Source organism: Tabrizicola thermarum, assembly GCF_003574395.1.
Taxonomy (GTDB): domain Bacteria; phylum Pseudomonadota; class Alphaproteobacteria; order Rhodobacterales; family Rhodobacteraceae; genus Tabrizicola; species Tabrizicola thermarum.
Genome location: NZ_QMJY01000083.1, coordinates 218,397 through 331,015, shown reverse-complemented (window position 1 = coordinate 331,015; position 112,619 = coordinate 218,397). Strand labels below are relative to the sequence as shown.

The 112,619-nt window shown below is 67.1% G+C and carries 107 protein-coding genes and 1 tRNA gene (2 of these 108 cut by a window edge); 55 read left to right on the top strand and 53 right to left on the bottom strand.

What is annotated here, in order from left to right; all coding sequences use genetic code 11:
• The 6 genes from typA to D5084_RS17865 form a co-directional block, all read right to left on the bottom strand.
• Positions 1–452, bottom strand: partial view of a translational GTPase TypA gene (gene typA, locus D5084_RS17890; RefSeq protein ID WP_128516861.1) — the start only. It extends 1,366 nt beyond the left edge of the window; the window shows 452 of its 1,818 coding nt (coding positions 1–452); the start codon lies at positions 450–452; the stop codon falls past the left edge of the window.
• A gap of 63 nt (positions 453–515) precedes the next feature.
• Entirely contained in the window at positions 516–1,139 is a 624-nt protein-coding gene (locus D5084_RS17885) for a YitT family protein (RefSeq protein ID WP_238382701.1), read from the bottom strand.
• 142 nt (positions 1,140–1,281) lie between these two features.
• Positions 1,282–2,496, bottom strand: coding sequence for an NADP-dependent isocitrate dehydrogenase (locus D5084_RS17880; RefSeq protein ID WP_128516860.1), 1,215 nt, complete (start codon positions 2,494–2,496; stop codon positions 1,282–1,284).
• A 142-nt stretch (positions 2,497–2,638) separates the two neighbouring features.
• Positions 2,639–3,223: an HD domain-containing protein gene (locus tag D5084_RS17875; RefSeq protein WP_128516859.1), complete on the bottom strand. Its 585-nt coding sequence runs from the start codon at positions 3,221–3,223 to the stop codon at positions 2,639–2,641.
• A gap of 13 nt (positions 3,224–3,236) precedes the next feature.
• Positions 3,237–3,518, bottom strand: coding sequence for a hypothetical protein (locus D5084_RS17870; protein ID WP_187644521.1), 282 nt, complete (start codon positions 3,516–3,518; stop codon positions 3,237–3,239).
• A complete protein-coding gene (locus D5084_RS17865; protein WP_128516858.1) occupies positions 3,518–4,177 on the bottom strand; it encodes an alpha/beta hydrolase in 660 nt (219 codons plus the stop codon). The genes D5084_RS17870 and D5084_RS17865 overlap by 1 nt, the downstream gene beginning before the upstream one ends.
• Positions 4,178–4,358: 181 nt before the next feature.
• Between D5084_RS17865 and iscR the strand changes: the two genes are divergently transcribed.
• Genes iscR through D5084_RS17820 form a run of 9 tightly spaced genes read left to right on the top strand, consistent with a single transcriptional unit; the run spans position 4,359 to position 13,450 of the window.
• Positions 4,359–4,835, top strand: coding sequence for a Fe-S cluster assembly transcriptional regulator IscR (iscR, locus tag D5084_RS17860; RefSeq protein ID WP_128516857.1), 477 nt, complete (start codon positions 4,359–4,361; stop codon positions 4,833–4,835).
• On the top strand, positions 4,828–5,871 hold the full coding sequence (locus D5084_RS17855) for a cysteine desulfurase family protein (protein WP_128516939.1): 1,044 nt from the start codon (positions 4,828–4,830) through the stop codon (positions 5,869–5,871). Before iscR ends, D5084_RS17855 begins: the two co-directional genes overlap by 8 nt.
• A 12-nt stretch (positions 5,872–5,883) precedes the next feature.
• A complete protein-coding gene (gene sufB / locus D5084_RS17850; protein ID WP_128516856.1) occupies positions 5,884–7,404 on the top strand; it encodes a Fe-S cluster assembly protein SufB in 1,521 nt (506 codons plus the stop codon).
• Between the two features lie 6 nt (positions 7,405–7,410).
• Positions 7,411–9,087 (top strand): glycosyltransferase family 2 protein, encoded by a 1,677-nt coding sequence (locus D5084_RS17845; protein ID WP_128516855.1) that lies wholly within the window; start codon positions 7,411–7,413, stop codon positions 9,085–9,087.
• A 16-nt stretch (positions 9,088–9,103) separates the two neighbouring features.
• Positions 9,104–9,859: a Fe-S cluster assembly ATPase SufC gene (gene sufC / locus D5084_RS17840; RefSeq protein WP_128516854.1), complete on the top strand. Its 756-nt coding sequence runs from the start codon at positions 9,104–9,106 to the stop codon at positions 9,857–9,859.
• Positions 9,859–11,151, top strand: coding sequence for a Fe-S cluster assembly protein SufD (gene sufD / locus D5084_RS17835; RefSeq protein WP_128516853.1), 1,293 nt, complete (start codon positions 9,859–9,861; stop codon positions 11,149–11,151). Before sufC ends, sufD begins: the two co-directional genes overlap by 1 nt.
• A gap of 13 nt (positions 11,152–11,164) precedes the next feature.
• Positions 11,165–11,644, top strand: a complete 480-nt coding sequence (locus D5084_RS17830; protein ID WP_128516852.1) for a YIP1 family protein — start codon at positions 11,165–11,167, stop codon at positions 11,642–11,644.
• Positions 11,641–12,237, top strand: a complete 597-nt coding sequence (locus tag D5084_RS17825) for a YIP1 family protein (protein ID WP_128516851.1) — start codon at positions 11,641–11,643, stop codon at positions 12,235–12,237. Before D5084_RS17830 ends, D5084_RS17825 begins: the two co-directional genes overlap by 4 nt.
• Complete coding sequence (locus D5084_RS17820; RefSeq protein ID WP_128516850.1) at positions 12,230–13,450, top strand: cysteine desulfurase; 1,221 nt, start codon at positions 12,230–12,232, stop codon at positions 13,448–13,450. Before D5084_RS17825 ends, D5084_RS17820 begins: the two co-directional genes overlap by 8 nt.
• Before the next feature lie 30 nt (positions 13,451–13,480).
• On the opposite strand, the gene D5084_RS17815 is transcribed toward D5084_RS17820, so the two are convergent.
• Entirely contained in the window at positions 13,481–15,664 is a 2,184-nt protein-coding gene (locus D5084_RS17815) for a S8 family serine peptidase (RefSeq protein ID WP_128516849.1), read from the bottom strand.
• Between the two features lie 189 nt (positions 15,665–15,853).
• Here D5084_RS17815 and D5084_RS17810 point away from each other — a divergent pair.
• From D5084_RS17810 to D5084_RS17775, 8 genes are all read left to right on the top strand, one after another.
• Positions 15,854–15,930, top strand: a tRNA-Arg gene (locus D5084_RS17810).
• Positions 15,931–16,100: 170 nt separating this feature from the next.
• Positions 16,101–17,132, top strand: a complete 1,032-nt coding sequence (locus D5084_RS17805; RefSeq protein WP_128516848.1) for an AbrB family transcriptional regulator — start codon at positions 16,101–16,103, stop codon at positions 17,130–17,132.
• Between the two features lie 86 nt (positions 17,133–17,218).
• The gene (locus D5084_RS17800; RefSeq protein ID WP_128516847.1) at positions 17,219–18,106 is read left to right on the top strand and encodes a metal ABC transporter substrate-binding protein; all 888 of its coding nucleotides are present in this window, start codon (positions 17,219–17,221) and stop codon (positions 18,104–18,106) included.
• A gap of 7 nt (positions 18,107–18,113) precedes the next feature.
• Complete coding sequence (locus D5084_RS17795; protein WP_128516846.1) at positions 18,114–18,992, top strand: manganese/iron ABC transporter ATP-binding protein; 879 nt, start codon at positions 18,114–18,116, stop codon at positions 18,990–18,992.
• Between the two features lie 141 nt (positions 18,993–19,133).
• Positions 19,134–19,967 (top strand): metal ABC transporter permease, encoded by an 834-nt coding sequence (locus D5084_RS17790; RefSeq protein ID WP_128516845.1) that lies wholly within the window; start codon positions 19,134–19,136, stop codon positions 19,965–19,967.
• On the top strand, positions 19,964–20,785 hold the full coding sequence (locus tag D5084_RS17785; protein WP_128516844.1) for a metal ABC transporter permease: 822 nt from the start codon (positions 19,964–19,966) through the stop codon (positions 20,783–20,785). Before D5084_RS17790 ends, D5084_RS17785 begins: the two co-directional genes overlap by 4 nt.
• 67 nt (positions 20,786–20,852) lie before the next feature.
• The gene (locus tag D5084_RS18920) at positions 20,853–22,538 is read left to right on the top strand and encodes a glycosyltransferase family 4 protein (protein WP_162302467.1); all 1,686 of its coding nucleotides are present in this window, start codon (positions 20,853–20,855) and stop codon (positions 22,536–22,538) included.
• Complete coding sequence (locus D5084_RS17775) at positions 22,535–23,260, top strand: SDR family oxidoreductase (RefSeq protein ID WP_128516842.1); 726 nt, start codon at positions 22,535–22,537, stop codon at positions 23,258–23,260. The genes D5084_RS18920 and D5084_RS17775 overlap by 4 nt, the downstream gene beginning before the upstream one ends.
• 5 nt (positions 23,261–23,265) lie before the next feature.
• Here D5084_RS17775 and D5084_RS17770 read toward each other — a convergent pair whose 3' ends face one another.
• On the bottom strand, positions 23,266–23,565 hold the full coding sequence (locus tag D5084_RS17770; protein WP_128516938.1) for an ArsR/SmtB family transcription factor: 300 nt from the start codon (positions 23,563–23,565) through the stop codon (positions 23,266–23,268).
• Between the two features lie 254 nt (positions 23,566–23,819).
• Here D5084_RS17770 and D5084_RS17765 point away from each other — a divergent pair, with 254 nt between their 5' ends.
• The gene (locus D5084_RS17765; protein WP_435532686.1) at positions 23,820–24,770 is read left to right on the top strand and encodes a CehA/McbA family metallohydrolase; all 951 of its coding nucleotides are present in this window, start codon (positions 23,820–23,822) and stop codon (positions 24,768–24,770) included.
• A gap of 11 nt (positions 24,771–24,781) precedes the next feature.
• Here the strand turns inward: D5084_RS17765 and D5084_RS18410 are convergent, their stop codons facing one another.
• From D5084_RS18410 to hutI, 5 genes are all read right to left on the bottom strand, one after another.
• Positions 24,782–24,943: a hypothetical protein gene (locus tag D5084_RS18410; RefSeq protein ID WP_155523147.1), complete on the bottom strand. Its 162-nt coding sequence runs from the start codon at positions 24,941–24,943 to the stop codon at positions 24,782–24,784.
• 308 nt (positions 24,944–25,251) lie between these two features.
• Positions 25,252–25,905, bottom strand: coding sequence for a flavin reductase family protein (locus D5084_RS17760; protein WP_128516841.1), 654 nt, complete (start codon positions 25,903–25,905; stop codon positions 25,252–25,254).
• 133 nt (positions 25,906–26,038) lie between these two features.
• The gene (gene hutU, locus D5084_RS17755) at positions 26,039–27,724 is read right to left on the bottom strand and encodes a urocanate hydratase (RefSeq protein ID WP_128516840.1); all 1,686 of its coding nucleotides are present in this window, start codon (positions 27,722–27,724) and stop codon (positions 26,039–26,041) included.
• Between the two features lie 81 nt (positions 27,725–27,805).
• Entirely contained in the window at positions 27,806–29,332 is a 1,527-nt protein-coding gene (gene hutH / locus D5084_RS17750) for a histidine ammonia-lyase (RefSeq protein WP_128516839.1), read from the bottom strand.
• Positions 29,325–30,530, bottom strand: a complete 1,206-nt coding sequence (gene hutI / locus D5084_RS17745) for an imidazolonepropionase (RefSeq protein ID WP_128516838.1) — start codon at positions 30,528–30,530, stop codon at positions 29,325–29,327. Before hutI ends, hutH begins: the two co-directional genes overlap by 8 nt.
• A 66-nt stretch (positions 30,531–30,596) precedes the next feature.
• Here hutI and D5084_RS17740 point away from each other — a divergent pair, with 66 nt between their 5' ends.
• Entirely contained in the window at positions 30,597–31,937 is a 1,341-nt protein-coding gene (locus D5084_RS17740; protein ID WP_128516837.1) for a formimidoylglutamate deiminase, read from the top strand.
• The gene (gene hutC, locus D5084_RS17735) at positions 31,934–32,617 is read left to right on the top strand and encodes a histidine utilization transcriptional repressor HutC (RefSeq protein ID WP_128516836.1); all 684 of its coding nucleotides are present in this window, start codon (positions 31,934–31,936) and stop codon (positions 32,615–32,617) included. The genes D5084_RS17740 and hutC overlap by 4 nt, the downstream gene beginning before the upstream one ends.
• A 146-nt stretch (positions 32,618–32,763) precedes the next feature.
• Here hutC and D5084_RS17730 read toward each other — a convergent pair whose 3' ends face one another.
• Positions 32,764–34,203: a 2-isopropylmalate synthase gene (locus D5084_RS17730; RefSeq protein ID WP_128516835.1), complete on the bottom strand. Its 1,440-nt coding sequence runs from the start codon at positions 34,201–34,203 to the stop codon at positions 32,764–32,766.
• A gap of 147 nt (positions 34,204–34,350) precedes the next feature.
• On the opposite strand from D5084_RS17730, the gene D5084_RS17725 reads away from it, so the two are divergent.
• Positions 34,351–36,009 carry an NAD+ synthase gene (locus tag D5084_RS17725; RefSeq protein WP_128516834.1) on the top strand — a complete coding sequence of 553 codons (1,659 nt, stop codon included), beginning with the start codon at positions 34,351–34,353 and terminating at the stop codon, positions 36,007–36,009.
• Positions 35,999–36,430: a hypothetical protein gene (locus tag D5084_RS17720; RefSeq protein ID WP_128516833.1), complete on the top strand. Its 432-nt coding sequence runs from the start codon at positions 35,999–36,001 to the stop codon at positions 36,428–36,430. The genes D5084_RS17725 and D5084_RS17720 overlap by 11 nt, the downstream gene beginning before the upstream one ends.
• On the opposite strand, the gene D5084_RS17715 is transcribed toward D5084_RS17720, so the two are convergent.
• Positions 36,390–37,244: a LysR family transcriptional regulator gene (locus tag D5084_RS17715; RefSeq protein WP_128516832.1), complete on the bottom strand. Its 855-nt coding sequence runs from the start codon at positions 37,242–37,244 to the stop codon at positions 36,390–36,392. The two genes, D5084_RS17720 and D5084_RS17715, sit on opposite strands and share 41 nt — an antisense overlap.
• Before the next feature lie 170 nt (positions 37,245–37,414).
• Between D5084_RS17715 and D5084_RS17710 the strand changes: the two genes are divergently transcribed.
• The 5 genes from D5084_RS17710 (at position 37,415) to D5084_RS17690 (ending at position 46,051) form a co-directional block, all read left to right on the top strand.
• Positions 37,415–39,838 carry a GcvT family protein gene (locus D5084_RS17710; protein WP_128516831.1) on the top strand — a complete coding sequence of 808 codons (2,424 nt, stop codon included), beginning with the start codon at positions 37,415–37,417 and terminating at the stop codon, positions 39,836–39,838.
• A 68-nt stretch (positions 39,839–39,906) separates the two neighbouring features.
• Positions 39,907–42,345 (top strand): GcvT family protein, encoded by a 2,439-nt coding sequence (locus D5084_RS17705; protein ID WP_128516830.1) that lies wholly within the window; start codon positions 39,907–39,909, stop codon positions 42,343–42,345.
• Positions 42,342–43,907, top strand: a complete 1,566-nt coding sequence (locus tag D5084_RS17700) for a trimethylamine methyltransferase family protein (RefSeq protein ID WP_128516829.1) — start codon at positions 42,342–42,344, stop codon at positions 43,905–43,907. Before D5084_RS17705 ends, D5084_RS17700 begins: the two co-directional genes overlap by 4 nt.
• Positions 43,844–44,830: an NAD(P)-dependent oxidoreductase gene (locus D5084_RS17695; protein WP_354001234.1), complete on the top strand. Its 987-nt coding sequence runs from the start codon at positions 43,844–43,846 to the stop codon at positions 44,828–44,830. The genes D5084_RS17700 and D5084_RS17695 overlap by 64 nt, the downstream gene beginning before the upstream one ends.
• A 114-nt stretch (positions 44,831–44,944) precedes the next feature.
• A complete protein-coding gene (locus D5084_RS17690; RefSeq protein WP_128516827.1) occupies positions 44,945–46,051 on the top strand; it encodes a cystathionine gamma-lyase in 1,107 nt (368 codons plus the stop codon).
• Between the two features lie 57 nt (positions 46,052–46,108).
• Here D5084_RS17690 and D5084_RS17685 read toward each other — a convergent pair whose 3' ends face one another.
• The 8 genes from D5084_RS17685 to alr form a co-directional block, all read right to left on the bottom strand.
• Positions 46,109–46,765 (bottom strand): SDR family NAD(P)-dependent oxidoreductase, encoded by a 657-nt coding sequence (locus D5084_RS17685; protein ID WP_128516826.1) that lies wholly within the window; start codon positions 46,763–46,765, stop codon positions 46,109–46,111.
• 143 nt (positions 46,766–46,908) lie between these two features.
• Positions 46,909–48,372: an amidophosphoribosyltransferase gene (purF, locus tag D5084_RS17680; protein ID WP_128516825.1), complete on the bottom strand. Its 1,464-nt coding sequence runs from the start codon at positions 48,370–48,372 to the stop codon at positions 46,909–46,911.
• Positions 48,373–48,456: 84 nt separating this feature from the next.
• A complete protein-coding gene (locus D5084_RS17675; protein ID WP_128516824.1) occupies positions 48,457–49,068 on the bottom strand; it encodes a CvpA family protein in 612 nt (203 codons plus the stop codon).
• 33 nt (positions 49,069–49,101) lie between these two features.
• Positions 49,102–50,457: a DNA repair protein RadA gene (gene radA, locus D5084_RS17670; RefSeq protein WP_128516823.1), complete on the bottom strand. Its 1,356-nt coding sequence runs from the start codon at positions 50,455–50,457 to the stop codon at positions 49,102–49,104.
• A 112-nt stretch (positions 50,458–50,569) separates the two neighbouring features.
• A complete protein-coding gene (locus D5084_RS17665) occupies positions 50,570–50,995 on the bottom strand; it encodes a paraquat-inducible protein A (protein ID WP_128516822.1) in 426 nt (141 codons plus the stop codon).
• 87 nt (positions 50,996–51,082) lie between these two features.
• Positions 51,083–51,829 (bottom strand): ABC transporter ATP-binding protein, encoded by a 747-nt coding sequence (locus tag D5084_RS17660; RefSeq protein ID WP_128516821.1) that lies wholly within the window; start codon positions 51,827–51,829, stop codon positions 51,083–51,085.
• Positions 51,826–52,602 carry an MlaE family ABC transporter permease gene (locus D5084_RS17655; protein WP_128516820.1) on the bottom strand — a complete coding sequence of 259 codons (777 nt, stop codon included), beginning with the start codon at positions 52,600–52,602 and terminating at the stop codon, positions 51,826–51,828. The genes D5084_RS17660 and D5084_RS17655 overlap by 4 nt, the downstream gene beginning before the upstream one ends.
• Positions 52,599–53,648 carry an alanine racemase gene (gene alr / locus D5084_RS17650; protein ID WP_128516819.1) on the bottom strand — a complete coding sequence of 350 codons (1,050 nt, stop codon included), beginning with the start codon at positions 53,646–53,648 and terminating at the stop codon, positions 52,599–52,601. Before alr ends, D5084_RS17655 begins: the two co-directional genes overlap by 4 nt.
• 114 nt (positions 53,649–53,762) lie before the next feature.
• On the opposite strand from alr, the gene D5084_RS17645 reads away from it, so the two are divergent.
• Entirely contained in the window at positions 53,763–55,658 is a 1,896-nt protein-coding gene (locus D5084_RS17645; protein WP_128516818.1) for a heavy metal translocating P-type ATPase, read from the top strand.
• Positions 55,659–55,833: 175 nt separating this feature from the next.
• On the opposite strand, the gene D5084_RS17640 is transcribed toward D5084_RS17645, so the two are convergent.
• The 6 genes from D5084_RS17640 to D5084_RS17615 all read right to left on the bottom strand — a co-directional run bounded on the left by D5084_RS17640 (position 55,834) and on the right by D5084_RS17615 (position 62,965).
• Positions 55,834–57,315 (bottom strand): replicative DNA helicase, encoded by a 1,482-nt coding sequence (locus tag D5084_RS17640; RefSeq protein WP_128516817.1) that lies wholly within the window; start codon positions 57,313–57,315, stop codon positions 55,834–55,836.
• A gap of 218 nt (positions 57,316–57,533) precedes the next feature.
• Positions 57,534–58,214 (bottom strand): orotate phosphoribosyltransferase, encoded by a 681-nt coding sequence (locus tag D5084_RS17635; protein ID WP_128516816.1) that lies wholly within the window; start codon positions 58,212–58,214, stop codon positions 57,534–57,536.
• Between the two features lie 86 nt (positions 58,215–58,300).
• Positions 58,301–59,341 carry a dihydroorotase gene (pyrC, locus tag D5084_RS17630; protein WP_128516815.1) on the bottom strand — a complete coding sequence of 347 codons (1,041 nt, stop codon included), beginning with the start codon at positions 59,339–59,341 and terminating at the stop codon, positions 58,301–58,303.
• A 182-nt stretch (positions 59,342–59,523) separates the two neighbouring features.
• Positions 59,524–60,417, bottom strand: coding sequence for a phosphoadenosine phosphosulfate reductase (locus tag D5084_RS17625; protein ID WP_128516814.1), 894 nt, complete (start codon positions 60,415–60,417; stop codon positions 59,524–59,526).
• 181 nt (positions 60,418–60,598) lie between these two features.
• A complete protein-coding gene (locus D5084_RS17620; protein ID WP_128516813.1) occupies positions 60,599–61,636 on the bottom strand; it encodes a glycosyltransferase family 2 protein in 1,038 nt (345 codons plus the stop codon).
• 96 nt (positions 61,637–61,732) lie between these two features.
• Positions 61,733–62,965: an acyl-CoA dehydrogenase gene (locus D5084_RS17615; RefSeq protein ID WP_128516812.1), complete on the bottom strand. Its 1,233-nt coding sequence runs from the start codon at positions 62,963–62,965 to the stop codon at positions 61,733–61,735.
• A gap of 88 nt (positions 62,966–63,053) precedes the next feature.
• Between D5084_RS17615 and D5084_RS17610 the strand changes: the two genes are divergently transcribed.
• The 6 genes from D5084_RS17610 to D5084_RS17585 all read left to right on the top strand — a co-directional run bounded on the left by D5084_RS17610 (position 63,054) and on the right by D5084_RS17585 (position 70,673).
• Entirely contained in the window at positions 63,054–63,989 is a 936-nt protein-coding gene (locus D5084_RS17610) for a LysR substrate-binding domain-containing protein (protein ID WP_354001233.1), read from the top strand.
• On the top strand, positions 63,986–64,888 hold the full coding sequence (locus D5084_RS17605) for an AAA family ATPase (protein WP_238382700.1): 903 nt from the start codon (positions 63,986–63,988) through the stop codon (positions 64,886–64,888). The genes D5084_RS17610 and D5084_RS17605 overlap by 4 nt, the downstream gene beginning before the upstream one ends.
• A gap of 66 nt (positions 64,889–64,954) precedes the next feature.
• Positions 64,955–66,208: a vWA domain-containing protein gene (locus tag D5084_RS17600; RefSeq protein WP_128516809.1), complete on the top strand. Its 1,254-nt coding sequence runs from the start codon at positions 64,955–64,957 to the stop codon at positions 66,206–66,208.
• Between the two features lie 144 nt (positions 66,209–66,352).
• The gene (locus D5084_RS17595) at positions 66,353–68,596 is read left to right on the top strand and encodes an OmpA family protein (protein ID WP_128516808.1); all 2,244 of its coding nucleotides are present in this window, start codon (positions 66,353–66,355) and stop codon (positions 68,594–68,596) included.
• Positions 68,597–68,685: 89 nt separating this feature from the next.
• Positions 68,686–69,672, top strand: coding sequence for an XdhC family protein (locus D5084_RS17590; protein ID WP_128516807.1), 987 nt, complete (start codon positions 68,686–68,688; stop codon positions 69,670–69,672).
• The gene (locus D5084_RS17585; protein WP_128516806.1) at positions 69,672–70,673 is read left to right on the top strand and encodes a molybdopterin-binding protein; all 1,002 of its coding nucleotides are present in this window, start codon (positions 69,672–69,674) and stop codon (positions 70,671–70,673) included. The genes D5084_RS17590 and D5084_RS17585 overlap by 1 nt, the downstream gene beginning before the upstream one ends.
• A 47-nt stretch (positions 70,674–70,720) precedes the next feature.
• Here D5084_RS17585 and infC read toward each other — a convergent pair whose 3' ends face one another.
• Positions 70,721–71,173: a translation initiation factor IF-3 gene (gene infC, locus D5084_RS17580; RefSeq protein WP_238382707.1), complete on the bottom strand. Its 453-nt coding sequence runs from the start codon at positions 71,171–71,173 to the stop codon at positions 70,721–70,723.
• 295 nt (positions 71,174–71,468) lie between these two features.
• On the opposite strand from infC, the gene D5084_RS17575 reads away from it, so the two are divergent.
• On the top strand, positions 71,469–71,897 hold the full coding sequence (locus D5084_RS17575) for a hypothetical protein (RefSeq protein ID WP_128516804.1): 429 nt from the start codon (positions 71,469–71,471) through the stop codon (positions 71,895–71,897).
• A gap of 200 nt (positions 71,898–72,097) precedes the next feature.
• Here the strand turns inward: D5084_RS17575 and D5084_RS17570 are convergent, their stop codons facing one another.
• The 5 genes from D5084_RS17570 to D5084_RS17550 are packed head-to-tail and all read right to left on the bottom strand — an operon-like array spanning position 72,098 to position 76,102.
• Positions 72,098–72,934 (bottom strand): ferredoxin--NADP reductase, encoded by an 837-nt coding sequence (locus D5084_RS17570; RefSeq protein WP_435532685.1) that lies wholly within the window; start codon positions 72,932–72,934, stop codon positions 72,098–72,100.
• Positions 72,935–72,978: 44 nt separating this feature from the next.
• On the bottom strand, positions 72,979–73,380 hold the full coding sequence (locus D5084_RS17565) for a DUF934 domain-containing protein (protein WP_128516803.1): 402 nt from the start codon (positions 73,378–73,380) through the stop codon (positions 72,979–72,981).
• Positions 73,377–74,129: a phosphoadenylyl-sulfate reductase gene (locus D5084_RS17560; RefSeq protein ID WP_128516802.1), complete on the bottom strand. Its 753-nt coding sequence runs from the start codon at positions 74,127–74,129 to the stop codon at positions 73,377–73,379. The genes D5084_RS17565 and D5084_RS17560 overlap by 4 nt, the downstream gene beginning before the upstream one ends.
• Positions 74,119–75,789: a nitrite/sulfite reductase gene (locus D5084_RS17555; RefSeq protein WP_128516801.1), complete on the bottom strand. Its 1,671-nt coding sequence runs from the start codon at positions 75,787–75,789 to the stop codon at positions 74,119–74,121. Before D5084_RS17555 ends, D5084_RS17560 begins: the two co-directional genes overlap by 11 nt.
• 7 nt (positions 75,790–75,796) lie before the next feature.
• Positions 75,797–76,102: a DUF2849 domain-containing protein gene (locus D5084_RS17550; protein WP_128516800.1), complete on the bottom strand. Its 306-nt coding sequence runs from the start codon at positions 76,100–76,102 to the stop codon at positions 75,797–75,799.
• A gap of 142 nt (positions 76,103–76,244) precedes the next feature.
• Here D5084_RS17550 and D5084_RS17545 point away from each other — a divergent pair, with 142 nt between their 5' ends.
• A complete protein-coding gene (locus D5084_RS17545) occupies positions 76,245–76,706 on the top strand; it encodes an Lrp/AsnC family transcriptional regulator (protein ID WP_128516799.1) in 462 nt (153 codons plus the stop codon).
• Between the two features lie 128 nt (positions 76,707–76,834).
• Here D5084_RS17545 and D5084_RS17540 read toward each other — a convergent pair whose 3' ends face one another.
• From D5084_RS17540 to ssb, 8 genes are all read right to left on the bottom strand, one after another.
• The gene (locus D5084_RS17540; protein ID WP_128516798.1) at positions 76,835–78,010 is read right to left on the bottom strand and encodes a cytochrome P450; all 1,176 of its coding nucleotides are present in this window, start codon (positions 78,008–78,010) and stop codon (positions 76,835–76,837) included.
• Positions 78,010–78,939 (bottom strand): DMT family transporter, encoded by a 930-nt coding sequence (locus D5084_RS17535; protein WP_128516797.1) that lies wholly within the window; start codon positions 78,937–78,939, stop codon positions 78,010–78,012. The genes D5084_RS17540 and D5084_RS17535 overlap by 1 nt, the downstream gene beginning before the upstream one ends.
• Positions 78,940–78,998: 59 nt before the next feature.
• Entirely contained in the window at positions 78,999–79,742 is a 744-nt protein-coding gene (gene tpiA, locus D5084_RS17530; protein ID WP_128516796.1) for a triose-phosphate isomerase, read from the bottom strand.
• A 103-nt stretch (positions 79,743–79,845) separates the two neighbouring features.
• A complete protein-coding gene (locus D5084_RS17525) occupies positions 79,846–80,205 on the bottom strand; it encodes a HesB/IscA family protein (protein ID WP_128516795.1) in 360 nt (119 codons plus the stop codon).
• 23 nt (positions 80,206–80,228) lie between these two features.
• On the bottom strand, positions 80,229–81,044 hold the full coding sequence (locus D5084_RS17520; RefSeq protein ID WP_128516794.1) for a DUF3307 domain-containing protein: 816 nt from the start codon (positions 81,042–81,044) through the stop codon (positions 80,229–80,231).
• On the bottom strand, positions 81,041–81,673 hold the full coding sequence (locus D5084_RS17515) for a hypothetical protein (protein ID WP_128516793.1): 633 nt from the start codon (positions 81,671–81,673) through the stop codon (positions 81,041–81,043). The genes D5084_RS17520 and D5084_RS17515 overlap by 4 nt, the downstream gene beginning before the upstream one ends.
• A gap of 127 nt (positions 81,674–81,800) precedes the next feature.
• A complete protein-coding gene (locus tag D5084_RS17510; RefSeq protein ID WP_128516792.1) occupies positions 81,801–82,178 on the bottom strand; it encodes an SUF system Fe-S cluster assembly protein in 378 nt (125 codons plus the stop codon).
• Positions 82,179–82,271: 93 nt separating this feature from the next.
• Entirely contained in the window at positions 82,272–82,793 is a 522-nt protein-coding gene (ssb, locus tag D5084_RS17505) for a single-stranded DNA-binding protein (protein ID WP_128516791.1), read from the bottom strand.
• Between the two features lie 211 nt (positions 82,794–83,004).
• Here ssb and D5084_RS17500 point away from each other — a divergent pair, with 211 nt between their 5' ends.
• The gene (locus tag D5084_RS17500; RefSeq protein WP_128516790.1) at positions 83,005–83,613 is read left to right on the top strand and encodes a lytic transglycosylase domain-containing protein; all 609 of its coding nucleotides are present in this window, start codon (positions 83,005–83,007) and stop codon (positions 83,611–83,613) included.
• 54 nt (positions 83,614–83,667) lie between these two features.
• Here the strand turns inward: D5084_RS17500 and D5084_RS17495 are convergent, their stop codons facing one another.
• The 6 genes from D5084_RS17495 to miaA form a co-directional block, all read right to left on the bottom strand.
• On the bottom strand, positions 83,668–85,770 hold the full coding sequence (locus D5084_RS17495; RefSeq protein ID WP_128516789.1) for a dipeptide ABC transporter ATP-binding protein: 2,103 nt from the start codon (positions 85,768–85,770) through the stop codon (positions 83,668–83,670).
• A gap of 4 nt (positions 85,771–85,774) precedes the next feature.
• Complete coding sequence (locus D5084_RS17490; RefSeq protein ID WP_128516788.1) at positions 85,775–87,184, bottom strand: ABC transporter permease; 1,410 nt, start codon at positions 87,182–87,184, stop codon at positions 85,775–85,777.
• A gap of 12 nt (positions 87,185–87,196) precedes the next feature.
• Positions 87,197–88,285, bottom strand: coding sequence for an ABC transporter permease (locus D5084_RS17485; protein WP_128516787.1), 1,089 nt, complete (start codon positions 88,283–88,285; stop codon positions 87,197–87,199).
• A gap of 83 nt (positions 88,286–88,368) precedes the next feature.
• Positions 88,369–90,003, bottom strand: coding sequence for an ABC transporter substrate-binding protein (locus tag D5084_RS17480; RefSeq protein ID WP_238382699.1), 1,635 nt, complete (start codon positions 90,001–90,003; stop codon positions 88,369–88,371).
• Positions 90,004–90,227: 224 nt separating this feature from the next.
• A complete protein-coding gene (locus tag D5084_RS17475) occupies positions 90,228–90,944 on the bottom strand; it encodes a helix-turn-helix domain-containing protein (RefSeq protein ID WP_238382698.1) in 717 nt (238 codons plus the stop codon).
• Positions 90,945–91,202: 258 nt separating this feature from the next.
• Positions 91,203–92,072: a tRNA (adenosine(37)-N6)-dimethylallyltransferase MiaA gene (miaA, locus tag D5084_RS17470; protein ID WP_238382706.1), complete on the bottom strand. Its 870-nt coding sequence runs from the start codon at positions 92,070–92,072 to the stop codon at positions 91,203–91,205.
• A gap of 78 nt (positions 92,073–92,150) precedes the next feature.
• Here miaA and pyrH point away from each other — a divergent pair, with 78 nt between their 5' ends.
• The 12 genes from pyrH to lpxB all read left to right on the top strand — a co-directional run bounded on the left by pyrH (position 92,151) and on the right by lpxB (position 104,217).
• Positions 92,151–92,873, top strand: coding sequence for a UMP kinase (pyrH, locus tag D5084_RS17465; RefSeq protein ID WP_128516784.1), 723 nt, complete (start codon positions 92,151–92,153; stop codon positions 92,871–92,873).
• A 238-nt stretch (positions 92,874–93,111) separates the two neighbouring features.
• Complete coding sequence (gene frr, locus D5084_RS17460) at positions 93,112–93,678, top strand: ribosome recycling factor (protein ID WP_128516783.1); 567 nt, start codon at positions 93,112–93,114, stop codon at positions 93,676–93,678.
• 82 nt (positions 93,679–93,760) lie between these two features.
• On the top strand, positions 93,761–94,435 hold the full coding sequence (uppS, locus tag D5084_RS17455; protein ID WP_128516934.1) for a polyprenyl diphosphate synthase: 675 nt from the start codon (positions 93,761–93,763) through the stop codon (positions 94,433–94,435).
• A complete protein-coding gene (locus tag D5084_RS17450; RefSeq protein ID WP_128516782.1) occupies positions 94,432–95,241 on the top strand; it encodes a phosphatidate cytidylyltransferase in 810 nt (269 codons plus the stop codon). The genes uppS and D5084_RS17450 overlap by 4 nt, the downstream gene beginning before the upstream one ends.
• 3 nt (positions 95,242–95,244) lie before the next feature.
• Complete coding sequence (gene dxr, locus D5084_RS17445) at positions 95,245–96,429, top strand: 1-deoxy-D-xylulose-5-phosphate reductoisomerase (protein ID WP_128516781.1); 1,185 nt, start codon at positions 95,245–95,247, stop codon at positions 96,427–96,429.
• Positions 96,429–97,757: an RIP metalloprotease RseP gene (gene rseP / locus D5084_RS17440; protein WP_128516780.1), complete on the top strand. Its 1,329-nt coding sequence runs from the start codon at positions 96,429–96,431 to the stop codon at positions 97,755–97,757. Before dxr ends, rseP begins: the two co-directional genes overlap by 1 nt.
• 166 nt (positions 97,758–97,923) lie before the next feature.
• Entirely contained in the window at positions 97,924–100,260 is a 2,337-nt protein-coding gene (gene bamA / locus D5084_RS17435; RefSeq protein ID WP_128516779.1) for an outer membrane protein assembly factor BamA, read from the top strand.
• Positions 100,261–100,292: 32 nt separating this feature from the next.
• Positions 100,293–100,823, top strand: a complete 531-nt coding sequence (locus D5084_RS17430) for an OmpH/Skp family outer membrane protein (protein ID WP_162302466.1) — start codon at positions 100,293–100,295, stop codon at positions 100,821–100,823.
• Between the two features lie 98 nt (positions 100,824–100,921).
• Positions 100,922–101,383, top strand: coding sequence for a 3-hydroxyacyl-ACP dehydratase FabZ (gene fabZ, locus D5084_RS17425; RefSeq protein ID WP_128516777.1), 462 nt, complete (start codon positions 100,922–100,924; stop codon positions 101,381–101,383).
• Positions 101,384–101,391: 8 nt separating this feature from the next.
• A complete protein-coding gene (gene lpxA / locus D5084_RS17420; RefSeq protein ID WP_128516776.1) occupies positions 101,392–102,198 on the top strand; it encodes an acyl-ACP--UDP-N-acetylglucosamine O-acyltransferase in 807 nt (268 codons plus the stop codon).
• Positions 102,195–103,010: an LpxI family protein gene (locus D5084_RS17415; RefSeq protein ID WP_274378908.1), complete on the top strand. Its 816-nt coding sequence runs from the start codon at positions 102,195–102,197 to the stop codon at positions 103,008–103,010. The genes lpxA and D5084_RS17415 overlap by 4 nt, the downstream gene beginning before the upstream one ends.
• An 88-nt stretch (positions 103,011–103,098) precedes the next feature.
• Positions 103,099–104,217 (top strand): lipid-A-disaccharide synthase, encoded by a 1,119-nt coding sequence (lpxB, locus tag D5084_RS17410; RefSeq protein ID WP_128516932.1) that lies wholly within the window; start codon positions 103,099–103,101, stop codon positions 104,215–104,217.
• Here lpxB and D5084_RS17405 read toward each other — a convergent pair.
• Both D5084_RS17405 and mnmA read right to left on the bottom strand, forming a co-directional pair.
• On the bottom strand, positions 104,177–104,662 hold the full coding sequence (locus tag D5084_RS17405) for a DUF2059 domain-containing protein (RefSeq protein WP_155523146.1): 486 nt from the start codon (positions 104,660–104,662) through the stop codon (positions 104,177–104,179). The genes lpxB and D5084_RS17405 overlap by 41 nt on opposite strands.
• Positions 104,663–104,674: 12 nt before the next feature.
• A complete protein-coding gene (mnmA, locus tag D5084_RS17400) occupies positions 104,675–105,811 on the bottom strand; it encodes a tRNA 2-thiouridine(34) synthase MnmA (RefSeq protein ID WP_128516774.1) in 1,137 nt (378 codons plus the stop codon).
• Between the two features lie 124 nt (positions 105,812–105,935).
• Between mnmA and sciP the strand changes: the two genes are divergently transcribed.
• The 5 genes from sciP to D5084_RS18915 all read left to right on the top strand — a co-directional run bounded on the left by sciP (position 105,936) and on the right by D5084_RS18915 (position 111,501).
• On the top strand, positions 105,936–106,214 hold the full coding sequence (gene sciP / locus D5084_RS17395) for a CtrA inhibitor SciP (RefSeq protein ID WP_128516931.1): 279 nt from the start codon (positions 105,936–105,938) through the stop codon (positions 106,212–106,214).
• Positions 106,215–106,309: 95 nt separating this feature from the next.
• Positions 106,310–107,017 (top strand): response regulator transcription factor CtrA, encoded by a 708-nt coding sequence (gene ctrA, locus D5084_RS17390; RefSeq protein ID WP_128516773.1) that lies wholly within the window; start codon positions 106,310–106,312, stop codon positions 107,015–107,017.
• Between the two features lie 57 nt (positions 107,018–107,074).
• Positions 107,075–109,198 (top strand): NAD-dependent DNA ligase LigA, encoded by a 2,124-nt coding sequence (gene ligA, locus D5084_RS17385; RefSeq protein ID WP_128516772.1) that lies wholly within the window; start codon positions 107,075–107,077, stop codon positions 109,196–109,198.
• Positions 109,195–111,279, top strand: coding sequence for an ATP-dependent DNA helicase RecG (gene recG, locus D5084_RS17380; protein ID WP_128516771.1), 2,085 nt, complete (start codon positions 109,195–109,197; stop codon positions 111,277–111,279). The genes ligA and recG overlap by 4 nt, the downstream gene beginning before the upstream one ends.
• A 99-nt stretch (positions 111,280–111,378) precedes the next feature.
• Positions 111,379–111,501, top strand: a complete 123-nt coding sequence (locus tag D5084_RS18915; protein ID WP_274378906.1) for a hypothetical protein — start codon at positions 111,379–111,381, stop codon at positions 111,499–111,501.
• A 126-nt stretch (positions 111,502–111,627) separates the two neighbouring features.
• Here D5084_RS18915 and D5084_RS17375 read toward each other — a convergent pair whose 3' ends face one another.
• On the bottom strand, positions 111,628–112,074 hold the full coding sequence (locus tag D5084_RS17375; RefSeq protein WP_128516770.1) for an iron-sulfur cluster assembly scaffold protein: 447 nt from the start codon (positions 112,072–112,074) through the stop codon (positions 111,628–111,630).
• 61 nt (positions 112,075–112,135) lie between these two features.
• On the opposite strand from D5084_RS17375, the gene hisI reads away from it, so the two are divergent.
• On the top strand, positions 112,136–112,513 hold the full coding sequence (gene hisI / locus D5084_RS17370) for a phosphoribosyl-AMP cyclohydrolase (protein WP_128516769.1): 378 nt from the start codon (positions 112,136–112,138) through the stop codon (positions 112,511–112,513).
• Positions 112,514–112,541: 28 nt separating this feature from the next.
• Here hisI and gluQRS read toward each other — a convergent pair whose 3' ends face one another.
• Positions 112,542–112,619, bottom strand: partial view of a tRNA glutamyl-Q(34) synthetase GluQRS gene (gluQRS, locus tag D5084_RS17365; protein WP_128516768.1) — the final stretch only. It continues 768 nt past the right edge of the window; only the last 78 of its 846 coding nucleotides appear in the window; its start codon lies off the right edge, out of view — the gene reads right to left on this strand; it ends in the stop codon at positions 112,542–112,544.

The window sequence follows — 112,619 nt, the reverse complement described above, 5'->3', positions numbered from 1 at the left end:
GCGCCGAGATTGGCGAAAAGGTCGAACACCTCGTTCAGCGCGCGGTCGGGTTCGGCGTCGGGCTTGTCGACCTTGTTCAGCACCACGATGGGGCGCAGGCCCAGGGCCAGCGCCTTGGTCAGCACGAATTTGGTCTGCGGCATCGGGCCTTCGGCGGCATCGACCAGCAGGCAGACGCCATCGACCATCGACAGGATCCGTTCGACCTCGCCGCCGAAATCGGCGTGGCCGGGGGTATCGACGATGTTGATCCGGGTGCCGTGCCATTCGACGCTGGTGCATTTGGCAAGGATCGTGATGCCGCGTTCGCGTTCGATGTCGTTGGAATCCATGGCGCGTTCGGAAACCGCCTGGTTGTCGCGGAAGGCCCCCGACTGCTTGAGAAGCTCGTCCACCAGCGTGGTCTTGCCGTGGTCGACGTGGGCGATGATCGCGATGTTGCGCAGTTCCATGGGGTCCGTTCCTGTAGGGTTGCGGCGCCCTTACAGGGTTTTGCGGCAACTGGCCAGAGCCTGTCAGGCCGCGATATAGCGGTCGCGGCGATGGTTGACGGCAAGGAACAGCGAAAAGACGGCGGCGCCCAGAAAGCTGTAGGCCAGGGTCTCCAGCGGCAGGATCAGGGCGGCAAGCCCGAAGATCACCACGTCGGACAGAAGCTGCGCATGGCCTGCGGGAAAGCCCGTGCGGTCCTGCAATTCGATCCAGAGGACCGAAAGCCCGCCGAAACTGCCGCCGTGGCGGATGGCGGCAAGGGCGGCGATGCCGAAAAGCAGGCCGAAGAGGACGGCCGCGACGGCGGGTTCGATCCGGCCGAGTTCGAGCCAGTTCGGCAGTACGGCGACGAGTGCGGACAGCGTCGCCGTGGTGACGAGCGTTTTCAGCGCGAAGGCAGCGCCCATCCGCTTCCAGGCGAGGCCGAGGAAGGGCAGGGTGACGGCAAAGTAGACCGCCGCGAAGGGCAGGCCGGTCAGATGGGCGATCAGCACGGCAAGGCCGGTGGTCTGGCCGGTGACAAAGCCCATGTGGGTCAGGATGTGCATCCCCAAAGCGGCCATTATGACGCCGAACCCGATGCCTTGCGCGTCGTCAACGGCGCTGTGGCGGGGGCGGTCGGCGATCTGGTCGGGACGGTCGGGCATCGGGGGGCTCCTGCGGCTGGAAAGGTCATACATCCTGTCGCATAAAAGTCAATAATGCTTACCTAAATCCTGTTGGCCGGAAAAAGGGCCGGAGGTCTCCCCCCGGCCCATGAATGATGCGCTGTGGCGAACCCTGCGCCCGTTACCCCTTCAGCGCCTTGTTCAGGTATTCGTCGACCTTCTCCAGAAAACCCATCGTGGTCAGCCATTTCTGGTCCGGCCCGACCAGGAGCGCGAGGTCCTTGGTCATGTACCCGTCCTCGACCGCCTGCACCGTCACCTTCTCCAGCGTCGTGGCGAAGTTCATCAGCGCCTCGTTGTTGTCCAGCGTCGCGCGGTGCTTCAGACCCCCGGTCCAGGCGTAGATCGACGCGATGGAGTTGGTCGAGGTCTGCTTGCCCTTCTGATGCTCGCGGTAGTGGCGGGTCACGGTGCCATGGGCGGCTTCGGCCTCGACGATCTTGCCGTCGGGCGTCATCAGCACGCTCGTCATCAGGCCGAGCGAACCGAAGCCCTGTGCCACGATGTCGGACTGCACGTCGCCGTCATAGTTCTTGCAGGCCCAGACATAGCCGCCCGACCATTTCAGCGCCGAAGCCACCATGTCGTCGATCAGCCGGTGTTCGTAGGTGATGCCCTTGGCCTTGAACCTGTCGGCAAACTCGGCGTCGAAGACCTGCTGGAAGATGTCCTTGAAGCGGCCGTCATAGGCCTTGAGGATGGTGTTCTTCGTGCTGAGGTAGACCGGCACCCCGCGCTGGAGGCCGTAGTTCAGCGAGGCGCGGGCGAAGTCGGTGATCGAGTCATCCAGGTTGTACATCCCCATGTAGACCCCGGCGGACGGCGCCGAATAGACGTCCTTCTCGATCACCGTGCCGTCCTCGCCGACGAATTTCATCGTCAGCTTGCCCGCGCCGGGGAACTTGAAGTCGGTCGCGCGATACTGGTCGCCGAAGGCGTGGCGGCCGACCACGATGGGCTGGGTCCAGTGCGGCACGAGGCGAGGGACGTTGCGGCAGATGATCGGCTCGCGGAAGATGACGCCGCCCAGGATGTTGCGGATCGTGCCGTTCGGCGACTTCCACATCTGCTTCAGGCCGAATTCCTCGACCCGGGCCTCGTCCGGGGTGATCGTCGCGCATTTCACGCCGACGCCGTATTGCTTGATCGCGTAGGCCGCGTCGATGGTGACCTGGTCGTTGGTGCGGTCGCGCTCCTCGATCCCGAGGTCGTAATATTTCAGGTCGATGTCGAGATAGGGCAGGATCAGCTTCTTCTTGATGAAGTCCCAGATGATCCGGGTCATCTCGTCGCCGTCCAGCTCGACGACGGGGTTCTCAACCTTGATCTTCGACATGCGGGCCTCCTGTGGGATTCGGTTGCAGGCTGCATAACGGAAAAAGCGAGGCATGGGAAGGGCGGTATGCGATTGTATACCGACTTGCCGCCACACCGCTTGCGCGGCACGTCTCGGATATCGTCACGCCTTGCTCAACAGGTCATCCGAACCAGGGCCGGGCCTTTTCGCGGACCCAGTCCCACAGCGCGGGCGCGCCCCTGGCGATCCTGGACCCGACGCGCGTCTCCAGCTGGTCGAAGGTGACATTGTAGCTGGCCCAGGTGCCGCCGCCCGACATCAGGTTCGCCATCACCGGCTGCACCCGATCCAGCGACTTGGCAAAGCGGGCGTCGGGGGTTTCGGCGGCCTCGAACTCTTCCCACAAGGCGCGAAGGTCGCTTGCCAGATCCCCGGGAAGAAGCCCGAAGATCCTGTCGGCGGCCCTCGCTTCGGCGGCCTGTGTCGCCGCGCTGGCATGGGCCTGTCCGTTCTGCGAATGGATCGGCACGTCGCCCACGTCGATCTCGACCAGATCGTGGATCAGCAGCATCCGTATCACCCGGTCGATGGAAACCCCGGGGCCCGCCTGATCGGCCAGCACCAGCGCATAAAGCGCCAGGTGCCAGCTATGCTCACCGGAATTTTCGCGCCGCGAGCCATCGACCAGCGTCGTCGCCCGCATCACCGACTTCAGCCGGTCGGCCTCGTTCAGGAAGGCGAACTGCGCCTCCAGCCGGTCGGTCACGGCCGGCGCCCCCTCAATGGCCCGAGCCGATCGTCTCGTTTTCGGGCGGGGCCTCGGGAACCGCGGGAACGACCCCGCCGCCGCGCTTGGCGGCCAGCGCGCGCTCCAGGAACTCCCGGCCCCGGCGTTCGGCCAGCCGGACCCGGATCGAGGTCATGTAGGCCTCCTGGAACGTCGGCGAGGCCGCCATCAGGATCTCGCTGACCTTTTCGTAGAACCGGTCGTCGCCCAGTTCCGCCTCGGCGGCCAGAACGTCATCGGCCAGCTTGTCGGCCATCTGCTGCAATGCGGACATCAGCGTGTCGCCTCCGTCATCCTCCGACGGACATAGTCGGAGACCGTCTGGATCATCGGTCGCATGTGCGCCTCCTCGTCCTTGAAGAAGTGATCCGCGCCCTCGATCTCGGCATGGGTGATGGTGATGCCCTTCTGCTCGTGCAGCTTGCTCACCAGAGCCCGGGTGTCCTTGGGCGGCGCAACCTTGTCGGCCGTGCCGTTGATGATGAGGCCCGAGGACGGACAGGGGGCGAGGAAGGAAAAGTCATACAGATTGGCCGGCGGGGCGACCGAGACGAAGCCGGTGATCTCGGGCCGCCGCATCAGAAGCTGCATGCCGATCCAGGCGCCGAAGCTGAAGCCGGCGACCCAGCACTGCTTGGAGTTCTGGTTCATCGCCTGAAGGTAGTCGAGCGCGCTTGCCGCATCCGACAGCTCGCCGATCCCCTGGTCATATTCGCCCTGGCTGCGCCCCACGCCGCGGAAGTTGAACCGCAGCACCGTGAAGCCCAGATTGTAGAAGGCATAATGCAGGTTGTAGACCACCTTGTTGTTCATCGTTCCGCCATAGGCCGGATGCGGATGCAGCACGATGGCGATCGGCGCGTCGCGGTCCTTCTGCGGATGGTAACGGCCTTCCAGACGTCCTTCGGGGCCGGCAAAGATAACCTCGGGCATTGCACTCTTCTCATGCGGGAGCGCGCGATTTCTTGACGCTTTCGCTCGGCTAAACTAGAACCGTTCTAAGGCAGGCCTGCGTCATTGTGACCCGGGCCTGCTTTTCGGGGCTTGACTGAGGTAATGCCGCCCGCGCGCGGCGTCAATGCGGTTGCGGCCAGACGCGTGGCGGGAGGCGGGGATGAAACTATCGACCAAGGGGCGCTATGCGATGGTTGCGCTGGCCGATCTGGCGCTGACCGAAGCGAAGGCGGGGGGCGACGAACTGGTGTCGCTGGCCGAGATTTCCCGGCGTCAGGACATCTCCTTGCCCTATCTGGAGCAGCTTTTCGTCAAGCTGCGCCGTGCCGGTCTGGTCGAGGCGGTCCGCGGTCCGGGCGGTGGCTACAAGCTGGCGCGCAGCCCCAATGACATCCGTATCTCGGAGGTGATGGAGGCCGTCGAGGAAACCGTCGATGCCATGCACACCGGCGCGGGGGCCAGCGGCGGGCTGTCGGGCAGCCGGGCGCAATCGCTGACCAACCGGCTGTGGGAAAGCCTTTCGGCCAACGTCTATGTTTTCCTGCATCAGGTGCGTCTGTCGGACGTGGTGAACAACGACCTGACCCCATGCCCGGCGGTGCCGAACCTGTTCCGGGTGGTTGATGACAATGACTAGGCTCTACCTCGACTGGAACGCGACCGCCCCCTTGCGCCCCGAGGCGAAGGCGGCGATGGCTGCGGCGATGGATCTGGTCGGCAACCCCTCGTCGGTCCATGCCGAGGGGCGGGCGGCGAAGGCCTTGCTGGAGAAATCCCGCGCGAAGATCGCGGCGGCCCTGGGGGCGGACGGGGCGGATATCGTCTTCACCAGCGGAGCGACCGAGGCCGCTGCGCTCGCCTGTGCCGGGCGCGGGCTGATCTGCGCAGCGGTGGAACACGATGCCGTGGCAGCCTGGTGCGAGGCCGCGCTGCCGGTGGACGCGCAGGGCCGGGTGGCGGTTGCCGATCCGGCCCGGACGGCGCTGCAACTGGCGAATTCCGAAACCGGCCTCTTGCAGGATCTGCCGCAGGGTCTTGCGGTCAGCGACCTGACGCAGGCCTTCGGCAAGGTCCCCATGGCCTTCAACTGGCTGGGCTGTGACATGGGCCTCGTTTCGGCGCACAAGCTGGGCGGGCCCAAGGGGATCGGCGCGCTGGTCGTGCGCCAGGGCCTCGAGGTGCCCGCGCAACTGAAGGGCGGCGGGCAGGAAATGGGCCGCCGCGCCGGGACCGAGAACCTGATCGGCATCGCCGGTTTCGCCGCCGCCGCCGAGGCCGCCGCCCGCGATCTGGCCAACGGGCTCTGGGACGAGGTCGCCGAACTTAGAAATATTCTAGAATCGCAGTTGTCCGCCGCGGCAAAAGAAACTATTTTCGTCGGGAATGGTTCGCCACGGCTGCCGAACACCCTTTGTCTCATCGCGCCGGGCTGGCGGGGCGAGACGCAGGTGATGGCGATGGACCTTGCCGGATTTGCGGTCTCCGCAGGGTCGGCCTGTTCCAGCGGCAAGGTGCGGGCCAGCCGGGTTCTGACGGCGATGGGTTTCGACCCGGCGCTGGCGGGGCAGGCGATCCGGGTCTCGATCGGCCCGGGGGTGACAAGAGACGACCTGTTGCGGTTCGGCGATGTCTGGACTGCGGCCTATGCCAAGGCCCGTGCGCGGGCTGCCTGAAAGGAAACGCCGATGAACATGCTGGAAACCGTCGATGGAACCGAGGTCCGCGAAGGCGTCGACCGCGAGACGATCGAGACCGTTCAGGCGATGGCCGGCAAGTACAAGTACGGCTGGGAAACCGAGATCGAAACGGAATACGCGCCCAAGGGCCTGAACGAGGACATCGTTCGTCTGATCTCCCAGAAGAACGGCGAGCCGGAGTGGCTGCTGGACTGGCGTCTGGCGGCCTACCGCCGCTGGGTCAGGATGGAAGAGCCCCGCTGGGCGATGCTGAACTACCCCGAGATCGACTATCAGGACCAGTATTACTACGCGACTCCGAAAAGCATGGCGAAGAAGCCCAAGTCGCTGGACGAGGTGGACCCCAAGCTGCTGGCCACCTATGCCAAACTCGGGATTCCGCTGAAGGAACAGATGCTTCTGGCCGGAGTCGAAGGTGAGGCCGAGCCGCGCAAGGTGGCCGTGGACGCGGTTTTCGACTCGGTTTCGGTCGGCACCACCTTCAAGGCGGAACTGGCGAAGGCGGGGGTGATCTTCTGCTCGATCTCGGAAGCCGTGCGCGAACATCCCGATCTGGTGCGGCAGTATCTGGGGTCGGTCGTGCCGCCCACCGACAACTTCTTTGCGACGCTGAACAGTGCCGTGTTCAGTGACGGCTCCTTCGTCTACATCCCCAAGGGCGTGCGCTGCCCGATGGAGCTGTCGACCTATTTCCGCATCAATGCCGAAAACACCGGCCAGTTCGAGCGCACTCTCATCATCGCCGACGAAGGGTCCTACGTCAGCTACCTTGAAGGCTGCACCGCGCCCAAGCGCGACACCAACCAGTTGCACGCGGCCGTGGTGGAGATCGTGATCCTGAAGGATGCCGAGGTGAAATATTCGACCGTCCAGAACTGGTATCCGGGCGACGAGAACGGGGTCGGCGGGATCTACAACTTCGTCACCAAGCGCGCCGATTGCCGGGGCGACCGGGCCAAGGTGATGTGGACGCAGGTCGAAACCGGCTCGGCGATCACCTGGAAATACCCCTCCTGCATCCTGCGCGGCGACGACTCGCAGGGCGAGTTCTATTCGATCGCCATCGCCAACAACGCCCAGCAGGCCGATACCGGGACCAAGATGGTCCACCTGGGCAAGCGGACGAAAAGCCGGATCGTGTCCAAGGGGATCAGCGCCGGCCGGGCGCAGAACACCTACCGGGGGCTGGTGTCGATGCATCCCAAGGCCTGGGACAGCCGCAACTACACCCAGTGCGACAGTCTTCTGATCGGCGACAAATGCGGGGCGCACACGGTGCCCTATATCGAAGTGCGCAACAATTCCTCACGCGTGGAGCATGAGGCGACCACCTCCAAGGTCGATGACGATCAGCTGTTCTACTGCCGGTCGCGCGGGATGAACGAAGAGGAAGCCGTGGCTCTGGTGGTCAACGGCTTCTGCAAGGAGGTCCTGCAAGCCCTGCCGATGGAATTCGCGATGGAGGCGCAAAGCCTTGTCGCGATCAGCCTGGAAGGCTCGGTCGGCTGACCTGCCATGGCCCAGGCGCTTGCACAGGTCCAGCCCGAAGCAGCACGGCCCCCGGTCGTTCTGGTCTCGGCCATGCGCAACGAGGGGCCCTTCGTGCTGGAATGGCTGGCCTATCACCGGGTGATCGGGGTGGATCGGGTGGTTATCGTTTCCAACGGCTCAACAGACGGGTCAGATGACCTGCTGGCCGCTCTGGCAGAGGCGGGGGAGATCACCTTTCTGCGCACCACGCCCGGCTACGGGGTCGCGCCGCAGGAAGCGGCCGTTCAGGCCTTCGAGGCCGAGGTCGGCTATCAGCGCGGCGCCTGGTATCTCTGGCTCGACGCGGATGAGTTTCTGAACGTTCACGTTGGCGACCGCACGGTGCAGGCGCTTCTGGACCGACTGGGGGGCGCCGGGGCGCTGATGCTGAACTGGCGGCTGTTCGGCTCGGGCGGCAACGACAGCTTTCCGGGGCGGCACATCTCGGGCCATTTCACCGGCGCCTCGAAGCTGGGATTCGTTGCCAATCTGGAAACCAAGCCGATGTTCTGCTTCGGCGACAGGTTTGCGGGTTTCTCGGCCGATTCCGCCGGCCTGCCGCGCCTTGTCGACGGGGCCGCGGTCACGGCGGACGACTGCCTTGGCGGCAATGGCAAGCCCCTGGACCCGAAGAACCCCCGCACCGCACCCTGGCTGGAGCGGCGGCCCTACACCGGGCGCACCAACCTTGCCTCGCGGCGCGAATTCGGCTGGGATCTGGCGCAGATCAACCACTATTCCGTCCGCACGCCCGACCATTTCCGCCTGAAGGCCGCGCGGGGCAGGGGCATGGTCTCGACCGGCCCGCGCCGCCCGAATGTGCGCCACACGCCGGAGTATTTCGACCGCTTCGACCGGAACGAGGCCGAGGATCGGTCAATCCTGCATTGGGAAGCGGCGGTCACCGAGGAAATGGCCCGCCTGATGGCGCTGCCCGGCGTGGCCGAGGCGCAGGCCCGGGTCAACGCGCTGGTGGCCGAGGCGCTGGCCGCGTTGGATCACGGCCGGACTCCCGGGATGGACGCCCCCCCGCCTCCGACACCAGAGGTCATTCGCGGCATGGATGCAGACCACGAGCAGGAGACCGAAGCGCCCAGCTTCGAGCTGACCTTCGCCCCGAAGGAGCGGCGCTTTCTGGTCAGGCATTACGAGGCGGCGGAAACCATTCTGGAATACGGCAGCGGCGGGTCGACGGTGCTTGCGGCCAGGCTGGGCAAGACGGTGTTCAGCGTCGAAAGCGATCGGGACTGGGCCGAACGCATGGCGCACCACGTCGCCAGCATCTCGGACACCGCCAGGGTCCACTGGGCCGACGTCGGCCCGACCGGCCCCTGGGGTGTGCCGATGAAACCGCGCGAGCACCGCAAGTTCAGCGGCTATGCGCTGTCGGTCTGGGACCGCCCCGATTTCGTGCAGCCCGACCTGGTGCTGATCGACGGCCGCTTCCGCGCCTCCTGCCTGGCCGCGGTACTGCTGCGCACCACCAGGCCCGTCACGGTGCTGTTCGACGACTACCTCAAGCGGGGCTACTACCACGGCGTCGAACGCCTGGCCCGCAAGGAAGAAACGGTTGGCCGCATGGCCCGCTTTACCGTCACCCCCGGCGCGATCCCGCCCGACATGGTCACCCAGGCCATCGGCTGGTTCACCGATCCGCGCTGACGCAAAAGGAAAGAAAATGCTGGAAATCAGGAACCTGCACGTCAAACTTGAAGAAGAGGACAAGGTCATCCTGCGCGGGGTCGACCTGACCATCGGCGCGGGCGAGGTTCATGCGATCATGGGCCCGAACGGGTCGGGCAAGTCCACGCTGTCCTATGTGCTGGCGGGCCGCGACGGCTATGAGGTGACGGAAGGCTCGGCGCGGCTGGAGGGCAGGGAACTGCTGGACATGGAGCCCGAAGAGCGCGCGGCGGCGGGCCTGTTCCTTGCGTTCCAGTATCCGGTGGAAATCCCCGGCGTCGGCAACATGACCTTCCTGCGCACCGCCGTGAATGCGCAACGCAAGGCGCGCGGCGAGGAGGAGCTTTCCGCCGGCGACTTCCTGAAAGTGGTCCGCGAAAAGGCCCGGACGCTGAAGATCGACGCCGAGATGCTGAAGCGCCCGGTCAATGTCGGCTTCTCGGGCGGTGAGAAAAAGCGCAACGAAATCCTGCAGATGGCCATGCTGGAGCCGCGCATGTGCATCCTGGATGAAACCGATTCGGGGCTTGACGTCGATGCGATGAAACTGGTCGCGGACGGCGTGAACGCCTTGCGCAGCGACGACCGGTCCTTCCTGGTCATCACGCATTACCAGCGGCTTCTGGACCATATCAAGCCGGATGTCGTCCACATCATGGCGGCGGGCCGGATCATCAGGACCGGCGGGCCGGAGCTGGCGCTGGAGGTCGAAAACAACGGCTATGCCGATATCCTGGGCGAGGTGGGCTGATGGCGCTGCCGAAGGCGAAGGAAGACGCGCTTGCCGCGCGGCTCGCCGCTCTACCGGCGCTGTCGGGCAAGGGGTGGCTGGCGGCGGCGCGGGCCGAGGCTCTGGCCCGGTTGCAGGCGATGGGCCTGCCCGCACGGCGCGACGAATACTGGCGCTACACCGATCCGGCCAGCCTGAACGCGCCCGAGCCGCTGCCGGCGCAGCGCTTTGACGTGACGGACGAGGCGGCACCCTTCGACGGCATGGACCGGCTGAAGATCGTTTTCGTCGACGGCGTCTTCGATGCCGCAGCCTCGGACGATCTGGCGCTCGCCGGGGTGTCGATCGAGCGTCTGGCCACGACGGGCGACACGGACATCCACTGGGCGCAAGGTCTTTATGGCACCCTCGAGGCGCGCGGCCAGACCCCCGTGCCCCGCCCCCTGGCCGCGCTGAATTCGGCCTTTGCCACGGATGGCGTGCTGATCCATGTGACGGGCAGGGCGGCAAAGCCGATTTCTCTGGTTTACATCCACAAATCAGAGACTTCCGATGCGATCCTGCACCATTGCGTGAAGCTGGGGCCCGGCGCCGAGCTGACGCTTCTGGAAAACGGCCCGGCGGCGGCGCGCTTCTCGAAGGTGATGGAGGTCGACATCGCCGATGGTGCCAGCTTCCACCACATCCGCATTCAGGGGCGCGACCACGAACGCCGCGCCGTGACGCATCTCTTTGCCCGTCTCGGCGCGAAATCCGAGCTGCGGTCCTTCACGCTGACCGCGAACGGGCGGCTGACGCGGAACGAGGCGGTGGTGGAACTGACCGGGGACGAGGGCCGGGCGCATCTGGCCGGGGCCACGGTCGGGGACGGCGAGTTTCACCACGACGATACGGTTTTCATCACCCATGCCGCCGTGGCCTGCGAAAGCCGCCAGGTGTTCAAGAAGGTGCTGATGAACGGGGCCACGGGCGTATTCCAGGGCAAGATCCTGGTGAAACCCGGCGCGCAGAAGACCGACGGCTACCAGATCAGCCAGAGCCTGCTTCTGGACGAGGACAGCCAGTTCCTCGCCAAGCCGGAGCTGGAGATCTACGCCGACGACGTGAAGTGCAGCCACGGCTCCACCTCGGGCGCCATCGACGAAACCGCGCTGTTCTACCTGCAATCGCGCGGCGTGCCGCGTCGGCGGGCGCAGGCTTTGCTGGTGCTGGCCTTCCTCGCCGAAGCGATCGAGGAGATCGCCGACGAGGCGATCGCCGAGGATATCCGCGCCCGGCTGGAGCGCTGGCTTGCCCGGCATGGGTCAAGGTGACCGGAACGCGGGGATGTCGATAACCACCGATCTTGTCGCCACCTGGACCCGGCCTCGGGCCATCCTGCGCCAGCACCTTGCGCGGGGTCAGTCCGAGCCCTTCGCGCTGTCCTTCCTGCTGGTGTTCCTGCTTCTGGCCTTTGTCGGCCAGTGGCCCGTCGCCGCGCGCGAGGCGTTTCTGGCCGGGGAACCCTCGGCCACACCCCGGATCATCGCGGTGGCCTATGGCGTCCTGCTGCTGATCCCGCTGGCCTACCTGGTGTCTGCCCTGTCGCGGCTGGTCGCGCGGGCCATGGGCGGGCAGGGGACCTGGTACAGCGCGCGGATCGCGCTGTTCTGGGCCCTGGCGGCCATTGGCCCCCTGTTCCTGTTGCAGGGGATGGTTGCGGGGATGGTCGGCCCCGGGCCCGCTCTGACGCTGGTCAGGGTGGCTGTGGGCATCGCTTTCCTGTGGCTCTGGATCACCCTTTTGCACGAGGCGGAACGCGGATGACCCTGACCCAGCGCATGGCGGCCCTCGCCCGGCTTTCGCTGCAAGACCCGCGCGCCGCAACCCGCGCGCTTCTGGCCGAAGCTGTGCCGCTGCCGGCGCGGACGGCGGGGCTTTTGCTGGTCGCCGTCCTTTCGGCGGTGCTCGCCTCGGTGCAGATCCGGCTCAGCCCGCAAGAGCTTGACCCGATCAGCGCCGCGATGCTGGCCAGCCCCTTCCGCGCGGCGGTGGTGCAATGGGCGTTCCTGGCGCTGTCGGTCGTGCTGATCCATCGCGTCGGCCGCGCCTTCGGCGGCACCGGCAGCTTTCCCGATGCGCTTCTGATCGTGGTCTGGCTGCAATGCCTGACGCTGGTGCTGCAACTGGCGCAGCTGGTGGTCAACGTGATCTCGCCCGCGCTGGCCGGGCTCATCGGGCTGGGTGGCTTTGCGCTTTTCCTCTGGCTGATGGCCAGTTTCATCGCCGAGCTGCACGGCTTCCGCTCTCGCGGGCTGGTGTTCCTGGGCATGGTCGTGTCGGCCTTCGCCGCCGGGCTGGTCATCGGGCTGCTGGTCATCCTTCTCGCCGGGCCGGAGGCCCTGATCCCCAATGTATGACATCGTCAAGATCCGCGCCGATTTCCCGATCCTGTCGCGGCAGGTGAACGGCAAGCCGCTGGTCTATCTGGACAACGGCGCCAGCGCCCAGAAACCCCAGGTGGTGATCGACGCCGTGACGCGGGCCTATTCCCACGAATACGCCAATGTCCACCGGGGCCTGCACTACCTGTCAAACCTTGCGACCGAAAAGTACGAATCGACCCGTGGCATCATCGCCCGCTTTCTGAACGCCGCTTCGGAAGAGGAGATCGTCTTCACCACCGGCACGACCGAGGGCATCAACCTCGTCTCCTACGCCTGGGCCGCGCCGCGCCTTCAGGCCGGGGATGAGATCGTGCTGTCGATCATGGAGCATCACGCCAACATCGTCCCCTGGCACTTCCTGCGCGAACGGCAGGGCGTGGTGCTGAAATGGGTGGAGGTGGATGCCAACGGCGATCTGGACCCGCAGGCGGTGATCGACGCGATCGGGCCGAAGACCCGGCTTGTCGCTGTCACCCATATGTCGAACGTGCTCGGCACCGTGGTCGACGTCGCCGCGATCTGCCGCGCCGCGCGGGAAAGGGGGGTGCCGGTCCTCGTCGACGGCTCGCAGGCGGCGGTCCACATGCCGGTGGATGTCCAGGCCATCGGCTGCGACTTCTACGCCATCACCGGGCACAAGCTGTACGGGCCGTCAGGCTCGGGCGGGATCTACATCCGGGCCGAGCGTCAGGCCGAGATGCGCCCCTTCCTCGGCGGCGGCGACATGATCCGCGAGGTCGGCCGCGACCGGATCACCTGGAATGATCCCCCGATGAAGTTCGAGGCCGGGACCCCCGGCATCGTCCAGCAGATCGGGCTTGGCGTGGCGCTGGACTATCTGATGGGCCTCGGGATGCAGCATGTCGCGGCCCACGAACGCACCTTGCGCGACTATGCCCACGCGCGGCTCTCGGGGCTCAACTGGTTGAACGTGCAGGGGAATTCGGCGACCAAGGGCGCGATCTTCTCGTTCACCATGGACGGGGCGGCCCATGCGCATGACATTTCCACCATCCTCGACAAGCGCGGCATCGCCGTCCGCGCGGGCACGCATTGCGCCATGCCGCTGATGGAGCACATGGGCATCACCGCCTCGTGCCGCGCCTCCTTCGGGCTTTACAATACCACCGAGGAAGTGGACGCGCTGGTCAGCGCGCTGGAACTGGCGCACGAGCTTTTCGCCTGAGGGCCGGGCCCGAAGGGGTCTGCCGCGGGATCAGAAGGACCACTTCATCCCGAAGACCGCGGCACTGTCCGACGCGCCCGCGACGTTGCCGTAATTCTCGGCCCGGACCAGCTCCATCCTGACCTCCGATGTGTCGCTCATCGGCACGGCATAGCTGATCGACAGGTCGAGCTGCCGTTCCGAGGGCGTCAGGTCGATTCCGACCGCGCGCACCTCGCTGCCGCCCCCGGCCAGCGCCACCGGCGCCTGCATTTCGGCCTGGCCCGAGGTCACGGCAATCGGCATCGCCACGCCGACGCTCAGCCGGTCGCCCCTGGCCAGCACGCTGCGCCCGCCCAGGTCCAGCCGGATGCTGTCGAACCGGGCGGTGCCCGCGCGGGTGATCGCCGTGGTCGTGCCAAGCTCTGCCACGCCCATCTCGCCCGACAGCGCGAAGAAGCCGCCCGCCTCGCCCGTGTCCGACGACAGCGCCAGTGTCACCGACGCCATCGAGGCGCCCCCCGAAGAGCCGCTGCCCGCAAAGCCCATCAGGCTGCCATTGTCGCGCGCGACCTTCACGCCCACATCCAGCGCAAGCGCGCCCTCGCCCAGCCGCTGCGACAGCGCGAGGCCGTAGGTCTCGGCCCCGCCCACCAGCACCGAGGCGCGTGTTCCCTCTGGCCCCGCAAGGTCCAGCGACTGGCCCGGATGGTCGGCGAAGGTCTCGGCCAGCGGGTTGATCGGCGCCATGCGGGCCTCGCGGTAGTCCTTGGCAAAGGTCCGTGCGGCCAGCGTCTCGGCCAGGTCGGTCGGAACGGCGGCCGTCGCGAACTCCTTCGCGGCGACCTGGAACGCGCCGCCCAGCTGGTCGGCGACGGCAAGGTCGATCCCGGCCAGGCTTTGCGTGACCGCATCGCCCATCGCGCCGCCGGTGGTGAAGGCATAATCCTTGGGATCAACGGTCACGCCGTCCGCCAGCGCCATGCTTTGCTGCCCGATCGGCAAGAGCGCGGCCCGGATGTCCAGGAACCCGTGGCCATAGAGCGCCGACCAGTTGTGGTTCAGCACGCCTGGGCCATCGTCCAGATCCAGCGTCCCGCTGGTCGTGAACCCGGCAAAGCTGTTGTCCGCCGAGGCCAGCAGCCGCAGCCGCAACTGATGCGGCGTCAGGTTCGGGAAGGCCTCGGCCAGAAGCGCCAGCGCACCCGCCACCTGCGGGGCCGCGAAGGACGATCCGGTCTGCGACTGGTAAGAGGTGTTCGAGACCGCCGAAGCCCCGACCCAGGCCCCGTCCGCCATCAGGCACCAGGGCCCGGACTGGTGACAGGGCGAGGATACCAGCGCCGCGACAGCGGTCACGTCCGTGTCGTTGAAGACCGGAATGGCATTGCCCACCGCCAGCCAGGCCCGTTGCAGATCGGTCTGCCCGGCCAGCGAGGGCAGGGCGTCCATGATCCCCGCGCTGCCGGTATCGCTGTTGGCGATGGCAAAGACCACCACCCCACCGGACCAGCCGGTCGTGCCAAGCGCGTAGTTGCGCAAGGCGCCCAGCCAGGCCGCTCCGGTCGAATTGCCGAAGATGCTGTTGAAGCTTGCCGTGCCGACGGGGCTGTTCACATATCCCCACGAGTTGTTCTGCGCCACCGCACGCCGGGTGCGGGCCGCGTCTGCCGCAAGACGCAGGTTGTCGAAGGTCACATTGCCCCAGTCGCTCAGGATCAGGTCGGCCCCCGGTGCGACGCCGACCATGCTGGCGGAATTGCCCGCCGCAACCGAGGCGACCATGGTGCCGTGATCTTCGACAACCGGATTTCCGGTGGTGGTGATGGTCTTGCCCGCAAGCGTCTCGTGCGTGCGGCGGAACCCGTCATCGACAATGGCGATCACCTGGCCCGCGCCGGTCAGGCCGACGGCATGGGCATAGTCCACCCGCGAAGAGTGCAGCGGGTTGGCAAAGACCGGCGTGCCGCCGATGGTGAAGGTGCCGTCCTGCCGGGTGAACCGCGGGTTGTTCTGCCGAAAGCTCGCCGCCGCATCGCGCCAGTTCTGGGTGATCGAGGCCATGAAATACGACCCGAAGATCCCCGACCCGCCCGGGTTGGCGGAAATCGTGAACCAGGCATCGGGATCATCCCCTTCGCCTCCGCCCCCGCAGCCGGCCAGGGCGAGCGTCGACAGCGACATCAGCAGGATGGCCCTGCGTCGCAGCAGGTTCGGCAGAAAGTGGCGCAGCATGACCCCTCTCGATACGGTGACGGAACCACAGCTGATCGCCAGCCCGTGATTCGGTCAACAGGATGACTGCGCGCGGAAATCCGTTTCCGCAACGGGTGCTTGAACGCGGGGCGCGCGCATCGTCCGCCGCGCCGTTTGCCGCCGTTTGCCATTGAAACCCGCGCGACCTTCCGGTAAGGACGCGCTCAGGCACCCATAGCTCAGCTGGATAGAGCGTTGCCCTCCGAAGGCAAAGGTCGCACGTTCGAATCGTGCTGGGTGCGCCACCTCCATCGCCTGCCGACCGAAGGCCCCCGGACCCCGGCCTGACGCCGATCCCGGTACCCGGTGGCCAGTACCCCGCGCCTGCGTCACCGCGCCCCCGGTCTGGACATTCCCACGCCGCCCGGCGACACAGGGTCGGCGCGGCTTCACCGCGCGAAGGTGGACGTCTTCCGTGCCTGATCTTGCCAGAACTGCGGCGGGGCTTGCCCTTGGAACCCTTGGCGGCGGCCTGTTCCACGCCCTGTCGCTGCCGCTGCCCTGGATGCTGGGCGCGCTCTTTGCCACCATGGTCGCCTCGGTTGCCGGGGCGCCGGTGCGGGGCCCGACGCGCCTGCGCCCGGCGATCGTCGCCATCATCGGCGTGCTGCTCGGCTCGCGCTTTACCCCCGCCGTGATCGGCCAGGCGGGCGAGGCGCTGGTGACCCTGTCGATCCTCCTCGTCTATCTGGCTGCCGTCGCGGCCGTGGTCGTGCCCTGGTACCGCTTTGTCGGGCGGCAGGACTGGACCACGGCCTATTTCGCCGGGATGCCCGGCGGGCTGACCGAGATGATCGAGCTGGGCGAGGCGCGCGGCGCCCAGGTGCCGGCCATCGTGCTGGCCCATTCGCTGCGCATCGTCATCACCATCGCGCTGATGGCCTTCCTTTTCCGCGTTGTGCTGAATCATGACGTCGGCAGCTCGATCCCGCCCCAGGGCAGGCCGCTGGATCCGGTCGATGCCGCGCTCCTGACGGGGTCGGCGGTGCTGGGGGCGATCCTCGGGACGCGCCTGCGCCTGCCCGCGCCGACTTTCCTCGGTCCGCTGGCACTCTCGGCTGCCGCGCATCTGACCGGCCTGACCGACAGCGCCCCGCCCGGGCTGCTGGTGATCGCCGCGCAGGTGGTGCTGGGCACGATCCTCGGCTGCCGCTTTCAGGGCATCCCGACCGCGATGCTGGGCAAGGCCGGGCTTCTCAGCCTCGGGGCCACGGTGCTGACCCTGGCCGTCGCGGCCCTTGCGGGGCTTGCGATGCAGGCCTGGGCAGGGGTCGGCCTTGACCAGGCGATGCTGGCGCTCGCCCCCGGAGGGCTGACCGAAATGGGCCTCATCGCGCTGGCGATCCACGCCGACGTGGCTTTCGTCGCCCTGCATCACGTCGTCCGCATCCTGATCGTCATCGTCTGCGCGCCGCTTCTGTTCCGCACCCTGCTTGCACGCGACTGACTCACCGCCATCGCGGGGCAGGGACTTGCGTTCTTGCAAATGCTTCTCATTTACATTCTAATCGCCCCGGTGTTGATGGAGCCTTCATGCCGACCCGTCGCCTGCTTCTGCTGGCCCTGCTCTTTGCCCCGCTGCCCGCCCTTGCGGAAGCGCCGCTGAAGGTCGTCACCACCTTCACCGTCATCGCCGACATGGCCCGCAACGTCGGCGGCGAGGCGGTCGAGGTCGTCTCGGTCACCAAGCCGGGGGCCGAGATTCACGGCTATGAACCCACGCCGCAGGACATCGTCGGCGCTGCCGGGGCCGATCTGGTCCTGTGGAACGGTCTGGGTCTGGAACGCTGGTTCGAACAGTTCCTGTCCAACCTGGGCGAGGTGCCTGCGGCCACCCTGTCCGACGGGGTGCAGCCGATCTCGATCACCGGGGGCGACTATGACGGCCGCCCGAACCCCCACGCCTGGATGAGCATCGACAACGCGCTGATCTATGTCGACAACATCGAAAAGGCGTTCTCCGGCCTCGATCCCGCCAATGCCGCGACCTATGCCGCCAATGCCAAGGCCTACAAGGCGCGGCTCGCGGCGGCACTCGACCCGCTCAAGGCACAGATCGCGGCCCTACCCGAGGACCGCCGCTGGCTTGTCACCTGCGAAGGCGCCTTCAGCTATCTCGCCCGCGATCTGGGCCTGCAAGAGCTGTATCTCTGGCCGATCAACGCCGACCAGCAGGGCACGCCGCGCCAGGTCCGCGCGGTGATCGACGGGGTGCGCGCCCACCGGATTCCGGCGGTGTTCTGCGAAAGCACCGTCTCCTCCGCCCCCGCCGAACAGGTCGCCCGCGAAACCGGCGCGGCCTTCGGCGGCGTCCTTTACGTCGACAGCCTGTCGGCCGAGGACGGCCCGGTTCCCACCTATCTCGACCTTCTGAAGGTCACCACCGAAACCATCGCCAGGGGCCTGACCCCGGCGGATTGAGGGCGTGATGCGCGACAGTGCAGGCGAAATGGCAGGCGCGGCCGGGGCAGGGGGCGAAGGCATCTTCGCCGAAGGCGTCACCGTCACCTACCGCAACGGGTTGACCGCGCTGACCGACGCCAGTTTCCGGGTCCCGCAAGGCACGATCACCGCGCTGGTGGGCGTGAACGGCGCCGGGAAGTCCACGCTTTTCAAGGCGATCATGGGCTTCGTCCCCGTGGCGCGCGGCACGATCCGGCTTCTGGGGATGCCGGTCCGCGACGCGCTGCGCCAGAACCTCGTGGCCTATGTCCCGCAGGCCGAAGAGGTGGACTGGTCCTTCCCCGTCCTCGTCGAGGACGTGGTGATGATGGGCCGCTATGGCCACATGGGCCTGCTCCGCCGCCCCTCGGCGCAGGACCGCGCCAAGGTGGACGAAGCCCTCGCCCGCGTGGGCCTCTCAGACCTCCGCCACCGCCAGATCGGCGAGCTGTCCGGCGGCCAGAAGAAACGCGTCTTCCTGGCCCGGGCGCTGGCGCAAGAGGGGCGGATCATCCTTCTGGACGAACCCTTCACCGGCGTCGATGTCACGACCGAGGAACAGATCATCGCCCTTCTCCGCGACCTGCGCGACGAAGGCCATGTGATGCTGGTCTCCACCCACAACCTCGGCTCGGTCCCGGATTTCTGCGACCGGACCGTGCTGGTGAAGGGCACAGTCCTCGCCTATGGCCCGACCGAAACCACCTTCACCCGCGCCAACCTGGAACGCGCCTTCGGCGGCGTCCTGCGCCACTTCACCCTCGGCGGCACCGACCTGCACGACGACGACGACGCCCGCGAGGTCTCGATCCTCACCGATGACGAACGCCCCTTCGTCCAGTACGGTCGCAAGGGGGACAAGTGATCCCCATGCTTGCCCTTTTCCCAAATACTCCCGCCGGAGGCGCCCCGAGCCGTTTTGCGTCCTTCACGCAAGACGGCGAGACAAAAGCCTCGCGCGGCAGCGCTCCTTCAGAAAACCGTCCCCACCTGCGCGGCGCTGCCCATGCTTGAGCCCTTCGCCTACGCCTACATGACCAACGCGATGTGGGTCTCGGCCCTCGTCGGCGGGGTCTGCGGGTTCCTTTCGGCCTATCTGATGCTGAAAGGCTGGTCCCTGATCGGCGACGCGCTTTCCCATTCCGTCGTCCCGGGCGTGGCCGGGGCCTATATCCTCGGCCTCCCCTTCGCCCTGGGGGCCTTCCTCTCCGGGGGCCTCGCCGCCGCCGCCATGCTGTTCCTGACCAGCCGCACCGGGCTCAAGACCGACACGATCATCGGCCTCATCTTCACCTCCTTCTTCGGCCTCGGCCTGTTCCTGATCTCGGTCTTTCCAACCTCGGTCTCGATCCAGACCATCATCATGGGCAACGTGCTGGCGATCTCACCTTCCGACACCCTGCAACTCGTCCTGATCGGAGGCATCTCTGCCGCTGTTCTCCTCGTCCTCTGGAAGGACCTCATGGTCACCTTCTTCGACGAAGCCCATGCCCGCACCATCGGCCTGCGCCCCGACCTTCTGAAGGTGATCTTCTTCACCCTCCTCTCCGCCTCCACCGTCGCCGCCATGCAGACCGTCGGCGCCTTCCTCGTCGTCGCCATGGTCGTGACGCCTGGGGCCACCGCCTATCTCCTGACCGACCGTTTCCCGCGCCTCCTGACGCTGGCCGCCACGATCGGGGCCGCCACCGGCGCGGTCGGGGCCTATCTCTCCTACTTCCTGGACGGCGCGACCGGGGGCGTCATCGTCCTTCTCCAGACCGGCCTTTTCGCGCTGGCCTTCCTCTTCGCGCCGAAACACGGGCTTCTGGCCGCCAGACGCCGGGCGAGGGCGGCATGATCGACACGCTCCTTCAGCCCTTCCAGTTCCCCTTCATGCAGAACGCGTTTCTCATCGCGCTCATCATCGCGCCGCCCTGCGCGCTTCTGTCCTGCTTCCTGGTCCTGAAGGGCTGGGCGCTGATGGGGGATGCGGTCAGCCACGCCGTCCTGCCCGGCATCGTGCTGGCCTACCTCGCCGGCCTGCCGCTGCTGCTTGGAGCCTTCGCCGCCGGTCTCGGCTCCGCCCTCCTGACCGGCTTTCTGGCCGACAACAGCCGGATCAAGCGCGACACGGCGATGGGCGTGGTCTTTTCCGGCATGTTCGCGGCCGGCATCGTGCTTTTCATCGCATTCCCAAGCCAGTGGCACCTCGACCACATCCTGTTCGGCAACATGCTGGGCGTCGGGACCGAGGATCTGTGGACCTCGGCGCTGATCGCCATCCCCGTCACTCTGGCGCTCAGCCTGAAATGGCGCGACCTGATGCTGCATGCCTTCGACCCGGCACAGGCCCAGGTCTCCGGCCTGCGGACCGGGGTCCTGCACTACGGGCTGCTGGCCATCCTCGCGCTGACCATTGTCGCCACGCTGTCTTCGGTCGGGCTGATCCTGGCCATCGGCCTTCTCATTGCGCCCGGGGCCATCGCCTTCCTTCTCACCCGCAGCTTCGGAGCCATGCTGGTCACGGCCACCCTCGTCTGCCTTCTGGCGATGATCGCCGGGATCTGGGCCAGCTTCCACCTCGATTCCGCCCCGGCCCCCACGGTGATCCTGATCCTGACCGGGGTCTTCCTGCTGGCCTTCCTGCGCCGGGTTCTGCTGTCGCACGCCCGCTGATCCGGCTTGCCCTGACCCGGGGCAGCCTCTACCCATGGACAAAGCAACCCCGGGGTGCCCGCCGCTCATGCCTGCGACCAATGCCGCGATCTGGTTCTCCGCCGATGGCTACGACCCGGTTCGGATGGGTATCAACGGGCGGCGCGTGGCCGGGGAAGGCTTTCTGCGCGGCTTCTTCGCCCATGCCGATGTCGACGAGTTCGTCTCGCTGGCCCATTCCCAGGCCGACCACGCGGCCTTTGCGGCGATGGCCCGCGCTGCCGGAGTGACGCGGCCCCTGCGCGCCGTGCGGCTGGACGCCCCCGCCGCCATGGCCCCGGTCGAGGTGCTGAACTACCCCGCGCCGATCCCCGTCTCCGAATGCTGGCGCCGCGCCGCGCACGGGGCGGCGGCCTGGGCGATCTGCGGCGTCACCCATACTACGGCCACCCGGACCGTGATGCAGACGATCTTCGACATCCGGTCGGCGCCGCAGATGCCGTGGGACGCGCTGATCTGCACCTCGAACGCCGTCCAGGCCTCGATCCGGCGGCTGATGGAACTGGCCGAAGCACATCTTGCCGACCGCTTTCCCGGCGCGCCCCTGCCGTCCCGCCCGCTGCTTCCCGTCATCCCGCTTGGGGTCGTCTGCGACGATTTCCGGCCCGATCGCGACCTTGGCCGGCAGATGCGCGACCGGATCGGGGCGGCACCCGGCGATGTCGTCGCGGTCACCATCGCCCGGCTGACCCCGGACGAGAAGTTCGATCCGCTGCCCCTGTTCCTGGCGATGGAGCTTGCCGCCGCCGAAGTGCGGATGTTCGGCGGGGCCAGGCTGCATCTCGTCTTCTGCGGCCAGTTCCGCGAGCCGCTGTGGCAGGAAACCTTTGCCGGGGCCGCCGCCCGGCTGATGCCCTCGGTCGGCTACCATCTTCTTGACGGCGCCCGTCCCGAGGACCGCAAGGCCACGCTCTCGGGCGGCGACATCTTCGTCTTTCCCATCGACAACCTTCAGGAAACCTTCGGCCTTGCCCCCATCGAGGCGATGGCGGCAGGCCTGCCGGTGATCGTCACCGACTGGGACGGGATGAAGGACACCGTGACGCCGGATGTGGGTATCCGCGTGCCCACCGAAATGCCGCGCGCGGGGCTGTCGACCTATGTCAGCCAGCGCTACCTCGGCGGGACCGATTCCTATGTGCAATATGTCGGCCAGATGTCGGCGATGACGCGCTTTGACGTCCCGGCCTTCGCCCGGGCGCTGGTGACGCTGGCCACGGATGCCGATCTGCGGGCGCGGATGGGGGCGATGGGGCAGGCGCGGGCCAGGGCGCTGTATGACTGGGCCGTGGTGATCCCGCAGATGCAGGCGCTCTGGGCCGAACAGGCGGCGATGCTGGCCCATGCCCGCCAGACCGGCGGGCCGGCCCTCGCCCCGCGCAACCCTGCGCACCTGCCGGTCGGCCCGGCCACGGACGAGATGTTCGCCGCCTACCCGACGACCCGCGCCGCCGAGACCCGCCGCCTGCGCGCGGTGGCGACAGGCGACCGCCCCGGTCCGCGCGAGACCTTCGCCTTGCGCAACTATGCCATGCGCCGCCGCCTTCTGGACGATCCCGCGCGGATCGAGGCGATCCTCGCGGCCTTCGCCGCCGCCGGACCCCCCGGCGCGACCGAGGCCGAGGTGGCCGCCGCCATCCGCTATCCGGTGGCCTCGGTCGGCCGCGCCGCGCTCTGGCTGCTGAAATACAACTTCCTGGAAGAGATCCCATGACCAACCGCGCGATCCTCATCACCGGCGCAGGCGCCGGCATCGGCCGCGCCACCGCACGCGCCTTCCTGGCTGCGGGCTGGGAGGTCAGCCTCCTTGGCCGCAAACGCGCCGCGCTGGAGGAAACCGCAGGCGGCCAGCCCGCCCGCATCCTGACCGCCGATGTGGGCGAGCCCGCCGAGGTCGAGGCCGCCTTCGCCCAGCTGCCCCGCCTCGACGTCCTGTTCAACAACGCCGGCATCTCGGCCCCCGCTGCACCCATCGACGAAATCCCGGTCGAACGGTGGCTCGAGGTCAGCCGCACCAACATCACCGGCATGTTCCTCTGCGCCCGCGCCGCCTTCGGCCTGATGCGCCGCCAGACCCCGCAGGGCGGTCGGATCATCAACAACGGCTCGATCTCGGCCCATGTGCCGCGCCCCGGCTCGGTGCCCTACACCATGTCGAAACACGCCGTCACCGGCCTGACCCGCACCCTCGGTCTCGACGGCCGCGCCTTCAACATCGCCTGCGCGCAGATCGACATCGGCAACGCGCTGACCGACATGGCGGCGAAGTTCCAGACCGGCGTCCCGCAAGCCGACGGCAGCATCCGGGTCGAACCCGTGATGGACGTGGATCACGTCGCGCGCATGGTGCTGCACATGGCCTCGCTGCCCTTGGAGGTGAACACCCCCTTCGTGACCATCATGGCGCGCGACATGCCCTATATCGGGCGCGGGTAGGGGGATCAGGCGGCCTCGGCGAACAGCTTCGGCAGGCAGGACAACAGGCCGATCGTCCGCTGGTCGCGGATCGCATAATGGACGGCCTTGCCCGTGCGCCGGGTCGTGACCAGCCCCTCCAGCCGCAGCCGCGCCAGATGCTGGCTCACCGCGGCCTGCCGCTGGCCGGTCAGGGCTTCCAGCTCGCTCACCGACTTTTCGCCCGCCGCCAGATGGCACAGAATCAAGAGCCGCCCCTCATGGCCCAGCGCCTTCAGCAGCGCCGCCGCCGGTTCGGCATGGGCCCCCAGCGCGCTCGCCAGCATGGCCGGAGCAATCGGCTCAACCTCAGGTTGTCCTGCCAATACTGCAAGCCCTTCTTCCGGCGCGTCCTGACTGATCCGATCCAGCGACATGGCATGACCTTGAACAACCATACATTGCAGAACGATAGCACGAAACCCATCGGGTCACGACTGTCCCTTGCCGTCGTTTTCGGCTCCGGGCAAGGTTCCGCCGAAGATCGGGACCTTCCGCCGATGGCCCGTTCCCGTGATGCCCCGCGCAAAGGACACGAACGATGCTGCGCCCCTCTGCCTTCACCGCCCCCGGCCGCTTCTGGCGCGGCAACCTGCACACCCATTCGACCAACTCCGACGGCGTCCTGCCGCCCGAGGAAGTCTGCCGCCGCTACAAGGCCGAGGGCTACGACTTCCTTGCCCTTACCGACCATTTCATCGGCCTTTACGGCTATCCGATGACCGACACGCGCCCCTACCGCGACGCGGGTTTCACCACGCTGATCGGGGCCGAGCTTCATTCCGGTGCGCAATCGAATGGCGAGCTTTGGCACATCCTCGCCGTCGGTCTGCCCGATGACTTCGCCCCGCCCGCCACGACCAGCTTCATCGCCGAGCCCGGGCAAGAGACCGGGCCGGAGATCGCCGCCCGCGCCGTGGCTGCCGGGGCCTTCGTCGCCATTGCGCACCCGCAATGGTCCGGCCTCACCCTTGCCGACGCCCGCAGCATCACCGCCGCCCACGCGGTCGAGATCTACAATCACGGCTGCGCCACCGGCTGCGACCGCCCGGACGGGGCCGGGATCGCCGACCTCCTCCTGACCGAAGGCCGCCGCCTGACGCTGATCGCCACCGATGACGCGCATTTCAGCGAGCCTGACCATTTCGGCGGCTGGGTCATGGTCAAGGCCACCGAAAACACGCCCGAGGCGCTGCTTGCGGCGCTGAAACGCGGGGATTTCTATTCCAGCCAGGGCCCGGAGATCCGCGACATCCGGGTCGAGGGCGACAAGGCCATCGTCGAATGCTCGGCTGCGGCCTCGGTCGTGGCCATGGGCTGGGGGACGGGGGCGAAGGGCGTCCACGGCCATTCGATGACCCGCTGCGAAGTGCCCCTCGATCGCCTGCTCGGCAGCCCCTGGATCAGGATCTCCGTGATCGACGCCGCCGGAAAGCGCGCCTGGTCGAACCCGATCTGGCGCGAGGCCGGGAAGAACCCGCGCATCCTGTAGGCGCGCGGGCTTCAGACGAGCCGCGGCTTCCGCGCCAGGAACAGCGGCACCCGCGGGCGCTCTGGCGTCTGCCGGACGGCCTTCAACTGCCCGAACCGCGCCAGAACGCGATCCTCGCGCTCTTGCACCGGGAACCACCCGCACAGGGCCTGGACAAGTCTGGAACGGATCATCGGGCTTCTCCCTATGGTGCTTCCACTTGGGGGTGAATACACGCACAGGTTGTTCCATCCGAAGGCCATTTGATGGTCATTCAAAGAAACATCGTGGCGACTCTGTGGAGTGGTCGCCGTCTTCCGCACGGTTGCCGAAAACGCCCCCCGTTGTCGCCGGACGGTCGCCAATCCTGACCCGCGCCGCACACAAGGGCTTGCGGTCGCCGGATCACCGTCCCCCCCTCCCGGACAGCAGCTCCCCGCTGCCTGGCCGCGCCACGATCACCGCCCCCAAGGTCAAGGTGGCCCAAGGCGGCGGCTTCGGATCAGGCCTTCCCCTCCAACCCCGCTGCCGCCGCACCCTCTGCGCCGGGGATCGGCATGGTGAAGGTCTCGGAAAAGCTGGTGTAGTCGTGATAGCCGACCCGGGCGAGCGGCCGTATCGCGGCATAGTCGAGCTTGCCCTCGGGGGTCAGGACCTCGTCCTTCACATGGATGCGCATGACCTGGCCGAAAACCACATCGACCCAGCCATGGCCCGAATTGCCGCGCAGCCGCGTGGTCGACAGATACCTGCATTCGAAATGCGCGGGGCTTTCGGCGACGCGCGGGCCGGGGGCGTCGATGCAGGGGGCCTTGGTGACGCCCGCCCGCTCGAACTCGTCCACCCCGTCCGGCCATTCCATCGCGGTGATGTTCATCGCGTCCTTGAGCGCATAGCTGCACATGTTCCAGACGAACCAGCCGGTTTCCTCGGCGTTCAGGACGGTGTGCTTGCGGCGCCCGTCGGAATACTGATTGGCCGCAAACATCACCATCGGCGGGTCGAAGGTCAGGTTCTGCCACTGGCTGTAGGGCGCCAGATTGGCGACACCCTGCGCCGAGATCGTGGACAGCCACCCGATCGGTCGCGGCACGGTGCAGGCCTTGAACGGGCTGTAGGGCAGGGGACAGGGCTCAAGGCCGGGGGCGTAGTGCATCGTCGTCTCCTCGAATGACCCCGTAGGTCGGGGCGTGCCCCGACTCTCCCGGAAAGGTTAACCCAACTCTAACGCCCGCAGCCAACCCGTTGATTTCCTTTGGGCTGGAAAAAGCGCCGCGCGCGGCGCGCCCTCAGTTCCCCAGAATCCCCGGCAGCCGCAGCCCGTGGTCCCGGGCGCACTGGATGGCCGTCTCGTACCCCGCATCCGCATGCCGCCAGACGCCCGAGGCCGGGTCGTTCCACAAGACCCGCTCCAGCCTTTTCGCGGCCTCCGGCGTCCCGTCGGCCACGATCACCACCCCGGCGTGCTGGCTGAACCCCATGCCCACCCCGCCGCCGTGATGCAGGCTGACCCAGGTCGCCCCCGAGGCGGTGTTCACCAGCGCATTCAGCAGCGGCCAGTCGCTGACCGCGTCGGACCCGTCCTTCATCGCCTCCGTCTCCCGGTTGGGCGAGGCCACCGAGCCCGAATCCAGATGATCCCGCCCGATCACGATGGGCGCCTTCAACTCTCCGCTGGCCACCATCTCGTTGAACATCAGCCCCGCCCGGTGCCGGTCGCCCAGCCCGATCCAGCAGATGCGGGCGGGCAGGCCCTGGAAGGCGATCCTCTCGCCCGCCATGTCCAGCCAGCGGTGCAGGTGCTGGTTCTCGGGGAACAGCCGTTTCATCGCCGCGTCGGTCTTGCGGATGTCCTCCGGGTCCCCCGACAGCGCCACCCAGCGGAAGGGCCCGATCCCCTTGCAGAACAGGGGCCGGATATAGGCGGGCACGAAGCCGGGGAAGGCGAAGGCGTTCTCGAAACCTTCCTCCTTGGCCACCTGCCGGATGTTGTTGCCGTAGTCGAGCGTCGGCACCCCGGCATTCCAGAACCCCACCATCGCCTCGACATGCGCCCGCATCGAGTGCCGCGCCGCCGCCTCCACCGCCGCCGGGTCCGTCTCCTGCCTTGCCCGCCACTCGGCCACCGTCCAACCTTGCGGACAGTAGCCGTGCAGAGGGTCGTGGGCCGAGGTCTGGTCGGTCACGATGTCGGGCCGCGCGCCTCCGGCCTTCATCCGGGCCAGAAGCTCGGGAAAGACCTCGGCCGCGTTGCCCAGAAGGCCCACCGACTTCGCCTCGCCCTTCGCGGTCCAGTCGGCGATCATGGCCAGCGCCTCGTCCAGCGTGCGCGCCTTGGCGTCCAGATAACGGGTGCGGATGCGGAAATCGATGCGCGTCTCGTCCACCTCGACCGCGAGGCAGCAGGCCCCCGCCATGACGGCGGCCAGCGGCTGAGCCCCACCCATGCCGCCCAGACCGCCCGTCAGGATCCAGCGGCCCTTCAGGTCGCCGCCGTAGTGCTGCCGCCCCGCCTCGGCGAAGGTCTCGTAGGTCCCCTGCACGATCCCTTGCGTGCCGATGTAGATCCAGGACCCGGCGGTCATCTGGCCGTACATCATCAGGCCCTTCCGGTCCAACTCGTTGAAATGCGCCCAGGTCGCCCAGTGCGGCACGAGGTTCGAGTTGGCGATCAGCACACGCGGCGCGTCCGCATGGGTCCGCACGATGGCCACGGGCTTGCCGGACTGGACGACCAGCGTCTCGTCCGCCTCGAGGTCCTTCAGCGACGCGACGATCCGGTCGAAATCCTCCCAGGTCCGCGCGGCGCGGCCGATGCCGCCATAGACCACCAGTTCGTGCGGGTTCTCGGCCACGTCGGGATGCAGGTTGTTCATCAGCATCCGCATCGCGGCCTCTCCGGCCCAGGTCTTGGCGGTCTTCTCCGGCCCGGTGGGCGGATAGACATCACGCAGGTTGTGGCGGGGGTTCGTCATGGGCTGGCTCCTGTGCGGGGTGGAGACCCCGGGGGCGCTTCGCCCCCCGGACCCCCAGAGGATATTTTCAGACAGATGAAATCAGAGGTCGGGCAGGGTGATCGATGTGGCTTTCGAGAGGGTTCCGTCCGCCACCAGCGCTGCCGCCTTTTGCAGGTCGGGGGCGAGATAGCGGTCTTCTTCCAGCGCATGAACCTGCGTGCGCAGAGCCTGGACTGCGGCTTGCAAGGGAGGAGAGGTGCGCAGAGGCGCGCGGAATTCGATACCTTGGGCGGCGCACATCGCTTCGACTCCCAAGATCACGTTCAGGTTCTTCACCATCCGCCGCAGACGGCGGGCGCCATGGGCGGCCATCGAGACGTGATCCTCCTGGTTCGCGGAGGTCGGCGTCGAGTCGATGACCGCGGGATGGGCAAGATGCTTGTTCTCGCTCATCAGGGCCGCCGTCGTCACTTCGGCGATCATCAGGCCGGAGTTGAGGCCGGGCCTTGGCGTCAGGAAGGCGGGCAGGTCGAAGGACAGTGTCGGGTCCACCATGAGCGCCACCCGGCGCTGGGAAATGGCGCCGATCTCGGCCAGCGCCAGCGCGATCATGTCTGCTGCAAAACCAACGGGTTCCGCGTGGAAGTTGCCACCGCTGACGATCTGGCCATCGGAGAGGACCAGCGGGTTGTCGGTGGCCGCATTGGCCTCGATCTCCAGCGTGCGGGCGGCCATGCGCAGGACATCCATCGCCGCGCCCGTGACCTGCGGCTGGCAGCGGATGCAGTAGGGGTCCTGCACGCGGGCATCACCCTCGCGGTGGCTTTCGCGGATTTCCGACCCTGCCAGCAGCGCCCGCATCGTGGCGGCGGCGGCGATCTGGCCGGGTTGGCCGCGCAGGTCGTGGATTTCGGGTTCCAGCGGGGCGGTGGACCCCATGATCGCGTCGGTAGAGAGCGCGGAAATGACCAGCGCCTCACCGGCGGCCCGCCAGGCCTGGAACAGGCCCGCCAGCGCGTAGGCCGTCGAGAACTGGGTGCCGTTGATGAGGGCCAGGCCTTCCTTCGCGCCCAGCGTGATCGGGGAAAGGCCTTTGAGCGCAAGCGCTTCTGCGCCGGGTCTCACCTGACCGTCCACGGTTGCCTGGCCGTGGCCGATCATCACTGCGGTCATGTGGGCCAGGGGGGCCAGATCCCCGCTGGCGCCGACCGAGCCCTGGTCGGGGATCACCGGGGTCACGTCATGGGCCAGCATCGCCTCGATCAGCGCCACGATTTCGGGCCGGACGCCCGATGCACCCCGGCCCAGCGACAGGAGCTTCAGCACCATCATCAGGCGGGCCACGTCCTCGGGCATGGGCGCGCCGACCCCGCAGCAATGCGACAGGATCAGGTTTTTCTGAAGTTTGGCAGTATCTTCCGGGGCGATCTTTATGCTGGCCAACTTGCCAAAGCCGGTATTCACCCCATAGACCGCCAGGCTGCCGCCGGCGGCGCGGGCGATGTGGTCTGCGGCGCGTTCGATGCCGGGGCGCGCGCTGTCGGCCAGCCGGGCCGGAAGCTTCTGGCGGAAGATCCGCTCCAGCTGGGCAAGGGTGACCTGGCCGGGGATCAGGAGTTCAGTCAAGGCGGCCTCCGAAGATGCGGTGGTGCAGGGGGGTGGCCCCGATGCGATAGCTCAGTTCCGCCGGGTGGTCGGCGTCCCAGAGGCAGAGGTCGGCGCGCAGGCCGGGTGCGACGCGGCCCCGGTCGGTCAGGCCAAGGGCGCGGGCGGCATGGGTGGTGGTGCCGGAAAGCGCCTCTTCCGGGGTCAGGCGGAACAGGGTGCAGGCCATGTTCATCGCCAGCGTCAGCGAGGCGAGGGGCGAAGAGCCGGGGTTCAGGTCGGTCGCCACCGCCATCGGCACCCCGGCTGTGCGCAGGGCGGCGATGGGGGGCACTTGCGTTTCGCGCAAGGTATAGAAGGCTCCGGGCAGCATCACCGCGACCGTCCCGGCAGCGGCCATCGCCACAATGCCCGCGGGCGAGAGATATTCCAGATGATCCGCCGACAGCGCCTGATGTCGGGCGGCAAACGCCGCGCCACCCTGGTCGGTCAGCTGTTCGGCATGGAGCTTCACCGGCAGGCCCATGGCGCGCGCTTCGGCGAAGAGCGGCGCAAGGTCATCCACCGAAAAGGCGATGGTCTCGCAGAAGGCATCCACGGCATCGACCAGCCCCTCGGCATGGGCGGCACGCAGCGAGGGCAGTGCGACGTTGTCGATGTAAGCCCTTGCTTGGCCTTTGAATTCCGGCGGAATCGCATGGGCGGCAAGGTGGGTGGTTCGCACGGTCACCGGACGCGACCGGCCGATCCGGCGGGCCACGCGCAGCATCTTCAGCTCGTCCTCGACCGTCAGGCCGTAACCGGACTTGACCTCGATGGTGGTCGCTCCGCTGGCGATCAGCTGGTCGATCCGGGGCAGGGCCAGAGCCAGAAGCTGGTCCTCGGTCGCCGCGCGCGTGGCCGTGACCGTGGACAGGATCCCGCCCCCGGCCCGCGCGATCTCTTCATAGCTGGCACCCTTCAGCCGCAATTCGAACTCCACCGCCCGATGGCCGGCAAAGACTGCGTGCGTGTGGCAGTCGATCAGCCCCGGCGTGACCAGCCTGCCGCCGCAATCCCTCTCGGGCAGATGGCGAAAGGCGGCGGGAAGGTCAGCCATCGGCCCGGCCCAGGCAATCTGCGCACCCGAGATGGCCACCGCAGCTTCGGGGATCAGACCGTAACCGTCGGTCCCCGATCTTGGGTCCATCGTCGCCAGGGTGGCATGGGTCAGGAGCATCGGCTTGCCTTGTGCTTGGTGGATTGGCTAATATGTCTAGACATAATTCAAGTCAAGTGAGTCGCCATGATCCTGCACGCCGAGACTGCCCTGCTGCCCGGGGGCTGGGCCCGCGACGTCCGCATCCGCATCGAGACGGGCCGGATCGCCGAGGTGACGACAGGGGTGAAGGCGCCGGGGCACGGGGTGCTGCTGCCCGCGCCGGTGAACCTGCATTCGCACAGCTTCCAGCGCGCGATGGCCGGGCTGACCGAGGCGCGGACGGCGGGGCAGGACAGCTTCTGGACCTGGCGGGCGCTGATGTATCGCTTTCTCGACCGCCTATCGCCCGAGGACGTGCAGGCCATCGCCGCGCAGGCCATGGTCGAGATGGCCGAGGCCGGCTTTTCGGCGGTCTGCGAGTTCCACTATCTGCACCATCCGGTCGGCGGCGGCACCTATGCCGACCCGGCCGAGATGTCTGTGCGCATCGCTGCGGCTGCGGGTGAGGTCGGGGTGGGGCTCACCCATCTGCCGGTGATCTACGAACAGGGCGGGGTGGACGGGCGCCCGCTGGCCGGGGGTCAGCTTCGGTTCGGCTCCTCGCCTGACCTCTATGCCCGACTGCTCGAGGGTGCCGGGCGCGCGCTGGCCGGTCTGCCGGACGCGGTTCTGGGGGTCGCGCCGCATTCCCTGCGGGCGGTCAGCCGGGGGACGCTGGACCGGGTGGCCGGGATGACCGGCGGTCCGATCCATATCCACATCGCCGAACAGGAGGCGGAGGTGGCCGAGGTTCAGGCCGCCTGGGGCGCGCGCCCGGTGGACTGGGCTTGCGCGAACCTTCCCCTGGACGCGCGCTGGTGCATGATCCACGCGACGCAGATGACGCCCGCCGAGACCGCGGCGCTTGCACAGACCGGGGCGGTGGCAGGCTTGTGCCCGATCACCGAGGCCAACCTTGGCGATGGCATCTTCGACGGCCCCGGCTGGCTTGCCGCAGGCGGCGCGTTCGGGGTCGGGACGGATTCGAACGTCCGCATCTCGCTGGCCGAGGAACTCCGCCTGCTGGAATATTCGCAGCGGCTGGCCCGCAAGGCGCGCGCCGTGATGGCCGATGACCGATCCACCGGGCGGTTTCTCTGGGATCAGGCGGCAAGGGGCGGGGCGCAGGCGGCAGGGCGCGGCACGGGCCGGATCGCGGTGGGGGAATGGGCCGATCTTCTGGCGCTTTCCACCGACGATCTGCGGCTGGAGGGCCTGGCAGGCGACCAGCTGCTGGACGCCTTCGTCTTTGCGGGCCGCGATGGTCTGGTCTCCGACCTCTGGTCCGCCGGCCGCCACATCGTCCGCGACGGTCGCCATATCGGCCATGCGGCCATCGCCGATCGTTTCCGCGCCACCATGCGCCGCCTGCGGGACGTGCTGTGACCGGCTGGGAAGAGATCCGCGCCGAGGTCCTGCGCCGCATCCGGGCGCGCGACTGGCCGCCCGGTGCGCTGATCCCCGGCGAAGAGGCATTGGCCGAGGAATTCGGCGTGGCCCGGGCGACCGTCAACCGCGCTCTGACCGCGCTGGCCGAGGCGGGGGTGATCGAACGCAGGAAACGCGCCGGGACGCGGGTGGCCGAGCTGCCGGTGCGCCGCGCGCGGCTGGAAATCCCGGTGATCCGGCTGGATGTGTTGGGGCGCGGGCTTGCCTACGGGTTCAAGCTGCTGGCCGACAGGGTCGAGCCCGCCCCGGTGCCGATTGCGGCCCGGCTTGGCCTGCCCGAAGGCCAGCCGATGCGCTATCTGGAAACCCTGCACCTCGCCGGTGGCCGCCCCTTCGTGCTGGAGACGCGCTGGCTGAACCCTGCCGTCCTGCCCGATCCGCCGCCCGATTTCGCGGCGGTCAGTGCCAACGAATGGCTGGTGACCCATGTGAGCCTCGTCTCCGGGGACATCGCCTTCACCGCCGAGCCCGCCACCCCGCGCGAGGCCGAGGTCATGGGGCTTGCGCCGGGGACGGCGCTGCTGATTGCCGAGCGGACGACGCAGGGCGTGGCTGGGCCGGTGACCTTCGTGAGGTTGGCCCATGCGCCGGGGCACCGGGTGGCGATGACGTTCTGAGGGCGCCTCGCGTCAGGACTCGCGTGCCCCGGCGGCGGCTCTTGCGGGTGCGCGGGTGTTCGGACCGGCGTCCGGTCGGGAAGGGTGCTCGGCAGCGCACCTCCGGCCGGGTCGGGTTGGCGGCTGGAGTCGGGCTGAAGCCCGAGCTACGGGTTCGCCGCAGGCTCTGCGGGGGCCTCGCCTTCCGCCGGGGCCGGAACCTCTGGCGGCGCGGTCAGGACGCCGTTCAGCCAGATCCCTTCCGCCACTTCGCCCGACTTGTAGGTCAGTTTGCCCTGACCCTCGCGGCGGCCGTCCTTGAACATGCCTTCGTAGACATCGCCGCCGGGGTAGGTGGCCGTGCCGCGCCCTTCGATCCGGCCTGCGACCCACTGGCCGACATACCTGAACCCGTCGGTCGTCGAGAACTCGCCCTCCCCGTCGCGCAGGCCCGCCTTGAACTCGCCCTTGTAGAGGCTGCCGTCGGGATAGACCGCAGCGCCCTGGCCCTCGCGCTGGCCGTCGACCCAGTCGCCCTCGTAGCGGTAGCCGTCGGGATAGGTCATCACGCCCTTGCCCTCGGGCCTGGCGTTGCGGAAGGCGCCCTCGTAGACGCGGCCGTCCGGGTAGGTCGCGCGGCCCTGGCCGGTGATGACGCCCGCCACCCAGTCGCCCTGATAGGTGGACCCGTCGGGATAGGTGATCGCGCCCTGGCCGTGCGGCTGGTCGTCCTTCATCGCCCCGATGTAGACCGACCCGTCGGGATAGGTGATGGACCCCGTCCCCTCCATCCGGCCGGCGACCCAGCTGCCTTCGTACTTGAACCCGTCCGGCGTGGTGAACACGCCCTGGCCCTGGCGGCGATCCTTGACCCATTGGCCGAAATAGATGTCGCCGTTCTTGTGGGTCAGCTTGCCCTCGCCCTCGCGCAGGCCGTTCACGAAGTCGCCTTCATAGACGTCGCCATTGGGTTGGGTCAGGATGCCCTTGCCGTTGATCTGCCCGTCCGCCCAGGCGCCCTGATAGACCAGCCCGTCCGGCATCGTCAGCCGACCCTGGCCCGAGCGCTGGCCCTTGACCAGCGTGCCTTCGTAGACCGTGCCGTCGGGATAGGTGATCCTGCCGCGCCCCTCCTTGACCCCCATCACCCAGTCGCCCTCGTAGGTGTAACCCGAGGGGTTGGTCAGCTTGCCCTTGCCGTTGTGGGTGCCCTTGACGAAGCTGCCCTCGTAGACCGACCCGTTGGCATAGGTCGCCACCCCCTCGCCCGTCATCTGGCCCTGGAACCAGTCGCCCTCATAGGTGCGACCGTCGGGCGAGGTGATCTTGCCGGTGCCGTCCGGCTGGCCGTTCTCGAACTGGCCTTCGTAGACCGACCCGTCGGGATAGCGCGCGGTGCCAAGACCGGTGATCTGGCCATCGACCCACTGGCCGGAGTATTCGAACCCCGAGGGCAACCGGTAGGTCCCGGTGCCGTGCTGGCGACCGTTCAGGAAGGTCCCTTCATAGACCGAGCCGTCGTCATACTGCTTGGTGATGACCTCGCCGTCCTGGGCCTGCGCGGGCAGGGCGAGGGTGGCAAGAAGCAGGGCTGTCATCAGGCGCATGGACGAATCCTCAGTGCGATTGACGGCAGGGTAAGGGCGAGGGTCGGGTGTGACAAGGATTTGGCGGTAAAGGCTGCGGCATGGTGGCGTGACCACTTTCCGTTGTGGTTTAGTCTGCTACAGTCGGCGCATCTGGTGGGGGCCCCGATGACCGACACGTTCAACCTGATGCTGGCGCAGCTCAACCCGACGGTGGGCGACATCGCCGGAAACGTGGCGCGCGCCCGGGCGGCCTGGGACACGGCCCGCGCGGCGGGGGCCGACATGGTCGCGCTGACCGAGATGTTCGTCACCGGCTACCAGACCCAGGACCTGATCCTGAAGCCCGCCTTCGTGACCGCGGCCATCGCGGCGGTCGAGGCGCTGGCGGCGGATTGTGCCGACGGCCCGGCCATCGGCATCGGCGGGCCGGTGCGGCAGGGGGGCAGGCTCTACAACGGCTATTATGTGCTGGAGGGCGGGCGGGTCCATGCCCGCGTCTTGAAGCACCATTTGCCGAACGATGCGGTGTTCGACGAAAAGCGGGTCTTTGCCTCGGCCGATGTGCATGGGCCCTATGTGGTGAAGGGCGTCCGCATCGGCACCCCGATCTGCGAGGATGCCTGGCACCCCGATGTGGCCGAAACCCTGGCCGAGACGGGGGCGGAGATCCTGCTCATCCCCAACGGCTCGCCCTATCACCGGGGCAAGCCGAACCTGCGGCTGAACCTGATGGTGTCCCGCGTGGTCGAGACGGGCCTGCCGCTGGTCTACCTGAACATGGTGGGCGGGCAGGACGATCAGGTGTTCGATGGCTCCAGCATGGTCTTGAACCCCGGCGGGCGGCTGATGGCGCAACTGCCGCAGTTCGACGAATGCGAGGTGATGGTCACCTTCCGGCGCGGGGCCGAGGGGTGGCGCGCCGACCCCGGCGAGATCGCCGAAATCCCGCCGATCGGCGAGGCGGATTATCGGGCCTGCGTGATGGGCCTGGGCGACTACATGCGCAAGACCGGGTTCGGGAAGGCTCTCCTGGGCCTGTCCGGCGGAATCGACAGCGCGATTGTCGCGGCAATGGCGGTGGATGCGCTGGGGCCGGAAAACGTGCGCTGCGTGATGCTGCCGTCGGAGTTCACCAGCCGGCAGTCGCTGGACCTGGCGCTGGCGGCGGCAAAGGCGCTTGGGTGCCGGTATGATACGGTGCCGATCAGCGGTGCGCAGGCGGCGGTGGGCGAGGCTCTGGCGCCCCTGTTCGCCGGGACCGAACCGGGGATCACCGAGGAGAACATCCAGTCCCGCCTGCGTGGTGTGATGCTGATGGCCCTGTCGAACAAGTTCGGCGAGATGCTTCTGACCACCGGCAACAAGTCGGAAATGGCGGTGGGCTACTGCACGATCTACGGCGACATGAACGGCGGCTACAACCCGGTGAAGGACATGTACAAGACCCGCATGTTCCTGACCGCGCGCTGGCGGAACGAAAACCACCGGCCCTGGATGAAGGGCCCGCCGGGCGAGGTGATCCCCGAGGCGATCATCACCCGGCCTCCCTCGGCCGAGCTGCGCGCCAACCAGCGCGACGACGACAGCCTGCCGCCCTACGAGATTCTGGACGCGATCCTGGAATGTCTGGTGGAAAAGGAGATGTCGGTGGCCGAGATCGTCGCCCTGGGCTTCGACCGCGCCACGGTGAAGAAGGTGGAGCATCTGCTCTACATCGCGGAATACAAGCGCTTCCAGTCCGCGCCGGGGGTCCGGCTGACGCAGAAGGCCTTCTGGCTGGACCGCCGCTATCCGATCGTGAACCGCTGGCGCGATGACGGCTGAGATCGTCGTCTCGCATTTCTACGCGCTGCGCGACCCGGCGGGCTTCGACCGCGGGGCGCGGCTTCTGGTCGCGCGGCTGCGCCTGCAAGGGCCGGAGGGGGTGCGCAGCTTCCGCTTTCTGGGTGCGGGACCGACCGAGCGGCGCCTCGTCGCGGTCTATGCCGGGGCAGAGCCCTGGGTTGCCCTGCATGACACCACCCTGACCTGGCCCGAGACGGTCGCCCTGCGTGACGCGGCGCGGCTGGTGCGGACCGACCTCTACGGCCCGATCCCGCCGCCGGTGCTCGACTGGGTCCTGCGGCTGGGACTTGGCCGGATGCTGCGGCACGACGGGGTGCCGATCACCGGCTATCCGCAAGGCAGCGAGCGCAATCCGCCTTCTATCTGGCGTCGCGAAAGTGGCGGGCGACGAGCTGGGTAAGCTTGCGGTGCAGGGGCAGGGTGCGGTGCCGGATGTGGATCGCGGCAAAGACCGGCTGACGCAGGTCGGGGGCATCCTCGACAGCCATGAAGCGCCCGCCCGCGATCAGGTCGGCCGCCGTCTTTTCCAGCACATAGCCCGACCCGCCCATCGCCGTCAGCAGCGACACCACCGATCCCGACTGCCCGACCGACACGGGTGAGGCCGCAAGCGCGGGCGTCAACTGGCGGTGCATCTCCTCGAAGGCGGGGGAGAAATGGGCAAAGACGAAGCGGTCGGGCGTGACCTCGGCCAGGCGCGGCGTGTCGGTGGAGATCATGCGGTAGGTCACCTCGCCGACAGAGTCGAAATGCAGGTCGGGGTGGGGTTTGGGCGAGAACATCACCGCGAAGTCGAGGATGCCGGTCAGAAGATCGGCGCACATCTGGTTGGAATAGTCCGGCTCGATGTAGAAGGCGGTCTGGGGCAGGGCGGCGCGGAACTCGGCCACCCAGTCGCCCAGATAGACCGCCGCGAGGTCGTTCTGGATGCCGAGGCGCAGGAGCTGTGCTGCGCCTTGCGGGATCTGGATGCGGCGCTTGGCCTCGTTCCATTCGTGGCGCAGCGCGCGGGCGTGGGGCTCGAACCTCTTGCCCTCTGGCGTAAGATCGGTGCCCGCGCGCGAGCGGTCGAAAAGGCGTTGACCCACGGCCTGTTCAAGGGCCGAGACCCGGGCCGAGACGGTGGACTGGGTGATGCGCAGCCGTTCCGCCGTGCGGTGAAAGCTGCGGGTTTCGGCAAGGTCGAGGAAGGTGTCGAGGAGGTCGATCTGCATATGTGGCGCCTGTGGTCGGCCCCGGGGGTTTCACACCCCCGGACCCCCGTGGAGTATTTGCGAAAAGAGCAAGTTGCCTGATCGGTTTCGTCGATCAATACCCCGCCTCTCGCCGAATTGAAAGCGGGGGAATTGCGGCCGATAGTGGCGCGCGGAACGGGGAGGCGGCGATGGCGGAATTTGCATCTGCGCGGGTGGTCATCATTGGTGGCGGGGCGGTGGGGGCCTCGGCGCTGTATCACCTGGCCAGGGCGGGCTGGACCGATGCGCTGTTGCTGGAGAAGAACGAGCTGACGGCGGGGTCCACCTGGCATGCGGCGGGGAACGTGCCGACGTTTTCGGCCTCGTGGTCGATCATGAACATGCAGCGCTATTCGGCGGGCTTGTATCGCGGTCTGGGCGAGGCGGTCGGCTATCCGATGAACTATCACGTCACCGGATCGGTGCGCCTGGGACATTCCAGGGAGCGGTTGCAGGAGTTCCGCCGTGTCGTCGGCATGGGGCGCTATCAGGGGATGGACCTGGACATCCTTGCGCCGGGGGAGATCACCTCGCGCTATCCGTTCCTTGAGACGCTTGATCTGACGGGCGCGCTTTACGACCCCTATGACGGCGACATCGACCCCGCACAGTTGACCCAGGCGCTGGCCACCGGCGCGCGGAAGCTCGGCGCTCGGATCGAGCGGTTCTGCCCGGTGACGGCGGCGCGCTGGACCGGCAGCGAATGGATCCTGTCGACGCCGAAGGGCGAGGTCCGCGCGGAATATGTGGTGAACGCGGGCGGCTATTATGCCGCGCAGGTGGGCGCCATGTTCGGGCGCCGCGTGCCGATGATGGTGATGAGCCATCAGTACATGCTGTTCGACACGATCCCGGAGCTTGAGGCCTGGACGAAAGAGGTCGGCCACAAGCTGCCCCTGCTGCGCGACGTGGATTCGTCCTACTACCTGCGGCAAGAGAAGATGGGCTTCAACCTCGGCCCCTACGAGAACCCCTGCCGCGCGCATTGGGCAACGCCGGACGACCCGATGCCCGAGGATTTCAGCTTCCAGCTCTTCCCCGACGATCTGGAGCGGCTGGAGTTCCAGATCAACGACGCCATGGCCCGGGTGCCGCTTCTGGCCAGGGCGAACCTGACCAGGGTCATCAACGGCCCGATCCCCTATACGCCGGACGGCAACCCGCTGATCGGGCCGATGCCCGGCGTGCCGAACGCCTTCGAGGCCTGCGTCTTCACCTTCGGCATCTGTCAGGCGGGCGGCGCGGGCAAGGTGCTGGCGGAATGGGTGACGGAGGGCGCGACCGAATGGGACATGTGGTCCTGCGACCCGCGCCGGTTCACCGGCTGGGAGGATCACGACTATTGCGTGCAGAAGGGGATGGAGGTCTATGGCCATGAATACGCCATGCATTTCCCGATGGCGCGCTGGCCTGCCGGGGCGGACCGCAAGCTGTCGCCCGTCCATGACCGGCTGAAGGCCCTTGGCGCCCAGTTCGCGCCCTACAACGGCTGGGAGCGGGCGGAGTGGTTCGCGGCGCCGGGCGACGACACCAGTTGGGAGTCCACCCAAACCTGGGGCCGGGCGGGCCCGTGGGAGGCGCGGATCCGCGCGGAATGCGAGGCGGTGCGGGACGGGGTCGGGGTTCTCGACCTGCCCGGCTTCTCGCGGTTCCTGGTCAAGGGGCCGGGGGCACGGGCGCATGTTGCGGGCCTGACCGCCTCGCGCCTGCCCGCGCCGGGGCGGATCGGCCTGATCTATTTCGCCGACGACCGCGGCCGGATCGTGACCGAGATGTCCTGCATGGTCCACGGCGAGGATGAGGTCGGCCTCATCACCGCCGCTGTCGCGCAGTGGCATGATGCCGATGTGCTGCGCAAGGGCCTGCCCGAGGGCTGCGTGATCGAGGATCACACCGATGCGGTGCATTGCTTCATCGTGACCGGGCCGAAGGCGCGCGACCTTCTGGCCGGGATGGCCGAGGCCGACCTGACGCTGCCCTGGCTGTCGGTGCAGGAGGCCAGGGTGGCGGGCAAGGATGTGGCGCTGGTGCGGGTCTCCTTTGCCGGAGAGCTGGGCTGGGAGATCCATTGCGACCGGGCCGATGCGCCCGCGATCCTTGACGCGCTGCTGGCCGGGGGGGCGAAGCCCTTTGGCATGAAGGCGCTGAACAGCTTGCGGATCGAGAAGGGCTATCGGGCCTGGAAGGGCGATCTGTCCACCGACTATTCGCTGCTGGAAGGGGGGCTCGAGCGGTTCATCGACTGGACCCACGACTTCCCCGGCAAGGCGGCTTTGCTGGCCGAAAAGCAGGCCGGGGTGAAGAAGCGGTTCGTCAGCCTGAAGGTCGAGGCGGGAGAGTGTGATGCGCCCTACATGTCCACGCTCTGGCACGGCGGGCAGGTTGTGGGCGAGACGACCTCGGGCGCCTGGGGCTATCGGGTCGGCCATTCAATGGCGCTGGGGATGCTGAGGGCGGACCTCGCGGTGCCGGGGACCGAGGTCGAGGTGGAGATCTTCGGTGAGCGCGTGAAGGCCGTGGTCCTGCCGGACGGCCCTGCCTGGGACGCGAAGAACGAACGCCTCCGCGCGTGACGACGGGCGGACCGGGGGCCAGCCCCCGGACCCCCGGGATATTTGTGGACAGATGAAAGACCGGAAGAATGGCTGAGATTCCAACCAAGGCTCGGGCGGTGGTGATCGGGGGCGGGGTCTCGGGCTGTTCGGTGGCCTATCACCTCGCCAAGGCGGGCTGGACCGACGTGGTGCTGCTGGAGCGGCGCAAGCTGACCTGCGGCACGACCTGGCATGCGGCGGGGTTGATCGGGCAATTGCGCGGGTCGGCAAACATGACGCGGCTGGCGAAGTATTCGGCGGATTTGTATCGGGGGCTGGAGGCGGAAACCGGCGTTGCCACGGGGATGAAGCAGGTCGGCTCGATCTCGGTCGCGCTGACGGCCGAGCGGCATGAGGAACTGCTGCGGCAGGCGACGGTCGCGCGGATCTTCGATGTCGAGGTGCATGAGATCTCGCCCAAGGAGGCGAAGGCCAGGTATCCGCATCTGAACATCGACGGCGTGGTGGGCGCGGTGGCGCTGCCGCTGGATGGCCAGTGCGACCCGGCCAACATCGCGATGGCGCTCGCCAAGGGCGCGCGGATGCGGGGGGCGGCGATTTTCGAGGGCGCGCGGGTGACGCGCGTCACGACCGCCGGGGGCCGGGTGACCGGGGTGGACTATGAGACCGCCGAGGGACCGGGCCATATCGCGGCCGATGTGGTGGTGAACTGTGGCGGGATGTGGGGGCGCGATCTGGCGGCGCAGAGCGGGGTGACGCTGCCCCTGCACGCCTGCGAGCATTTCTACCTCGTCACCGAGCCCGTTCAGGGCCTTGGTGACATGCCGGTGCTGCGGGTGCCGGACGAATGCGCCTATTACAAGACCGACGCGGGCAAGATGATGCTGGGCGCCTTCGAGCCCAAGGCCAAGCCCTGGGGGATGGAGGGCATCCGGCCGGACTTCGAATTCGACACCCTGCCCGAGGATTGGGAGCATTTCATGCCCATCCTCGAAATGGCGACGCACCGGATGCCGCTGTTCGAAAGCGCGGGCATCCATACGTTCTTCAACGGGCCGGAGTCCTTTACCCCCGACGACCGCTACTACCTGGGCGAAGCGCCGGAGGTGAAGGGCTATTGGATCGCGGCTGGATACAATTCCATCGGCATCGTCTCGTCGGGCGGGGCCGGGCAAGCCTTGGCGCACTGGATCACCGAGGGCGAGCCGCCCTTCGACCTGTGGGAGGTGGACATCCGCCGCGCCCAGCCCTTCCAGAAGAACCGGCGCTACCTGAAGGAGCGGGTGTCCGAGACGCTGGGCCTCCTTTACGCCGACCATTTCCCCTATCGCCAGATGGCGACCTCGCGCGGGGTGCGGCGCAGCCCGATCCATGACCACCTGAAGGCGCGCGGCGCGGTGTTCGGTGAAGTCGCGGGCTGGGAACGCGCCAACTGGTTCGCGACCGAAGGCCAGGAGCGGGAGTATCGTTACAGCTGGAAGCGGCAGAACTGGTTCGACAACCAGCGCATCGAACACATGGCGGTGCGGGAGCGCGCGGGTCTGTTCGACATGACCTCCTTCGGCAAGATCCGCATCGAGGGGCGCGATGCCTGCGCCTTCCTGAACCGCATCGCCTCGGCGCAGATGGACGTGCCCGTGGGCCGGATCGTCTATACGATGTTCCTCAATGATCGTGGGGGGATAGAGGCCGATCTTACCGTAACGCGCCTCTCCGGGACCGCCTATCTGGCGGTGGTTCCCGGCGCGACCCTGCAACGCAACCTCGCCTGGATGCGCGCGCATGTCGGCGATGACTTCGCCGTCATCACCGATGTCACCGCCGCCGAATCCGTTCTCTGCCTGATGGGTCCGCAATCGCGCGAGCTGCTGGCCAAGGTCTCGCCCAACGACTTCAGCAATGCCGCGCATCCCTTTGGCATGGCACGGGAAATCGAGATCGGCATGGGCCTTGCCCGCGCCCATCGCGTCACTTACGTCGGCGAGCTGGGCTGGGAGCTGTATATACCGACCGACCAGACCGCCCATGTCTTCGAGACGCTGATGGAGGCGCAGCCGGACCTCAAGCTCTGCGGCCTCCACACCCTCGACTCCTGCCGGATCGAGAAGGCCTACCGCCACTGGGGCCACGACATCACCGATGAGGATCATGTGCTCGAGGCGGGCCTTGGGTTCACCGTCAGCCGGAAGAAACCGGCCTTCCTGGGCCGCGACGCCGTGCTGCGCAAGGAACAGCAGGGCCTTGACCGCCGCCTGGTCCAGTTCCGCCTGAAGGACCCCGAGCCGCTTCTCTTCCACAACGAGGCGATTGTCCGCGATGGGGAAATAGTCGGCCCCATCACCAGCGGCAACTACGGCCATTTCCTCGGCGCGGCGATCGGCCTTGGCTATGTCCCCGCCAAGGGGCAGACCGAGGACGACATCCTCGGCTCCAGCTATGAAATCGAGGTCGCGGGCCAGCGCCATGCTGCCATCGCCTCGCTTGTCCCGATGCACGATCCGAACTCCGAAAGGGTAAAGGCATGACCGACCTCTCCGACCTGCCCGGCGAGACCTGCGAACCCGCCCGCGCCCGCCGCTCTGGCGGTCGGCAGGCCCGCGTGGCCCTGCGTGCGGCACCTCTGGCCGATGACGTGAAGCCCGTCCGCGCGGGCCTGCCCGGCGGCCAGTACAAGCCGCTGACCGAGGCCGGGATCCAGCAAATCCACTCAGCCGCGCTGGACGCGCTGGAGCAGATCGGCCTCTCGCAGGCCCCGCCCTCTGGCGTGAAACTTCTGACCGAGGCGGGCGCGATCCTTGGCGATGACGGCCGCATCCGCTTTCCCCGCGCGCTGGTCGAGGACATGCTGGCCATCGCCGCGCGCAACATCACGCTGTACGCCCGCGATCCGAAGCACGACCTGCACCTGACCGGGACCAACGTGCATTACGGCACGGCGGGGGCGGCGGTGCATATCGTCGATCCGGTCACGCTGGAATACCGCGATTCCACCGCGCAGGACCTCTATGACGCGGCCCGCCTCGTGGACAACCTCGACAACATCCACTTCTACCAGCGCACCATGGTCTGCCGCGACGTGGCGGACAACAGGGAGATGGACCTCAACACCCTCTACGGCAGCCTGGCCGGGACCGTGAAGCATGTCGGGACCTCGTTTTCCGACCCCAGCCACGTCGCCGACTGCTTCGAGCTGATCCACATGGTCGCAGGCGGCGAAGAGAAGTGGCTGGAGCGGCCTTTCGTCAGCAATTCCAACTGCTTCGTCGTCCCGCCGATGAAATTCGCCGAGGAATCCTGCATCACCATGGAGGACTGCATCCGCCGCGGGATGCCGATGCTGCTGCTGTCGGCCGGTCAGGCGGGGGCCACGGCGCCCGCGCCGATCGCGCTGGCCATCGTGCAGGCGGTGGCCGAATGTCTGGCCGGGGTGGTCTATGTCAACGCGATCAAACCGGGCGCTCCGGCGATCTTCGGGACCTGGCCCTTTGTTTCCGATCTGAGAACGGGCGCCATGTCCGGCGGGTCGGCGGAACAGGCGTTGCTGACGGCGGGTTGCGCGCAGATGCACAGGTTCTACGACCTGCCGGGCGGGGCGGCCTCGGGGATCAGCGACTCGAAACTTCCCGACATGCAGGCGGGCTGGGAGCAGGGGATCACCAACGCTCTCGCCGGCCTTGCGGGGCTGAACATGTGCTACGAGGCGGTGGGGATGCATGCCTCGCTTCTGGGGTTCTGCCTTGAATCGCTGGTGCTGGGGGATGACCTTCTGGGCCAGACCATGCGGCTGGTGCGCGGCATCGACGTGACGCCGGATTCCACCAGCATCGAGGCGATGAAAGAGGTCTGCCTCGGCGGGCCCGGGCATTACCTCGGGTCGGATCAGACGCTGAAGCTGATGCAGACCGAATACATCTATCCCAAGGTCGGCAACCGCATGTCGCCCAAGGAATGGAACGAGGCGGGCAAGCCCCTGCTTCTGGACGCCGCGATTGCCCGGAAGAACGCAATCCTGGCCAAGGCGGGCTGCCGGGTGGACCCGGAGATCGACGCGGCGATCCGCAAGCGGTTCAACATCTACTTCAAGTAAAACAGGCAAGGCGCGGAAAAGACATGCATTACGGATATATCGGCCTTGGCAACCTGGGCGCGGCCTGCGCGGGCTGTCTGGTGAAGGACGGGTTCAAGGTCACGGTCCATGACCTGAACCCGAAGCTGGCCGACCCCCTGGTGGCAGCGGGTGCCACGCTGGCGAACAGCGCCGAGGAGCTGGCGGCCTCGGTCGATCACGTCATCACCTGCCTGCCGTCGCCCGCCGTGTCCGAGCGGGTTCTGCGCGACATCCTGCCGCACATGCGCAAGGGGGCAAGCTGGGTCGAGATGTCCACGCTGGGGCGGGACGAGGTGCTGAAACTTGCCGCCGTCGCCGCCGAAGCGGGCGTGCGGATGATGGAACTGCCGGTCACCGGCGGTGTGCATCTGGCCCATCAGGGCAAGATCACCATGCTCGCGGGCGGGGACAGGGACCTGTTCGATCTGCACTACAGGGCGATGCAGGCGATGGGCGACCGGATCTTCCACATGGGGCCCTTGGGGTCGGCCTCGATCATCAAGGTCATCACCAACATGCTGGCCTTCATCCACCTCAAGGCCACCTCCGAGGCGCTGATGCTGGCCAGGCGCGGGGGCCTTGACCTTGGTCAGGCCTGGCACGCGATCAAGGCCAGTTCCGGAAACAGTTTCGTGCATGAGACCGAAGGCGCGCTGATCCTGAACGGGTCCTACGACATCGCCTTCAACATCGACCTTGCGCTGAAGGACCTGGGCTTTGCGCTTGGCTTCGGCAAGGAATTCGGCGTGCCGCTGGACCTCGCCGCGATGACCAACCAGACCTATATCGCGGCCAGGGCGGCCTATGGCGGCGAGGCGCAGTCGCCGATGATCGCGAAGCTGCTGGAGGATCTTCTCGGCACCGATCTTCGCGCCCCGGGCTTCCCCGCGCGGCTGGAGTGACGGCTTGAGGGGGCTGCGGGCAGGGGTTAAGGTTCGGTAAATGCCCACAGCCAAGTTCTTGATCTAGCTGGGGGTCAATCCCTGCCCGCGCGTGGGCAGCCAACCGGAGCCGCCATGACCGCCGACACCGACGCCCGCATCGCCCGCCTGTTGCACCACCGGAAGGCGGGCCTTTCCCTGGGCGAGCCGGTCGTCCCCCCGATCTCGGTGGCGACCACCTTCCATCTGCCCCAGGCCCAGGGGGCCGCGCATTACTACGGCCGCTCGGGCCAGCCGACCTGGGACGCGGTCGAGGCGCAACTGGCGATCCTCGAGGCGGCCGAGGTGGTCACCTTCCCCTCCGGCATGGCCGCGATCACGGCGGCGCTGGTCTGCTGCCTGAAGGCCGGGGCGAAGGTGATGATCCCCTCGGACGGCTACTACGTGACCCGCCTTCTGGGGCGCGACCTGTTGCAGGTTTATGGGGTGGAGGTCGTCCAGGTCCCGACGCTGGAGATGGCGGACCGCGACTTCGCCGGGTTCCAGGTGATCTACATCGAGACGCCCTCGAACCCCGGCCTTGACGTGGTGGACATCGCGGGGCTCGCCCGCCGCGCCCATGCCGCCGGGGCGCTGCTGATCGCGGACAACACGACCATGACGCCGCTTCTCCAGCGCCCGCTGGACCTTGGGGCGGATCTGGTGGTGGCGGCGGATACCAAGGCCCCGGCGGGCCATTCCGATGCGCTCTTCGGCCATGTCGCGGGGCGGGATGTCAACCTGATGGCGCGGGTGCGGGAATGGCGGCGCCAGTCGGGCTCGGTGCCGGGGCCGTTCGAGGCCTACCTTGTCCACCGTGGGCTGGAGACGCTGGAGGTGCGCCTGTCCCGGATGTGTGCGTCGGCGGCGGTGATTGCCGAGCGGCTGGCGGCGCATCCCAAGGTCCGGGGACTGCGGTATCCGGGTCTGCCGGGAGATGCGTCGCATGGGGCAGTCGGCGGCCAGATGGCGAACGGCGGGTTCCTGATCGGGTTCGAGCTTGCGGGAGAGGCGGAGGCCGAGGCGTTCCTGGCCCGCTGCCCGCTGATCGAACAGGCCACCAGCTTCGGCGGGGTCCATACCGCCGCCGAACGCCGGGCGCGCTGGGGCGATGCGGTGGCGGAGGGGTTCATCCGGCTGTCGGTGGGGGTGGAGCCGCTGGAGGTGCTGTGGTCGGCCATCGACACGGCGCTGGCGGGGTAGGGGCAAGAGTTTTCGAAAACTCTTGCAAATTCCTTCGAAGGAATTTGGCTCCCGGACCTAAAGCGTATCGAGAATACGCGCCGCCTCGGCCTGCACGTTGGCCAGTTTCGTCCGGTCCTCGCCGGGGAAGAACCGCGCGCGGGTGGCAGTCGGCAGAGCTGCGGGTTCGGCGATGACGACCTTTGGCCCATGCTTGGCAGTCTCTGCCTGCCAGCTGCGGGCCAGCGCCATCTGCGCGGCTTTTGTGGCCCCGTAGGCGCCGAAGAAGGGCTGGCCGGCGCGGGGGTCGTCGAGGAAAAGCGCGCTGCCCCGATGCGCGTGGAGGAGCGGCTCGACCATCGGGATCAGCATCCCCGTGGCGCGCGCATTGGTCGCCAGCGACTTCTCCCAGTCCTTCTGGTCGATATGGCCTGCGGGGGCGAGCGGCGCGGCATGAATCGCGGCATGAACCCAGAGGCCAAGCCCGCCCCAGCGGTCATGGATGCTTCGGCAGAGATGCCGCATCGCATCGTCGTTGGTCACATCCATGGGGGCCAGCGTCAGGGCGCCCGCGCCCGGCAGCCCTGCCTGCTTCACCCGATCGTCCAGCTCCTCCAGGCCGCCCACAGTGCGCGCGACGGCCACCACATGCCAGCCGCGCAACGCCAGCTGCTCGGCAATGGCGGACCCAAGCCCGCGCGAGGCGCCGGTGACGAGGGCAATTCTTTCGGTCATGGGGCAGTCCTTCTGGCGGCGTCGGAGCCTCCGGCAGGAGTATTTTTGAAAAGGGCAAATGGCAAGGGTGCGTCAGGCCCTGCGACCATGAGCGGCAGCGCCTTCGGCCTGGCGGTCGGCGAGGTGGGCGTCAACCGCCGCGCTCACTCTGCCGCCTTCATCTGGAAGCCTTCCTCGATCTTGTCCGAGGGGGCGACGGGATAGTCGCCCGAGAAACAGGCGTCGCAGAAGCGCGGGTTGGCGGCATCGCGACCTGCGGCTTCTCCGGCGGCGCGGTAGAGGCCGTCGAGCGAGATGAACTTCAGGCTGTCGACGCCGATCCAGTCGCGCATCTCGTCCTCGGACATCGTGGCGGCGAGGAGTTTGGAGCGTTCCGGGGTATCGACGCCGTAAAAGCAGGGCCAGGCGGTGGGGGGCGAGGCGATGCGGAAATGGACCTCCGCCGCACCGGCCTCGAGGATCATGTCCTTGATCTTGCGGCTGGTGGTGCCGCGCACGACCGAGTCGTCCACCAGGATCACGCGCTTGCCCTTGATGAGCGCGCGGTTCACGTTCAGCTTCAGCCGCACGCCCATGTTGCGGATGCTGTCCGTGGGCTCGATGAAGGTGCGGCCCATGTACTGGTTGCGGATGATCCCCATGGCATAGGGGATGCCGGATTCCTGGCTGTAGCCGATGGCGGCCGGGGTGCCGCTGTCCGGCACCGGGCAGACGAGATCGGCCTCCACCGGGGCTTCGCGCGCCAGTTCCACGCCGATCTGGCGCCGTGTTTCATAGACCGACCGGCCGCCGATGATGCTGTCGGGGCGGCTGAAATAGACGTTCTCGAAGATGCAGAAGCGGGGCTTCGCGGGGGCGAAGGGGCGGGTACTGTCCACCTTGTTGCCCTCGATCACCACCATCTCGCCCGGTTCGATCTCGCGCACGAATTCGGCCCCGATGATATCGAGCGCGCAGGTTTCCGAACTCAGCGCCCAGCCATGGTCACTGATCCGGCCAAGCACCAGCGGGCGCACGCCCAGGGGGTCGCGGACGCCGATCAGCTTGGTCCGGGTCATCGCGACCACGCTGAAGGCACCTTCCACGCGGCGCAGCGCGTCCTTGATCCGTTCCGACAGGGTCTTCTGGATCGACCGCGCCATCAGGTGAATGATGCATTCGCTGTCGGACGAGGACTGGAAGATCGACCCGCGCTCGATCAGTTCGCGGCGCAGCGCAGCGGCGTTCGTCAGGTTGCCGTTGTGCGCTATCGCGCAGCCGCCCATCGAAAACTCGCCGAAGAAGGGCTGCACATCGCGGATCGCGGTTGCCCCCTTGGACCCTGCGGTGGAATAGCGGACATGGCCGATCGCGAGCGACCCCGGCAGCGTGTCCATCACGTCGGCCTTGGTGAAATTGTCGCGGACATAGCCGAAGCGGCGGGCCGAGTTGAAGCCGTGGTCGGGGTGATAGCTGACGATCCCGCCCGCCTCTTGGCCCCGATGCTGCAGCGCGTGCAGGCCGAGCGCCACGAAGTTCGAGGCATCGGCAACCCCGATCACGCCGAAAATCCCGCACTCTTCCTTCAGCTTGTCGTCATCGAAGGGGTGCGAGCGGAAGGGGGCCATGCGTGCGAATCCTTGCCTGAAGCCTTGGCCCGCTATCTACGGCAGAGGTTCGGGGCTGTCACGCCCCGAAACGCCGGTCGCGGGTTACGGGTTGGTGGCGGGGGCCGCAGGCTCGGGCGTGGCGGGGAGCTGCGGGGCGCCGCCGGGGGCGCAGACATTGGTCAGTTCGTTGTAGCGGTCGACGATCCAGCCGGGAGCGTCGGAGGGGATGTTCTCGTCGATCTGGCGCTGGAAGTTGGCGAAGACGAGGGCCGTGCGCGAATTGTCGATCATGTCGATCTTCTGGTCGGACAGCACGCGGTCGTAGACGATGAAGGCGATGGCGATGAGGAGGATGCCGCGCGCCGCGCCGAACAGGAAGCCAAGTGCCTGATCGACACCACCGAGGGCCGAGCGTTGCACCGCGCCGGCAAAGAGCGGGGTGAACAGGGCCGCCACGATCAGGCCGATCACGAAGACCCCGGCAAAGGCCGCGACGACCGAAAGCTCGCAGCTGTCGGACAGGAACTCGCCCACCACGGGCAGCTCCTTGACCAGGGGCTGGACACCGGGGGCGAAGTAGTAGGCGGCGACGGCGGCGCCGATCCAGCCGAGGATCGCCATGAGTTCACGCACCAATCCGCGCGAAAAGGCGAGGATGGCCGAAATGACGATGATGAGCGCGGCGGCCCCATCGACTGCGGTCAGGTTTTCCATCGTTACGTCCCCAATCCCGTTCCTTGCAAGGGCTTATCCTGCCCCGAACATGTCGCCCACGAAGGCGGTCAGATCCGGCATCTGCCGGACCGTCATGCCCGCGGCCCCTTCGATTTTCGAATGGGACGGCACAGTCGCCTGTGAGAAACCAAGTTTCGAGGCTTCTTTCAACCTGTTTTCGGTCTGCCCGACCGGGCGAAGCGCGCCCGAGAGGCTGATTTCCCCGAAAAGCACCATGTCCGGCGGGATCGCCACATCCTCGCGCGCCGAGAGAAGCGCGCCGGCCACGGCCAGATCGGCGGCGGGCTCCGAAACCCGAAGCCCGCCCGCGACATTCAGGAACACATCAAGCCCGGCAAAGGGGATGCCGCAGCGGGCCTCCAGCACGGCCAGGATCGTCGAGACGCGCCCCGAATCGAGGCCGACGACCGTGCGGCGCGGGCTGGCAAGCGTGGAGGGCGCGACGAGGGCCTGGATTTCGGTCAGGACGGGGCGGGTGCCCTCGATCCCGGCAAAGACCGCCGATCCGGGGGCGGGCTGGTCGCGGTTGGCCAGGAACAGGGCCGAGGGGTTGGGCACTTCGGCCAGGCCGCCGCCCGTCATCTCGAATACGCCGATCTCGTCCGCCGGGCCGAAACGGTTCTTCACCGCGCGCAGGATGCGGAACTGGTGGCCGCGCTCGCCCTCGAAGTAAAGCACGGTATCGACCATGTGTTCCACGACGCGGGGGCCGGCGATCTGGCCGTCCTTGGTGACATGGCCGACAAGGATCACCGCCACCCCGCGCCGCTTGGCGAAGGTGACAAGCTCATGCGCCGCAGCGCGGACCTGGCTGACCGAGCCGGGGGCGGCCTCGATCTGGTCCAGCCACATGGTCTGGATGGAATCGATGATGGCCAAAGCGGGGCGTTCGGCGTCCAGCGTGGTCAGGATGTCGCGCAGGTTGGTTTCCGCGCCAAGCTGCACGGTGGCATCGGTCAGGCCAAGGCGCTGCGCGCGCATCCGCACCTGGGCACTGGCTTCCTCGCCAGAAATATAAAGGCATTTCAGACCTTTGCGGGCGAAACTTGCAGCGGCCTGCAGAAGAAGCGTGGATTTGCCGATCCCCGGATCGCCACCCACAAGGATCGCCGAGGCCGGAACCAGCCCGCCGCCGAGGACGCGGTCCAGCTCGTTGATGCCCGAGGAGGCGCGGGGCGGCGGGGCCTCTTCGGTGGCAAGGTCGCTCAGGGGGATGAGGCGGCCCTTGGCCCCCAGCGACTTCGGTCCGGCGGACAGCGGCGCTTCTTCGACGATGGTGTTCCAGCCGCCGCAGGCGTCGCATTTGCCGGCCCATTTGCGATAGGCGGCACCACAGACAGTGCAGGTGTATGAGGCGGTCTGTTTCATCGCGGGCGACAGTGGCCGGACTTTTGGGCAGTATCAAGGCGATACGGCGACAAGAATTCCAGGGAAAACTCTTGGCAGAGTCCTGGAGGGAGGATTTCGGGGCGCGCTTCTCTCAGACGGTCGGTCTCGACGTCCACGACACCAGGACCTGCGCGAGGATGCAGCCGGTGAAGAGATACAGACCCCAGGCTGTTTCGATCGTGACATGGCCCGCGCCCTTCACGACGACGATGTAGAGCGCGATCAGGAAGACATCGGCCATGGCGAGCTTGCCGAGGATCTCCAGCGCCGGGAGCGTCTTGGGGGACATGAGGTTCCAGTGCAGAAGGGCAAGGCCGATGGTCTTGGCGTAGGGCGCGAAGATGGCCAGAAACGTCACGATCAGCGCGAGGGCCGGGTCCGAGCCCCACAGCGATTGCAGGCCGGTGATGACGCTGATCTCGTCCATCCCGAAGATCGGCAGGATCGCGGCCCGCAGCAGCGGCGCGAACCAGGCGACGGGGAAGAGGACGAGGAGGGCAAGGTTGAGGTATTTCACGGCCGTCTCTCCCAGGATGGCGACGAAGCCGGGGGTTTCACACCCCCGGACCCCCGTGGAGTATTTTTCGAAAAGAGCAGATGCAGGCTAGCGGACGGATTCAATCGGCCCATCGGCGCGACCGTGGATGAACTGCTGCACATAGGGATCGTCGGTCGCGTCCATCTCGCCCACCGGCCCGGTCCAGCGAATGATGCCACCGTGCAGCATGGCGACGGTGTCGGCAATCGCGCGGACCGAGGACATGTCGTGCGTGATGGTCATCGCGGTGGCGCCCATCTCGACCACGATCTCGCGGATCAGGTCGTTGATGACGCCCGCCATGATCGGGTCGAGGCCGGTGGTGGGTTCGTCGAAGAAGATGATCTCGGGCGCCGCCGCGATGGCGCGGGCAAGGCCGACACGTTTCTGCATGCCGCCGGACAGTTCGGCCGGGAAGAGGTCGGCGACCTCGGGCTTCAGACCCACGCGGCGCAGCTTTTCGATGGCGACCTCGCGGGCCTGCGCTTTCGGCAGCGCCTTCGGGCCGCGGACGAGGCGGAAGGCGACGTTTTCCCAGACGCGCAGCGAGTCGAACAGCGCCCCGCCCTGGAACAGCATCCCGAAGCGGGCGAGGAAGGCGTCGCGGTCGGCCTGCATCACGTCCTGGCCGTCCAGCGTGATCCTGCCCCGGTCGGGTCGAATGAGGCCGAGGATGCATTTTAGAAGCACCGACTTTCCGGTGCCCGAGCCGCCGATGATGACCATCGAGGTGCCCGAGGCTACCCTCAGGTTCACCCCTTGCAGGACCCGGTTGTTGCCAAAGCGTTTGTGGACGTCGCGCAGTTCGATCATGAGGTGAAGAAGACCTCGGTCAGGACGTAGTTCGCCGCCAGGATCAGGACCGAGGCGGAGACGACCGCCGCCTTGGTCGCCGCGCCCACGCCCTGCGCGCCGCGGGCCGAGGCCATGCCATGATAGCAGCCCATCAGCGCCACGATGAAGCCGAAGACCGCGCCCTTCACCAGGCCCGAGCCCACATCCCAGGCCTGCAGGAAATCCGCCGTGTTCTTCAGATAGGTGGCAGAGTTGAAATCGAGCCGGGTGATGCCCACCAGCCAGCCGCCCATGATCCCGATGGCATCGCCGGTGGCCACCAGCACGGGCATCGCCAGCGTCGCGGCGACGACGCGGGGCACGGCCAGGTATTTCAGCGGGTTGGTTGACAAGGTGACCAGCGCATCGATCTGTTCCGTCACCTTCATCGTGCCGATCTCGGCCGCGATGGAGGAGGCGACGCGGGCCGCGACCATCAGGCCGCCCAGGACGGGACCAAGCTCGCGCGTCATGCCGATGGCGACGATGGAGGGGACCACGGATTCGGCGTTGAAGCGCGACCCGCCGGCATAGATCTGCAAGGCAAGCGCCCCGCCGGTGAAGATCGCGGTCAGGCCGACCACCGGAAGCGAGTACCAGCCGATCTGCAACAGCGCACTGCCGAATTCGCGCAGGTAGAAGGGCGGGCGCAGGATGTGGCCAAGGATCGCCCCGGCGAACAGGACGATCCGGCCAACCGCCGCCACGGCCTGCAAGACGGGTCGACCCAGCGCGCCGAGGACCGCCGTCATGCCCGGCGTTCCTGATAGCGGCGGGTATAGCGCGGCCCGAGCGCGGTCAGGATCTCGTAGCCGATGCTTCCCGCCATGTCGGCCAGGGCATCGACCCCCTGGTTCGGGCCCAGGATGTCCAGCGCGCGCGGCACTTCCGGCAGGTCGGTGACGTCGACGGTGATGAGATCCATCGAGACCCGGCCGACCAGCGGGCAGGGCGTGTCGCCATCCCAAAGCTGCGCCTGACCCGAAAGGCTGCGCAACAGCCCGTCGGCATAACCGCCCGCGACCGTGGCGATGACGGACGGGCGTTCGGCGACCCAGGTGCAGCCATAGCCCACCGCCTCGCCCACCGCGACCTCACGCGTCTGGATCACCGGCAGCGACAGGGTGACGACGGGGATCGCCGCCTGGTGCGGCAGGCCGCCGTAAAGGCCGACGCCGGGCCGCGTGAGGTCGAAGTGATAGCGCGGACCCAGAAGGATGCCCCCGGTCGCGGCCAGACTGCGCGGCAGGCCGGTGCCGTCGGTCATCGCGTGGAAGGTCTTCAGCTGGGCCGCGTTCATCGGATGGTCGGGGTCGTCGGCGCAGGCAAGGTGGCTCATCAACAGTTCCGGCCCCGCCTCGACCAGGATCGGCGCCACTGCCTGCCATTCCAGCATCTCGACGCCCAGCCGGTTCATGCCGGTATCCAGTTGCACGCCGAACGGGTGGCCGGGCAGCGATTCCAGATGCCGGGTGATCTGCTCCAGGCTGTTCAGCATCGGCGTGAGGTCGAGGTCGTGGATCATCTCGGTATCGCCCGCCATATGGCCGGACAGGACCGCGATCTGCGGACCGGGCCCCAGGGCCTGCCGGACGGCAGCGCCTTCCTCGGCCTGGGCCACGAAGAACCGCCGCGCGCCTGCCTGTGCCAGCGCGCGCGCCACGCGCGATGCGCCCAGGCCGTAGGCGTCGGCCTTGACGACGGCTGCGGTCTGCACATCCGCGCCGGACATCCGGTCCAGCGCGCGCCAGTTCGCGGCGATCGCATCGAGATCAATGGTCAGGGTTCCGCTTGCCATGCGGCTGTTTCGACCGGGTCGGCAGCGGGGTCAAGGGAAAACCTCCGTCAGGGCCGGTGCTTGCCCTTCCGCTGCCACCGGGCGAAGCTGCCTGGCCAGAGGGAGCCGTCGCCGATGTCCGCCACCCATGACCCGTCCGATGAAGAGGCCGATCTTTACATCACGATCCTGTGCTGGATCGGTCTGGGCCTTGCGACGTTAAGCGAATTCATCCAGCCCTTGCCGCAGGGTCTGGTCTGGGCGGCGCTGGGGCTCTCTTACCTGACGGGCGGCTTGCCGCCCCTGCGCTCTGCCGTGCACGAGCTGTGGTCCGAACGGCGGCTGGACATCGACCTGCTGATGGTGGTCGCGGCGCTGGCGGCGGCCGCGGTCGGGGCGGCGCTGGAAGGGGCGGTGCTGCTGGCGCTGTTTTCGCTGTCCGAGACGCTGGAGCACCGCTCGATGGGCAAGGCGCGACGTGCGGTCGAGGCGCTGATGCAGTTGCGCCCCGAGACGGCGTTTCTGGAAGGGCCGGAGGGCGTTCGGGAAGTCGCCGTGGAAACCCTTGTTCCCGGCGACCGGGTGATCCTGCGCCCCGGCGCACGGGTGCCGGTGGATGGCCGGATTGCGCTGGGGGAAGGGCATCTGGACGAAAGCACGGTGACCGGGGAATCGGCGCCCGTCCGCAAGGCCCCCGGCGATCCGGTTCACGAGGCCACGGTGAACCTTGACGCCATCCTGACGGTCGAGGTGGTGCGCGGGCTTGCGACCAGCACGGTCGCCCGGATGATCCGCCTTGTCACCGAGGCGCAGGCGATGAAATCGCCGTCCGAGCGGTTCTCGGACTGGTTCGGCCAGCGTTATACGGTGGCGGTGCTGGTGGGGTCGATCCTGTCCTGGTTCGGCTTCCGCGCCCTTGGCCATGACGCGGGCGAGGCTCTGTATCGCGCCGCGACGCTGCTGGTCGCGGCCTCGCCCTGCGCCGTGGTCATCTCGGTGCCCGCGGCAGTCCTGTCGGCGCTGTCGGCGGCCGCGCGGGGCGGGGTGCTGTTCAAGGGCGGGGCGGCGCTGGAAGGGCTGGCCGAGGTCCGCACCTTTGCCTTCGACAAGACCGGCACGCTGACGACAGGACAGGCGGCCGTCACCAACGTCGTCGCGCTGGAGGGGGCGGAGAACGGGTTCCTCGCGCTCCTTGCCGGTCTTGAGGCCCAGTCCGAACACCCCATCGCCGCCGCGATCCGGCGTGAGGTGGCTTTGCGCGGCATCACGCCGCAAACCATCCGTGACGTGCGCGCGCATCCCAGCGAAGGGATCACCGGGGTCGATGACGTGGGGCCGGTCTGGGCCGGGAATGCCCGGATGCTGGCGGCGATGGGGGCAGAGCTGCCTGCGGCGCTGGCCGCGCTGGCGGATGGCGCGGAAACGCTGGTCGTCGTCGGGCGTGGCGCGCAGGTTCTGGGGGCGGTGACGGTGGCCGATGAGCCGCGCGCCACGGCAGCCGAGGCGCTGCGCGACCTGAAGGCGGGGGGAAAGACCGACATCCTGATGATGACCGGAGACCGCGCCCCGGTGGCGGCCCGGATCGGCGGGCGGTTGGGGCTGGCAAAGGGCGAGATCCATTCCGGCCTTCTGCCGGGCGACAAGGTCGCGCTGGTCGATGCGGCGGCCCGGCGCGGCAAGGTCGCCTTCATCGGTGACGGGGTGAACGACGCTGCCGCCCTTGCGCGGGCTGATGTGGGTGTGGCGATGGGGGTTGCGGGCAGCGAGGTGGCCTTGCAGGCTGCCGATGTGGCGCTGATGGCCGATGACTTGCGCAAACTCGCCGCCGCGCGCCGCCTGTCCCGCCGCGCCGCCGGCGTGATCCGGCAGAACCTGATCATCGCCATCGGCGCGATGGTGGTGCTGGTCACCGGAAGCCTGTTCTTCGAACTGCCGCTGCCGCTGGCCGTGCTGGGTCACGAAGGCGGGACGCTGCTGGTGGTTCTGAACGGCCTGCGGCTTTTGGCCGATCCGATCCGCGCCCGCAGCTGATCCCGCAGGCCCTCGCGGACCGGCTGCCTGCGGGAAGGACCGCCCTCGGGGGCATCGAGCCCCCTCGGCCGGCGCTGTCGCGGGCCCTGTCCCCCGACCGTGGCGCGGGAGGGCCGGCCGCGGCGCCTCCGGCGGGAGTATTTGGAAAAAGGGCAAGATCGGCAGGGATGGCCGATCAGAAGCCCACGTCCGGCCCCCCGGAGCCTTGCCAGGGTCTGGCGAGATTGCCGAAGCGGGTGAACCGACCCTCGAACGACAGTTCCACCGTGCCGATGGGGCCGTGGCGCTGCTTGCCGATGATGACCTCGGCCTTGCCATGCACCGAGTCCATCAGCGCCTGCCACTGGGCCATTTTCTCCAGCTCATGGTCGCCGGGCTTTTCGCGTTCGCGGTAATATTCCTCGCGGAAGACGAACATGACCACATCGGCGTCCTGCTCGATCGACCCCGATTCGCGCAGGTCGCTGAGCTGCGGCCGCTTGTCGTCGCGGGATTCCACCGCGCGGCTCAGCTGCGACAGCGCGATCACCGGAATATTCAGTTCCTTCGCTATCGCCTTGAGACCTTGCGTGATTTCGGAAACCTCCTGCACCCGGTTGTCCTTCGAGGACCCTTTCAGAAGCTGGAGATAGTCGATGATGAGGACATCGAGCCCATGCGTCCGCTTCAGTCGTCGGGCCCGGGCCGCGACCTGTGAAATCGGCAGGGCGGGCGTGTCGTCGATATACAGCGGGCAGGCCTCAAGCGCCTTCGCGGCCTCGACGAAACGGCGGAATTCGGCCTCGGTCATGTCGCCGCGCCGGATCTGTTCCGAGGGCACTTCGGCGGCCTCGGACAGGATGCGCGCGGCCAGCTGCTCGGCGCTCATCTCCAGCGAGAAGAACCCGACCACACCGCCCTCGACCGAGCCTTCGGTCCCGTCCGGCAAGCGCCCGCGCTTGTGCGCCTTGGCGATGTTGAAGGCGATGTTCGTGGCCAGCGAGGTCTTGCCCATCGACGGGCGCCCCGCAAGGATCAGAAGGTCGGAAGGGTGCAGCCCCCCCAGCTTCTTGTCCAGGTCGATGAGGCCGGTCGAAATGCCCGCAAGGCCGCCATCGCGCTGGTAGGCCGCGTTCGCAACATTGACGGCGTCGGTTACAGCCTTGAGAAAGCTTTGAAATCCCCGCTCGGCCACGCCCTGTTCGCCCAGGCGGTAAAGCCGCTGTTCGGCCTCGATGATCTGGTCCCTGGGCTCCGAGGCCACCTCGACCTTCGCCGCCTGCGCTGCGATGTCCCGCCCCAGCTGGATCAGCTCGCGCCGCACCGCCAGGTCATAGACCATCTGCGCATAGTCCCGCGCCGCATAGGCCGAGATCGCCGCGCCTGCCAGCCGCACCAGATAGGCCGGGCCGCCCAGGTCCTTCAGGCCGGGATCGTCCGCGAGAAAGGCCTTCAGCGTCACCGGCGAGGCCAGCGCGTTCTTCTGGATGCGCGCGGCAGCAATCTCGAAGATGCGCTGGTGCACGGGGTCGAAGAAATGCTCGGCCTTCACCACCGAGGACACGCGGTCGAAGATGTCGTTGTTGGTGAGGATCGCGCCCAGAAGCTGTTGTTCTGCCTCGATATTGTGGGGAAGCGCTTCTGCCTCCGGGGGCTTGACGGTGGTTATCTCGTTCATTGCTGCCTCCTGCCGCTGCCTTCTCTGCCTTATCCGGGGGGGCCGGGCAATCCGGGAACAACCCTGTGGACAAGGCGGGGCGATTCGAACTGGTTGTAAAGGTCGCGGGTCAGCCTACCACATATCGCGTCGGACCTGTGGACGGATCGAGTCGCGCGATGCTGTCCCCAGAAGCGCCCACAGGGTTTCCCACCGAAATCCGGCGGCCTTCCGCCCGGTCAGGCCGGTTTTCGCGCATCCTGCCAGGCGCGGGGCGCCTTGAGGAAACGTTCCACCTCGGCCAGGGTCTTGTCGTCGAAGGACCCTTGCGCCCGCGCCTCGGCCAGCACGTCCCACCAGGTGCAGAGGTGGTGCAGCCGCACCCCATGCGCGCCAAGCTTCGCCTCGGTGTCGGGGAAGATGCCGTAGTAGAAGATCACCGCCGTGTGGCCGCAGGTCGCGCCCGTCTCGCGGATCGCCTCGACGAAGGATAGTTTCGAGCCGCCGTCGGTGGTCAGGTCCTCGACCAGCAGGACGCGCTGGCCGGGCGTCATCGCGCCCTCGATCCGGGCGTTGCGGCCATAGCCCTTGGGCTTCTTGCGGACGTAGGTCATCGGCAGCGCAAGGCGTTCGGCCACCAGCGCCGCGAAGGGGATGCCCGCCGTCTCTCCGCCCGCGATGTTGTCGAAGGCCTCGAACCCGGCCTCGCGCAGGACCGTGACGGCCAGGAAATCCATCAGCGTAGAGCGGATGCGCGGGTAGCTGATGAGCTTGCGGCAGTCGATGTAGGTGGGGCTGGGCAATCCGCTCGCCAGCGTGAAGGGCGTCTCGGCGTTGAAGTGGACGGCCTTGATCTCCAAGAGCGCGCGGGCGGTGAGGCGGGCGATTTCCTCTTTCGGCGGATAGGTCGAGGGGATCATGTCGGGTCCTTTCGGGCGGGCTCGTGCGTTGCGCTTCCGGCTGCTCTCCGCGTCGGCGACAAGCGACGAAGTCGACGCGGAGCGGGTCAGGGGAGAACGTGCCAGTGCACGGGGAAGCCGGGGTTGAAGACGGTGACGGGGCCGGGCTCGGCATGGATCTTCTCGGGCCAGGTGCAGGGTTCGGCCCGCTTTTCCAGGGTGATCGTGCCCGCGTTCACCGGCAGACGGTAGAAGGCGGGCCCGTGGCGCGAGGTGAACCCCTCCAGCCGGTCCAGCGCACCTTCCTCTTCGAAGACATGCGCCAGCAGCGACAGCGTGTTCGTCGCGGTGAAGCAGCCCGCGCAGCCGCAGGCATGTTCCTTCAGCGCATCGACATGCGGCGCGCTGTCGGTGCCGAGGAAGTAACGCGGATTGCCCGAGGTGGCGGCGCGGCGCAGGGCCAGCCGATGCTTTTCGCGCTTGGCCACGGGCAGGCAGTAGTAATGCGGCCTGATGCCGCCCGCGAGGATGTGGTTGCGGTTCAGGATCAGGTGATGCGCGGTGATCGTCGCGGCAAGGCCATCCCCGCCATCGGCGGCATAGGCCACGCCTTCCTCGGTGGTGATATGCTCCATCACCACGCGCAGTTCGGGCAGGCGACGGCGCAGGGGGTCGAGGACCGTGTCGATGAACACCGCCTCGCGGTCGAAGATGTCCACCTGCGGGTCCGTCACCTCGCCGTGGGTGCAAAGCGGCAGGCCGATCCGGGCCATGGTCTCCAGCACCGGCATGACCCGGGTCAGATCGCGCACCCCAGACTGCGAATTCGTCGTGGCCCCCGCCGGGTAAAGTTTCACCGCCTTCACCAGCCCCGAGGCCGCCGCGCGTTCCACATCCGCAGGATCGGTGCCCTCGGTCAGATACAGCGTCATCAGCGGCTGGAAGCTCATCCCCTCGGGCAGGGCGGCGAGGATGCGGTCGCGGTAGGCGAGGGCGTCGTCCGGCGTCACCACCGGCGGCACCAGGTTCGGCATGACGATCGCGCGGGCAAAGTGCCGGGCGGTTTCGGGCAGCACGGCCCGCAGCATCGCGCCGTCGCGCAGGTGCAGGTGCCAGTCGTCGGGGCGGGGCAGGGTGATCCGTTGCATCTGCCCCGGGTAACGCAAAGCCGACCGCGATTCCAGTGGCATCGCCGCGCGAAATTGCACAGGATCGGCGGCACGGAAAGTGCCTTCGATGATCCGCCGCCTTCTGCCTGACGCGGATCACCCGGGGACGGATCGGGCATTTCCGCCGCATGCTGGAAAGCCACGAGGGAAAGCCACGAAGGCTAGACTGTTTCTCCGGTCAGTTCCGCCAGCCTGCGGGCAAAGCGCGGGGCGTTCAGGCGCGCGGTGACCGACCGGCAGATCTTGATCTCGCGCTTGGGATGGCCCGACAGCCGCGCCGCAGCGAGGATCGCGCGCAGATAGCTGCCGTTCGACCGCCGCGCGCGCCAGAGCCAGGAAAAGCGGTCCGCCGACATCTTGCCTTCCATCGCCGCCTCGATGATCCGGTCCAGCACCTTCATCTCGCGAAGCGTGTCCTCGGTCCCCTCGCCGGTATAGCGGGCGTGCAAGGGCGTGACCCAGGGCCGCTGGAACAGGGCGGCATGCATCGCGTCGGGCTGATGCAGCGGGTCGTGGATCAGCCAGACGTGGCTGGCGCTTTCGGTCATGTCGGGCGCATAGCCGTAGCGGCCGCGAAAGTTGATCCGCCGCGCGATCCGGTGGCGTTCGTCCCAGCCCGCAAGCGCCGGGTCCAGCGTCGCGCGCGGGGCGATCAGCACCAGTTCCGCCTGCGGCGCGGTGATCGAATAGGCCGCCGCCGCATAGCCCGCAGGCCCCGCGCCGTAGAAGACCACCCGGTCGAAATCCTCCAGGAACCCGTCATCGGCCAGCCGGTCGAAATAGCGAAACACCGCCGGATCGCGCCACCAGGTCTCGCCCTCGGCCAGGATGGTCAGGATCGACCAGCCCCGCGCCTTGGCCAGGGCATAATGCTCGGGCAACTTGTCCTCGCGTTCGCGCAGGGCGGCGGCATCCTCGAAGGTCACCAGAAGCTCGGGCCGTTCTTCGGCAAAGAAGGCATAATGCCGGTCCCCCAGCGGCAGGAAATCCCCGTCGCCTTCGGCAATTGCCAGCATCGGGCGCTGCCAGTCTGGAGGGTTCGACGAGTTCGACATGCTTTGAATCTGGTTTGCGACAGGTACGGGCGACACGAGGACACCTGACCGAACTTGGCGAGAGATTCTGGCCGCGACAAGGCTTAGTGGTGGTATCGTATTGTTTCCTTGTGGACGGGCTGCCATTATTCCCGAAGGCGTGAACAATCGGCAACCTGCGGGTCCCCGTGCCGCCCGCCGCTCACGCCCTGCCTTGCCCGGCCCGGATATGCGGCTTCCAGATCGACTCGGCCTCCTCCTGACTCAGCACCCGCGTGGGCCCCGCCATCAGAAGTTGGCCGTACAGGCTGCGCCAGGCGTCCTCCTGCATCAGTCTGCGGAACTGCGCCCGTCGCCAGGCGACGGCCGCAGCGTGCAACCGCCCCAGAACCGCGTCCGCCCGCAGATTCTCGCGCAAAGCCCGGCTGTCCAGCTCAAGCACCGACCTGTCCTCGACCGCGTTGAAATTCCGCTCCACCCAATAGCCCGCATCCAGGCCATTGTCGGCATGCACCCCACGGCCCCGGTAGCGCTTGAGCACAAAACTTTCCACCGCGCCGAGAGGATAATGATTCAACTGGACCAGCCCGTAAGGATCGCGCCCGACATCGGAAAAGATCCGCCCCCGATGAAAGACATCCGCCAACCTGCGCCCCGAGCCGTCGAACCAGCGCTGCCCCGCCATCCGCGTCTCGACTGGCGCGCGGGGCCGGTGGACGCCCAGCTTGCGGTAGCTGCCGTCGTTCCTGACCAGCGTCTTGAACAGCAGCCCCCGCCAGGGCCAGTGCAACACCCCGGGCGCGGCGCGGGTGAAGGTCTCGGTGACGGGCGCATCCTCGAACCGCACCACCCCCGCATTGCCGAACAGCCGCCAGGTCAGGGTGATCGCCGTCGCCTCGGGCAGGGCCGCCAGCAAAGCCGGGATCGTCCGGTCGCCGACATGGACGTTGACGAACTCGTCGATGTCCAGCGACAGCAGCCAGTCCGCCCCCGTCACCAGCGGATGCCGGTCCGCCCGCTTCAGCGCCGACCACTGCGGCCCCTCGGGATGCGGTCCCGGATTGCGCTGATGGATCAGCCAGCCCAACGCCTCCAGCCGGTCCAGCATCGCATCCGTGCCGTCGTCGCAGTCATTGGAAAAGACAAGGAAATCGGTGATCCCGCAGGCCCGGTGATGCGCGAGCCACTCCAGCAGGAACGCGCCCTCGTTCCTGACGCAGAGGACGGCCGTGATCCTCATCCCGCCCGCCCTTTCATCTGTCCCCAAATATCCCCGCCGGAGGCATCCGACCTCTCCACCCGAGCCACGCCCGTCAGGCGTAGCACGCGGGAAAGGTCAGAAGAAAGCCTGCAAGCCCGTGATCGCCCGGCCCAGGATCAGCGCATGGATGTCATGCGTGCCTTCATAGGTGTTCACCGTCTCCAGGTTCACCATGTGGCGCATGACCTGGAAATCCTCCTGGATGCCGTTGCCGCCGTGCATGTCGCGCGCCATCCGCGCCGCCTCCAGCGCCTTGCCGCAATTGTTGCGCTTGATGATGGAGATCATCTCCGGCGCGGCATTGGCCTCGTCCATCAACCGCCCGACGCGCAACGAGGCCTGCAGGCCAAGGCTGATCTCGGTCATCATGTTGGCCAGTTTCAGCTGGTAAAGCTGCGTCCCCGCGATGGGTTTGCCAAACTGCTTCCTATCCAGCCCGTACTGGCGCGCGGCGTGCAGGCAGAACTCGGCCGCGCCCATCACGCCCCAGCTGATGCCATAGCGCGCCCGGTTGAGGCAGCCGAACGGCCCCTTCAGTCCTTCCACGAACGGAAGCAGCGCCTCCTCGCCCACCTCCACATCCTTCATCACGATCTCGCCGGTGATGGAGGCGCGCAGCGACAGTTTGCCGCCGACCTTCGGCGCCGACAGGCCCTTCATGCCCTTTTCCAGCACGAAACCCCTGATCTTGCCGCCATGCGCCTCAGACTTGGCCCAGACCACGAAGACATCGGCGATGGGGGCGTTGGAAATCCACATCTTCGCGCCGTTCAGCACATAGCCGTTCGCCGTCTTCTTCGCCGTGGTCTTCATCCCCGCCGGGTCCGACCCCGCATCCGGTTCGGTCAGGCCGAAGCAACCGATCCACTCGCCCGAGGCCAGCTTCGGCAGATACTTCTGCCGCTGCTCCTCGGTCCCGTAGGCATGGATCGGATACATGACCAGCGAGGACTGCACCGACATCATGCTGCGATAGCCCGAATCGACCCGTTCGACCTCGCGCGCGACCAGGCCATAGGCCACATAGGACGCCCCCAGCCCGCCGTATGCCTCGGGCACCGTGACACCCAGAAGCCCCATTTCGCCCATCTCGCGGAAGATCGACGGATCGGCCGTCTCCTCGCGATAGGCCGCCACCACGCGCGGTTGCAGCTTCTCCTGCGCATAGGCGCGGGCGGCATCGCGCAGCATCCGCTCTTCCTCGGTCAACTGCTCGTTCAGCCGGAACGGGTCCTCCCAGTCGAACCGCCCCAGATCGGGCGCGTCCTTGGCTTTCAGCTTCGGTCGGGCGTGCAGGGTGTCGGGCATGGGAACCTCCATCTTTGATGCCATCATTGCAGAAAAGGGCAGGGCAGGCTATCGAAAGTCCTGCACGGGTTCATGAGGGAAACTCATAATGCTGCCCCGCCGCTACCTGCCGCCGATCCCGGCCCTGATGGCGCTCGAGGCCGTCGATCGCCTCGGCACCGCTTCCGGGGCGGCGAAGGAGCTCAACCTGACCCAAGGCGCGATCAGCCGCGCCCTGCAAGGCCTGGAGAGCCAACTCGGCGTGCCCCTCCTGATCCGCGAACGCCAGCGCCTGCGGCTGACGCCTGCCGGGCAGGACTATGTGGCCGAGGTCCGCAAGGCCCTGCACCTCCTCGCCTCCGCCTCGATCACGCTGCGCGCCAACCCCACGGGCGGAAGCCTGAACCTCGCCATCCTGCCGGCCTTCGGGATGCACTGGCTTGCCCCGCGCCTGGCCCGCTTTGCGCAAAGCCACCCGGAGGTGACGGTGAACCTCTCCACCCGCCTTCGTCCCTTCGACTTCGCCGCCACCCCCTTCGACGCCGCCATCCACTATGGTCGGCAGGACTGGCCCGGCGTCCATTACCTGAAACTCATGGACGAAGAGGTCATCGCCGTCGCCGCTCCGGGCTTCCCCGTGCTGGAGAAGGCGACCGACATCCTGCACCACCCGCTCCTGCAACTGGAAAGCCGCCCCGGCGACTGGGGCCGCTGGCTGGCGCATCACGGCCACCCCGGCCTGCGCCCACCGGGCATGATATTCGACCAGTTCGCCACCCTGACGCAAGGCGCGATCCACGGCATGGGCGCGGCCCTGATCCCCACCTTCCTCATCCGGCGCGAACTGACCGAAGGCCGCCTGATCCCGATCTTCGGTCCCCCGGTCCGCGCCCTTGGCTCCTACTTCCTCGTCTGGCCCGACAGCCGCCCCGACCGCGCGCCGCTGCGCTCCCTACGACTATGGTTGCAGTCCGATGCCACCGATCCCGCCTTGACCCCTACCGGCTCAACCGCCACTCTCCCCGCAACGCCGGAGGCCCCGTGACCGCACTCCCCACCAGCATCGACGCCGTCGAAACCCTGCTGTCAGGCCAGGGCTATGTCGCCTCCCGCGCGCTGGCGACCGTGGTCTTCCTCTCGCTCAAACTCGGCCGCCCGCTGTTCCTCGAAGGCGAGGCCGGCACCGGCAAGACGGAAATCGCCAAGACCCTGGCCACCGCGCTCGGCCGCCGCCTGATCCGCCTGCAATGCTATGAAGGCCTCGACGCCGCCTCTGCCGTCGCCGAATGGAACTTCGCCGCGCAGATGATCGCGATCCGCGCCGCCGAGGCCACCGACCGCGACCACCTGAAGGCCGAGCTCTTCACCGAAGACTACCTCATCGCCCGCCCGCTTCTCGAGGCGATGCGCCCGCAGCCCGGCGGTGCCCCCGTCCTCCTCATCGACGAGATCGACCGCACCGACGAACCCTTCGAGGCCTTCCTCCTCGAAGCCCTCTCCGATTTCCAGGTGACGATCCCGGAACTCGGCACCATCCGCGCCCCTGAACCACCGATCGTCATCCTCACCTCGAACCGCACGCGCGAGGTGCACGATGCCCTGAAACGGCGCTGCCTCTACCACTGGGTCGACTACCCCAGCTTCGACCGCGAGCTCGAGATCCTCCACGCCCGCGCCCCCGAAGCGCAGGAGACCCTCAGCCGCGAGATCGTCGCCTTCGTCCAGAAGCTGCGGCGCGAGGACCTCTTCAAACGCCCCGGCGTGGCGGAAACGATCGACTGGGCGAAATGCCTGCTTGCCCTCGACGTCATCGCGCTCAGCCCCGAAGTCATCTCAGACACGCTGGGGGCCATCCTGAAATACCAGGACGACATCCAGAAACTGCAAGGCTCCGAAGCCAAGCGCCTCCTCGACGAGGTCAAGCGCGAGCTCGTCCCCGCATGATCCTTGCTCTTTTGCCAAATACTCCACGGGGGGGCCGGGGGGTGTGAAACCCCCCGGGGCTAGCCCATGTCCCCGACCTATCCCGCACTCGACATCCCCGACGACGGCAAACTCGCCCACAACATCGCCCATTTCGCCCGCGCGCTGCGCAAGGCGGGCCTGCCCGTCGGCCCGGGGCGCACGCTCGACGCCGTGCGCGCCGTGGCCGCCGCAGGCTTCGACCGGCGCGAGGATTTCTACTTCACCCTGCAAGCCATCTTCGTCTCCCGCCCCGAGGAACGCGCGACCTTCGCCCAGGTCTTCCGCCTGTTCTGGCGCGACCCGCGCTACCTCGACCACATTATGTCGCTCCTCCTCCCCCAGGTCCACGGGGTGCAGGAGGACCGCGCCGCCCAGGCCGCCGAGAAGCGCGCCGCCGAGGCGTTACTGGACGGCCAGCTGCCGCCTCCGCCGCAGGACAGGCCCGAGGGCGACCAGATCGAGATCGACGCCACCGCCACCATGTCGGCCGAGGAACGGCTCAGGACGCTCGACTTCGAACAGATGTCGGCGTCCGAAATCTCTGCGGCGAAACGGATGCTGGCGAAACTCAGCCTTCCCGTCCAACCCCTGAAGACCCGCCGCTCTGCGCCCTCCACCCTCACTGCCCGCATCGACGCCCGGCGCAGCCTGCGGGGCGCAATGCGGACCGGGGGGGAAATCGCAACGCTCGCCCGCAAGGCGCCGGTCACGCGCTGGCCGAACCTCGTCGTCCTGTGCGACATTTCCGGCTCGATGGCGGACTACAGCCGCATGGTCCTGCATTTCGTCCATGCCGTGGCCAACCGCAAAGGCCAGGGCTGGGCCCGCGTCCACGCCTTCACCTTCGGCACCCGGCTGACCAACATCACCCGCCACCTGCGCGCCCGCGACGTGGATGCCGCCCTCAAGGCCGCCGGGGCGCAGGCGCAGGACTGGTCCGGCGGCACCCGGATCGGCCAATCGCTCCACGCCTTCAACCGCGACTGGTCGCGCCGGGTGCTGGGGCAGGGGGCGGTGGTCCTGCTCATCACCGACGGGCTCGACCGCGACGACACGACCCTTCTGGCCAGGGAAATCGAGCGTCTCCACCTCTCCTGCCGCCGCCTGATCTGGCTCAATCCCCTTCTGCGCTGGACCGGCTTTGCCCCCAGGGCGCAAGGCATCCGCGCCATCCTGCCCCATGTCGACAGCTTTCGCGCCGGCCATTCCATCGCTTCGCTCGAAGCGTTGGGGCAGGCCATCTCGCAGACCGACGACGGCGGAGAGCGCGACCGCCTGATGGCCCTGCTGCGCGGATAGGCAACGTCCCGCGCAGGATATCCCGCGACAGGGCGCTGATATCGCATATCAGCGGAAAGCGGGCTTAGGTAGAAGAACCGGGCAAATCGGGAACCGGATCGCTCCGATGCGGTTATCCCAAGCCCATCAGAATGAGGACTGGTAATGAGAAAGCTTCTGGTTTCCACCACGGCCCTGTCGACGGCCCTTTCGGTTGCGATCAGCCCGATGGGCACGATGCCCGCCTTCGCGCAGGTCCTGAACGAGGACGGCTCGGTCACCGGCAAGGACGGTGCCGTGCTGTGCGTGCCGACCGCCGAAGCACCCTGCGATCTGGATGCGATCATCGAGAAGCTGAAGCTGGACGAGGCCATGGCCGCCGAGACCGCAGCCGCCGCAGCCGAGGCCGCCGCCGCCGAGGCCGAAGCCAAGGCTGCCGCCGAGGCTCAGGCTGCCGCCGAGGCCGAAGCCGCCGCTGCCGCCCAGGCTCAGGCGGACGCCGAAGCGCAGGCCGCCGCCGAAGCTGCCGCCGCCGAAGCCGCCGCCCAGGCCGCCGCAGCGCAGGCAGAGGCCGAGGCGAAGGCCGCTGCCGAAGCCCAGGCTGCCGCCGAGGCCGAAGCCGCCGCTGCCGCCCAGGCTCAGGCGGATGCCGAAGCGCAGGCCGCCGCCGAAGCTGCCGCCGCCGAAGCTGCCGCACAGGCCGCCGCCGACCAGGCAGCAGCTGAACAGGCCGCTGCCGAGGCCGCCGCAGCCGAGCAGGCGGCAGCGGAACAGGCTGCCGCCGAGGCTGCCGCTGCCGCCCAGGCCGAGGCTGAAGCTGCGGCAAAAGCCGAAGCTCCCGCCGTCGAGGAACCCGCTGCCCAAGAACCCGCAGTCGAAGAACCCGCCGCCGAACAGCCCGCCGCCGAACAGCCTGCTGTCGAAGAACCCGCCGTCGAAGCTCCGGTCGAGCAAGCCCCCGCTGCCGAAACCCCTGCCGAAACGGCCGTGGTCGAGGATCCCGCGGTCGAGACGCCTGCCGTTGAGGTGCCCGAGGGCGCCATCATCAACCAGGCCACCGGCGAAGCCGTTGATCCCGAAGCCGCCGCTGCCGCCGTTGCGGCTGCCGAGGCCGAACTGGTCGCCCCTTCGGGTGAGGTCGTCGATCCGGCCGCGGGCCTGAAGGTCGCCGCGCCGGACCCCGGCGTCGAGGTCGTGCCGGTCGATGCCCCCGAAGTCACCGAAAGCGAAGTCGAAAGCCTGACCCAGCTTCTGACCGCCGACCCCACGGCGATCGACCCCGCCACGCTGGGCGCCGCCGAACTGGTCAAGTCCGCTCCCACGCCTGAGGGCACGGCTCCGATCCTCGAGGCCGATCCCGGGGCGCTGGTCGCGGCCGTGACCGAGACCATCACCGACCAGAATGCCCGCGCCTCGTCCGAGGAATTCGCTGCCGCGCCGACGGCGCTGTCGGGTGGCAAGAAAAGCGGTCTGTCCGATCTGGAAAAGGCCGGCCTTCTGGTGCTGGGCGCTCTGGCCGTGGGCGCGATCATCAAGAACAATCGCGCCGCCGCTGCCGATACCACCGTCTCGACGATGGGCCCGCAGGAGGCGCGCGTGGTGTCGAACACCGGCGACCGGGTGATCGTGCTGCAACCGGACGGCACCTACCGCGTGCTGAAGGACGACGATGCCGTGATCCGGCGTCCCGGCTCCACCGTGCGGACCGAGACCTTCAAGGACGGCTCGACCCGGACCATCGTGGAACGCGCCGACGGGACGCAGGTCGTGACGATCCGCGACGCCACGGGCCGCGTGCTGCGGCGCGCGACCTATGACAGCCTGGGCCGCGAGGTGGTGCTGATCGACGATCTGGCGCGGGAGGATGTCGTGGTCGTCCGCGACCTGCCCAAGCCGCGCAAGCGCATCGTCATCTCCTCGAAGGATCAGGACGTCGCACTCAAGCGCGAACTGGCCCGCCTCGAGGCCGATCGGGCCGGACGCAAGTTCTCGCTGCGCCAGATCCGCGAGATTCCCGCCGTGCGGGCGCTGGCGGCCACGCTGGACGTGACGCCGATCACCTTCGCCAGCGGCTCGGCCGCGGTCGCCCCGGAGCAGGCGCGCAACCTCGCCGACCTCGGCCGGCTGATGCAGGACCTGCTTGCGGAAAACCCGCGCGAGATCTTCCTGATCGAAGGTCACACCGATGCGACCGGCAAGGCGGCGATGAACCTCGCGCTGTCCGACCGCCGCGCGGAATCGGTGGCGCTGGCGCTGACCGAATACTTCGACATCCCGCCGGAGAACATGGTCGTGCAGGGCTATGGCGAGACCGAGCTGCTGATCGACACCCAGGCCAGCGAACCGCGCAACCGCCGGGTCGAGGTCCGGCTCATCACGCCGCTTCTGCGGACCGCCACGATCCGCTGACCGGCCCCCTACCAAAGTCGCGCCGCAGGTCCCCCTGCGGCGCGTTCATTTCTGTGGCAAACCCCCGGCCCTGGTCGCATACTTGCGCCATGACCCGCGCCAGCCACGACCTTGTCCCCGAAGCCGCCCTCGCCTGGCACCGCGCCGGCAAGGGAGCCGCCCTCGCCACCGTGATCGAGACCTGGGGCTCGGCCCCCCGCCAGGCCGGTAGCCAGCTTGCCATTTCCGGGACGGGCGAGATGGTCGGCTCCGTCTCGGGCGGCTGCGTCGAAGGCGCGGTCATCACCGAGGCGCTGGATGCCCTTGCCGACCGCAAGTCCCGCGTCCTGACCTTCGGCGTCTCGGACGAAACCGCCTTTGCCGCGGGGCTTGCCTGTGGCGGCACCATCCGCGTCCTCGTCGAACCCGTGGGCGAGGGGGCCGAGGCCCTGCCCGAGACCCTGCTCGCCGATCTCGTCGCCGCCCGCGCCGCCCCCCGCGCTCTGGCCGTCGTCACCACCCCCGCCACCTGGACCCGCCGCCTCGTCGCCCCCGGCGAAGACCCCGCCGCCGACGCCCGCTTCAAGTCCGACCGCTCGGGGATGGAGGAGGACGGCCGCTTCATCGCCATCCACAACCCGCCCCTGCGCCTGATCGTCGTCGGCGCGGTGCATATCGCCCAGCCGCTGCTCCAGATCGCCCGCACCTGCGGCTTTGCCCCCACGCTGATCGACCCCCGCGGCGCCTTCGGCTCCGCCGACCGCTTCCCCGGCGAGACGATCCTCGACGACTGGCCGGACGAGGCTCTTGCGCAGCTCAACCCCGATGCGCGCACCGCCATCGTCACGCTGACCCATGACCCGAAACTCGACGACCCCGCGATCCGCCACGCGCTGACCTCCCCCGCCTTCTATCTGGGCTGCCTGGGGTCCACCCGCACCCATGCCAGACGCGTCGACCGCCTGACCGCCGAGGGCTTCACCCCCGACCAGATCGCGAAGATCCACGCTCCGGTCGGCCTGGACATCGGCGCCAAGACCCCGGCCGAAATCGCGGTCAGCATCATGGCGCAGATCATCGAGAGCCTGCGCCGCTGATGCGCTTCGGCCCCGTTCCCCTGGCCCAGGCCGAAGGCGCGATCCTGGCCCATTCCGTCGCCCTGCCCGAAGGCCGCCTGCGCAAGGGCTGCCTGCTCGACGCGGGCGAAATCGCCCGGCTGCGTGCGGCGGGCCATGCCGAAGTCACCGTGGCCCGCCTTGACCCCACCGACCTGCACGAGGACGCCGCCGCGCTGGCCATCGCCCGGGCCCTGGTGCCGGACCCGCAGCAGGCCGGCCTTGACCTGCGCCCGGTCGGGACGGGACGGGTCAACCTGCACGCCCGCGCGCCGGGCCTCTGCGACGTTGCGGCGGCCAGGGTCGATGCGCTGAACGCGGTCGATCCGATGCTCACTCTGGCCACCGTGCCGCATTTGCAGCGGCTGGCGGCGGGCGAGATGGCGGCCACGATCAAGGTCATCGCCTACGGGGTCGCCGCCGCCTCGGTCGCCAGGGCCTGTGCGAAGGGGGCCGGGGCGCTGCGCCTGCGTCCGGCACGGCTCACGCGGGTGACGCTGGTCGAAACCCACACCGACCCCGCCGCGCGGCGCCTTGACCCCGATGCGATCACGCAACGGCTGGCCAGGCTGGGCGCGCGCCTCGTGTCCCATCTGCACAGCCCCCACCGCGAGGATGACCTTGCCGCCACGCTGGACTCGGTCTGCGATGCCGAGCTGATCCTGATCCTGACCGCTTCGGCCACCTCGGACCCGCAGGACGTGGCCCCGCAGGCCGTCCGCAGGGCAGGGGGACGGGTCGACCGTTTCGGGATGCCGGTCGATCCCGGCAACCTCCTGTTTCTGGGCGAGATGCGCGCCACTCCGGTCATCGGCCTGCCCGGCTGCGCCCGCAGCCCCGCCCTGAACGGCGCCGACTGGGTGATGGAGCGGCTGATCTGCGGCGTGCCCGTCACCGCTGCGGATATTGCCGCAATGGGGGTCGGCGGACTTCTGAAGGAAAGCCCCGCGCGCGGTCGGCTGCGCGAGGCGAAGCCCGAATGAACACGGGGGCCGCCTGGGCCCCCGCTTCGTCCGTCCTCTGACCGATCCTACTTCGGCGCGATCATCATCACCATCTGTCGGCCTTCCAGACGCGGAAAGCTCTCGATCTTGCCGATCTCGGCGACATCGGCTTCGACCCGCTTCAGCAGCTCAAGCCCAAGCTCCTGGTGCGCCATTTCGCGGCCCCGGAAGCGCAGGGTGATCTTCACCTTGTCGCCTTCCTCCAGGAACTTCACGACCGACCGCATCTTCACCTCGTAGTCATGCGTGTCGGTGCCGGGGCGGAACTTGATCTCCTTGATCTCGATGATCTTCTGCTTCTTGCGGGCCTCGGCCTCGCGCTTCTGCGTCTCGTACTTGAACTTGCCGAAGTCCATGATCTTGCAGACCGGCGGAACGGCGGTCGGCGAGATTTCCACCAGGTCCAGCCCGGCTTCCTCGGCCATCTGCAACGCCCGGGCCGGGGTGACGACCCCGACATTTTCGCCATCCGCGCCGATCAGGCGGATTTCCGGAGCGCGGATGCGGTCGTTGATGCGGGGACCGGTTTCGCGTTGCGGCGGGGCATTGTGAGGTCTGCGGGCTATGGCTGTTGTCCTTTGATGGTTGATTTTGCGGCGGCAATCTAGGCGAGCGCGGGCCGGTCTGCAACCCGGACAACCTGCGTTTCGTCAAGAATCCTGCGGCTTTCAGCCTTTTTCGACAGGCCCGGACCCGTCGGTCTTTTCATTCCCGGGCCAAACTGCCATATGACCCCAATCCGGGCCATTGCCCCCGGTCATAGGAGAATATGACATGAACAGAACCGTAATCATCGGCGCCATCGTCGTCCTTCTTGCCGCTGGCGGCTACTACCAGTTCAGCTACAAGCCTGCTCAGGAAGCCGCTGCTCAGGCGAAAATGGCCGAGGAACAAGCCGCCGCCGCCGCCAAGGCCGCAGAGGAAGCTGCCGCGAAGGCCGCCGAAGAGGCTGCTGCGGCGGCTCAGAAGGCGGCTGACGAAGCTGCCGCCGCTGCCTCCGCGACGGTCGAGGCGGCAGGCGATGCCGCCGCCGCGCTTGACCCGGCCAATTTCAACGCCGATGCCGTGGTTGCCCTGATCGACGGCTCGACGCTGGACGATGCGACCAAGACCACGCTGAAGACCGCTGTCGAGGCCGCCCGCACCAATCCGGCGCTGGTCGCCGACACCATCGCGCAGATCAAGACCGCGCTTGGCATGTAATCGTCGGGCCTGACCCGACACTCGAAGGCCGCGAGGGTGAACCTCGCGGCCTTTTCTTTTGCGCGGCGCGGGTGGCCAAGCCGTGAAAAAGGCCGCAGGGATCACCCCGCGGCCCGTACTTTCTTGGTTAGCGCCGCATGAACACGAATTTTCAACCCATTGAAATCATTGGCAGGCGATAAGGCGCCACGCGCGGCGCGTCAGATCCCGTCGCCGACGAAGGCCTTCTCGACCACGAATTCCTTGGGGTCCGAATTGGCCCCCTCGCGCAGCCCGAACCCCTCCAGGATCGCCTTCACATCGAGGTTGAAGGCCAGCGACCCGCAGACCATCGCCCGGTCTTCCGCCGGGTTCATCCTTGGCAGGCCGAGGTCGGCGAAGACCTTGCCCGAGGCCAGGTTGTCCGTCACCCGCCCCATGTGATGGAAAGCCTCCCGCGTGGTCGTCGGATAGTAGCGCAGCTTGCCCTGCACCATCTCGCCGATCAGCGGGTCGTCCTTCAGGCTTTCCACCAGCTGCCGCCCATACTCCAGCTCTGCCACCTCGCGGCAGGTGTGCATCATGATGACCTGGTCGAACTTCTCGTAGACCTCCGGGTCGCGCATCAGACTGGCGAAGGGCGCGATCCCCGTCCCCGTCGCGAGGAACCACAGCCGCTTGCCCGGTAGCAGCGCGTCGATCACCAGCGTCCCCACCGGTTTCGGCCGCAGGATGATCTCGTCGCCCGGCTGGATATGCTGGAGACGGCTGGTCAGCGGTCCGTCGGGGACCTTGATCGAGTAGAACTCCAGCTCCTCGTCCCAGGACGGCGAGGCGATGGAATAGGCCCGGAGAAGCGGCTTCCCGTCGTCGTTCAGCAGGCCGATCATCACGAACTCGCCCGACCGGAACCGGAGCGTCGCGGGGCGCGAGACGCGGAAGGAAAAGAGGCGATCCGTCCAGTGCCGGACCTGGGTCACGGTCTGGGCGTCGGGCAGGTGGGGCTTGGCAGGGGCGTTCATCAGCATCGCTTCGGTCATGAGGGTCGTCCCGGCCATAGACCGGCTTTCCGTGTCTAGCGTTGATCGAGGTCAAGCGGAAGTCAGGCGCGCAGGCGCGCCTGATAATGGTGCGCCTGCCAGTCGGCGCGGAACTGCCATTGGTCCCAGGGCTGGCGGGCGGCGAGGTCGTCCGGGATCTCGGCCCCGTCGAACCCCACCCGGCGCAGCATGGCATACTGGTCGGCGATCACCGGCCCCTTGGCCAGAAGCTGCCCCCTGTAGCCCATCTCGCGCAGGCGGCGGGCGATGGTGAAGGCGCGGCCGTCGTTGAAGGCCGGGAAGGCCACGCGGATGAGCCGCAGCCGGTCGAGGTGACCGGCCAGTGCAGCGGGATCGTCCGTGTTCGCAAGGTCCACCGCCGTCTGGTCGGTCAGATCGGCCAGCGGCACGATCCCGCGGTCGGGGGCGGGGACAAAGCCCGCATCGGTCACGATCACGCTCATGCCGCGGTCTCCCTTGGGGTGCGAACGGCCTTGCCGTCGATGAAATGGATGCCGCATTCGGTCTTGGCCTGCCCGCGCCAGCGCCCCGCGCGCGGGTCCTCGCCGGGCTTCACCGGGCTCGTGCAGGGCGCGCAGCCGATGGAAGGGTAGCCCTTGGCCACCAGCGGATGCCGGGGCAGGCGGTTCTCGACCATGTATTCCTCGATGTCCTCGCGGCCCCAATGGGCCAGCGGGTTGACCTTGATCCGGTGGTCGCCTTCGTTCTCGAAGAATTGCAGCGCCTCGCGGTCGGCGTTCTGGAACCGCTTGCGCCCGGTGATCCAGCCGTCGAAAGGTGCCAGAGCGCGTTCCAGCGGTTCGACCTTGCGAACGTTGCAGCAGGCGTCGGTGTTGAACTGGTGCAGCGTGCCGTCGGGGTCCTCGAAGCTGACCCGGGTCGGGTTGGCGCGGATCGTGCGGATGTCGCAGAGGTTCAGCTTCTCTGCTAGGTCCCGTTGGTAATCCAGCGTTTCCTGAAACAGCATCCTTGTGTCGATGAACAGCACCGGCGTTTCCGGCGCGATGACGCTGACCAGGTGCAGAAGCACGACCGATTCCGCCCCGAAGGACGACACCAGAGCAACCTGACCAAGGTCATCGTCCTTCAATGCATGTTCCAGCACGGCGGTGGCCGAATGATGCCTGTAGCGCGCATTCAGCGCCGCGACACGCTCGGCCACCGGGCCTTCATGGCGCCCGTCACGCGGCATCCTGTTCCCTTTCGGCCTCGTAAAGCGCGACCTTGAACGGCTCCATCCCCACGCGCCTGAACGCCTGGAGGAAGGTCTCCGCGGGCTCCAGCCGCAGGTCGAGATAGGCGCGCAGGATGCGTTCGATCGCGGGCACGATCTCGTCATAGGCAAAGCCGGGGCCGGTCTTTTCGCCGATCACCGCATCCTCGGTGCCGTCGCCGCCAAGGGTGATCTGGTAGTTCTCAACCCCCGCACGGTCGAGCCCGAGGATGCCGATATGGCCCACGTGGTGATGCCCGCAGGCGTTGATGCAGCCGGAAATCTTGATCTTCAGCGGGCCGATCTCGTGTTCCAGCTTCAGCGCCTCGAAATGGGTGGCCAGTTCCTGCGCCACGGGGATCGAGCGGGCGGTGGCCAGCGCGCAGTAGTCCATGCCGGGGCAGGCGATGATGTCGGAGAGGAGGCCGACATTCGCCGTGGCAAGCCCGGCTTTCGTCAGTGCGGCGTGGATCACCGGCAGGTCGGATTTGTGGACATGCGGCAGGATCACGTTCTGTTCGTGGCTGATCCGCAGGTCGGAATGGCCATATCTTTCCGCAAGATCGGCGATGAGGCGCATCTGGTCGGAGGTGGCGTCGCCCGGCGTCCTGCCATGGGCCTTCAGGCTGATGGTGACGATGGCATACTGGTCGTTGCGGTGCCGGGTCAGGTTGGTGTCGGCCCAGGCGCGGAACACCGGGTCGGCCCTGTAGAAGGCGTCATAGGCATCCGTCGGCGCGTTGCGGAAGGCCGGGGGCGCGAAGGCCTGACGGATCTCGGCCAGCAGCTTCTGGTCGGCCCCGCCGAAGAGGGGGCGCAGCTCGGCAAAGCGGGTCTCGATCATCTCGGTGATCGCTTCGCGGCCGGTCTCGTGCACGGTGATCTTGATCCGCGCCTTGTACTTGTTGTCGCGGCGGCCCAAGGTGTTGTAAACGCTGAGAATTGCCTCGACGTAAGGCAGGAGGTCGGCCTCGGGCAGGAAGTCGCGGACGGTGACGCCGATCATGGGGGTCCGGCCGAGGCCGCCGCCGACGATGACCTCGAAACCCGGCTCTCCGGCCGCGTTGCGGACCATGCGCAGGCCGATGTCATGCGCCCTGGTCACGGCGCGGTCGTTGGGGGAGCCGGTGATGGCGATCTTGAACTTGCGCGGCAGGAACTGGAATTCCGGGTGATCGGTGGACCATTGGCGCAGAAGCTCGGCATAGGGCCGGGGGTCGGCGATCTCGTCCGCCGCGGCACCGGCGAAATGGTCGGCGGTGACGTTCCTCACGCAGTTGCCGGAGGTCTGGATGGCGTGCATCTCGACATCCGCAAGCGCGCCGAGGATTGCGGGCACATCCGGCAGCCTCGGCCAGTTGAACTGGATGTTCTGCCGGGTGGTGAAATGGCCATAGCCCTTGTCCCAGGTGTCGGCAATGTATGCCAGCTGCCGCATCTGGCGGGGTGACAGCGAGCCATAGGGGATCGCGACCCGCAGCATGTAGGCGTGCAGTTGCAGGTAAAGCCCGTTCATCAGGCGCAGAGGGCGGAATTCGTCTTCGGTCAGGCTGCCATCGAGACGGCGCGCGACCTGCTGGCTGAACTGCGCGACGCGGGCGCGGACGAAGGCTTCGTCGAAGTCGGAATAGGAATACATTGCGCCCTCAGTTCGCCAGATCGGCCTGTTTGCCGTGGGGATAGTTGGAAGGCCCGCGGGTGCGGAATGCCTCGCGGAAATGGACGGGCTCGGGGCCGTTCGGGCCGGGGCGCGCATCGGCGAGGTAGGCGCCGACCACCGTCAGCTTCTGCGCCGCGGCGTGAAGAAGGCGCATCTGGGCATGGGCTTCGTCCTCGATCAGCTCGGCCTCGTGGTGGAAGGGCGACCAGCGGTCATCGGCCGTCAGATAGACGACATCGCCCTCTCGCAGGCGGTTGGCGGTGACGATCTTCGGGGTGAAGCGGCGGCTCATGATGCCCTCGGGCGCTGGAAATCCTTCGGGGAATATAGAATATTTTCCCGGCAATTCGCCAGAGACCCTTGCGGATAAGGACGAATGTTCTGATACTGGACGGGTGGGGATCAGTTGTTCCGGGAATGAGGGGAAATCAGGAATGAGCGCCGCGCTGGACGATCTGGACCGGAAAATCCTGTCCGAACTGCAACAGGATGCCGAGCAGTCGCTTGACGAGATCGCCCGCAAGGTGGGCTCGTCGAAGACGCCGGTGTGGAACCGGATCCGGCGGATGCGCGAGCAGGGGGTGATTACCCGGACGACGGCGATCCTGGACCCCGAGGCTCTGGGGCTGGAGGCCTGTTTCTTCGTGCTGATCCGCACCAGCGAGCATGAGGCCGAGTGGCAGCGGAAATTCCTGAAGGCCCTGCGCGAACGGCCCGAGGTGCTGGAGGCGCACCGGCTGGCCGGCGACATCGACTATATCCTGAAAGTGCGGGTGAAGAATGCGCGGGCCTATGACAGCTTCTATCAGGCGCTGATCTCGGAGGTGAAGATCTACAACGTGACCGCGCTTCTGAGCATGGAGGAGATCAAGTCCACCACCGTGCTGCCCCTGTGACGGGCGGTTGTCGGAAGGAGCGCTGACGCGCAATCCCTTTGTCTCGTCGTCGGCCTGCGCCTCCTCCTCGGGCGATGGGGGCGCTGCCCCCAGACCCCCGGAGTATTTGGGAAATGGGCAAGCAGCGGTCAGGTCGTGACGCGCAGCGCGCCGAGGCCGTGGAAGTGGTAGACGTCGGCATAGGCCGGACTGGCGACGAGCGTCAGGTTCGGATGCCGGCGGAACAGGATCGGCAGCGCGATCTGCAACTCCAGCCGGGCCAGCGGCGCGCCGACGCAGAAGTGGAGGCCCGCGCCGAAGCTGACATGCGGCTTTGCGGGACGGGTCGGGATGAAACGGTCGGGCTGGTCCCATTGGCCCGGATCACGGTTCGCGGCAGCGAGGAGAAGGCCCACCTGATCGCCGCGCCGGAAGGTGTGGCCCATGACCTCGACCTCTTCATAGGCATGCCGGGTGAACATGTGCAGGGGGGGATCGAAGCGGAGGATCTCCTCGACGGTCGCCTCGATGGCGTCGGGGGCAAGTGCCGAGAGTGGCGTCCTTGTTTCCAGGAGCGTCTTCACCCCGTTGCCGATGGTGTGGACGGTCGCCTCGTGCCCGGCGTTGAGGAGGAGGATGCAGGTGGAGATGAGTTCGTCCGTGGAGAGTTTCTCGCCCTCCATCTCGGCGGCGATGAGCTGGGTGATGAGATCGTCGGCGGGACGCGCGCGGCGTTCCTCGACATAGGCGCGCAGGAAGGCGACGAAATCCGTGGTGGCCGCGATGGCGCGGTCCTCCATCTCGCGCGTGCGGCCGGCCATGTACATGCCGACCATTGCGTTCGACCAGCGCAGAAGGTCGGGCGCCATCTCTTCGGGCACGCCGAGCAGGCGGGCGATGATGCGGACCGGAAGGGGCTGGGCGAAGGCGGTCAGGAGGTCGAAGTCGCCCCTGGGGAAGGACTCGGCAAGTTCCGTGGCCAGGGCGGTGATGTCCGGCGCAAGGCCAGCGATCCGTCGCGAGGTGAAGGCGCGGAGGACGAGGTTCCGCAGACGGGTGTGGCGGGGCGGTTCCAGCTCCAGCATCGAATGCGCCTCGACGGCGTAGAAGGGCGCGAGGTGCGGGGGGATGGGCAGGGGATCGACGGGTTCACGCCCGAAACGGCGGTCGCGGAAGATGGCGTTCACCGCGGCGGCATTGCCGGTGCAGACGAGGGTGTAGTCGTCCCAGAGGAAGAAGGGCCCGAGGGCGCGCGCCCGTTCGTAGAACGGGTAGGGGTTCTGGACGAAGGCGGGGTCCTTCGGGGGTTGCTGCAAGGATTGCATCACGCCTCTCGACGGGAAAGGGCCGGGGCGATCAGGCCCTGTGCGATCAGCGCGCCGGTCACAACGATCGCGGCGCCCAGCGACTGGCCCCAGTTCCAGGGTCCGCCCAGGAGAAAGACCATCAGCATGACATAGAACGGCACCGCGTTCATATGCATCGAGGCGGCCCCGATGCCGATGCGGCCGACCGAGATGATCCAGAGAAGCTGGCTGACCGCCATCGAGCCGATGCCGAAGATCGCCAGCCCGCCGAACTCGGTCGGGCCGATCGCGCCCCAGTCCGGCCAGTTGCCGCGCAGAAGGCCATCGCCCAGAGCCGCAACCAGTGCGACACCTGCGCAACCGGCGACAGTGATGGCGACGCGACCAAGGGGCGACAGCTCGGGCAGGGCCTTGACCGTCTCGCGCGAGCCCCAGGTATACAGCGTGACCGAGGCAAGTGCCGCAAGGACGCCGAGGCCGAGGTCGATCCTGCCCTCTGCGCCGCCGACCGCGATCAGGCCGCCAAGAAGCGAGAGCGTCAGGCCGATGGCCAGTGCGCGGGTGAAGGGGCGCTTGTCCGCCAGGCATTCCAGCAGGATGCCGACGATGGGCATGGCGGCCGAGACGATGGCCACGGTGACGGGATCGTTGAACTGCAAGGCGATGATGACGAAGAAGGAGGCCAGGCCCAGAGTGACAAAGCCGACCCAGGCACCTCTGGCCCAGTTGGCGCGGGTCACGCTGGCAAGCCCCTCTGTCGCGATCCAGACCGGCAGCAGGACCAGAGCGGCCAGAGTGGTGCGGGCGGCGGTAAGGGCGACGGGCGGCATATGCGGGATGATGAGATCGGCGGCGGGCAATCCGGCCGCCCAGACCACCATCGAGGCAAGGCAGATCAGATTGGCGGTCAGAAGCGACCGTCGCGCGTCGGAGGAAATTGCCGTCATGGCGGCACGTTATGCGGCAGCGCCGCCGCGGGCTGGTCCATCCGCGACAGGCGATGTCGTCAGGCGGCAGAGAGCGCCGCGACGATGGCGCCGAAATCGGCGGCCTTCAGGCTGGCGCCCCCGACCAGCGCACCGTCGACATGCGGCACGGCAAAGATATCGCTGGCGTTCGTCGGCTTGACCGAGCCGCCGTAGAGGATGCGCACGCCCTCGGCCTCGGCCCCGATCAGGCCGCGCAGGCGACCGCGCAGGAAGCTGTGGACTTCGGCGATCTCGGTCAGGGTGGGCGTGCGGCCGGTGCCGATCGCCCAGACGGGTTCGTAGGCGACGACCAGATTCGCCGCTGTCGCGCCGCCCGGGATCGAAGCGTCGAGCTGGGTTCCGATCACCGCGAGTGTCTTGCCGCTATCGCGCTCGGCCTCGGTCTCGCCGATGCAGACGATGGCGGTGAGGCCCGCATCCACGACGGCTTCGGCCTTGGCCTTGACCAGAGCGCTGGTTTCGCCGTGGTCGATGCGACGTTCGGAATGGCCGACGATGACATGGGTTGCCCCCGCATCACGGAGCATGGCGGCCGAGATGTCGCCGGTATGCGCGCCCATCGGTTTCGGGTGGCAGTCCTGCGCCCCGACCATCAGCGCCGTGCCGCGGGCGAGGGCTGCCATCGCGGCGATCAGCGTCGCAGGCGGGCAGAGCAGCATCTCGCAGGCCGGGTCGGGATGGGCTTCCAGCAGGGCCGTCACTTCGGCAAGCGAGGCCTGGGTGCCGTTCATTTTCCAGTTTCCGGCGGCGAGTTTCTTCATCGGTCGTTTCCTTGTGCAGTCCGGACACGCCTAGCGTGTATACCGCGAAAGGAAAAGGCGGCAGTTGGGCAACAATCCGTTTGTCGTCAGCTGCGCCGTGCGCCTAGGCGCCGGGGGCGTCGCGGAACTTGATCGATTCGCCGCAGCCGCAGGCCTCGACCACGTTCGGATTGCGGAACTTGAACCCGCTTTCGACCAGGCCGACCTCATAGTCGATCTCGGTGCCGATCAGGAACATCTGCGCCATGGGGGCGATCATCACCCTGGCACCGTCCTGTTCGACGATCTCATCGAGCGGATTGATCGCGCTGACGTATTCCATGGTGTATTCCATGCCCGCGCAGCCGCCCTTCTTGACGCCGATGCGCAGCCCCTGGCTGCCCTCGCGCGCCATGAGCCGCCGGATCTGGCTGGTGGCAGCGGGGGTGAGGGTGACGGCGGCCTTGCCGGGAATGCCGAACATGTGCGGGCTCCTTTGCGGATAATCTAGGGCGTCCCACCCGGGATTCCAAGCGGTGGCAGCACGGCAAGGCCGGCAACCGTCGCATAGGCGGCCAGAAGGGCCCAGCCGAAGGACGCGAGCGTGCCGATGATGACATATTCGGACAGCGCGCGGTCCTCTTTCAGCGCGCCATAGCGCAGGATCGACTTGGCGGCCATCAAGAGGCCCACGCCCTGCGGCTGGCCGATCAGGACGAGGATGAAGATCAGTCCGCGTTCAAGAAGCCCGATCACCCGACCTGCGCCGGGCAGGCCTTCCGCAGTTGTCTCGGCCGGCAGGCCGGCGGCGAAGGGCAGCATCAGCAGACCCACCGCAAAGCCGCCGGCGCGGGTCGCCAGGAGGAAGCCGGTCGCAAGGGCCATGAGCGCGGGCAGCTGGCTGACCGGGAGCGGGGCCTCGTCCGACCAGAGGCCGGTGCCCAGGATGCCGCCGTCATCCCCGGTCACGATCGCTCCGGGTGCCCAGAGGCCCTGGGCCCAGAGGTCCGGCAGCCAAAGGGCAAGGGCGACCAGGGTGGCGAGGTGCAGGGCCTGGTCGACGAGGAACGGCCCAAGACCGCCCGAGGTCTTCCAGACCGAGGTCAGGACCAGCTTGCCGACGTCGATCGCGATATGGACAAGCGCGAGGACCACAAGTGCAAGGTGCAGCGATCCGGTCGCAGCGACGGCTGCGGCGTAGACGATGACCAGATGCAGGCCCAGCGCCAGAGGATTGCGCTTGCTGGTGGCCATCCACCTGGTCTGAAAGACGAAATCGGCAAGCGTATGGGCGAAGAGCAGGGCTACGAAGGTTTCGATCATGGCCGGTCTGTCCTTTCGCTGCGGAAGGCGAGGTCGGCTTCCAGGAGCGGTGCATATCCTGCCCCGTCCAGCCGGGCGCTGAAAGCCTGACGGCTGATCCCAAGTTCTTCGGCCGACTTGCCGGGATGGGGCGGGTCAAGGCGGAAGCACATCGCGATGGCCTGAGCCTGTTCGGGCGACCAGCGAAAGGCCAGCCACTCCAGCAGGCGGAAGAGGGACGCCTTCCAGACAGCCTGACCCTCCGCCTGAGCGTAGACAAGTTTCCGGCGCTTGATGGCGTCAAGGCCGCGACCGGACAGGGTGAAGGCTTCGCCACTGGCGCTGGCAAGCCCGGTTTCGGGAAGGGATGAGACGGCGCCGCAGGCCGCCGAGATGCGCGTCCGTGGCAAGTCCGGGTGACTGTGCAGGTTCGCAAGGATCAACACGCAGATCCGGAAGACACGGTCGGGATCCGAGCTGTAGACCTGCCAGCCGTCGCCGCGATAGCGCGAAAAGCGGACATCCCGGCCAAGCAGGTTGTCAGGATCGAGTGCGACCGACCGGATCAGGCCGATGGTGGCATCGGTTTCCGCCGACCCGGCCAGAGTGGACCCGATCACATCGCCGGTAAGGACTGTGGCATGGTTCATTGCCTGCAAGTTATAAGGCTTGCAAAGTGGGTTTGCAACCCTATTGACTTGCAAGTGTCGCGGCAATCCAGAAGGCTTGCGCTTGACGGGGTGAGGACTGCGCCAAGGGACGGGTCTGTCGACCTGCCTACATGAAGCCCAGTTCCAGCCGCGCCTCGTCGGACATCATCTCCATCCCCCAGGGCGGGTCGAAGGTCATGTTGACATCGACCTGCTTGACCCCGGGCAGGGGTTCGACGGCATTGGCGACCCAGCCCGGCATCTCTCCGGCAACCGGACAGCCGGGGGCGGTGAGGGTCATGGTGATCTCGACCTCGTTCTCCGGCCCGATCTCGATCGTGTAGACGAGGCCGAGGTCGAAGATGTTCACCGGGATTTCCGGGTCGAAGACCGTCCGGCAGGCCTCGACGATCTGCGGATAGAGCGGATGGTCGGTGGAGGAGGGCTTGATAAGCGGCTGCCCCTCGGTCCGTGCCCCGGTCTGGGCCTCAGTCTGGTCCTGCATGTGATTGTCCCGGTGCCTTGGGTAAGTTGACCGATTATATAGGGAATGCTCCGGTCAAGGTCCAGTGGCACCGAAGACGGATCGCAACGGGGATCAGAAGGGGATTTCGTCGTCCAGATCCGACCGCACGCCGCCCGAGCCGCCGCCCGAGCCGCCGCGCCCGCCGCCCGAGGACGAGCCGCCGCCATAGCCGCCCCCCTGACCGCCATCGTCATAGCCGCCCCGGTCATCATAGCCAGCACCACCCCCGCCCGATCCGCCGTCACGGCCGCCAAGCAGGGTGAGGTTGCCGTTGTAGGGCCGCAGGACGACCTCCGTGGTGTACCTGTCCTGTCCGGATTGATCCTGCCATTTGCGGGTTTCCAGCGCGCCCTCGATATAGACCGTCGAGCCCTTTTTCAGATACTGCTCGGCGATCTTGCCCAGTGCCTCGTTGAAGATGGCGACGGAATGCCATTCCGTGCGCTCCTTGCGTTCGCCGGTGGTGCGGTCACGCCACGTCTCCGTCGTGGCGATGCGCAGGTTCACTACCTTGCCGCCGTTCTGGAAACTGCGCACCTCGGGGTCCCGGCCGAGGTTGCCGATAAGAATGACCTTGTTGACCGACCCCGCCATGCGAATCTCCCTTTGCGCATCTCCGGGGCAGCTTCGCCCCGGATGGTTAACAAACCTATACCGGGGTTTCGGGCGGCTGCAACCTGGGCATCGGCAGCGGCTGGCGCGGTCGGGAAAGCCGGCGAATTCACGACTGGAAAATCAGGGCGAAATGGCTATAGTCCTGCCGGTCGTGCGATGGGGTCGCGGACCTGTTGGTATGGATTTCGGAATGCAGAGGGTGCGCCGCACAGCAATCGTGGCCGCGATGTCCGTCGGGCTTGCAGGGGCAGGTCAGGCGGAGGGGCTGAACCTGTCCGGCTCCACCAAGTCGCGCAGTGCGATCTTCAAGTCGCAGTCCGAGCTGATCGAGAAGAAGCTGTCCAGGCAATACAGCGGGTCGGTCAAACTCACGCCCAAATACAGGAAGGGGGAAGAGACGGCCGAGGCCAGGGGTATTCCGGCTTATCGCGGCAGCTACAAGGGCGAGTATCTCGACGTCGCCAAGGCGGCCGCGCGCAAGCATGGCGTGCCGGAGGACCTGTTTCTGCGGCTGGTGCAACAGGAAAGCGGCTGGAATCCTGTGGCTGTCTCTACCAAGGGCGCGACGGGGTTGGCGCAGCTCATGCCCGAGACGGCCGAGCATCTGGGCGTGGACATCAATGACGCGAAAGAGAACCTCGAAGGCGGTGCCCGCTATCTGCGGATGATGTTCGACAAGTTCGGCAGCTGGGAGCTGGCGCTGGCCGCCTACAACGCCGGACCGGGTGCCGTGGAAGAACATAACGGCATACCGCCTTTCGCCGAGACCGAGAACTATGTGAAGGCGATCCTGGGCTAGGTCGCGTCCGGCCGGGGAAGCTGGACGGATCGCCCACCCTACGCCCGCACCTCCCTATTCGGCCGCGATCTGGATCACGGGTTCCATCGTCGCCAGCACCTCGGGCGAGAGGTGGCACTTGATCTGGTGGCCGCCCTCCAGCACCTGCACCGGCGGCACTTCGCGGTCGCACAGGCCCGCCGGGCTCACCTGTGATTTCCAGCGGCACCGGGTCTGGAACGGGCAGCCGGTGGGCGGGTTCATCGCCGAGGGAATGTCGCCTTCCAGCACGATGCGCTTGCGGATCACCCTGGTGTCGGCGATGGGCACGGCGGACAGCAGCGCCTCGGTATAGGGATGGTAGGGCGGCGAAAAGACCTGATCGGTCGTGCCCATTTCCACCACATGGCCGAGATACATCACCATGACCCGGTCCGAGAGGTAGCGGACGATGGAGAGGTCGTGGCTGATGAAAAGGAGCGTCGTGCGGTTTTCGCGCTGGATGTCCATCAGAAGATCGGTGACGGCCGCCTGGACCGACACGTCCAGCGCCGAGACGGGTTCGTCTGCCACCACGATCTTCGCCCCGCCCGCAAAGGCGCGCGCAATGCCGACGCGCTGCTTCTGCCCGCCGGACAACTGGCGCGGCATCCGGTCGGCGAACGAGCGGGGGAGTTTCACGAGGTCGAGGAGTTCGAGCATGCGGTTCTTGCGCTCTTCGTCCGAGGCGCCGTAGCGGAAGACCTCGAGCGCGCGGATGATCTGGCGGCCCACGGTCATCGACGGGTTCAGGGTATCGAAGGGGTTCTGGAACACCATCTGCACCTGGGACACGGTGTCGGTGTTGCGCTTCTGGATCGGAGTGGACTGGACGTTTTCGTCAAACAGCATGATCGAGCCCGACGTTGCCGTCTCCAGCCCCATCAGGACCTTGGCGAAGGTGGACTTGCCGCAGCCGGATTCGCCCACGATGGCCAGAGTCTCGCCTTCACGCGCCTCGAAACTGAGGGTTTCGTTGGCCTTGACCACCTTCGAGGCCCCGCCACCGAAGGCGCCGGTTGAAACGGAGTAGTATTTCCGCAGGTCCTCCATTTTCAGGACGACCTCGCCGATCCTGGCCTTTTCCTTGACCTCGCGCTTGGCGGGGGGCGCGTCCCAGTCGATCTCCTGCCAGCGCAGGCAGCGGCTTTCGTGGCGATCATCGCCGGGGACTTGGCTCATCGGGACATCGGCCTCGTCGCAGCGGCCCTTTTCGAAATAGTCGCAGCGCGGACCGAAGTTGCAGCCCCTGGGCCGTTCGTGGGGCAGGGGGAAATTGCCGGGGATCGAGATGAGCGGTCGCGCATTCTTGTCGGCCCCGGGCAGCGGGATCGAGCGGAAGAGCGCCTGAGTATAGGGATGGCGCATCTTGTCGAAAACCTCGGTGACGTTCCCGGTCTCGACCGCCTCGCCGGAATACATCACGCAGATCCGGTCGCAGACATCCATGATGAGGCCCAGGTTGTGGCTGATGAACAGCATCGAGGTGCCGTATTTCTTCCCCAACTCCTTGACGAGGTCGACGATCCCGGCCTCCACCGTCACGTCCAGCGCCGTGGTGGGCTCGTCGAGGATCAGTAGCGCGGGCTTGGCCATCAAGGCCATGGCGATGACGATGCGCTGCTGCTGGCCGCCTGACAGCTGATGTGGGTAGGCGTTGACGATGCGGTCCGGGTCGGGCAGCCGCACGTCGGCGACGATCTGGCGGGCCAGCTTCCAGGCCTCGTCCTTCGACATGCCGGAATGCAGCATCGGCACCTCGGCCAGCTGCGCGCCGATCTTCATCGCGGGGTTCAGGCTTGCCATCGGCTCCTGGTAGATCATCGCGATCTCGCTGCCCCGGATGTGACGAAGTTCCTCGTCGTTCATCAGGGCAAGGTCGCGGCCCTTGAACTTCATCGAGCCGGAAACGATGCGGCCGGTCTTGCCCAGTTCGCGCATCACCGCCAGTGCGACAGTGGACTTGCCGCAGCCGGATTCGCCCACGAGGCCCATCGCTTCGCCCGGCATGACGGTGCAGGAGAAGTCCATCACGGCGGGGATTTCCCGCAGACGGGTGAAGAAGGAGATGGAGAGGTGCTCGATTTCCAGGATCGGCTTCGACGGGTCCCAGGGTTGATCGCTTGCAGGGGCTGTCATGGCATCAATCTTTCAGGCTTTCTTCGCGCAACCCGTCGGCCAGAAGGTTCAGGCCGAGGACGAGGCTCATCAGGGCAAGGGCAGGGGCCAGGGCAGGGTGGGGGAACAGGTTCAGAAGTTTCCGCCCGTCGTCGATGGTAGAGCCCCAGTCCGGGCTGTCGGGTGACACGCCGAGGCCGAAGAAGCCCAGGGTGCCGAGGAGGATGGTTGTATAGCCGATCCGCAGGCAGAAATCGACGATCAGCGGGCCGCGGGCGTTGGGCAGGATCTCCCACAGCATGATGTACCAGGGGCCTTCGCCGCGGGTCTGGCCGGCCGCCACATAGTCGCGGGCCTTGATGTCCATCACGAGGCCCCGGACGATGCGGAAGACGCCGGGCGAGTTCACGAAGACAACCGAGACGAAGACGTTCAGCATGTTCGGCTGCATCGACCAGATGCCCAACGGATCCATGTTGAAGGCAAGGCCGGAATAGGCCCAAAGTCCGATCAGGAGGGTGATCCCGACATATAGGTTCCGACGCGGCGGGTTGGTGTAGTACCGGCTGTTCCAGAGCGTGCAGAGAAAGATGATCGGGAAGATGAACAGGAGCGCGGCGAGAATGATGGGAATGCCGGTGTCGCGGATCTCGGGCGTGACGAGGAGGTAGAAGAGGAGGATCACCGGGAAGGCGAGGACGAGGTTCGCCAGGAACGAGATGAAGGTGTCCAGCTTGCCGCCGAAATAGCCTGCCGGCAGGCCCAGCGTGATGCCGACCATGAAGGCGAACAGCGTGGCGGCGGGAGCGATCTTCAGGACCTCGCGCGCGCCCATCACCATCCGGCTGAACACGTCGCGGGCGAGGTGGTCGCCTCCCAGCAGATACCAGCCATAGGGGCTGTCGGGGGCCAGAACCCCGGGTGCCTTGTTCTTCAGGCCCGAAAGCTGGATGAACGGGTCCTGGGTGATGATCACGTCGGCAAAGATCGCGGTGAAAACCCAGAACATGACGATGGCAAAGCCGATCATTCCGACGGTGGAATCGAAGAGCTTGCCATAGAGACCCAGCTTTCTGCGGAAGCGGATCGACAGCACGAAGGTCGCCGCGAGAGCCAGCCAGACCGGCCAGAACCGCACGGCCATTGCGCCGAGGATGCCCGCCTCGACCGGCGAGGGCATGACGGCACCCGCGGCAAGGGTAAAGACGATCGCCGCAAGGGCGGCAAGGAAGCTGAAGCGGATGGCAAGACTGGCAAAATGGCCCGGAGACCGGGCTGCCGCAGCGCCGTCGGGGCCGGGCAATTGCGGCGCGTCAAGGCCTGCAAACACGAACAGAAGTTTGGCAAGCAGCGACAGGGCAAGCGCCAGCAGCGCGATCTGGAACACGGGCAGAAGAACCGTTCCGACCGATCCAGTCCAGGTGAGGAAGTCCATGCGCGCGCTCCCTCAGGCCAGCCGGATGCGGGGGTTCAGGAAGACATAGCCGATGTCCGAGATCAGCTGCGTCAGCAGGACGACGACCACGGCCACGACCGAGCAGGCCAGCAGGAGAGGGATGTCGTTGTTCGAGGCGGCCTGCACCAGCGTCCAGCCGAAGCCCTTGTAGTTGAACAGGCTTTCCACGATCACCACGCCGTTCAAGAGCCAGGGGAACTGCAGCATGATGACCGTGAACGGCGCGATCAGGGCGTTTCTCAGCGCGTGGCGCATGACCACGGTGCGGAAGGGGACACCCTTCAGCCGGGCGGTGCGGATGTATTGCTGGGTCATCACCTCGGTCATCGAGGCACGGGTCATCCGGGCGATGTAACCGATGCCGTAAAGCGCGATGGTCATCACCGGCAGGGTGAAGTTCCAGAAGGTGATGTCGTCCATCGCCGAGGTGGCCGAGGCGAGGAACAGGGTCTTGTTCGGCTCCAGCAGCCCGTAGTCGGCCAGGATCGGCGAGATGCCGGTGGCGGCCGTGGCAAGCAGCGCCACCAGGATGACGCCGGACACATATTCGGGCGTGGCGGTCGAGGCGATGGAAAACGTCGACAGCGTCCGGTCAATGACCGACCCCTCGCGCATCCCCGAGAGCACGCCGAGAAACAGCGAGGTCGGCACCATCACCAGCATCACCGCCAGCATCAGCCACCCGGTTGCGGCGAGCTTTTCACCCAGCGACGCGGCGACGGGTTTCTTGAAGAAGGTCGAAAAGCCCCAGTTGCCCTGAAAGAGGCCGCAAAATCTGGGGGCGGTGGCGGGGTCCTGGCCAATGGCAAAGCAGCGTCCACGGGTATCGCCCTTTTCGTCGGTGTAGGTCCAGCCTGGCACCACCCCTAGCCACTGGCCATAGCGCGCGAACACCGAACCGGAATGGCCGTTCTGTTCGATCCAGGCCTGGACCGCCTCATCCGTCATGCGCACGGAGCCTTCGGTCCGCGCCAGCTTTTCCAGGTTCGGTTGCAGGTTGGTCAGGTAGAAGACCACGAAGGTCAGGGCCAGCGCTGTCAGCAGCATGACCCCCAGCCGACGGAGCACGAACAATCCCATGCCGCCCCCCCCTTTGCGTGAAAAACCCCTTGAAGGGGCGCGACAGGCGCGCCCCTTGTCGTTGTGTCACCGGGTCAGGGTGATCAGGCCACGGACCACTTGTAGTGATGGTGCTCGAAGGACGGGTGATGACCCAGCCCTGCGAAGCCTTCCTTGTGGTGGCTGAACAACGACCGCGAGAACGGGTTGATGATGTAGCCCTCTTCCTGAAGGATCGTGCCCATCTTCGCCGCAAGTTCGCGCCGCTTGTCGGCGTCTGCAATCGCCAGGGCCTGTGTCATCAGCGCGTCGAACTCGGGGTTGGCCATCGAAGTCTCGTTCCAGGAGCCGGTCGAAGTATAGGCCAGGCTCATGTTCTGCACCGCAAGCGGCCGGTGGTTCCAGGTCGTCGAGGAGAACGGATACTTCTGCCAGTCGTTCCAGAAGGTCGACCCCGGCATGACAGTGTGCTTGATGTTCATGCCCGCGTCCTTCAGCTGGGCCTGCACCGCCGCCGTGGTCGCCGCTTCCCAGCCGTCGTCCAGCGAGATCACCTCGAATTCCGCGTCCTTCAGGCCCGCGGCCTCCAGCGCCGGCATCAGGCCTGCGGGATTGATCGTCTGCTTGGGCAGTTCGGGATATTCCGGGTGGATCGGGAACATGTGGTGGTTCTCGCCCGTGGCGCCGAGGTTGTTGTAGCCAAGCTCCAGCACCACCTTCGGATCGACCGCCAGCTGGATCGCCGAGCGGACCGCCTTGTCCTTGTAGAGGTCCGACGACGAGTTCATCCGCACCACGATGGTCGAGGCGGTGACGACTTCCTCTTTCACCAGACCCATCCCGTCCAGGATGTCGATGAATTCGCCGACCGATTCATAGTTCGCGTCCACCTCGTCCGAGGAGAACAGCGCGACCATTGCGGCGGGATCGGTGCCGAAGTCGATGTAGTGGATCTCGTCCAGCGGCGCGGTGCCGCCCCACCAGGTATGGTTCGGGGCGCGGACCAGAACGGCCTTCTGCCCGACCGACACTTCCTGGGGAACATAGGGGCCTGTCCCGATCGGGTTGGTCGCGGGGTCCTCTCCGTCCTTGAACGACGAATGCACCACGGCTGCCGGATAGTCGGCAAGGTTCGGGACCACCGCGATATCCGGGGCGGTCAGGTTCAGCTGCACCGTCATGTCGTCGACCTTGACCACCGCGCCATCGCGCAGGGTCTTGGTCGCTTCGTCCACAAGGCCGGGGAAGCGCGAGGCCATCGCATTGCCCTCGACGTTGCCATCGGTCCAGCGGGCGAAGTTGCGCACCACGTCATCGGCGGTGAAGGGCTCGCCGTTGTTCCAGGTCACGCCGGGGCGGACCTTCAGCGTGTACTGGGTGGCGTCCTCGTTGACTTCCCAGCTTTCCAGCAGCCGGCCCTCGAATGTGCCGTCGTTGTTGTACTGGATCAGATATTCCAGCCAGCCGCGATAGACGTTGGCGATCTGCGGCCAGTCGGCCAGGCGCGGGTCCTTGGTGCCCTTCACCTCCATCGCCACGCGGATCTTGCCGCCGACCTTGGCCTCCTGCGCCTGGGCGGGGGCGGGCAGGCCGATCAGGCCATAGGCGGCAGCGGCCGAGACACCCAGCGCAGTCGTGCGGGTGAGGAATTCACGGCGGCTGAGCTTGCCATCGGCGTGTTCGGTTGCATACATCTGCGCCGCAGGATGCAGCTTGGCGCCGGTCTTCAGGTCTTTCATCTTCGTCTCCCTGCGAGTTTTTTCTTTGGTTGCGGCAGTGCGATCTGTCTCGCCAAGCGTTGCTCTGGCCGCGTCGGCACAGCCCGAACGTCACAGCGCGACACACACCCCCATCAGGCCATTGCGCATCTTTTTCGCCAATCCGTCAACGACTGCTTTCGACAATCCGTAGCACATTCACGACATGGCCAGGTCGAATTCTGACAGATCGTGTCGGAATCCGCTCAACCGGCGCGGCGGAAGGCGGTCGGCGACTTGCCGGTGACATGCTGGAAGGCGCGGGTGAAATAGGCGGGAGAGTTGAAGCCCAGCTGTTCGGCGATCCGGCCCACGGGAATGCGGGTTTCCGCCAGCAGCTTGCGCGCCTCGAAGATGCGGCGGTCCTGCAACAGGGCCGAGGCCGGGCGACCGCAGGCGGCCTTGCAGCAGCGGGTCAGGTGGGTCGGCGTGACGCCCAGGGCGGCGGCGAAGTCGGCGACGTTCATGCCGGTGCGGAAGTTGCGCTCCAGAAGTGCGGTGTAGCGGGCAACGAGGCGGCGGGTCGCGTCCTGCCGGGGGGCCTCCAGCGGATCGGCCTTGCGCACCTGACGCTCCAGCCAGACGCCCAGCAGGCCGACATAGGCCTCGGTCGCGCGTTCATGGGCCGGGGTGTCGCTTTCGATCTCGCGCAGGATCGAATCAAGCAGCACGTTCACCTCTTGCTGGGCATGCACCTCGCGGATGCGCAGATGCTGCGGGGTCTTCGGCAGGACGACCTTGGGATCGCGGCCGAAGAATACCGCCGTGCCAAAGACCTGCGGGCCCGCTTCGAACCCGTGCATGACGCCGGCAGGGATGAAGACCGCATTATGTGCCGTGTAGCCGCGCGTCACCCCCGAGATCGTGATGCGACCCTGTCCCTTGGTGAACCACAAGAGGCAGGGTTCGGAGAGCGAACGCATCGCCTCGACCCGCCAGCGACCGCCGGAAGCGAGGCGTGGAATGGCGACAAGGCGCAACGATGAGGCAGGGGCAGCAGTGAGCATGTGAGGGCAGATCCCTTGGCAGAGGCGCTGACCGGGTGAGTAAAGCAGCCTGCCCGGGTCAACCCAAGCAAAATCGGCGAGCCGGACGCAAAGTTATCCACAGATGTTGGAAATTCATGTGCATAACTGGGTGCAAGCCCGGATCTTTTCTGAACATCGCCCTGCAAGTGACCGTCAGGGAAGGGAAACCTGTCGCCAGACCTTCATGTTCGATCTGAACCAGGTGCGCTGGCGTTTGGCATATTGGCGGCTGGCCAGGACGGCCGCGTCGGTGGCATCGGAGAGAGCCAGCTCACCCCGCAGATGCGCAATCAGCTCGGCTGCGCCGATGGCCTTCGAGGAGGGCAGGCCCGGGTCCCAATCGGCGAGGTTGGCGCGGGCCTCATCCAGGGCCCCGTCGCTTAGCATCTGGCGAAACCGCCGGGCGATGCGGTCGTTCAGCCAGGCGACATCGGGGACAAGGACCAGGGCCTCGGCCCGATCCAGGGCCAAAAGCGGAGGCGGCGTGTTGTCCTGCCAGCTGGCCAGCCCGCGCCCGGTGGCGCGCAACACCTCCCATGCGCGCTGGATGCGGACCGGGTTCTGGCGGTCGATGCGGGCGGCGGTTGCGGCGTCCAGTTCGGACAGCAGCGCAGCGTGACCTTCGGCGGCGCGGCGGGCGTTGGCTTCGGCCCGGACGGCGGGGGGAACGTCCGGCACTTCTGCCAGCCCCCGGGTCAAGGCGTTGAAATTCAGACCCGTTCCGCCGACGATCACCACGGGCTGCGACAGGAGGGGAGCCACCTCGCGCAGCCAGTGTCCGACGGAATAGGTCGTCTCGCGCGGAACGTGGCCATAGAGCGCATGGGGCGCCGCGGCCTCGTCAGCGGGCGAGGGCCGGGCGGTGAGCACGCGCCAGTTGGCATAGACCTGAAGCGCGTCGGCGTTCACGATCAGGCGGTTGTCGCGCGCGGCAAGCTCCATCGCCAGGGCCGACTTGCCGCTGGCCGTGGGGCCGGCGATCAGCACCGGAGCCTCGCGCGATATGCTGTCGATCTGCACCAGAAACCCCGGTTGAACCTTCCCCGCTTTTGCGACATTTTGCGGCCCAGTCCAAACAAGAAAACGAAATGCAGGGGTCCCATGTCGGAGACAGCCACCAAATACAGCCGCGTGATGCTGAAGATCAGCGGCGAGGCGCTGATGGGGGACCAGGGCTATGGCCTGCATCCGCCGACCGTGGCGCGCATCGCCGAAGAGGTGAAATCGGTCCGCGACCTGGGCGTCGAGATCTGCATGGTCATCGGCGGCGGCAACATCTTTCGCGGCCTGCAAGGCAGCGCGCAAGGCATGGAGCGGACGACGGCGGATTACATGGGGATGCTGGCCACGGTGATGAACGCGCTGGCCATGCAGTCGGCGCTGGAGGCGATCGGTGTTTTCACCCGCGTCATCAGTGCGATCCCCATGGATCAGGTCTGCGAGCCCTACATCCGCCGCCGCGCAGTCCGGCACCTGGAGAAGAAGCGGGTCTGCATCTTCGCCGCCGGGACCGGCAACCCCTATTTCACCACCGACACGGCGGCGACGCTGCGGGCCAGCGAGATGGCCTGTCAGGCGATCTTCAAGGGCACGAAGGTGGATGGCGTCTATGACAAGGATCCCAAGAAGCATGCCGATGCCAAACGCTATGACCATGTGACCTATGATGAGGTTCTGGAGAAGCACCTGGGCGTGATGGACGCGACCGCGATTGCCCTGGCGCGCGACAATGAACTGCCGATCATCGTCTTCAGCCTGGACGAGCCGGGCGGGTTCCGGGGGATTCTGGCCGGGCAGGGGACCTATACCCGGGTGCAGGACTGAACCCTTGCGGGCGGTGTGTTGATCCGGGCCGATGCGCGGCATCGGGCAGCATTGATCCGGTCTTCATCGCGTATGCACCCCTTATGCGCCCGCGCCGCATTTCGGGATCGGCAACCATGCGCCGCGACTCGCGACCCGATCGGACAAGGTGCTTTGGCCTATACCCGCCCCGCGCGGCTCTGCTATAGAGCGCGAAATCGCGAGGGGAAGCTCGCAATCGAAGTGAAGGACCTGAGCCATGGCACATGAAGACCTTGAGATCGACACCGATGCAATCCAGCGCCGGATGGATGGCGCGATGGCGGCGCTCAAGACGGAATTTGCCTCGCTGCGGACCGGTCGGGCCAGCGCCTCGATCGTCGAGCCGATCATGGTCGATGCCTACGGCCAGATGACCCCGATCAACCAGCTGGGCACCGTGAACGTCCCGGAACCCCGGATGGTGGTCATCAACGTCTGGGACAAGGGCATGATCTCGAAAGTGGAAAAGGCGATCCGCGAGTCCGGCATCGGCATCAACCCGGTCACCGACGGCCCGCTGATCCGCCTGCCGATTCCCGAACTGAACGAGGAACGTCGCCGCGAATTGACCAAAGTTGCCGCGCAGTATGCCGAAAGCGCCAAGGTTGCGATTCGCAACGTGCGGCGTGATGGCATGGACCAGATCAAGAAGGCCAAGGCGCAGGGCATGAGCGAGGACGAGCAGAAATTCTGGTCCGAGACGGTGCAGGAAATGACCGACAAGGCGATTGCCGCGGTCGACCGCGCTCTGGAGGCCAAGCAGGCGGAAATCATGCAGGTCTGACCTGCGGACGGAGGGGCGGCGGTTGTCGAAGGACTTGCAGGTGGAGGCCGTGGCGCGGCCCGTCAACCATCTGGCGATCATCATGGACGGCAATGGCCGTTGGGCGACGAACCGGGGCTGGGCGCGACTGGTGGGCCACCGCAAGGGCGCCGAGCGGGTGCGCGAGATCGTCAGGGCGGCTCCGGACCTTGGGATCAAGTGGCTGACGCTGTATGCCTTCTCTACCGAGAACTGGAAGCGGTCCACGGAAGAGGTCCTGGGCCTGATGGCGATCTTCGCCCGCTATATCGAGCGCGAGGCGGATCGACTGGCCAGGGCCGGCGTACGGATGCGCTTCATCGGCGACCGCAGCCGTCTGGATCCGAAATTGCAGCGCATGATGGCCGGGATCGAGGCGCGGACGGCGGGGCTGGACCGGCTGAACCTGACGGTGGCGATCAACTATGGCGGCCGCGATGAGATCGTCCGCGCGGCAAGGAAGGTGGCCGAGGCGGCGGCGGCGGGGCTGCTGGACCCAAGGCATCTGACCGAGGCGGCGTTCTCGGAGCGGCTGGATACCGGCGGATTGCCGGACCCCGACCTGGTGATCCGCACCAGCGGAGAGACTCGGACGTCGAACTTCCTGCCCTGGCAGGCGGCCTATGCGGAATACGAATTTACCGAGACGCTGTGGCCGGATTTCGGGCCCGAGGAGCTTGCGGCCATCGTGCAGCGCTTTTCGAACCGGCAGCGCCGGTTTGGCGGGGTCGCGCGATGATCGACCCAGGCCCGGCGCCTGGCGGAAAGTGGGCTGACCTTCGGACGCGGATCCTGTCGGCCACCGTCATGGTGGCGGTGGGCGCCTTGGAGATCTGGCTGGGCGGCACGGCCTTCGCGGCTCTGGTCGTGCTGTTGACGGCTGTCATGATCTGGGAACTGGCGGCGATGACGGCCCCGGCGCGGAAACAGACCCCGGTCACCATCGCCGTGGTGGCGGGCGTGGCGCTGATGCTGGCGCTGGTCCTGCGCAGCGAGATCGCCACGCTGTTCCTGATGGCTCCGACGCTGGTCCTGATTCTGACCCCGCGCCGCGACCGGCGGCTGGCGGGCGGCTATGCGCTGGCGGTCATGCTGGCGGGATACGGGCTGGTCGACCTGCGCGAGGCGGGGGGCGGCAGCGCGATCCTCTGGGTGGTTGCGGTGGTCGTCGCCTCGGACGTGCTGGGCTATTTCGTCGGTCGCATGCTGGGCGGCCCGAAATTCTGGCCCGCGATCAGCCCGAAGAAGACCTGGTCGGGCACGGTGGCGGGCTGGGTCGGGGCGGCGCTGGTCGGGATGGCCGCGGTCCTCTGGCTGGGTGCGAGCTGGCTTCTGGTTCCGGTCTCGGCGCTGGTGGCCTTTGCCGGGCAGTTGGGCGACATCGCCGAAAGCTGGGTCAAGCGACGCTGCGGCGTGAAGGATGCCTCCAACCTGATCCCGGGTCATGGCGGGGTGCTGGACCGCTTTGACGCGCTGATCGGTGCCATGGTTTTCGTGCTGGCGCTGGGGCTGGTCGCCCCGGTCATGGCGCTGTTCGGGGCATAGGGGATGCGCAGCGTTTCGATCTTTGGCGCGACGGGGTCGATCGGAGAGCAGACGGTTGATCTGTTGCAGCGGGCGGGTGGGGCCGAGGCGTTCCGCATCGTGGCGCTGACCGGCGGGCGGAACATCGCCCGGCTGGCCGAGATGGCGCGGGCTTTGCGGGCCGAGGTGGCAGTCTGCGCCGATCCCGCCGGTCTGGCCGAGTTGCGCACGCGGCTGGAAGGGTCCGGCGTTGCCGCAGCGGCGGGACCGGAGGCGATTGCCGAGGCGGCAGACCGGCCCGCGGACTGGGTGATGAGCGCGATCGTCGGGGCGGCAGGACTGGAGCCGGGCCTTCGCGCACTGCGCCACGGGACGACGCTGGCGCTGGCCAACAAGGAAAGCCTGGTGACGGCGGGTCCCCTGGTGATGGCCGAGGCCGCCCGCCACGGCGCGCGCATCCTGCCGGTGGATAGCGAACATTCAGCGATCTTCCAGGCGCTGGTGGGCGAGGATGTCACGGCGGTCGAGCGGATCATCCTGACGGCCAGCGGGGGGGCCTTGCGGGACTGGCCGCTGGAGCAGCTGGCGCGGGCGACGGTCAGGGATGCCCTGGCGCATCCGAACTGGGCGATGGGGCAACGGATCACCATCGATTCGGCCAGCATGTTCAACAAGGCGCTCGAAGTCATCGAAACGCGCGAATATTTCGGGGTGGAGCCGGATCAGGTCGAGGTCATCATCCATCCCGAAAGCCTGATTCATTCGATGGTGGGTTTTCGCGATGGGGCGATCATGGCGCATATGGGGGCGCCGGACATGCGCCACTCCATCGGCTATGCGCTGAACTGGCCTGACCGATCGCACCTTCCCGTCGCGCGGCTGGATCTGGCGCAGATCGCCCGGCTCAGTTTCCGCGCGCCCGAGATGGCGCGCTATCCGGCCCTGCGGCTGGCGCGCGAGGTGATGGCGCGGCGCGGACTGGCTGGGGCGGCGTTCAATGCGGCGAAGGAGGTGGCGCTGGACCATTTCCTTGCGGGCGGGATCGGCTTCATGCAGATGGCCGAGGTCGTCGAGGCGGTGCTTGCGGCGCTTGACGGCGAGTTGAGCAAGGAAATCGGACAGATGACCCTTGAGGATGTGCAGGGGATGGACCATCTGGCCAGAGTCAGGGCGAACGAGATCGCGCAGGTCGCGGCAGGAGCAAGGTGATGGAAGCGGTTGTTGCGGCGCTTGGCGGTACGGCCTGGACGGTGGCGTTCTTCGTGATCGCGCTGTCGGTGATCGTCTTCGTCCACGAATACGGCCATTACATCGTCGGGCGCTGGTCGGGCATCCATTCCGAGGTGTTCTCGGTGGGCTTCGGCCCGGTCCTGTTCAGCCGCACCGACAAGCGCGGCACGAAATGGCAGATCGCGGCGATTCCCTTCGGCGGCTATGTCAAGTTCATGGGCGATGCGGATGCGTCCTCGGTGCGGGCCGCCGATGTGTCGGGCCTGTCGGCGGAAGAGCGGCGGCACACGATGGCTGGAGCCCCGTTATGGGCCCGGACCGCCACGGTGGCGGCGGGTCCGGTGTTCAACTTCATCCTGACCTTCGTGCTGCTGGCCGGGCTTGCCTTTGCGGTGGGCGTCCCGCGGGATGAGCCGACGATCGGCAAGATCCGGCCTCTGCCGTTCGAAGGGTCCGGTCTGGCGGTCGGCGACGTGATCCTGGCGCTGGATGGCACGCCAACCCCGGATTGGGCGACCTTTCAGCAGGTTGCCGATACGCTTACCGACAAGGCGATGCTGGATTACACGGTGCGGCGCGGCGCGGATGAGATCGTGGTGACAGGTCCGCATCCCCGGATCCCGGTGATCGGCGAAGTGCAGGTCCGTTCGGCCGCGATGGATGCGGGCATTCGGGAAGGCGATGTCATACTGAAGGCCGGGGGCAAGGATGTGCGGGTCTTCGAGGAGCTGCCGAAGATCGTGGCGGACAGCAAGGGCCAGCCGGTGCCGCTGACGGTCTGGCGCGACGGCAAGACCTTCGATCTGATGCTGACGCCGCGCATCCGCACGGTCGACGATGGCAATGGCGGGTTCACCGAGCGCTATCTGCTGGGCCTGTATTCCGGCATGTTTTTCGAGCCCGCCGTGCGCAGCGTCGGCCCGTGGGAGGCGCTGTCGGGTGCGGCGCGGTCGATGTGGCTGATGACGACCACAACCTTCTCGGGCCTTTCGCACATGATCCAGGGGGCGATCAGCAGCTGCAACCTGTCGGGGGCGATCGGGATGGCCGAGACGGCCGGCGATGCGGCGCGCAACGGCGCGGTCAGCTTTGTCAGCATGCTGGCCATCCTGTCGCTGGGCGTCGGCATCCTGAATCTCTTTCCGATCCCGGTGCTGGATGGCGGACATCTCGTGTTCTACGCCTATGAGGCAGTGACGCGCCGGAAGCCCTCGGAACGGGCGCTGCGGATGCTGATGACAGTGGGGCTGACGCTGGTGCTGTCGATCATGCTCTTCGGCCTCAGCCGCGATCTGATGTGCCGATAGCGAGGCAGCGCGGGCCAGAGGGACAAGAGCGGCGGTGCACAGGCCATAGCCTTTTCAGCACAACATCTTGCAAAGTTATCCACAGGGACCGCAGGCTTTTGACAAAGCTTTGCTTTCCCGCTAGTCAATCCGGAAAGACAAAATTGGGCGAGGATGGAATATGCGGATGACCCAGCACGCGGCCAAGGGGCGGTCTGCCCGGGCAAGGTCAAGGGCTCGTCTGCTGGCCACGGCCGTTTTCATCGGTGCCGCAACGGCTTCGGTGCCGTTCCTCCAGCCCGCCGTTGCCCAGGTCTTTTCGTTTTCGAATGTGACCATCGAAGGCAATGAGCGCGTCGATGCCGCGACCATCCTCAACTATGCCGGAATCAAGCGGGGCCAGGAGGTGTCGGCGGCCGCGCTGAACGACGCCTATCAGCGCATCCTGAACTCCAACCTCTTTGAAACGGTGGAGCTTGTGCCGCAGGGTTCGACCCTGGTGATCCGGGTCAGGGAATACCCGATCGTCAACGTCATCTCGATCGAGGGCAACAAGCGGCTGAAGGACGAGAAGCTGTCCGAGCTGATAAAGTCGCAGCCGCGCCGGGTCTATTCCCCTTCGATGGCAGAATCGGATGCGGCGGCGATTGCCGAGGCCTATCGGGTGTCCGGGCGTCTGGCGGCCAGCGTGACGCCGAAGATCATCCGCCGCAGTGACAACCGGGTCGATCTGGTGTTCGAGGTGACCGAGGGCCGTGTTGTCGAGAACGAGCGGATCAGCTTTGTCGGCAACAAGGCCTTCTCGGACCGCCGCTTGCGCCAGGTGCTGGAGACCAAACAGGCGGGGCTGCTGCGCAACCTGATCCAGCGCGACACCTTCGTGCCCGAACGGCTGGAGCTGGATCGCAAGGTTCTGACCGATTTCTACCTGTCGCGTGGCTATATCGACTTTCAGATCCTCGACGCCAGCGCCGAGGTCAGCCGCGAACGCGACGCGACCTTCCTGACCTTCACCATCCGTGAGGGCCTGCCCTATTCGATCGGGAAGGTGTCGACCGTATCGGAGGTCGAGGGGCTGGATGCCGCCGAGTTCGAAGCGGTCCAGAAGATCCGCACCGGGCAGACCTATACGCCGCTTCTGATCGACAACAACATCACCCGGATGGAAAACCTTGCCCTGAAGAAGGGGCTGAACTTCATCCGTGTCGAGCCGCGCATCACCCGCAACGACCGGGGGCAGATGGTGGACATCCAGTTCGCCATCGTGCGGGGCCAGCGGGTCTTTGTCGAACGGATCGACATCGAGGGCAACAAGACGACGCTGGATCAGGTGATCCGGCGCCAGTTCCGCACCAGCGAGGGCGACCCCTTCAACCCGCGCGAAATCCGCCAGGCGGCCGAACGCATCCGGGCGCTTGGCTTCTTCTCGGACGCGCAGGTCAATGCCGAGCAGGGATCGGCCGCAGATCAGGTTGTCGTCAATGTGGATGTCGAGGAACAGCCCACGGGATCGCTGAATTTTGGTCTGACCTATTCGGTCGCGAACGGCACCGGAGTGAGCGTCAGCTTTTCCGAAACCAACTTCCTGGGGCGCGGCCAGCGTCTGACGGCCTCGATCTCGACGGCCTCTTCGAACCAGAATTCCAGTTTCAGCTTCACCGAACCGGCCCTCCTGGGCCGTGACCTCAGCTTCTCGTTGGGTGCATTCTACCGCACGTCAGAGTCCGATTTCTCGGCCTATGACACGCGCAACATCGGCTTCAACACCGGGATCGGCTTTCCGGTCGGCGAACAGTCGAACCTGAACCTGCGGCTGGGGATCACCGAGGACAAGCTGTTCAACTACACCGGCAATTCGCCGATCATTCAGGCCGAAGAGGCGCGCGGCGCGCTGAAGACGATGTCGGTCGGCTATAGCTACGAGTTCGACAACCGTATCACCGGACTTAATCCGAAGGGTGGCGTCCTGTTGCGCTTCGGTCAGGATTTCGCGGGCCTTGGCGGTGACAACAAGTACATCAAGACCACGGCTCTCGCGCTGGCGGAAACCAAGGTGCTGAACGAGGAAGTGACGCTGCGCGCGATCTTCGAAGGCGGGGCGATTACTTCTCTGGGCGGCAACATGACGCGGGTGACGGACCGCTTCTTCGGCAATGGCAAGATCAGGGGCTTCGAGCCGAACGGGATCGGTCCGCGCGATCTGGGGGCGACCGATCAGGACGCGCTCGGCGGGAACATGTTCGCCGTCGCCCGGTTCGAGGCGGATTTCCCGCTGGGCCTGCCCGAGGAATACGGCATCACCGGCGGCGCCTTCTTCGACGTCGGCTCGGTCTGGAGCCTGGACAACACGGCGGGAGTTGGTGGCCCGGTCGACGACGGGTTGAACCCGCGCGCCTCGCTGGGTCTGTCGGTGTTCTGGACCACGCCGATCGGCCCTTTGCGGTTCAACTTCAGCCGGGCGGTCAAGAAGGAAGATTACGACAAGGAACAGACCTTCGACCTGACGATCTCGACCAAGTTCTGACGATGGCGGGGTGGCGCGGATACGGGCCCTCGATGCTGCGGGCCTGGATCATCGTCGGCGTGATGTCGCTGGGCCTGCCGGCTGCAGCGCAGGATGCGGTGGCGCCGCTTCTGACGCTGGATCAGGACCGACTGTTCCTGGAATCCGATTTCGGCAAGGCCGTGGTCGAGCGGGAGCGGGCCGCGACAGCGGCGCTGGAGCAGGAGAACCGTGCGATCGAAGCGGAGCTGGTCGCCGAAGAGCAGGCTCTTACCGAGGCGCGGGCAAAGCTGCCGCCCGAGGAATTCTCCGCCAAGGCCGAGGCCTTCGATGCCAAGGTGGAACGGATCCGCGCCGAACAGGATGCCAAGGCCCGCCGCCTGACCGAAGGGCGCGACAAGGACCGCAAGGCGTTTCTCGAGGTTGTCGTCCCGGTGCTGGGCGAGATTCTGGGGGACAGGAAAGCGACCGCGATCCTGGACAAGAACGTGGTGATCCTGTCTCTGTCGGCGATCGACATCACTGACGAGGCCATCGCCCGCGTCAACGTTGCGCTGGCGGAACGGGCGGCGCCGAAGCCCTGACCGGACCTGTCCTGGCCCTGAGCAACTTGTGCCCTCCCGCGCGACTTGCTAGCTAGACCGAAAGCCGTTTGGCCGATGGCCGGGGAAGGGGTGAAACCATGGATGCAGCCGCCGAGACACATGCCGATCTGGATCTGATCCAGAGGATCATTCCGCACCGCTATCCCTTCCTGTTGATCGACAAGGTCCGCGACATCGTGCTGAACGAGTCCTGCGTGGGCATCAAGTGCGTCACGCTGAACGAGCCGCAATTCCAGGGTCATTTCCCCGGGATGCCGATCTTCCCCGGCGTGATGATCATCGAGGCGATGGCGCAGACCAGCGGCGTTCTGGTCGGCCTGTCGATGGACCTGGTGGACAAGAATGCCAAGGTCTTCTTCATGGGCGTCGATGGCGTGAAGTTCCGCCGCAAGGTGGTGCCGGGCGATGTGCTGGAGCTGCATGTGAAGGCCTTGCGCGGTGGCGGCCGGGTCTGGAAGTTCGAGGGCCGCGCCATGGTCGAGGGCGAGCTGGCCTGCGAGGCCACCTTCATGGCGATGTTCGACGTGGCCAAGGCCTGAGCCCGGGCATGAGCATTCATCCGACAGCCCGCGTGCATCCCTCGGCCGTGGTCGAGAGCGGGGCCGTCCTGGGCGAGGGCTGCGTCATCGGCCCGTTCTCGATCATCGGACCGGAGGTCGTGCTGGGTGCGCGGGTCGAGGTCAAGTCGCATGCGGTGGTGACGGGCTGGACCGAGATCGGCGACGAGACGGTGATCTTCCCCTTTGCCACGGTCGGCGAAGTGCCGCAGGACCTGAAATATCATGGCGAGCGCACGCGGCTGATCGTGGGCCGGCGCTGCCGGATCCGCGAGGCGGCGACGCTGAACACCGGCACCGAGGGCGGGGGCGGGGTCACGCGGGTGGGCGACGATGTGCTTATCATGACCGGCGCCCATGTCGGACATGATGCTCAGATCGGCGACCGGGTGATCCTCGTGAACAACGTGGCCATTGCCGGGCATTGCGTGCTGGGGGACGACGTGATCGTCGGCGGGTTGTCGGGTGTGCACCAGTGGGTGCGGATCGGGCAGGGCGCGATCATCGGCGCGGTCACGATGGTGACGAACGACGTGATCCCCTATGGCCTGGTGCAGGCGCCGCGGGGCGAGCTGGACGGGCTGAACCTTGTCGGGCTCAAGCGTCGGGGTGTGGACCGCGCGGGGATCACCGCGCTGCGGGCCGCCTATCAGACTCTGGCGCAGGAGGACGGCAGTTTTCTGGACCGCGCGCGCAAGCTGGCCGAGGAGAGCGACAACCCCCTGGTGCGCGAGATCGCGGATTTCATCCTGTCGAAGTCCGATCGCAGCTTCCTGACCCCGAAGGGCGGACGGTGAGCGCGGGCGCGCGAACGGCGGTCATTGCCGGGCAGGGTCGGCTTCCCGCCGCGCTCGCTGCGGCCATGGATGAGCCGCCGCTTGTGGCCGCGATGGATGGCTTTGCGCCGGATGGGCTGACCGTCGACCTGACCTTCCGGGTCGAGCGGCTGGTGCCGTTCTTGCGCGCGCTGGAGCGGGACGGGATCGGCCAGGTGATCTTTGCCGGGGCCGTCACGCGGCCAAGGCTCGATCCGGCCCTGCTGGATGAAGGCACGGCCGCGCTTTTGCCGCAGCTGATGCAGGCGATGGCGGCGGGCGATGACGCCACGCTGCGGGTGGTGATCGCGCTTTTCGAGGAGTTCGGCTTTTCGGTCGTCGGCGTCGACCAGATCGCGCCCGCGTTGCTGCCCGGCGCCGGGGTGCTGGCCGGGACGGTTTCGCCCCGCGATGCGGCGGATGCCGAACGGGCGGCGGCCATCGTGGCGGCCCTTGGCGCGGTGGATGTGGGGCAGGGCGCTGTCGTGGCGCAGGGCCTGTGCCTGGGCGTCGAGGCGCTGCCGGGGACGGATGCCCTCTTGACGCAGGTGGCCGGGATCGGTGCGCTGCGGCCTGATCCGGCCCGGGGGCGCGGGGTGTTCTACAAGGCGGCGAAGCCCGATCAGGACCGGCGCATCGACCTGCCGACGATCGGGCCGGAGACGCTGCGCGGCGCGGCGGCGGCGGGTCTGGGCGGGATCGCGTTTCAGGCCGGGGCGGTGATCTGCCTGGACCTGGACGAGATGACGCGGATGGCGGAAGAGCTGGGCCTGTTCCTCTGGGCGCGGGCATGAGCGCGGGCGGCTCATCGCTTGCTGCGCGGCGCTCTTCGCGGGGTGTGTCGCAGCGAAGAGCGGTCGAAGACAAGCGATGAGCGGGGCGTTGATGCTGTTCCTGATCGCGGGTGAGCCTTCTGGCGATCGTCTGGGGGCGGCGCTGATGGCGGGGCTGAAGTCGCTGATTCCGGTAGAGTTTGCCGGGATCGGCGGGCCGCTGATGCAGGCGGAGGGGATGGCGAGCCTCTTCCCGATGGAGGAGCTGTCCGTGATGGGCATCGCCGAGGTCCTGCCGAAATACCTCCATCTCAAGCGGCGTATCCGCGAGGCAGCCGAGGCGGCGCTGGCCAGTGGTGCCGAGGCCTTGGTGACCATCGACAGCCCCGATTTCTGTCTGCGAGTGGCGAAGATCGTCAAGGCCGCGCGCCCGGACTTCCGCACCATCCACTATGTCGCGCCCTCGGTCTGGGCCTGGCGTCCGGGGCGGGCGGCGAAAATGGCGCGGGTCATCGACCATGTGCTGGCGCTGCTCCCGTTCGAGCCGCCCTACATGACGGCGGCGGGGATGACCTGTGATTTCGTCGGGCATCCGGTGGTGGCCGAGCCGCTGGCGTCACCGGCGGAACGGGCCGCCTTTGCCGGTGAGGGGCCACTGCTGCTGGTCCTGCCGGGGTCGCGCCGCAGCGAGGTTTCGCGTCTGGCCCCGATCTTCGGCGAGGTGGTCGGTCGCCTGAAGGTGCGCCATCCCGATCTGCGGCTGGCCCTGCCGACGGTGCGCGGCGTCGCAGGGCTGGTGCGCGATCTGACCGCCTCATGGCCCCTGGCCCCGCAGATCGTCGAGGAGGCGGGCGAGAAACGCGGGGCCTTTGCAGCGGCGGATGTGGCGCTGGCAGCTTCGGGGACGGTGTCGCTGGAGCTGGCCGCCAATGCCTGCCCGATGGTGATCGCCTATGACATGCACCCCGTCAGCTGGTGGCTGATGCAGCGCGCGGCGCTGATCGACACCGTGACGCTGGTCAACCTGGTCAGCGAGACCCGCGTCGTGCCCGAGTTCCTGGGGCCGGCCTGTCGCGCCGAGGTCATAGCGCCGACGCTCGAGGCGGTGCTTGCGGACCCCACGCCGCAAAAGGCGGCGATGGCGCTGACGATGCAGCGGCTGGGGCGGGGCGGTGAGGCCCCGGGCCTCAGGGCTGCGCGGTCGGTGCTGGCGGCGCTTCGCCGTTGATGATCGCCAGGACCTGCGGCATCAGCGTGCCCATCCTGTCGTTGACAAGCTGCATCACGGCAGGCTGCTGCGCCGCGGTCAGTTGCGGCAGCTTGGCCAGGACCGAACGGCCCTCGGGCGTCGCGTAGAAGTCGCGCAGCGCGGTGATCTCGCCCAGCGTCATCAGATCGGCCATGATCTGCGCCTGATCGCGCATCAGGCTCGTCATCGGCTGGGTGAAGGTGTCGAGATAAAGCTGCCGGATTTGCGCCACCTGATCGTCTGCCAGCACCTGCCCGCCGGCGGCCACCTGCTGGAGGATCGGCTGGTACATGGTCTCGATCACCGCGGTGAGGTCGAAACTCTGAAGCGCAAGGTCGACGTATTCCGTGGCCACCGCGACCCGTTCCTCGCGGGTCTCGGCCAGAAGGGGCAGCGGCAACGCGAGCAGCGCCAGGAGCGGCATATGCTTCAAGACTTATCCTTTCCAGATCCAGCCGCCGCCATGGATGCGGCTGCCCTCGGACGCGTAGAACACGCAGGCCTGCCCGGCGCTGACCCCGTCCTCGGGGGCCAGAAGCTCGACTTCGGCCGTGGTGGGCCCGGTCGGACGGATCACCGCCTCGCGCGGGGGCCTTGTCGAGCGGACCTTGACCTTCAGGTGCCATTCCGGGCGGCTGTCAAAGGGCGCATCGCCCAGCCAGTTGATCTCGCGCACCGGGATGATCCGGGTCGACAATGCGGCCTTCGGGCCGACGATCACCCGGCGCGCCTCGGGGTCGAGCTTGACGACATAGAGCGGCTCACCCAGTCCGCCGATGCCCAGGCCCTTCCTCTGGCCGATGGTGTAATGGATCACGCCGCGATGGTCGCCAAGCACGTTGCCGTCGAGATCGACGATCTCGCCGGGGTCTGCGGCACCGGGGCGCAGCTTTTCGATCACCGCGGCGTAGTTGCCGTTCGGAACAAAGCAGATGTCCTGGCTGTCGGGCTTGTCGGCCACCGGCAGCCCGTATTTCGCCGCAAGCGCGCGGGTCTCGGCCTTGGAGGCCAGATGCCCGAGCGGGAAGCGCAGATAGTCCAGCTGTTCCGGCGTGGTCGAGAACAGGAAATATGACTGGTCGCGCGCGGGGTCCGCGGCCTGGTGCAACTCGGGCCCGTGATCGCCGAGTTTGCGCTGGATGTAATGGCCTGTCGCCATGCAGTCGGCCTCAAGGTCCCTGGCGGTGGCCAGAAGGTCCTTGAACTTCACCCGTTCGTTGCAACGGATGCAGGGCACCGGCGTCGCCCCCGCGAGATAGGCGTCGGCGAATTCCTCGATCACCGCCTCGCGGAAGGTGTTCTCGTAATCGAGGACATAGTGCGGAAAGCCCATGGTCTCGGCCACCCGGCGCGCGTCATGAATGTCTCGGCCCGCGCAGCAGGCGCCCTTCTTGGCCAGAGCCGCCCCGTGGTCGTAGAGTTGCAGCGTGACGCCCACCACATCGTAGCCTTCTTCGGCCAGCATCGCGGCCACGACCGAACTGTCGACCCCGCCGGACATGGCAACGACCACCCGCGTTTCCGACGGGGGCTTGGGCAGGCCAAGAGAGTTGAGCGCCAGGTCTCGGGGCATGAGGATTGTCCGGGTTCAGGGAATGATGGGGAATATATGAAAATGCTGTGCACTCTCAATCCCCTGTTTCAGGATTGATTAAGCCTGTTCGGTCATTCTGCCGGAAATGAGCGAGGGAACCGTGATGTTTCTCAAGAAAGTCGACGGACCAAGACAGGTGACTCTGCCGGATGGCAGCATCCTGACCCGTGCCGATCTGCCGCCGGTCGACACCCGCCGCTGGGTTGCAAGCCGCAAGGCCGTGGTGGTCAAGGCGGTGGTCTATGGGCTGATCTCCGAGAAGGAGGCGCTGGATCGCTATGCCTTGTCCGAGGAAGAGTTCGATCTGTGGCGCACGGCCGCCCTCAAGCATGGCGAGGATGGCCTGAAAGTCACGGCGATCCGGAAATACAGACAACTTTAGGTGTATTCGTATTCTCCCTCTGGCATAGTAACGGTCGGTTAACCATTGCTCGCCAAAATCGTTAACGATGACCACCGGAGCGGAGCTTTTGAAACATGCGTATTCTGCTTGTAGAGGACGACCCCACGACCTCGCGCAGCATCGAGATGATGCTGACCCATGCGAACCTGAACGTCTATTGCACCGACATGGGCGAAGACGGGATCGATCTGGCGAAACTTTACGATTACGATCTGATCCTTCTGGACCTGAACCTGCCGGACATGAGCGGGCATGAAGTGCTGCGTCAGGTCCGTCAGGCGCGGGTGGAAACGCCGATCCTGATCCTGTCGGGCGCGGATGACACGGAAAACAAGCTGAAGGGCTTCGGCTTCGGCGCGGACGATTACCTGACCAAGCCCTTCCACCGCGAAGAACTGGTTGCACGGATCCATGCCATCATCCGCCGGTCCAAGGGGCACAGCCAGTCGGTCATCAGAACCGGCCGGGTGTCGGTGAACCTGGACGCCAAGACCGTCGATGTCGACGGCAAGGCGGTGCATCTGACCGGCAAGGAATACCAGATGCTGGAGCTGCTGAGCCTGCGCAAGGGCACGACGCTGACCAAGGAGATGTTCCTGAACCACCTCTACGGCGGCATGGATGAACCCGAACTGAAGATCATCGACGTCTTCATCTGCAAGCTGCGCAAGAAGCTGGCCGAGGCGACGGGGGGTGACAATTACATCGAAACCGTCTGGGGCCGTGGCTATGTGCTGCGCGATCCCTCGGGCGGCCAGGCCAAACTTGCCGCCAGCGCCTGATCTTTACCTTCGCAGCCCCGCCGCCTAACCTTTCGCCGCAAGGGCCAGGGGACGGGGATGACGGAAAAGGCGGTCGAGACACTGACAGAGGCCGAGGCAAGGGTTGAACTTGCCCGCCTCGCCAAGGCACTGGCAGCCGCGAACACGGCCTATCACACGCTGGACGCCCCCGAGATCTCGGATGCGGAATATGATGCGCTCAAGCGCCGCAACCTGGCGATCGAGGCGCGTTTCCCCTGGCTGAAGCGCGCCGATTCTCCTTCGGATCAGGTCGGCGCGGCAGTGGCCGAAGGCTTTGGCAAGGTGACGCACAGGGTGCGCATGTTGTCCCTGGAAAATGCCTTTGCCGCCGAGGATGTGGCCGAGTTCGTGGACCGGGTGCGGAAGTTCCTTGGCCTTGCCGAGGATGCGGTTGTCCGGTTCACCGCCGAGCCGAAGATCGACGGGCTGTCGCTGTCGCTGCGCTATGAGCAGGGAGTGCTGATCCAGGCCGCGACCCGGGGAGATGGCGAGGTCGGCGAGGACGTGACGCAAAATGCCCGCACCATCGCCGACATCCCGCAACGCCTGACCGGCGCACCAGACGTGCTGGAAGTGCGGGGCGAGGTCTACATGAGCCACGCCGATTTCGCGGCGCTGAACGACCGGCAGGCTGCGGCGGGCGAGAAGACCTTTGCGAACCCGCGAAACGCTGCGGCCGGGTCGCTGCGCCAACTCGATGCCCGGATCACCGCCAGCCGACCCTTGCGCTTTTTCGCTTATGCCTGGGGCGAGCTGTCCGAGCCGCTTGCTGCCACCCAGTTCGAGGCCATCGCGCGGTTGGCCGCCCTTGGTTTCCCGACCAACCCGCTCACCACGCTCTGCGACGGGCCCGAGGCCCTGCTGGCGGAATATCGGCGGATCGAGGCGCTGCGGGCGACGCTTGGCTATGACATCGACGGGGTGGTCTACAAGGTGAACGACCTTGCCCTGCAGGCCCGTCTGGGGTTCCGGTCGTCGACCCCACGCTGGGCCATCGCGCACAAGTTCCCCGCCGAACTTGCCTGGACCGAGCTTCTGGGCATCGACATCCAGGTCGGCCGGACCGGGGCGCTCTCCCCCGTGGCTCGGCTGAAGCCGGTCACGGTGGGGGGGGTCGTGGTGTCGAATGCGACGTTGCACAACGAGGATTACATCGCCGGACGAGACAGCCGGGGTGAGCCGATCCGCGGCGGCAAGGATATCCGCGTCGGCGACTGGGTGCAGGTCTACCGCGCGGGAGATGTGATCCCCAAGGTGGCGGATGTCGACCTGTCCCGTCGCAAGGATGGCGCGCAACCCTTTGTTTTCCCGAAATTCTGCCCTGAATGCGGCAGCCCCGCCCATCGAGAGGATGGCGATTCCGTGCGCCGCTGTACCGGGGGGCTGATCTGCCCGGCGCAGGCGGTGGAGCGGTTGAAGCACTTCGTGTCGCGCGGGGCATTCGACATCGAGGGTCTGGGGGCCAAGCAGATCGAACTCTTCTACCGCGACCCGATCCTGCCGGTGAAGACCCCGGCGGACATCTTCACTCTTGCCGCAAGAGACGCCGCCAACCCATTGCAGAAACTGAAGAATCGCGAGGGCTTCGGCGAAGTGTCAGTCGCCAAGCTGTTTGCCGCCATCGAGGCGCGGCGGACGATCCCCCTGGACCGGCTGATCTACGCCCTCGGCATCCGCCATATCGGCGAGACCTCGTCCAGCCTGCTTGCGCGGCACTATGGCACCTGGGAGGCCTTCATCACCGCCATTGACCGGGCGCGGGATCAGACCGGCCCGGAGTGGGAGGAGCTGATCGCGATCGACGGGATCGGAGTGGTCAGTGCCCGTGCCCTGGTGGATGCGCTGCGCCCGGAGAATGCCGAGCGGGCCGAGATCGATCGCCTGGTCGGGTTTCTGACCGTGCTGCCGGTGGCCGCGGCGGCCAGCGACTCCCCTGTCGCGGGCAAGACCGTGGTCTTCACCGGCACGCTGGAAAAGATGACAAGGGCCGAGGCCAAGGCACGGGCCGAGGCGCTGGGGGCCAAGGTCGCGGGCAGCGTCAGCGCAAGGACCGACCTTGTCGTCGCAGGCCCCGGGGCCGGGTCGAAAGCGAAGGACGCCGAACGGCTGGGGGTCGCGATCATCGACGAAGACGCCTGGTTGCGGTTGATCGGCGGATGAGCCGCCCCGAGGCCCTGTTCCCGCTGTTCGCCGAGCTGGAGACGCTGCCGGGCGTCGGGCCGAAGGCGGCCAAGGCGTTCGAGGCGTTGGGGGTGACGGTTCCGAAGGACCTTCTGTATCTCTTGCCCCATTCCGGCGTCGACCGGGCGCTTCGGGGATCGGTGCGCGAGGTGACGCCTCCCGCCATGCTGACGGTCGAGGTCGAGATTGGCCGGCACGTCCCGCCCCGGCGCAAGGGTGGACCCTACCGGGTGCATGTGCGGGACCGGAAAGTCGAGTTTCTGCTCGTCTACTTCCACGCGCGGGAAGAGGCGCTGCAGCGTCTCTTGCCGACGGGACAGCGGCGGCTGGTGTCGGGGAAGGTCGAACTTTTCGACGGTATCGCGCAGATCGTGCATCCCGACCATGTCCTGCGGCTGGAGGAGGCGGCGGAGCTTCCCGCCTATGAACCGGTCTATCCGTTAAGCGCGGGGCTGACCCAGCGGGTGGTGGCAAAGGCGGTGGCGGGGGCGCTGACGCGGCTGCCGGTGCTGGCGGAGTGGATCGACGCGGGGTTGAAGCAGCGCGAAGGCTGGCCGGACTGGTCGGAGGCGCTGCGATCCGCGCATCGCCCCGAGGGTCCGTCGGCGCTGGCCATCACTCATCCCGCGCGGGTCCGCCTGGCCTATGACGAGCTGTTCGCCCATCAGCTGACCCTTGCCATTGCGCGATCCCGCATCCGCAAGGCGAAAGGTGTCAGCACCAGGGGCACGGGGGACCTGCGCGCCAGGGTCCTGGAAAGTCTGCCGTATTCCCCGACGAAGGCTCAGCTGCGGGCCCTGGCCGAGATCGCGGCAGACATGGCCCAGCCCGTGCGGATGAACCGGCTGTTGCAAGGCGATGTGGGCGCCGGCAAGACCCTGGTGGCCTTTCAGGCCCTGCTGATCGCGGTCGAAGCCGGCGGTCAGGGCGTGATGATGGCGCCAACGGAAATCCTGGCGCGCCAGCATTTCGAGGGGTTGGCTCCCCTGGCGCGGGCGGCGGGTGTGCGGCTGGAACTGCTCACCGGACGCGACCGGGGGGCAGAGCGGGCGATGAAGCTGGAAGATCTGGCGATGGGGCGAATCCCGATCCTGGTCGGCACCCATGCTGTGTTCCAGAAGGATGTGGAGTTCAAGGATCTGCGGCTGGCCGTGGTGGACGAACAGCACCGCTTTGGCGTCGCCCAGCGGATGGAGCTGGGTGCCAAGGGCGAGGCGGTGGATGTCCTGGTGATGACCGCAACGCCGATTCCGCGCAGTCTCGCGCTCGCGATGCATGGCGACATGGATGTCTCGGTGCTGGACGAAAAGCCTGCGGGGCGCAAGCCGATCCGCACGGCGATGGTGTCGTCGGACCGGCTGGATGAGGTGGTCGACCATCTGCGCCGCGCGGTCGCCGAAGGACGGCAGGCCTATTGGGTCTGCCCGCTGGTCGAGGAATCCGAGGTGGTGGACTATGCCAGCGCCGAGGAACGGTTCCGCCACCTGCGCGCAGCGCTTGGCGACCGGGTCGGTCTGGTCCACGGGCAGATGCCTCCGGCCGAGAAGGACGCCGCGATGGCGCGGTTCGTCGCGGGCGAGACCTCGGTTCTGGTTGCGACGACGGTGATCGAGGTGGGCGTGAACGTGCCCAATGCGACGATCATGGTGATCGAACAGGCGGAAAGTTTCGGCCTGGCGCAATTGCACCAGCTGCGTGGGCGCGTCGGGCGCGGCGAGGCGGCCTCGACCTGCCTGCTTCTGTATCAGGCGCCGCTGAACGAGACCGGCCTGCGGCGGCTGACCACGATCCGCGATACCGAGGACGGGTTCCGCATCGCCGAGGAGGACCTGGCGATGCGCGGGGCGGGCGATCTGATCGGCACTGCGCAATCGGGTCTGCCGCGGTTTCGCGTCGCGGACCTGGAGCGGCAGGCGGCTCTGATGGCGCTGGCGCAAAGCGATGCGCGGAAACTGATGCTGGACGATCCCGGCCTCACCAGCCCGCGCGGTCAGGCGGCGCGCGCGCTGCTGTGGTTGATGGATCAGGACCGGGCGATCCGGCTGATGAGCGTGGGCTGACTCGATCCCGTTCCGGTCTGTTCGCGAATGTTCTTAAAAAGTTCTTTACATGGCGCCGCGAATGTGAGAACAATTCAGCAACAAGTCATGGAGAACGCGATGAAAGACGCCATGAAGACCCTGCTGAGCCACACTCCCAGGGGCGCGCTGGAAGATCTGGTCGGTGTCGCCTCGCTCTTCGTGATACTTTTCGCCGTGCTGTCCTTGCCCGGCCTGCATTAAGGGTTCTGCCCCGCGCTCTGTCCCCCAAGGTGACGGTCCGCCTCGCCTGGCCTACCGTCCATCCAGACGCGCTCCTGCCGCCGCCATCCACCCCCGGATGCGCGGCGGTTTTTTTTGTCTGCCGTCCTAAGCTGCGGCCTGCGCGGCCTCCATCGCCTCGCACACGGCCTCCAGCGCCAGGAGGATCGAGGCGTGGCGGTTCTTGTAGTCGCGGGCGGGGAGGAGGACTTCGTAGCCGTCGAAGGGGGCGGCCGGCACCGGGCCGTCCGCCTTCAGCATCGCCCGAAGTGCGTCGCGGGCGGCCTTGAGTTCGGGCAGGCTGCGGCCGATCGCCACCTGTCCCAGCACCGCCGCCGATGCCTGACCCAGGGCGCAGGCTTTCACGTCCTGGGCGAACTCGGCGATGCGGCCGTCCTTGACCACCACGTCGGCCGTGACCGTCGAGCCGCAGAGCGGCGAGCGGCGGCGGGCGGTCCCCTGCGGCGCGGGCAGGCGGCCGAGATGGGGGATGTCGGCGGCCAGCCCGAGGATGCGGGCGGAGTAGAGCTTGATGAGGTCAGCGTCGCTGCTCATGGAAAATCCCTTGGTGACCTCGTATGTAGACCCGAAGAAGCTGCCTGCCAAGGAGAAGCCCATGTCCTTCGACCCGGCCACACTAAAGTATGATGCGGCGGGGTTGATCCCCTGCGTGGCGCAGGATGCCGCGTCGGGCGAGGTGCTGATGGTGGCCTGGATGAATGAGGGCGCCGTCCGCCGGACGCTGGAGACCGGGAAGGTGACCTATTGGTCGCGGTCGCGGGGGGAGTTCTGGGTGAAGGGAGAGACCTCGGGCCACCACCAGCGGCTGGTGGAGCTGCGGGTAGACTGTGATCGGGACTGCCTGCTGGTGTTGGTCGAACAGGAGGGGCCGGCCTGTCACACCAACCGGCGGTCGTGCTTCTATACGGCGGTCCGGGGCGGTGAGGAGGTCGAGATCCTGCAGCCCGCCGCGCGCGGCGCCCTTGATGGGTGAAGCGAAATCAAGGGCTTGGCTGCGGGCGTTAAGGATTAGGTAACCCGACCATGCGGCGGATGTCGGCAGGGGTTGCACCTTCGGCCCGGTACTTCGAGAGGGCGCG

Excerpts from the sequence above, each read along its gene's own strand:
- sufB (WP_128516856.1), top strand. The coding sequence starts at position 5,884 with ATGAACATGCTGGAAACCGTCGATGGAACCGAGGTCCGCGAAGGCGTC.
- D5084_RS17550 (WP_128516800.1), bottom strand. The coding sequence starts at position 76,102 with ATGAGCCGCCGCTTCACCCCGAAGATCGTCACCGCCAACCGCCTGCGA.
- D5084_RS17635 (WP_128516816.1), bottom strand. The coding sequence starts at position 58,214 with ATGATCCCCTCGACCTATCCGCCGAAAGAGGAAATCGCCCGCCTCACC.
- D5084_RS17775 (WP_128516842.1), top strand. The coding sequence starts at position 22,535 with ATGACCAACCGCGCGATCCTCATCACCGGCGCAGGCGCCGGCATCGGC.
- D5084_RS17715 (WP_128516832.1), bottom strand. The coding sequence starts at position 37,244 with ATGCAGATCGACCTCCTCGACACCTTCCTCGACCTTGCCGAAACCCGC.
- D5084_RS17710 (WP_128516831.1), top strand. The coding sequence starts at position 37,415 with ATGGCGGAATTTGCATCTGCGCGGGTGGTCATCATTGGTGGCGGGGCG.
- D5084_RS17730 (WP_128516835.1), bottom strand. The coding sequence starts at position 34,203 with ATGCGCCTGATGACAGCCCTGCTTCTTGCCACCCTCGCCCTGCCCGCG.
- D5084_RS17865 (WP_128516858.1), bottom strand. The coding sequence starts at position 4,177 with ATGCCCGAGGTTATCTTTGCCGGCCCCGAAGGACGTCTGGAAGGCCGT.
- lpxA (WP_128516776.1), top strand. The coding sequence starts at position 101,392 with ATGAGCATTCATCCGACAGCCCGCGTGCATCCCTCGGCCGTGGTCGAG.
- rseP (WP_128516780.1), top strand. The coding sequence starts at position 96,429 with ATGGAAGCGGTTGTTGCGGCGCTTGGCGGTACGGCCTGGACGGTGGCG.
- D5084_RS17540 (WP_128516798.1), bottom strand. The coding sequence starts at position 78,010 with ATGCAATCCTTGCAGCAACCCCCGAAGGACCCCGCCTTCGTCCAGAAC.
- D5084_RS17560 (WP_128516802.1), bottom strand. The coding sequence starts at position 74,129 with ATGCCGCGTGACGGGCGCCATGAAGGCCCGGTGGCCGAGCGTGTCGCG.
- D5084_RS17660 (WP_128516821.1), bottom strand. The coding sequence starts at position 51,829 with ATGATCGAACTGCGCGACGTCCACAAACGCTTTGGCAACAACCGGGTC.
- D5084_RS17375 (WP_128516770.1), bottom strand. The coding sequence starts at position 112,074 with ATGAGCAGCGACGCTGACCTCATCAAGCTCTACTCCGCCCGCATCCTC.
- hutU (WP_128516840.1), bottom strand. The coding sequence starts at position 27,724 with ATGACGAACCCCCGCCACAACCTGCGTGATGTCTATCCGCCCACCGGG.
- D5084_RS17845 (WP_128516855.1), top strand. The coding sequence starts at position 7,411 with ATGGCCCAGGCGCTTGCACAGGTCCAGCCCGAAGCAGCACGGCCCCCG.
- D5084_RS17820 (WP_128516850.1), top strand. The coding sequence starts at position 12,230 with ATGTATGACATCGTCAAGATCCGCGCCGATTTCCCGATCCTGTCGCGG.
- D5084_RS17565 (WP_128516803.1), bottom strand. The coding sequence starts at position 73,380 with ATGAGCGTGATCGTGACCGATGCGGGCTTTGTCCCCGCCCCCGACCGC.
- D5084_RS17645 (WP_128516818.1), top strand. The coding sequence starts at position 53,763 with ATGTCCGCCACCCATGACCCGTCCGATGAAGAGGCCGATCTTTACATC.
- D5084_RS18920 (WP_162302467.1), top strand. The coding sequence starts at position 20,853 with ATGCCTGCGACCAATGCCGCGATCTGGTTCTCCGCCGATGGCTACGAC.
- D5084_RS17655 (WP_128516820.1), bottom strand. The coding sequence starts at position 52,602 with ATGACGGCGGTCCTCGGCGCGCTGGGTCGACCCGTCTTGCAGGCCGTG.
- hutI (WP_128516838.1), bottom strand. The coding sequence starts at position 30,530 with ATGCTCCTGACCCATGCCACCCTGGCGACGATGGACCCAAGATCGGGG.
- D5084_RS17880 (WP_128516860.1), bottom strand. The coding sequence starts at position 2,496 with ATGTCGAAGATCAAGGTTGAGAACCCCGTCGTCGAGCTGGACGGCGAC.
- D5084_RS17570 (WP_435532685.1), bottom strand. The coding sequence starts at position 72,934 with ATGGCCGGGACGACCCTCATGACCGAAGCGATGCTGATGAACGCCCCT.
- purF (WP_128516825.1), bottom strand. The coding sequence starts at position 48,372 with ATGGCCCCCTTCCGCTCGCACCCCTTCGATGACGACAAGCTGAAGGAA.
- ligA (WP_128516772.1), top strand. The coding sequence starts at position 107,075 with ATGACGGAAAAGGCGGTCGAGACACTGACAGAGGCCGAGGCAAGGGTT.
- D5084_RS17740 (WP_128516837.1), top strand. The coding sequence starts at position 30,597 with ATGATCCTGCACGCCGAGACTGCCCTGCTGCCCGGGGGCTGGGCCCGC.
- ssb (WP_128516791.1), bottom strand. The coding sequence starts at position 82,793 with ATGGCGGGGTCGGTCAACAAGGTCATTCTTATCGGCAACCTCGGCCGG.
- D5084_RS17525 (WP_128516795.1), bottom strand. The coding sequence starts at position 80,205 with ATGTTCGGCATTCCCGGCAAGGCCGCCGTCACCCTCACCCCCGCTGCC.
- D5084_RS17785 (WP_128516844.1), top strand. The coding sequence starts at position 19,964 with ATGATCGACACGCTCCTTCAGCCCTTCCAGTTCCCCTTCATGCAGAAC.
- D5084_RS17485 (WP_128516787.1), bottom strand. The coding sequence starts at position 88,285 with ATGGGATTGTTCGTGCTCCGTCGGCTGGGGGTCATGCTGCTGACAGCG.
- bamA (WP_128516779.1), top strand. The coding sequence starts at position 97,924 with ATGACCCAGCACGCGGCCAAGGGGCGGTCTGCCCGGGCAAGGTCAAGG.
- D5084_RS17690 (WP_128516827.1), top strand. The coding sequence starts at position 44,945 with ATGACCGCCGACACCGACGCCCGCATCGCCCGCCTGTTGCACCACCGG.
- D5084_RS17830 (WP_128516852.1), top strand. The coding sequence starts at position 11,165 with ATGTCGATAACCACCGATCTTGTCGCCACCTGGACCCGGCCTCGGGCC.
- D5084_RS17700 (WP_128516829.1), top strand. The coding sequence starts at position 42,342 with ATGACCGACCTCTCCGACCTGCCCGGCGAGACCTGCGAACCCGCCCGC.
- D5084_RS17610 (WP_354001233.1), top strand. The coding sequence starts at position 63,054 with ATGCTGCCCCGCCGCTACCTGCCGCCGATCCCGGCCCTGATGGCGCTC.
- iscR (WP_128516857.1), top strand. The coding sequence starts at position 4,359 with ATGAAACTATCGACCAAGGGGCGCTATGCGATGGTTGCGCTGGCCGAT.
- D5084_RS17795 (WP_128516846.1), top strand. The coding sequence starts at position 18,114 with ATGCGCGACAGTGCAGGCGAAATGGCAGGCGCGGCCGGGGCAGGGGGC.
- D5084_RS17500 (WP_128516790.1), top strand. The coding sequence starts at position 83,005 with ATGCAGAGGGTGCGCCGCACAGCAATCGTGGCCGCGATGTCCGTCGGG.
- D5084_RS17800 (WP_128516847.1), top strand. The coding sequence starts at position 17,219 with ATGCCGACCCGTCGCCTGCTTCTGCTGGCCCTGCTCTTTGCCCCGCTG.
- fabZ (WP_128516777.1), top strand. The coding sequence starts at position 100,922 with ATGGATGCAGCCGCCGAGACACATGCCGATCTGGATCTGATCCAGAGG.
- dxr (WP_128516781.1), top strand. The coding sequence starts at position 95,245 with ATGCGCAGCGTTTCGATCTTTGGCGCGACGGGGTCGATCGGAGAGCAG.
- D5084_RS17760 (WP_128516841.1), bottom strand. The coding sequence starts at position 25,905 with ATGCACTACGCCCCCGGCCTTGAGCCCTGTCCCCTGCCCTACAGCCCG.
- sciP (WP_128516931.1), top strand. The coding sequence starts at position 105,936 with ATGTTTCTCAAGAAAGTCGACGGACCAAGACAGGTGACTCTGCCGGAT.
- D5084_RS17490 (WP_128516788.1), bottom strand. The coding sequence starts at position 87,184 with ATGGACTTCCTCACCTGGACTGGATCGGTCGGAACGGTTCTTCTGCCC.
- sufC (WP_128516854.1), top strand. The coding sequence starts at position 9,104 with ATGCTGGAAATCAGGAACCTGCACGTCAAACTTGAAGAAGAGGACAAG.
- D5084_RS17770 (WP_128516938.1), bottom strand. The coding sequence starts at position 23,565 with ATGCTGGCGAGCGCGCTGGGGGCCCATGCCGAACCGGCGGCGGCGCTG.
- D5084_RS17595 (WP_128516808.1), top strand. The coding sequence starts at position 66,353 with ATGAGAAAGCTTCTGGTTTCCACCACGGCCCTGTCGACGGCCCTTTCG.
- D5084_RS17675 (WP_128516824.1), bottom strand. The coding sequence starts at position 49,068 with ATGGAAAACCTGACCGCAGTCGATGGGGCCGCCGCGCTCATCATCGTC.
- ctrA (WP_128516773.1), top strand. The coding sequence starts at position 106,310 with ATGCGTATTCTGCTTGTAGAGGACGACCCCACGACCTCGCGCAGCATC.
- pyrH (WP_128516784.1), top strand. The coding sequence starts at position 92,151 with ATGTCGGAGACAGCCACCAAATACAGCCGCGTGATGCTGAAGATCAGC.
- pyrC (WP_128516815.1), bottom strand. The coding sequence starts at position 59,341 with ATGCAACGGATCACCCTGCCCCGCCCCGACGACTGGCACCTGCACCTG.
- D5084_RS17515 (WP_128516793.1), bottom strand. The coding sequence starts at position 81,673 with ATGAACCATGCCACAGTCCTTACCGGCGATGTGATCGGGTCCACTCTG.
- D5084_RS17600 (WP_128516809.1), top strand. The coding sequence starts at position 64,955 with ATGTCCCCGACCTATCCCGCACTCGACATCCCCGACGACGGCAAACTC.
- alr (WP_128516819.1), bottom strand. The coding sequence starts at position 53,648 with ATGGCAAGCGGAACCCTGACCATTGATCTCGATGCGATCGCCGCGAAC.
- D5084_RS17555 (WP_128516801.1), bottom strand. The coding sequence starts at position 75,789 with ATGTATTCCTATTCCGACTTCGACGAAGCCTTCGTCCGCGCCCGCGTC.
- D5084_RS17815 (WP_128516849.1), bottom strand. The coding sequence starts at position 15,664 with ATGCTGCGCCACTTTCTGCCGAACCTGCTGCGACGCAGGGCCATCCTG.
- D5084_RS17405 (WP_155523146.1), bottom strand. The coding sequence starts at position 104,662 with ATGCCGCTCCTGGCGCTGCTCGCGTTGCCGCTGCCCCTTCTGGCCGAG.
- hisI (WP_128516769.1), top strand. The coding sequence starts at position 112,136 with ATGTCCTTCGACCCGGCCACACTAAAGTATGATGCGGCGGGGTTGATC.
- D5084_RS17705 (WP_128516830.1), top strand. The coding sequence starts at position 39,907 with ATGGCTGAGATTCCAACCAAGGCTCGGGCGGTGGTGATCGGGGGCGGG.
- D5084_RS17790 (WP_128516845.1), top strand. The coding sequence starts at position 19,134 with ATGCTTGAGCCCTTCGCCTACGCCTACATGACCAACGCGATGTGGGTC.
- D5084_RS17590 (WP_128516807.1), top strand. The coding sequence starts at position 68,686 with ATGACCCGCGCCAGCCACGACCTTGTCCCCGAAGCCGCCCTCGCCTGG.
- tpiA (WP_128516796.1), bottom strand. The coding sequence starts at position 79,742 with ATGAAGAAACTCGCCGCCGGAAACTGGAAAATGAACGGCACCCAGGCC.
- radA (WP_128516823.1), bottom strand. The coding sequence starts at position 50,457 with ATGAAACAGACCGCCTCATACACCTGCACTGTCTGTGGTGCCGCCTAT.
- D5084_RS17450 (WP_128516782.1), top strand. The coding sequence starts at position 94,432 with ATGATCGACCCAGGCCCGGCGCCTGGCGGAAAGTGGGCTGACCTTCGG.
- D5084_RS17685 (WP_128516826.1), bottom strand. The coding sequence starts at position 46,765 with ATGACCGAAAGAATTGCCCTCGTCACCGGCGCCTCGCGCGGGCTTGGG.
- D5084_RS17855 (WP_128516939.1), top strand. The coding sequence starts at position 4,828 with ATGACTAGGCTCTACCTCGACTGGAACGCGACCGCCCCCTTGCGCCCC.
- D5084_RS17545 (WP_128516799.1), top strand. The coding sequence starts at position 76,245 with ATGAGCGCCGCGCTGGACGATCTGGACCGGAAAATCCTGTCCGAACTG.
- D5084_RS17885 (WP_238382701.1), bottom strand. The coding sequence starts at position 1,139 with ATGCCCGACCGTCCCGACCAGATCGCCGACCGCCCCCGCCACAGCGCC.
- D5084_RS17495 (WP_128516789.1), bottom strand. The coding sequence starts at position 85,770 with ATGACAGCCCCTGCAAGCGATCAACCCTGGGACCCGTCGAAGCCGATC.
- D5084_RS17870 (WP_187644521.1), bottom strand. The coding sequence starts at position 3,518 with ATGTCCGCATTGCAGCAGATGGCCGACAAGCTGGCCGATGACGTTCTG.
- D5084_RS17585 (WP_128516806.1), top strand. The coding sequence starts at position 69,672 with ATGCGCTTCGGCCCCGTTCCCCTGGCCCAGGCCGAAGGCGCGATCCTG.
- D5084_RS17765 (WP_435532686.1), top strand. The coding sequence starts at position 23,820 with ATGCTGCGCCCCTCTGCCTTCACCGCCCCCGGCCGCTTCTGGCGCGGC.
- mnmA (WP_128516774.1), bottom strand. The coding sequence starts at position 105,811 with ATGCCCCGAGACCTGGCGCTCAACTCTCTTGGCCTGCCCAAGCCCCCG.
- D5084_RS17480 (WP_238382699.1), bottom strand. The coding sequence starts at position 90,003 with ATGAAAGACCTGAAGACCGGCGCCAAGCTGCATCCTGCGGCGCAGATG.
- D5084_RS17535 (WP_128516797.1), bottom strand. The coding sequence starts at position 78,939 with ATGACGGCAATTTCCTCCGACGCGCGACGGTCGCTTCTGACCGCCAAT.
- D5084_RS17725 (WP_128516834.1), top strand. The coding sequence starts at position 34,351 with ATGACCGACACGTTCAACCTGATGCTGGCGCAGCTCAACCCGACGGTG.
- frr (WP_128516783.1), top strand. The coding sequence starts at position 93,112 with ATGGCACATGAAGACCTTGAGATCGACACCGATGCAATCCAGCGCCGG.
- D5084_RS17430 (WP_162302466.1), top strand. The coding sequence starts at position 100,293 with ATGCTGCGGGCCTGGATCATCGTCGGCGTGATGTCGCTGGGCCTGCCG.
- D5084_RS18915 (WP_274378906.1), top strand. The coding sequence starts at position 111,379 with ATGAAAGACGCCATGAAGACCCTGCTGAGCCACACTCCCAGGGGCGCG.
- D5084_RS17620 (WP_128516813.1), bottom strand. The coding sequence starts at position 61,636 with ATGAGGATCACGGCCGTCCTCTGCGTCAGGAACGAGGGCGCGTTCCTG.
- D5084_RS17615 (WP_128516812.1), bottom strand. The coding sequence starts at position 62,965 with ATGCCCGACACCCTGCACGCCCGACCGAAGCTGAAAGCCAAGGACGCG.
- uppS (WP_128516934.1), top strand. The coding sequence starts at position 93,761 with ATGGACGGCAATGGCCGTTGGGCGACGAACCGGGGCTGGGCGCGACTG.
- D5084_RS17825 (WP_128516851.1), top strand. The coding sequence starts at position 11,641 with ATGACCCTGACCCAGCGCATGGCGGCCCTCGCCCGGCTTTCGCTGCAA.
- recG (WP_128516771.1), top strand. The coding sequence starts at position 109,195 with ATGAGCCGCCCCGAGGCCCTGTTCCCGCTGTTCGCCGAGCTGGAGACG.
- D5084_RS17575 (WP_128516804.1), top strand. The coding sequence starts at position 71,469 with ATGAACAGAACCGTAATCATCGGCGCCATCGTCGTCCTTCTTGCCGCT.
- D5084_RS17625 (WP_128516814.1), bottom strand. The coding sequence starts at position 60,417 with ATGTCGAACTCGTCGAACCCTCCAGACTGGCAGCGCCCGATGCTGGCA.
- D5084_RS17520 (WP_128516794.1), bottom strand. The coding sequence starts at position 81,044 with ATGATCGAAACCTTCGTAGCCCTGCTCTTCGCCCATACGCTTGCCGAT.
- D5084_RS17510 (WP_128516792.1), bottom strand. The coding sequence starts at position 82,178 with ATGCAGGACCAGACTGAGGCCCAGACCGGGGCACGGACCGAGGGGCAG.
- D5084_RS18410 (WP_155523147.1), bottom strand. The coding sequence starts at position 24,943 with ATGATCCGTTCCAGACTTGTCCAGGCCCTGTGCGGGTGGTTCCCGGTG.
- sufD (WP_128516853.1), top strand. The coding sequence starts at position 9,859 with ATGGCGCTGCCGAAGGCGAAGGAAGACGCGCTTGCCGCGCGGCTCGCC.
- D5084_RS17640 (WP_128516817.1), bottom strand. The coding sequence starts at position 57,315 with ATGAACGAGATAACCACCGTCAAGCCCCCGGAGGCAGAAGCGCTTCCC.
- D5084_RS17720 (WP_128516833.1), top strand. The coding sequence starts at position 35,999 with ATGACGGCTGAGATCGTCGTCTCGCATTTCTACGCGCTGCGCGACCCG.
- D5084_RS17475 (WP_238382698.1), bottom strand. The coding sequence starts at position 90,944 with ATGCGTTCGCTCTCCGAACCCTGCCTCTTGTGGTTCACCAAGGGACAG.